Raw genomic sequence first — 99,125 nt, 5'->3', positions numbered from 1 at the left:
TTATATAAGACAAAAACCACTCTGTTATATTAAAAATCAAATGAAAGTAAGATAATGAGGTAATTAATTGTGTCGTTTAGGGATAATAAAATCTTATCTTATATTGAAGTATATAAGATTTATAATGGGGGGGATTTTAATCATTATGAGATGAGAACGAAATTGTTTGGAGTACTTTTATAATAATTTCTAGGCTTATTGAAATTTAAGAAGTTTGAATTTTATACTTTTTATCATACAACTCAAAATGGTGTTTAATATTGGCAAAGTTCTTCCAAGTGGCATATTTGAATAGAACAAAACCAATTATCATTCCTAAAGTATTAAGAAAAACATCATCAACATCTGCAACTCCACGTCCTGTATATGATTGTGTTAATTCAATTATTGAGATCAATATGATAAAAAATAATGTAATAGGGAAGAATTTATTAAATTTTGATATGCATAAACCTAACCACCCAAAAGGACTGAATACAAATACATTTCCAATAATATTGATAATGAAATCAGTTTCCTGAACTTTAGAGTCTGTAAAGAAAATGTGGATCGTTTTAAAAGGTTTTAATTGTAGATAAAAGCAATCAGAGGCTTCTCTTCCTGAGCCAAAGAACATCATGTACAATAAAAATAAGGCGTATACAGAAATTAGTACTGCAAAATATTTTTTCATAGGTTTCCTTTTGGGATTAGTAATAAAAAAGTTTTTGTAGTGCTACTAGTTTTTAGATTTATTTTAATAACAAAAATCTAGCCTTAATAGTATGCTGTTTTAAGTTTTTAATATTTTTTAGAATTTTTTAACAAATAAAAAAGCCTCACTAAAAGTAAGGCTATAAATATTTAGATTTTAAGTTATCAAACCTGAATTACTCCTAGATTGAACTTTTCTGTTATAGGTGCGTTATTTGCAGCTTCAATTCCCATAGAAATCCATTTTCGGGTATCTGTGGGATTTATGATTGCATCCGTCCAAAGTCTTGCTGCAGAATATGTTGCTTCGGTTTGTTTTTGATATCTTTTTGAAATTGTTTCTAAAATTTCATTGTGCTCTTCTTCAGAAATTTCTTTTCCTTGTTTTTTCAAGGTAGATTCTTGTATTTGTGCTAGAACTTTTGCTGCTTGTGCTCCTCCCATAACTGCTAAATCTGCCCATGGCCAAGCTACAATTAATCTTGGGTCATACGCTTTTCCGCACATAGCATAATTTCCTGCTCCGTAGGAATTTCCTGTGATAATTGTAAACTTAGGTACTACAGAGTTTGAAACAGCATTTACCATTTTTGCTCCATCTTTTATGATTCCGCCATGTTCGGATTTTGAACCAACCATGAATCCTGTAACGTCTTGCAAGAAGATTAATGGGATTTTTCTTTGGTTACAATTAGCAATAAAACGAGTTGCTTTGTCAGCTGAATCAGAATAAATTACACCGCCAAATTGCATTTCTCCTTTTCCGCTTTTTACCAATTTTCGTTGATTGGCAACAATTCCTACAGACCAACCATCAATTCTTGCAGTAGCACAAATTATACTTTTACCATAATCCGGTTTATATTCTTCATACTCAGAATTATCAACTAAACATTTGATAATCTCATAAGTGTCATATTGTTCAGCTCTGGAAACAGGGATAATTCCGAATATATTTTCAGGATTTTCTTTTGGAGGAAAGCTTTCAATTCTGTCAAAACCAGCCTTTTCGGTACTTCCGATAGATTTCATGATGTTTTTGATTCTATCTAAAGCATCTTTATCGTCTTTAGCTTTATAATCTGTAACACCTGAAATAGAGCAGTGAGTAGTTGCTCCACCTAAAGTTTCATTATCAATACTTTCTCCGATTGCAGCTTTCACCAAATAGCTTCCTGCAAGGAAAATAGAACCTGTTTTATCAACAATCATCGCTTCATCACTCATAATTGGTAAGTAAGCTCCTCCCGCAACACAACTTCCCATTACTGCCGAAATCTGAATAATTCCCATTGAACTCATTTTGGCATTATTTCTAAAAATTCTTCCAAAATGTTCTTTATCTGGGAAAATTTCATCCTGCATAGGTAAGTAAACACCAGCAGAATCAACTAAGTAAATAATTGGAAGTTTGTTTTCCATGGCTATTTCCTGTGCTCTCAGGTTTTTCTTTCCCGTGATAGGAAACCAGGCACCGGCTTTTACAGATGCATCATTCGCAACAACAATACATTGTCTTCCAGAAACATATCCAATAACTACAACAACTCCTCCACTTGGGCATCCGCCATGTTCTTCATACATTTCATAACCTGCAAATGCACCAATTTCTATGGAATCTGAATTTTTATCAAGAAGATAATCAATTCTTTCTCTTGCCGTCATTTTGCCTTCATCACGAAGTTTTTGAAGTCTTTTTTCACCTCCTCCTTTTTTTATTTCAGAAAGAAGTCTATTTATCTCGGATAATTTTAATTTGTTTTGATCTTCTCGTTTGTTGAATTCAATGTCCATAAAATTTTCAATTTTTCCGCCTAAAGATACTATTTTTAAAAAGATTTTAAATTTTATTAAAACAGTTGTTTAATTTATTGGTTTTCAGAAAATTATGAAATATTTAACAAATGAATGTTTTTAAATGATTGATTTTTTTTCTAACTTTACGTCAGAGTAACAGAGATATGGTCTCTGTGTATTTACTCTAAGTTCCTAGTTTATTTTTTTAATAGTTTATTATTTGAAGACCCTGAAAGTTGAGCAAATTTTCAGGGTTTTTCTGTTTTTTTAATTTATAAAGGATATTTTGGATTTTTTATAAGATTTGTGAAAGCTATTTGTAAATTTGTGTTGAAAATTCAAAGAGGTTAGAGTATGCATAAATTAGCACTTTTCAGATTGCATCTGATTGTTTTTTTGTGGGGGTTCACGGCAATTTTAGGAAAACTGATTCATGCAAATGCACAGATTCTGGTTTTTTACAGAATGCTTTTTGCTGCTGTATTTCTTTTTGTTTTTATTAGAATTTTCAAAAAAGAAAGTATTAAGGTTTCAAAGAAAATTTTTTTCCAATTAGCAGCTATTGGTTTTGCAATGGCACTTCATTGGTATTGTTTTTTTTATTCTATTAAAGTATCAAATGTTTCTATTGCTTTAAGTTGTCTATCATTATCTACACTTTTTGCTTCTATATTAGAGCCTGTTATATTTAAAAGGAAAATTGATGTTTCTGAAGTAATAATGGGAGTCGTAATTGTTGCCTGTATTTTATTAATATTCAAAACGGAGTTTCAATATAAAGAGGGCATTTTGTATGGGGTATTGTGTGCCATTTTTGGGACGATATTTTCTGTGTTCAACGGAAAGATGTTTGGTAAAACAAGCTCAGGAAACATTATTTTTTATGAAATTTTTTGTGGATGGTTTATTTTGATGATATTTTATTTGTTTTCAGGGCAAATTTTTCAAATGAATGAAATAAGTTATCGAGATATTGCGTTAATATGCTTATTAGCGAGTGTTTTCACAGCTTTTCCAATGTTGGAATCGGTGAATTTGATGAAATATATTTCTCCATTTACACTAATTTTAACAGTTAATTTGGAACCAGTTTATGGAATTATACTAGCTTTTTTTATCTTTGGAGAATCGGAACATATGAGCTCTATTTTTTATGTGGCATCAGGTGTTATGATACTGGCAATCATTGCTAATGGATTGATAAAAGCTAATAAACAAAAAAAATTAAATTAAGCATCTGTTTATATGATGAAAAAATATTTTTTACTTGCGTTTTCTATCGTTTTTGGGATTTCACAAGCTCAAATTATAAGAAAATATTCCAATGAATTTTTAAATATTGGAGCCGGAGCAAGAGGTCTTGCAATGGGAGGGGCGGTAGTTTCTAATCAGGATGATGTTTATTCTCCGATGTGGAACCCTGCCGGATTAATGGCAATTAACAAAGATTGGCAAGGTGCAGCAATGCACGCTGAATATTTTGAGTCTATCGCAAAATATGATTATTTGGCTTATGCAAAAGTTTTAGAGACAGGAGTTTTTGGGGTTTCTGTAGTAAGATTGGGTGTTGACAATATTTTGAATACAACTCAGATGATTGATTCCGAGGGAAATATTGATTATGATAAAATTACAAAATTCTCTCAGTCTGATTATGCTGCAATTCTTTCTTATGCTTTTAACCCGGGAGGAAATCCGAAGTTGGATATTGGTGTAAATGCCAAGTTAGTTTACAGAAATGTTGGGAAATTTGCGAACGGATACGGTTTTGGTTTTGATATTGGAGCAATTTATAAATTAGATAACGGATGGAAGTTGGGAGGTATGTTAAGAGATGCTACAACTACAGTTAACTTTTGGAGTGTAAACCAAAAAGAACTGTCTACAGTTGTAAATGGAGAAGAGTTTAACCCTGCTCCAAAAGATAAAATGGAACTTACAATGCCTAAGTTGAACGTAGGAGCGAGTAAAGTTTTTGAAATTAATAGCAGTGTGTATGTTTTACCAGAAGCAGGTTTAAATATAGATTTTGCTAAAACAGCAGCTCTTATTTCGTCTGATATTGCAAGTATTACACCTTATGCAGGAGCAGAGCTTGGATATCAAAAAATGATTTTTGTAAGATTGGGGGTAAACAGATTCCAGTCGATTACGGATATTGAAGATTTGAAAAGAAAGGTGTCTTTTCAGCCAAGTGCAGGTATAGGAATTAGATATAGAGGTCTTACTCTTGACTATGCAATTACAAATTCCGGAATAGGAGGTTCTAATTTCTATTCAAATTTCTTCTCTCTTAAATTGGATATGGGAGAGTTTAGAAATGATTAATTTAAAATAATGTTTTAATGAAAAAGATTTCAATATTAATATTTACATTTTGTTTAACATTGGTCTTTGGACAGAAAGTTTCAAATTATAAATACATTGCAGTACCAGAAAAGTTTGAAACCTTTAAAAGAGATTATGGAATTGTACAGTTTTTAACAAAGTCTCTTAATAGTAAAAAATATGAAGTAATTTCTACAAATAAGCATCAATGGCCAGAAGAAATATATGGTAATGGTTGTAATATAATTTTTGTAGCTGTAAAAAATGAAAGTAATTGGCTGACAAATAAACTTACTTTACAATTTAAAGATTGTAACGATAAGGTTATTTTAGAATCTAAGGGAAGATCAGATATAAAAGAATATGAAGAAGGTTATCAAGATGCTTTAAAACAAGCTTTAACTGTTGTTTCTATGTCTAGCCCTACCATAAAAATGGAAAATAATGAAGAAGTTAAATATCAAGAGCCAATAAAAAAAGATATTTCAAATAAAGATACAGTTTCTAATACATCAAACTCTTCTTCAAAATTTACTAATGGTAAAATTACCCTACAAAAAATACAATTAGATAATAATCAATTTATATTGGCGGATTCTAATAGTTCAGTGCCTTTTGCTACTTTTAAAAACACAACTAAAAAAGATGTTTTCAGAGTGAAATTAGCAAACGGCGAGTCAACATTAGGATATTTTGAAAATGGAAATATTGTGATTGAAATTCCTCAGTCTAATGGTGAACATTCAAAAGAAGTTTTTTCAGTAAAATAAAAATTTTAAAATATATAATAAATAAAGGTCAGACTTTCCTCTGACCTTTTATATTTTTAGTTGGCATTAAAAAATTCCCAAATTACTTTAGCTTTGCTTTTTCCCAATATTTCTTCTAATGTTTCTAAATTAGCTTCTTTGATTCTTTTTACAGATTTCAATTTTGATAAAAGTAATTCAATTGTTTTTTCACCTACTCCTGGAATTTCTTCTAATTCAGATTTTATAGTATAGTTTTTTCTTCTTGTTCTGTGGTGCTTTACGCCAAAACGGTGAGCTTCATCTCGAACTCTTTGTAAAATTTTTAATGTTTCTGATTTTTTATCTAAATATAAAGGAATAGGATCTTCCGGAAAGAAAATTTCTTCTAAACGCTTGGCAATGCCTACGATAGTGATTTTTCCATATAATCCTAATAATTTTAAACTCTTTACAGCAGAAGATAATTGTCCTTTTCCTCCGTCAATCAAAATCAATTGGGGAAGATTTTCTCCTTCATCCAACATTCTTTTGTATCGACGGTAAATAACTTCTTCCATTGTTGCAAAGTCATTGGGACCTTCCACTGTCTTAGGGTGAAAAATTCTGTAATCAGCCTTGCTGGGTTTCCCGTCTTTAAAAACTACACAAGCCGAAACAGGGTTAGTTCCTTGAATATTTGAATTATCAAAACCTTCAATATGCCTAGGTTCAACAGGCATTCGCAACAGTTTTTGCATTTCAGCCATTATTCTGTTGGTATGTCTTTCAGGGTCCACAATCTGAACTTGTTTCAATTTTTCAAGACGATATTCTTTAGCGTTTTTTTCTGAAAGTTCAACAATACGTTTTTTATCACCTACTTTAGGAACAATAAGTTTTACATTCGGAATTTCAACAGATAAATGAAAAGGAAGTAATACCTCTTTTGAGTCTGAAGCAAATTTTTGACGAATTTCAATTAATGCTTCTTCCAAGATATCTTCATCACTTTCATCAAGAATTTTCTTTATTTCTGTAGTAAAACTTTGTATGATATTTCCGTTTCTTATTTTGAAAAAATTCACATAAGCAGCAGTTTCATCACTTGTCATTCCGAATACGTCAGTATCATCAATATTCGGATTTACAACTGTATTTTTTGCCTGATAATCTTCTAAAATATCTAATCTTTCTTTAATGATCTGAGCTTCTTCAAACTGCAGATTTGCCGCATATTTCATCATCTGATTAGTAAGATAATCTTTGGCTTTTCGGAAATCTCCTTTAATAATTCCTCGGATAGAATCTATTTTTTCATCATATTCTTCTTTGCTTTCTAAACCTTCGCAAGGTCCCTCACAATTTTTGATATGATATTCTAAACAAACTTTGTATTTTCCATCTTCAATTTTTGAAGGTGATAGATTTAAATTACAGGTTCTAAGTTTGTAAATATGCTTAATGGTATCCAACAAGACTTTTGCAGGACGAACTTTTGCATAAGGTCCGTAATATTCAGAGCCGTCTTTAATGATATTTCTTGTTAAAAAAATTCTCGGAAAATCTTCATTTTTAATGCAAATCCAAGGATAGGTTTTGTCATCCTTCAACATTACATTATAGAATGGCTGATGTTCTTTTATGAGATTGTTTTCTAATAATAGAGCATCATATTCACTGTTTACAATCGTAGTTTCCAATCGTTGGATTTTTCCAACCATAATTTTGATACGATATCCAGAAAGGTTTTTATTAAAATAGGAGAGAACCCTTTTTTTTAGATTTTTAGCTTTTCCAACATATAATAATTGGTCATTTTTATCATAATAACGATAAACACCAGGTTCAGATGGTAAAGTTTTAAGCTGTAATTCTAATGAAGGATTCATATAACAAAATTACGGAATTTTGACTTTGTTTTTTCTAGTTGTAATTTTTTAGAATGCTTTTTACTATTAAAAAAATAAAGCTGCAGAAAATTCTACAGCTTTACTAATTTTTATGATTGAATATTTTTATTTATTACTCATTTGAGTGTATTCATTCACTAAAAAGCTGAAGAAATCCCATTTTGCAGAATTTTTAGGGTATTTTTTCATGAATTCAGCATTATCTCCGAAAAGAAAATCATAATTCTCTTCAAAATCATCTTTGTGTAGCCACATTATTTTATCTCCTTTTTTTACATAATAAGATTTAATAACTCCACCGCCTAATTGAGGAGAACCCATTACAGAAAATCCAGCAGTTTCTTTAGCTCTTGGGTCGTGATATACAGAAATGATATCATCAAATTCTGGATTGATGACCTGCATCAAGAATTCTTTATCGTCTTTTTTGTTTTTTAACGAAACTGTTTGATTAACAAAATAAATTCTATCGTTGTTGGTTCTTTTCGTTAATTTTTTTGTGCTGTAATTTCTGATATTACTCATGTATCTTGCCACTTTTGCAAATTTTTCGGCATTACTAGGGTAAACGTACATTTCTGCAATTTGCTCAGCATTAAAGGTTTGGCTTTTTTTTGTGATACTATCTTTTAAAGAAACTTCAAAAATCTGTCCTTTTTTTGTTTCAATATCGTTGCAGAAACCTTTATGAGTTGTCCCATCTTTTAAAATTACAGTTGATGTTTTCTTTGGAGATGGAGAATTGAACCCTTCATTGAAAAGGTACATTTCCATTTTCTTGATGTCCTCTTTAGAGTATTTTACTTTGTCTTGGGCAAAAGCCAGTGTGCTTACAAAGCATAATACTACAAGAAATAAATTTTTTAGTTTCATAAGGTTTGAATTAAATTTAAAGTGAATAAAGATAAAAAAATAACTCACACTTGATGAAAAAATAATTTGTAGAAGAAATTAGTTTTAAAATTATGGTTAAATGTGTAATTTTAAGACAAAATTTAATAGAATGATATACGGTGTAGATGTTTTTACTTTTCATGATGTTTTGGAAATCTGTAAAACTCCCAATAAAGCTAAACTGAATAAAGCAGCAAAAGAACAAATTTTAAAATCACAGAAAAATGTTCAGAAGATTGTAGAGTCTGACAGATGCGTTTATGGTATTAATACAGGATTTGGACCTCTTTGCGACACCCAAATTTCTGCTGATGAAACTGCTCAACTACAGTATAATCTGATTATTTCTCATGCCGTAGGTGTAGGAAAACCGATTGAGAAAGAACTTTCAAAAATTATGATGATTGCTAAAGTTCATGCTTTGTCAAAAGGATTTTCGGGAGTTTCTCTTGATGTTATTGAAAGAATGATATTGATGTTGGAGAAAGATATTATTCCTGTTGTTCCGGAGCAAGGTTCTGTAGGAGCTTCTGGAGATTTAGCACCTTTGGCACATTTGGTTTTACCACTTTTGGGATTAGGGAAAGTTTGGGTAGGAGCCGAAATTTTTGAAACAGCCGAAATTTTAGAGAAAAATAATTTAGAACCATTGGTTTTAGGACCAAAAGAAGGATTAGGCTTAATTAACGGGACTCAGTTTATTCTTGCGCATGCCATTAAAGGATTAGAAAAATTTGAATATTTATTGGATTTGGCTGATATGACGGCTGCAATGAGTATTGAGGCGTACAGAGGTTCTGCGAGTCCGTTTAAAAAAGAACTTCACGAAATCAGACCGTTTGAAGGAAGCAAAAAAGTTGCTGCAAGAATGCTGAAATTCCTGAAAGGTTCTGAAAACCTGAAAGCTCACGAAGATTGTGAAAGAGTTCAGGATCCTTATTCTATGAGATGTGTTCCTCAAGTACACGGAGCGAGTAGAAATGCCTTTGAACACCTTAAAAAGATGGCAGAAACGGAATTAAATTCTGTAACAGATAATCCGATAGTTTTAAGTGCTGAAGAATCTATTTCAGGAGGTAATTTCCATGGTCAGTTGATGGCTTTACCATTAGATTATGCAACCTTAGCTGCTGCTGAATTGGGAAATATTTCTGATAGAAGAAGTTATTTATTATTAGAAGGAAAATACGGTTTACCAAGGTTATTAACGGAAAGTTCAGGATTAAATTCTGGATTCATGATTCCTCAATATACTTCTGCGGCGTTGGTTACGGAAAATAAAACGTTGTGTTTCCCTGCTTCTGCAGATTCAATCCCGACAAGTTTAGGACAGGAGGATCATGTTTCAATGGGAAGTATTTCTGGAAGAAAATTTAATCAGGTTTTAGGTAATTTGGTGAATATTTTAGCAGTTGAATTAATGTTTGCAGCACAAGGTTTAGAATTCAGAAGACCTTCAAAATGTTCAAAAATTATTGAAGAAAATTTTGCCATTCTACGTTCAAAAGTTGCTAAGCTGGAAGATGACAGATTGATTGGAAAAGATATGTTGGCAATTGCAGAATTGATTAATGAAAGACAATTTGTGGTAAAATTTTAAAAGTATATTAATGAAAAAACTAATTATAACCTGCTCTTTTTTTATAGGAGTCATTTCATTTGCTCAATCATCTAAAACATCAAAAGTTCAGGAGCTCATTGCATTGACAGAAACAGATAAAATGATAGCGACAGGATTTCAACAATTCATGGACTATTATAATAATAAATATAAAGATTTACCAACTGGTTTTTGGGATGAGTTTAAAAAAGAAGCAACTTCTGAAAAAATTATAGCAATGTATATTCCTTTATACGATAAATACTATACAGAGTCTGATATTGATGAATTGATAAAGTTTTATAAAACACCCGTAGGTAAAAAAATGATTTCCAGTATGCCTTCTTTATTGCAAGAATCTATGGAAGTTGTTAATAATTATACCAAAGATTTTAATAAGAAAGTTAATGATAAAATTAACAAACATTATAAAGTTCAGAGCCCACCTCAGCCGGTACAGTAAAAATATTTAAGCTTTCTTTTTGAAAGCTTTTTTTATATAATTTTAAATAAAAAATCAATGATAATTAAAAGAACAGATTCTTCAGATATCGATTTTCAAAAATTAGTGCGACTTCTTGATGCTGAGCTAGCAATTCGTAATGGGGAAGACAATTCTTTTTTTGAACAGTTTAATAAAATTGATTTGATTAAAAACTGCGTGATTATCTATATTGTAGATATTCCAGTTGCTTGTGGAGCATTTAAAGAATTTAATAATGATTCCGTGGAGATAAAAAGAATGTTCACTAATCCAGAATTTAGAAGGAAAGGTTTAGCAACGAAAATTTTAGAAGAATTAGAAATTTGGGCAAAGCAATTAGGTTATGAAAAAGCGGTTTTGGAAACATTAGCAGAAGAGAATGAAGCTGTTTTTGTTTACCAGAAAAATGGTTATAAAAGAATACCCAATTATGGTCAGTATGTTGGAATTGATAAAAGTGCTTGTTTTGAAAAGGTTTTATAAAATTCATACAATAATCCATTTTTATTTATTTTAAATTTATTTAATGAACATTTAATGTAAAATTTTAATATTAATATAGGTAAAATACAATATAAATTAATATCTTGTGCTAATTAACCAAGAATTTATTTATATGAGAAAAAACGTATTTTATTTGCTGGTGCTGTTTTTAATTACTGCATCATGTAACAGGGAGGATGTTCAAAATACTCCTTTTGAAATGGAGGTTGTTCAGAAAGATCCGTTATCAGCAAAACAGATTAATGAAAAAATTAATGAAACCATTAAAACAAAAGGTAGGTTTTCGTGGAAAGAATCTTCTGAACATTTTGTTTGGAGTGCTATTTTTCAAGGAAATAAAATTGCATCTATAGGTTTTGGTTCTTCTTTCGATAGAAGTTTAAGTCCTGACAATGCTAATATTGAAAATGAAATTTTAGATCTTATCAAAAAATATGAAGGAAAAACGGATAGGATTTTATTATCTTCAGATCAATATTTAAATCAAATTGACGTTGTAATAGAAAAGCAGGAAACGATAATTGCACTTCGAAAAATGAAAAATATTCGATATTTAGAACCTGCTGATTATCGTTATTTTGAAAATGAAAAATCATTTGGTAATGCTTCTAAATCAAGTAGTTCTTCAGGATGCGGATTTGAAGCAACAGCTCTGAGTACAGCAGATTATACAACTACTACACCAAGTGCAAAAGTACCTTGGTCTTTTGCAAAGCACAATATTACGAGTGCCTGGAGCTATAGTACAGGAGCTGGAGTTACAATAGGTTTAATTGACACAGGTGTTTCTCCTGAGCAAACTTTGTTGGGAAGTAGTTTCAATAATGGAAATTCATCAGGAAGAACCATTACTAAAAATGGAGTGTATGTAGATTCGGTTTGGCCTTGGAGTACTGGTTATGATGGTTCTGCAGATAAATGTGGGCACGGAACAAGTATGGCTTCTGCAATGACAGCACCAAGAAATAATATAGGACAACCTGTCGGGATTGCTTATAATGCTAATTTAGTAGCATATAGAGCTGCTTCCAATGTGGTTTTGGATGGTTATCATGAGCAAGAAGGGGTGAAAATAGCCTTTACGGAATTAGGAAATAATACAAAAGTAAAAATCATTTCTATGTCGATGGGGCACATTTTTTCTGTAGGAAAAATAGAAGATGGAGTAAAATATGCATATTCTAAAGGAAAATTAATTTTTTGTGCAGGAGGTACTTCAACGAGTTTTACCAATTTTGTAGGAGTAATTTTCCCAGCTTGGATGCCTGAAGCACAAGCTATCACAGGAGTGAAAGAAAATACATCAAATCAGAAATGTGATGTTTGCCATTCAGGAGCTGAAATAGATTTTACTTACCAAATGGAAAGAGCTTCTGGAAATACAATTCCTGTTCTTAGCTATTATAACGGTCAGACAGATTATGTAGGAGGTTCTTCTGTTGCTACAGCTTCTACAGCCGCAATTGCCGCTTTAGTTTGGGCTAAAAATCCCTCATGGACGAGAGATCAGGTTCTTAACAAAATGAGACAGTCAGCAACGTATTATCCTACTCCGAATGCTAATTACGGATATGGGAATATTAATGCTTTAAAGGCAGTGCAATAAGAATAAGTTGCTATTAAATAGAAAAAGTAATGTTGTTGATAACGACATTACTTTTTCATTTATAGATAACAAGATTAATTTTATCCGATTCTTACGCTTGTCATGCTTAATGAGCCACCAATGAGTTCATCATTAAATAAGTTTAGATTTTCAGAATTATCTTTTAAACCTAAAGTATACATCAAAGGTAAATAATGATCTGGTGTAGGAACTGCATATTGTAAAGCCGTTCCCTGTTTATGATAATCAATAATATTTTGAAAATTTCCGTCGAGAAGCCAATTATTTGTTTTTTCACGAGCTTCAATTGCCCAATCCCATCCGGCTCCGACCGTATTAATATTTCTCCAGTCTATCAGCCTTAAATTATGCACAATATTTCCGCTTCCAATTATTAAAATTCCTTTTTTACGAAGTTTGTTTAATTTTTTTGCTAAATCAAAGTGATATTGTGGAGGTTGGGTATAATCAATACTCAACTGAATTACAGGAATATCTGCTTTAGGGTACATATGTTTGATAACCGACCAAGCACCATGATCCAACCCCCAATTGTGATCTTCTCCAATTTCTACGGGAGTTAAAAGTTCGGCCGTTTCTCTTGCCAGTTCCGGATTTCCGGGAGCAGGATATTGTACATCAAACAAAGCCTGCGGAAAACCTCCAAAGTCATGAATTGTTCTGGGCATATCCATTGCTGTAACGAAAGTTCCCTGTGTGTACCAATGTGCAGAAATACACAAAATGGCATTCGGCTTCGGAATTTCAGATGCAGCTTTTCGAAATCCTTGTACAAATTGATTTTCTTCAATAGCATTCATAGGTGAACCATGCCCAAGAAATAATACAGGCATTCTTTGTGTGTTCTGGAAATTGTTACTTATGTTCTGTAGGTCGTTGAGGTTCATTGTATTGAAGATTATAAAATAAAAAAGGTTCAAGGTTTTAGAAAATCCCTGAACCTTTCATAACGTATATTAAAAATTATGCTTGTTTTACGAATTGTAAATCTCCCGCTAATTTTACTTCCTCGCTTACCATCACACCACCTGCTTCAAGAGCCGCATTCCAGTTCAGACCAAAATCTTTTCTGTTGATTTTCCCTTCAAATGAAAAACCTGCTTTTGTATTTCCCCATGGGTCAACATTGATTCCGTTGAAGTCTACTTCAAGGGTTACTGGTTTTGTAATTCCGTTGATGGTAAGATTTCCTGTAATGTTTCCATTCAATGCCTGAGAATCAAAAGTGATAGTAGGGTTAGCTTCTGCATTGAAAAAGTCTGCAGATTTCAGGTGATTATCTCTGTCTGTATTATGAGTTGAGATAGAGTTTGTCTGTATTGTTGCTGTAGTTTTAGCATTTGCAAAAGTATCGTCGTCTGCTTCGATTTCCGCATTGAAGTTTGTGAAACTTCCTTTAATATTAGAAATCATCATGTGTTTTACTTTGAAAGTAATTTCACTGTGCGCTGGGTCAAGATTCCATTTTGTAGCCATTGTATTTTGTATTTTGTTGTTATTTAATGATGCAAATTTAGTTGGGATTACATACTAAATCCATTGATATAGGATAAGAAATGAACTTTAACATTACTATTTAAAACTATCGAATAATTTTACCATTAAATTATACTATTAAGTTAAGAAAGATTTTATATACGTTCATTATTATCAAATTATGAATCTTTTAATTTAACATTTCTTAACGGATGATTTTTATTTACTATTTTTGAAGGATTCAATTTTATACAATGAAATTACATAAGTTTTCTTTATTGATGTTGGTTTTGGGTAGTTCAGTATTTGCTCAGACTCAAAAATTTACAATGGCGGAAGCTGTTAATGGTTTAAGAAGTAACCTTGCAGTGAAAAATATCTCTCAGTTTTCTTGGTCTGGTGATGGTAAATCATACATTCAGGCTGTGAAAGGAGGATATTTGATTACGGATTTAAAAACAAAAAAACAGGATACATTAGTATCTTTAACTCAGTTAAATAAAAATCTGGCAGATAATAAATTAAAATCAATTCCACAGATTAAATTCATCAGTAATTCTAATGGTTATTTTAACCTGAAAGATAAGATGGTTTGGGTAGAAAAATCAGGAAGTGATTGGAAAATGAAAAATTCTGTTGCTATTGATAAAGATGCATCTAATGTTAAAGTTTTTGGAGATAATCAGACTTTTGCTTTTACAGTAAAGAATAATTTATTTGTTAATAAAAACGGAAAAACAATTGCCGTAACAAACGATTCTGATGAAAATATCCTAAACGGAGCTTCAACTGTTCATAGAAATGAATTTGGGATTGATACCGGAATTTTTCCTGCTCCGAATTCTGAAAGTGTAGCATTTTATAGAATGGATCAAACAATGGTTGCAGATTATCCGATTATAGATTGGTCTGTAACTCCGGCTGTGAATCATAATATAAAATATCCTATGGCCGGACAAACTTCGCATCAGGTGAGTTTAGGAGTTTTTAATATTAAGAATCAGTCAACAACCTTCTTAAAAATAGAAGGAGAGAAAGATCAATATTTAACAGCTGTCACGTGGAGCCCTGATTCTAAATATATTTTTGTAGGCGTTCTGAACAGAGGTCAGAATCATTTGAAAATGAATCAATATGATGCTGCAACAGGGGATTTTGTCAAAACTTTATTTGAAGAAACAAGTGATAAATATGTTGAACCACAACACCCGCTGACTTTCTTCCCGAATTCAAATACAGATTTTATTTGGCAAAGTCAGAGAACGGGTTATAATCATTTATTCCATTATAATCTGGAAAAAGGATTGGTTGCTCAAATCACAAAAGGTGATTGGCTGGTAACCGATATTTTAGGCTTTAATGAAAAGAAAAAGGAAATTTATTTCACTTCCACAAAAGAAACTCCTTTAGAAAAGCATTTGTATAAAATCAACTGGGCTAATTTCAAAATGCAAAAATTAGACAATGCAGAAGGTGTTCATACAGGAGTTTTGAGTAGTGACGGAAACTATTTATATGATACTTACAGTAATGCTAATACACCAAGAGCTGTAAACATAATTAATACGAATACTTTAAAATCTGATAATATTTTAACTGCTGAAAATACATTGAAAAACTATCAGAGACCTGAAATTAAGAATGTAGAGCTAAAAGCAGATGACGGAACACCTTTGTACGGAAAAATTATCCTTCCGACGAATTTTGACCCCAACAAAAAGTATCCAACAATTGTTTATTTGTATAACGGACCGCATTTACAATTGATAACGAATAGTTTTCCGGCGTCGGGAAATCTTTGGTATGAATATATGGCTCAAAACGGATACATTATTTTTACAATGGATGGGAGAGGTTCTGCCAATCGTGGACTAAAATTCGAACAGGCTGTATTCAGAAATTTAGGAACCACAGAGATGAACGACCAGATGAAAGGGGTAGAGTATTTAAAGTCACTTTCTTATGTTGATTCAGAAAGAATGGGAATTCACGGATGGAGCTTTGGCGGGTTTATGACAACTAGTTTCATGCTTCGTAAGCCAGATGTTTTCAAAGTAGGTGTTGCAGGAGGTCCTGTTATTGATTGGAGTATGTACGAGATCATGTATGGAGAAAGATATATGGATAGCCCTAAGGAAAATCCGCAAGGTTATGCTACATCTAATCTTTTAAATAAAGTTCAGAACCTGAAAGGAAAATTATTAATGATTCACGGAGCACAGGATGATGTGGTGGTTTGGCAACATTCGGTTAAGTTTGTAAAATCTGCTGTTGATAATGGAGTACAGATAGATTATTTTGCTTATCCGGGGCATCCGCACAATGTAATAGGAAAAGATAGAGTACACCTTATGCAGAAAGTGACAGATTATTTTGACCAGTATTTAAAGAAATAGAATAATATTTTGAATGAGCTTTTTAAAAGTAGATAGAATTCATTTTCATACTTTTGACTCTTTAAGATTCTTGTCTTTCCTTTTGGTATTTCTTCACCACTCTGGTGTAATTCCTGAGAATAATTTTTTAAATTATTTTTCAAGAGGAGAGATAGGAGTCTCTTTTTTCTTTGTATTGAGTGGATTTCTTATTACCTATATTTTGATTGTTGAAAAAATTAACAATGAAGGGAGGGTTTTATTGAAACCATTTTTTAAAAGAAGAGTTTTAAGAATTTGGCCATTGTATTATGCAATGGTTTTATTTGCTTTTTTTACTCCGTACCTATTAGATAGATTACATATACCGTATTCTAATGAAGGGTATGAACCCAATTGGTTTTTTACATTTACTTTTCTGGAAAATTATATGGTAATGTTTACAGGAGAACATCCTAATGTTTCTCCATTGCCTGTGATATGGACACTGTGTTTGGAAGAACATTTTTATATTATCTGGGGACTTTTACTTTATTATATTCCGTTGAAACGTATTCCGAGATTAATTGTCATCTGTCTAATTATTGCATTTGTTTTCAGATTGATTTACAGTATAATGAATATTATTCCATATGATATTTTTAGTAATATAGATTATTTTGCATTTGGGGCAGTTCCTGCTTATTTATTTGTTTTTAGGAAAGATGTCATTAATAAATTAACTCAAATCTCTGTAATTTATAAATATATTTATCTTCTTGTAGTTATATTTATGATAGCATTACCTCCTGACTATTTTGTTTTGGAGAATATTAATTTGAGACCTATTATATTTGGGTTGCTTTTTTCGGGGTTAATCTTATCTACTCTTGGAGATAGAAATATGTTTAAAATTTCGGATAAAAGTGTATTAGCAAAACTCGGGAAGTATACTTACGGATTATATCTTATCCATTTGGTCGTTATTATGTTCTTCCGGAAAATTGGAGAAAAGTATCATTTCGAATGGTATGTGATACTTTCATTTTCATTTTTGGGTACCGTTCTGATTGCATTTTTATCATACCATCTTTTTGAAAAACAGTTTTTAAAATTAAAGTATAAATCTTAGAATATATTTTCAATTTTAAGTGTACAATGTATTCTTATCAAACATCAATGTTTTTGGAAAATAAGGAACGTATTTTTGTTCTATCTAAAAATAGGTAATATGGAATTAGGAATAGGACTGTTTGGCGATTTATCATTTGATCAAAAAACAGGAAAATACAGAAATGCAGGAGCTAAAATTCATGAAATTTTGGACCAAGTCAAATTAATGGATGAGGTAGGAATTGATGTTTTTGCAATGGGAGAACACCACCGTCCCGATTATGCTGTTTCTTCTCCAGAAATTGTTTTGGCTGCTACTGCAGGTATTACAAAAAATATAAAGTTAGCGAGTGGAGTGACGGTTTTAAGTTCTTCCGAACCCGTAAAAGTGTATGAAGATTTTTCAACATTAGATTTGATTTCCGATGGAAGAGCCGAAATTTTCGTAGGAAGAGGAAGTTTTATTGAATCTTTTCCATTGTATGGGTATTCACTGAATGACTATGAACAGCTTTTCGACGAAAAATTAGAATTATTACTGAAAATAAACTCAGAAGAAAATGTTTCTTGGTCGGGGAAACTTCGTGCTCCAATGAATAATCAAACGGCTTATCCAAGAGCAAAAAATAATGGTAAAATACCAATCTGGAGAGCTGTAGGAGGGACTCCGCAATCGGTTTTAAATGCTGCTCAGTTGGGAATGCCTTTAGTAGTTGCCATTATTGGAGGAATGCCGATTCAGTTTAAAAATTTAATTGAATTTTACAAACAGGAATATAAAAAAGCAGGTCATGATGAGTCGAAAATGCAGATAGCCATTCATTCGCATACTTTTGTAAGTAATGATGAAAAAGTAATTGAAGAGTATTTTGATAGCTATAAATCTCAAATGGATAGAATAGGAGCTTCAAGAGGTTGGTCACCTTATACAAAAATGCAGTATGATGGGGGAAGAAGCAAAGATGGAGCTTTGTTTATTGGCTCTCCTCAAGAAGTTGCAGATAAAATTACTTATATGAAAGAGCTTTTTGGGATTACAAGATTTATTGGACATATGGATGTTGGAGATCCCTCACATGATATTATGATGAAATCGATAGAGTTATTTGGTAAAGACGTAAAACCCAATATAAAAGATTTATGAATGTAATACCTTCAGTGATTTTCATTGGAGGTTTTTGGTGATATCAAGAAGTACTTCATTAAGCAATGGTTAGTAGAGTGTGATTTGTTATTAGTACTTTTACAAAAAAAATCATGCAAGATCAATCTAAAGATCCTCTACACGGCAAAAGACTTGATGCTATTCTTGAAGAGTTGGTAGAATACTATAACGGTTTTGAAAAACTTGGAGAGCAAATAAAAATCAGGTGTTTTACGGATAATCCGAGTATAAATTCTTCATTGAAATTTCTGAGAAAAACACCTTGGGCCAGAGAAAAAGTAGAAAGTTTATATCTTTTTGTTCTAAGACAGAAAAAACGAAACGAATTAAAAGGCAGAAATTAAAAACAATATGTTCAAAATTCTTCTTTAGATATGTTTCTTAGTTCAATGATTTCAAAAACAGTATATTTGTGCTGTTAATCGTGAAAAAGCACGACAAAAAAAGAAAATATGACAATCGAAAACAATCATGTTGTAGCTGTAAAGTACATCCTTCACACGATCGAAGAAGATGGAAGTAAGGTTCTAGTAGAAGAAACAACAGCAGAAAATCCGCTTACATTTTTATACGGTGTGGGAATGATGATTCCAAAATTTGAACAAAATATCCTTGGTCTGAAAGCTGGTGATAAAGCAGCTTTTGTAATTCAGCCGGAAGAAGCTTATGGTGAAAGACAACCAGACGCAATCGCACAGCTACCAATAGATATGTTTAAAGAATCTGGAGTTCCGCCTGTAGGCGTTATTTTACCTTTGACTGATAATCAAGGAAATAATTTTCAGGCATTTGTAGTAGAAGTAACTCCGGAAGTTGTAGTAGCAGATCTTAACCATCCAATGGCGGGTAAAGTTTTGGATTTCCAGGTGGAAGTTTTAAACACTCGTCCTGCGACGGAAGAAGAGTTGTCTCATGGTCACGCTCATGGAATTGACGGAAATGAAACTCACTAAAAAATAATATAAATGTCCGATTTTTTTCGGACATTTTTTTATTCTAAAAATTCACCGCTTACATAAAACCAACGGTTTTGAACCATCTTAAACGTTGATAATTCGTGATGGATTTGATTATTTCCTTCATCATCGGTATAAAAAGCCTTAAACTCAACTTTACTGATTGAAGGTTTATTTACGATTTCAAGTTTCATCCATTTATTTATTTCTCCCCATTCCTGTAAATCTTTTTTGTTGTGAAATTTTCTTTTGCTTGGAAGCGTGGTTTCCATTAAATATTCTCCATTCGGAATAGCAAAAGCAGAAAATCTTGAACGCATCAATGCCTCAGCGTTTGGAGCATGCTTTTCTCCTGTATGATAGGGTTTACAGCATTCTTCGTAAGACTTTCCTGAACAACAAGGACAATTCATTTTTTTAATTTTTTTTTTGAATACAAAAATCTCAAAAGTTTTTGGATAATTAAAACTGAGAATAAAAAAGAAGCAATCAATTTGAATGCTTCTTTTTTATTTTTTTAATCCTTGTTATCTTCTATTTTTGTATCTATGAACGTATATTCGCTGTTGGTCATATCCATTGTCATACTTTTTGATTTGAATTTTACACGAGATTTATCCAGAAGTTCATAGGTGTAAACATCCGTACTTCCAGAGTCAAAGTGAAGTTCATGAAATTCTCCATTTTCAATCCACCATTGTCCTTTTTCAATGTGTTGGTTAACTTGGCAATCCTGAACAGTGGTAAAAAGAAGCATGAAAGTTCCGTCTTCTTTTCTCTCCATAATCCAAAGTTTTTCCATGCCTTCAATTTGCTGGTCTTTTTCACCTCCTTTCCATAGGCCAACAAGGTTTTTGTCAATTTTATTGACTTGTGTTTTTGTTTTTTGGGCAGAAATAGTTCCGAATACTAATATCAATGCCGCGAGAATAGTTTTTTTCATAATCATTTAAAATGTAAGGTTAAAGGAACTTCACTGTTTACAATTATTCCCATAGTTTTTGCAGGAACCCATTTCGTATTTTTAATGAATTTTTTCAATTCGTTTATAAAATAAGATGCATATTTATAATTCTTTTTATTTTGGAATGTTAGCCTAATTTTAATATCAGAAACATTTCCGTTTTTATGCAATATAAAGTCCGCTGAAAGATAAGAATAATAGTCTTTATCTTTTCTGTATTCATAATCATCTGGGTATTTTACACTACTCCAGAAGTTTTTTTCATAGCTTTTGAAAAAATCTGAATAGGTTTTATCTTCAGGATATCTTGAAATCGTATCGCATTCTTCGAAACTATAGATTTTATTAAGGTTTTTGTTGACATATTGTAATTCTGCAATATGTCTTAAAGAATCAATAAATCTATTGCCGAATTTTCTGTCGATTTCTTTTCTCATTACTCTTGCATAGCAATTCTGTAATTCAATAGGAACGGTACAATAATGCAATGCAGAATCTACTTTGATATTGTGTTTTTTTAAAAGATTATTTATCTCTACATTACTTCTGTAAGAGTCTATCATACCGAAATAATGAAAGTAAACAAGTTTATTTTTTTTAATATCAGTCTCCGCTCTTTTGGTTTCCGCTTTGCATGTTGAATCCAAATGTTTTCGTTCCTCTAGCATCCATTTCTCCATTTCAATCGAAGCAAAGTCATAAAAAATCGTATCTGATTTTACATGATAAAAAGATTCTGACTTGTTTTCGAATCTTTTATTTTTCGTTAAAAAACAAGTCAGAATTATTAGTGATAAAGAAGTGAGTGCTTGTATTCCTGTATTTAATACCATAAAAGATATTTGTTATTTAATAAAACCTCTGTTTCTCAATAAAGGTTTGATGTCTGGGTCATGTCCTGTAAAATCTCTGAATGCCTGATTCAAGTCAACAGAATTTCCTACAGATAAAATGTATTTTCTGAAACGATCTCCATTTTCTCTTGTTAATCCACCATTATTTTTAATCCATTCCCAAGCATCGTTATCCAATGTTTCAGACCATAAATAAGCATAATATCCTGCAGAATAACCACCTCCCCAAATATGCGCAAAATAAGGAGTGTGATATCTTGGAGGTACAGTAGCTAAAGTAAATCCGTGATTGGCTAAGGATTGTTTTTCAAAATCTAAAACAGGAATTAGCTGACTTTCATTTGTTACAGTATGCCAATCCATATCAAGAGCAGCAGCGGAAACCAGTTCTGTTGTCATATAACCTTGATTAAAAGTCGCTGCTTTTTTGATTTTATCGACTAGAGCTTGTGGAATTGGTTGTTTTGTTTCGTAATGAAGAGCGTAATTTTTCAATACAACAGGATCTAAAGCCCAATGTTCATTAATTTGAGAAGGAAACTCTACAAAATCTCTCGGTACATTTGTTCCTGAAAGAGATGGGTATTTCTGACTTGCAAACATTCCGTGAATAGAGTGTCCAAACTCATGGAAAATCGTTGAAACATCATCATAGCTAATCAAAGAAGGCTTTCCTGGAGCCGGTTTTTGGTAATTATAACAGTTTACAATCACAGGTTTTGTTCCTAACAAATAAGATTGCTCAACAAAATTACTCATCCAGGCTCCACCATTTTTAGAGTCTCTAGTGTAGAAATCCAAATAATAGATGGCAATAGATTTTCCGTCATGATCGAAAACTTCATAAGTAACTACATCCGGATGATAAACGGGAAGATCTGTTCTTTTTTTGAATGTTAATCCGTAAAATTTTTCAGCAGCAAAGAAAACCCCTTTTTCTAAAACCGTAGTGATTTCAAAGTATGGTTTTATTTGATTTTCATCTAAATCAAATTTTGCTTTTCTTACTTGTTCAGCGTAGAAATTCCAGTCCCAAGGTTCAACTTTGAAGCCTCCTTTTTGTTGGTCTATCAAATCCTGAATATCTTTTGCTTCACGTCTTGCTGTTTCTACTGCAGGTGTTGCAATTTGATTCATTAATTTTATTGCTGCTTCAGGAGTTTTAGCCATCTGATCCTGCAATTTCCATTCTGCAAAGCTTTTTTTGCCCAAAATCTGAGCTTTTTTAAGTCTCAACTTGGCTAATTTCTCAATAGTTTCTCGAGTGTCGTTTCCGTCTCCTTTTTCAGCTCTTTGCCAAGATGCTTTAAATAGTTTTTCTCTAGTTGACCTGTTTTTAAGATTCTGAAGAAGAGGTTGTTGCGTTGTGTTTTGTAAAGCTAATAAATATTGACCAGGCTTTCCTGCATTTTTAGCATCGCTTGCAGCAGCAGCAATTTCGTCAGCTGAAAGGCCGTCTAATTCTTTTGAATCAGTAAAGAAAACTCCTCCTTGCTTTCTTGCTTCCAATAATTTATTTGAATATTGTGTAGAAAGCGAAGCTAATTCTTGATTGATCTGTTTAAGCTTTTCTTTATCAGCCAGAGAAAGATTAGCTCCTGCAATCTCAAAATTTTGTTTGTAGTATTGTAATAATCTTTTGCTTTCAGAATCTAATCCGTCTTCAGAGATAGCTTTAATTCTTTTGTAAAGATTTTCATTCAAATACATTTTATCAGAATGTGCCGCAAAAATAGGAGCATATTCTTCATCTAATGCTTGTAATGTAGGATTTGTATTTGCACTTGTAAGATTTGAAAATACAATAACGGCTCTTTTTAAAATTTCACCACTTTTTTCTAATGCAACAATAGTGTTTTCAAAAGTAGGAGTTTCAGAATTGTTGGCAATTTTTACAATCTCAGCGTCATGTTGCTTTAACCCAAAATCAAATGCGGGTTTAAAATGTTCGTCTTTTATTTTATCAAACTCTGGAGCTTCATATTGAAGTTTACTTTTTTTCATAAAAGGGTTTGATGCTAATGAATTAGGAATAGAAATTTCCTGTTGAGTATCGGTGCTTTTCATTGTTGTACAAGAATAATTGAATGCTAATGCAGAAATTAATAATACCGATGTAATATTTTTCATAAATTAGTTGTTATTAAAAGTATAAAGATAACTAAAACTTAATTCATAAAATTATTAAAAATGAAATCGACCACTCTTTTTATATTTTCAGCCTTTCTTTTATTGTCTTCTTGTAATGAAAAACATGAAAAAAATAAAGATAATAAGAATAAAAATTGGGTAGAAAAGGTTGTAATTAAAGATAATGGGCCTTTAAGGCAAAAAGAAATCAGTGGTAATTTTGATGAAATTGAAGTTTCTCAGGCTATCGAAGCTGAAGTTATAAAATCTGAAACGGAAAAGGTGGTTATTTCTGCTCCTGAAAGTATTATTAATGAGATTTTGGTTGATATTGACGGAAAAGAGCTTCATATTCACTACAAACCGGGAATTCGAGTAACTAATAATAACAGAGTAACGGCTAGAATTTATGCGAAAGATTTTACAAAATTGAAAGCTAATTCTGCAGCCAGAATTACAGTGAAAGATAAGTTTACTCAAGATAAAACAGAGATTGATGTTTCAAGTGCTGGAAATATTTCCGGTGATTTAGAGGCAAATGATTTTGATGTTTCTGTAGGAAGTAGTGGCAGCTTTGAAGGGAAAATATGGGCTGTTGATTTGGGTCTTGAAGCTTCTTCTGCTGCAAGCGTGGATATTTCAGGCAAGGCTAAAAATGTTAATGTAAGTTCTTCTTCAGCGGGAAGTATTTCTGCTCAGAATTTAGTTGCGGATAATGTAACAGCAGATGCCTCAAGTGGTGCAAGTGTAGAAATTTCTGCAACTGCAACAGTAAATGCTGAAGCATCTTCTGGAGGAAGTATAAATATTTATAAAAAAGGCGAACTTAAAAATGTAGTAAAAGAAGAAAGCAGTGGAGGGAGCGTAAGTATTCAATAATTTAATTGTTGGTGGTTTCGTCGTCCTCTTCTTCGGATGGTGCAGAATCTACCCATTCTCGATTGTCAAAATTAAGATTATCATAGGCTAATAATTCCTCCTCTCGTTGGAGGATTTCTTTTGTTGTGAATAAGCGAATTTCATCGTCATTTTCTTTTGCTCTGGCCAACCTTTTAATTGAGGCCTTATCAATTGCCATAAATCTTTGCCCTAGTCGTCTTGCTGCATATTTTCTCATGCCTGTTTCATGAAGAACATCTACGGCCATGTCTACGGCAGTTCCTAAAGTTTCACGATAAATATTATTAATTCCGTTATTTAAATAATTATAAGCATCAATTCTATTTTTAGCTCTGACAAAGATTTTCACTTTCGGATAATGCTCACTCACCAAATCTGCGATAAATTTATTATCATCCGTATCATCAAGGCATAGAACTAATATTTCTGCATCTTCAATTCCTGCAGCTCTCAAAATGGGAATTCTTGTGGCATCACCATAGTAAACCTTAAATCCGTAGCTTCTTAATAATTTTACACGGTCAGAATCTCGGTCTAAAACGGTTGCCGATATTTTATTAGCTTTAAGCAAACGCCCGACTGTACTTCCAAAATGTCCGAAACCAACAATAATAATCTTTTTTTGAGATACATTACTGTCTAAAATATTGAAATCATTTTCTTCTTCAGGTATTTCTTTAATGAATTTTGGAGTGATAAGTTTGTCGTTAATTATTAAAAGAAAAGGTGTTACACACATTGTAATTGCTGTTACAGCCATCATTTGGGCATTCAGTTCTGGGCTGAGAAGATAAAGGCTGGATGCGTAATTAATCAAAACAAAAGAAAATTCTCCTACCTGCGAAAGAGCAAATGCATAAAACAAACTTTGAGAAGTATCTATTCTAAAAAACTTTCCAATGGCGTACAATACAAAGAATTTTATAGTGAGTACAGCTAACACAGTACTGAAAATAAATAACGGATCTTTTTGGATAATATTAAAATTCATCGTTGAACCAACGCTCACAAAAAATACAGCCAATAATAAGCCTTTAAATGGGTCAATTTGAGCTTCCAGTTCATGTCGGAATTCACTATTGGCGAGCATTACCCCTGCAAGAAAGGCTCCCAAAGCCGGTGACAAGCCGATGGCAACCATCAGTTCTGAAACGCCAATTACCAAAAATAGGGAAGAAGCAGTAAGAAGCTCTGTCATTCCTGATTTTGAAACATATCTTAAAAATGGAACAAAAACGTATTTTCCTAATAAAATTAAAATAACAACACCCAAGATAACGGTTGCGGCCTGCATCCACTCCGGAAGAGTCTGAATTAAAACCTGAATGTTGTTGTCTGTATGTCTCGCTTTGTAGTTTGCAATAATAGGAAGTATTGCAAGGATGGGAATTACTGCAATATCCTGAAATAATAGGGTAGAGAAGGATGCTTCTCCTGCGATGGTTTTAAAATTGTTTTTTTCTTGTAATGTCTGTAAAACAATAGCGGTGGATGATAATGCAAAACACATGGCTACAGCAATTGCTTTATCAATTTTCCATCCAGCCCACATGAAAGCTAAAAAAAGTAGAAAAATAGTGAGCAACATTTGGGTTAAACCGAGTCCTATAATTTTCTTTCGCATTTCCCAGAATTTTCTGGGCTCAAGTTCTAGTCCCACAAGAAAGAGGAGCATAATCACTCCAAATTCACTGGCGTGCATAATGTCATCAACGTTTTTGCCCGTCAAACTAAATACATATGGTCCTATAATTATACCACCAACAATATATCCTATCACAGAACTTAAACCCAATTTTCTTGCCAACGGAACCATAATAATAGCTACGCCTAAAAAAAGAAGGGTATTCATTGCTAAAGTAGATTCCATAGTATTTATTGATTAAGAAGTTCCATGAATTCTTTCTTGTGAAGAATAATTTCTTTTTTAGATAATTTATTGGCTTCGTAAACGATTTTTATATTTTTAATATTAGCTTTAAAAACATTTAGGGAAACAATGAGCCCACTTATCAGCTCTTCCACAGTGTATTTATATGTTCCTTCTTTATTAAACGATCTCTCTTTGCCTCCAGTTGTTACCAAAATATGTACTTCTTTTCCTTCCAAAGGATTGTATTCATCTTCTTTTAGCCAATTTCTGTCAAAAACTTCATCAATCCAAAGTCTTAATAAAGGAGGCATTCCGAACCAGATTAAAGGAAACTGGAAAATAAAACGTTCATACTCTTTTATTCTCTTTCTTTCTCTAAATGCCGCTATATGAAAGTCAGGATACTCTTCGTAAAGGTCACGAAGTGTAAAATGTTGATGGCGAACGTAGAAATTGATGAGCTCTATATTTGAATTGGAGTGCTCTAAATAAGGATGTGCAAAAATTACTAACGTCTTCTTCATAAATCAATACCTGTTTCCAGTAAATATAGTGAAAAATTATTGAATAAAAGTTAATTTTTGTGTGATTTTATTAATTTTTTAATATGATAAATTGAATTTAGTGTTAAAAATAATCTTAATTCATCTAAATATTTTATGTTTTAAATAAAAAAATCGGACAAATATTTGCCCGATTATATTTCGTTGTAATTATTTTGAGTTACCAACCTCCGGAAGCACCTCCGCCCCCAAAACTACCGCCTCCGCCAAAGCCTCCAAAACCACCACCGCCAGAACTTCCACCACCGAAGCCACCACCTCCAAAACTACCTGGGAAAGGGAAAAATCCTCCAGGATAATTTCTTCGACCTCTTCTTGATATGATTACGTCATCATCGTCATCGTAATTTCCTCCGCCTTTTCCTCCTTTATTTCCGAAAAGAATAGCCAGAATGATGAAAATAATAAAGGCTATAATCAGGATTTTTAAAACACTGCCATCTCCACTATAGTTTTGATTTGAAGGTTTGAATTTCCCTTGTACCGCTTCTATGATAGAAGAAGTACCTCGATTAATACCTTCGTACCAGTTTCCCTGTTTGAAGTGTGGAGCGACAATATAATCTAAAATTTGCCCTGCAACAGATGCTGTTAAATATTTTTCAACGGCTCTTCCTTGTTGTATTGCCATTTTACGGTCTTCTGTTGCTATCAAGAATACAACACCGTTATCAATATTTTTTTGCCCAATCTCCCATTTCTCGCCAAACATTGTAGCTAAAAAATTAATGTCTTCTCCTTTTGTAGAAGGAATTATTACAACCTCAATTTCTGTTGAGGTAGAATCTGCAAATTTTATGAGCTTATTATTTAGTTCATCTTTTTCTTGTTGAGAAAGAATTCCTGCTTCATCATAAACAGGATAAAGAATTGTAGGTTTTTTAGGAATAGTATATTGTGCCGATACAAATGTGTAAAAGCATACTAATAAAAATGATACTATGATTTTAAGAGAACGTAATCTCATTAGGAAGTTCGTTGGGATTTTCTCCTGTAACAGGAAAATGTTTTTTCAGTTCAAGACCAGTTTCCAGAATGGCACTTTTTAAAGCTTTATGATAGTTTCCTTTAGCAAATTCAGATGTGATATAATCATGCAGGTGATCCCAATAAGATTGATGCACTTTTTCATGAATGCCAACATCACCAATAATGGTAAGGTATTTTTGCTCAAAATTTACATGAAAAAGCACAGCATTCCTTTCTTTGGTTTTATTCATACAAAGCTCTTTGAAAACTTCAAATGCAGTTTCAGCATTGTCATTTTCGGTATTAGAATCTATATGTACTCTAATTTCGCCTGTAGAGTGGTCTTCCGCAGATTGAATAGCTTCCACAAGGGAAGCTATTTGCTGATTTGTTAAGAATCTGTTATCCATTATTCTGAAAATACTTCAGGTGCTTTGTTTGCTCCTGCTTCAGCTTTAAATAAAGGTTTTTCTTTAAAGTTTGTAAAATTCGCCAAAATGTTATTTGGGAAAGTTTTGATTGAAGTATTATACTCCTGAACAGCAGAGTTATAATATACAGTTTCTGTTCTGATGCTGTTTTCAATAGCAATATATTCTCTTTGGAAGTTAATATATTGTTGGTCAGCTTTTAAGTTTGGATATTGCTCTACAACCGCCATTAATCTACTTAACGCTCCAGATAATTCACCCTGAGCAGCCTGAAATCTTGCGATATCCTGTTCTGTCATATTTGTTGGGTCAATGTTGATAGAAGTAGCTTTAGAACGCGCTTCAATTACTTTAGTAAGAGTTTCCTGCTCAAATTTTGAATAAGATTTTACTGTTCTTTCCAAATTAGGAATAAGGTTAGCTCTTTTTTGATAAACAGTTTCTACATTAGACCACTTTGTATTTACATTTTGTTCTTTAGTTACAAAGCCATTATAGCCATTTTTACCCCAGAAGAATAAGATAGCAACAATAACAAGGAGAGCAATACCAATTGTTCCGGCGCTCAAACAACCTTTGTTTTTCATAGTTTATTTCTTTTAAATTTTTTGTGTCAATCAAATATACAAATTATGTGCTAATTTTGTAGAAAATTATTTTAATGACAACAATAGTGGTAGCAATGGGAGAGAAAAATGAAATTGGTTTTAATAATCAGTTGCTTTGGCATCTTCCAAAAGATTTAAAACATTTTAAAGATTTGACTTCGGGACATCCGATTATTATGGGAAGAAAAACATATGAAAGTATCGGGAAACCACTTCCTAATCGTACCAATATTGTTGTTTCAAGAAAAAAAGACTGGTTTCAGGAAGGAATTCTCATTGTGGGAAGTATAAAAGAGGCCGTGAAATTTGCCAAAAAAATTGATGAAAATATTTTCATTATTGGTGGTGGAAATATCTATGAACAGACAATTGATATAGCAGATAAGCTGGAAGTAACTTTAGTAAAAGCTGATTTGGAAGCAGATACTTATTTTCCAAAAATTGACGGAAAAGTTTGGAGTAAAACCAATGAAGTTTGTCATGAAAAAGATGAAAAAAACCAATACGATTTCTGTTTTCAGACGTTTGAAAAAATGAAGAGTGAATAGTTGTAAGAATTCAGGCTTTTAAGTTCTAGCTTCTAACCTCTAAATTATTTATCTTTGCACTTTTAAAATTTAATAATGAATAAGTATATAAAACTTGTAGTTGCAGCACTTCTTATTATTGGAGGTCTTTATATGATGATTTTCACAAGAAACTTGGGATGGGGTATTGTTGTTTTTCTTTTGGCATCACTTCCTATTTTCCTTTTCTTTAAAAATGAAAATATTCTTTTGGCTTTCTGGCAATTGAGAAAACAAAATATGGAAAAAGCAGCAACATGGTTAAATAATATTACAGATTATAAAACTCAGCTTCATAAATCTCAATACGGATATTTTCACTATTTATTGGGATTAACTCAGGCTCAGGAACACCCTACGAAAGTAGAACCATTAATGAAAAAAGCATTAGAATATGGTTTGAATATGAAGCATGACAGAGCGATGGCAACTTTAAATCTTGCAGCTGCAGCAATTTCTAAAGGCAGAAAGCAGGAAGGTCAAAAATTGTTGGAAGAAGCAAAAAGATTGGATAGCGCAGGAATGATGACAGACCAAATTAAGATGATGAAAGACCAATTAAAGATGCCTTCTATGCAAAAACATATGCATAATCCAAATATGAGACAGAGAGGAAAATTCTTTTAAGCAAGAAATTTCATAAAAAATAAAAGCACCTAAATTTAGGTGCTTTTTTATGTTTAATTAAGATTTACATTTCATTATTTTGGTCATATCCATAGAATTTTGGCATCTGCCAATGGTATTTTACAGCTAAGGTTCTCACTGCAACAATCAATAGAATAGTGAAAATCTGTATGAAAGTATAGGATAGGTTGGTGAATTTAGTTAATAGTAAAAATATAGAACCTCCAATAATACATGCAGTTGCGTAGATCTCTTGTCTGAAAATCAATGGGATTCTATTGAGTAAGATATCCCGAATGATACCTCCAAAACAACCCGTTATTGTTCCTAAAGCTATACAAATTAAAGGATGAATATCGGCATTCAAACCTTTTTGTACACCGATTATAGTAAATAAGCCTAATCCGAAGCTGTCGAAAATAAAAAGTGTAACCTTAAAGTTTTTTTCAAGGGATTTAAAAATCATTGAAAATATACTGGTGAGTAAAATTAATCCACACATCAATAAATCATGCATCCAGAAAACGGGAATGTCTAATAACAAATCTCTTACGGTTCCGCCACCAACAGAAGTCACAAATGCAATAATAAGTACACCAAACGGGTCAAGACGTTTTTGCATTGCTGCAAAACTTCCCGACATTGAAAAGGAAATCGTTCCGAGAACTTCTATTGCAAAATTGAACTGTTCGTGCATATATTAAAAAGGATAAATGATGATTAATAAACGACTTCATAAGCAAATTTGTTACCATTCTATTCATCATCATTTATCTTATGTAATTATTTTATTATTTTCTCAACTCTTACAGAGTCTGGAACCAACAATTCGTATTCTCCTCCATGGTTGATAATTTCTCTCACAATACTACTGCTGATAAAAGATTTTCCGGATGAGGTTAATAAAAATACGGTTTCCAGTTTTTTGTGAGCTAAAGTTCTGTTGGTGTGAGCGATAGCTTTTTCAAACTCAAAATCGGCAGGGTTTCTCAATCCTCTGATAATGTAATGAGCATTTTTTTCAAAACAATAATCTACGGTTAAACCTTCAAAATAGTCTACTTCTACGTTTGGAAAATCAATTAAAGCATTTTTAATAAATTCCATTCTTTTTTCTAAAGGAAACATATATTTTTTCTGAGAATTTTGCCCGATAGCAATAATTAATTTATCAAAAAGAGGAGCTGCTCTTTCTATAATATCGTAGTGTCCTAAAGTGATTGGGTCAAATGAACCCGGGAAAACAGCAATTTTCATGTTGTAACGAGTTTTGATTTAGGATTTAATTTTGTTTAATGCCTTTTCAACCTCGTTTCCACAAAGGTCTGTGATAGAAATTCCGTAAATTTTTGCTTGTTGTGGCAAAATACTTGCAGGAGAGAATCCCGGATTTGTATTCATTTCAAGCATATAAGGAATGCCATCCATCAAAATATATTCGCTTCTCGAAAAGCCGCTCATTCCAAGAGAATTATAAGCTCTTTTAGCAATTTCTTCAACTCTGATTCTTGTTTCATCATCAATTCTTGCTGGAGTAATTTCCTCTGAAGCTCCTTCATATTTGGCTTCGTAATCGAAGAATTCATTTTGTGGGACAATTTCAGTAATTCCCAAGACAATAGTTTCTCCTTTATAGTCAATAACTCCTACAGAAACCTCCATTCCGTTAAGGAAACTTTCAATTAAAATTTCATCATCTTCTTTGAAAGCGACTTCCGTAGCTGCAATTAATTCAGATTTTTCTTTCACTTTTGAAATTCCTAATGATGAACCTGATTGATTTGGTTTTACAAAAACAGGAAGCCCAAGATTTTCTACAATTTCATCAACGTTGATTTCTTCACCTTTTCTTAAATAAACACTTTTTGCAGAAGGAATTCCGTATTTTGATAAGACAGCCAATGTGTCTTTTTTATTGAATGTTAATGCACTTTGATAAAAATCACAGCCTGTATATGCTTGTCCGATTGCATCCCAATATGCCTGAAGGATTCCATTTTCTCCCGGAGTACCGTGGATAATGTTAAAACAAACATCGAATTTCAGTATTTCGTGATTGTCTAAATTTACAGAGAAGTCTCCTTTGTTAATTTCATATTTTTTATCATTTTTATCTAAAAAATACCATTCATCTTTAAGGATGACTACTTTATATACATTGTAAAGATTTCTGTCTAAGGAATCATAGATTAATTGACCGCTTTTCAATGACACAACATATTCGTCAGAATAGCCTCCCATTACAACGGCAACATTTTTTTTGCTCATAACCATATAGTATCAATTAAGGCAAATTTAATGATTTTAAATAATGCAATCAGGGAAATTATTAAAATTTAAAATAAGAAATGAATTGTGTTAAATAAAAGTACATTCTAAAATTATTAGTTATATTTGCCGTTATAATTAAAGTATTTTTAAGTATGCTTAAATCACTTTTCAATTGGAAAGTTTTACTGAACTTAGTAGTAGCCATCGGGGTTTTCGTAGGGTTGGTTTGGCTTACATTTCGTTGGTTGGAGTATCATACGAAACATGGTCAGGAAATCCCTGTTCCCAATGTTATTAATAAATCTGTGCATGATGCAGTGAAAATTTTAGAGGATGCAGGATTGGAATATTCTGTAGACAGTGCAACATATGATCCTAAATACAGACCTTTTCAAGTATTGAAGATGTCTCCTTTTGCAGGTTCTCGTGTAAAAGATGGTAGAATAATTGAATTAAGAGTTAATCCTAGAACTTGGGCTCCGGTTGCGATTCCTGATGTTATTAATAAATATTCAGGGTTAGCTTTTCAGAGAATAAATCAGGTTGGTCTTAAGGTAGGAGATACTATTTATGAAGCAAGTATTCAGAAGGATGCTATCATTAGAATGTTATTTAAAGGAAATATTGTGAAACCAGGAACATTAATTCCTAGATTTTCTACAGTTGATGTTGTTGTAGGTACTGGGCCAATGAGAAATATTTCTATTCCTAATGTTATTGGTTTAACTGTAAAAGAGGCTAGAGTAGTAATTGCAAGAAGTCTTTTCGAAGTTGGATTAGTAGAACATGAAGATGGAGGAAAAGATGAGTCTGATATTGTTTATTATCAAGATCCTGCGTATGGAGATGTACGAGATCAGGGAATGCAAATAGATCTCTGGGCAAGTAAGAAAACTCCAGCGGAATTACAGGCGAAAATTAATCAGCTGAATTCTATTTACAGAATGAAAGTAGATACTTCGTTACCTCCTTTACAATATGAGGAAGTTCCTATTCATCAGGAACCTGTTTATGAAGCTCCGCCAGCGCCAAAAAGAGAAGTTCCAAAGCCAGAACCAGTAAAAACGGAGACTTCTAAAACGGTAACTTCAGGCCCAAAAACAACTCCGGCATCAGGTAATAATACGACTTCCGGAAGTAATAATAAACCTGCTGCTCAGCCAACTGAAAAACCAAAGGTTAAAAATGTAGTAATAGAGTAATACTATTAATTGTAAAAAATACAGGCTTCAACTTTCATTATGTTGGAGCTTTTTGCTATAAAAGATAAAATAATGATAGAAGATAACGAGGATTTCTTAGATGAGGAATTTTTAGAATCCAACAGTATAGAGAATATTGATATCGATGAAGAAAATAACGGATTGTATGAGCATCTTAATATCACTGTTGACAAGAAACAAGAACCTTTAAGAATTGATAAGTTTTTGTTGATTTATCGTCAAAATTCTTCAAGAAATAAAATTTCACAAACTTGCAGAGCCGGTAATGTTGTTGTAAACGGAGTACCTGTAAAACAAAATTATCGTGTAAAACCAGGAGACCAGATTTCTGTATTATTAACGCATCCTCCAAGGGAAAATGTTATCATTCCACAAAATATTCCTATTAATATTGTATACGAAGATGACGATTTAGTCGTTGTAGATAAAGAGCCAGGAATGGTTGTGCATCCGGGATTCGGAAATTGGGACGGGACTTTGGTGAATGCTTTGGCTTATCATTTTGAACAAAACGGTGAAAAATCAGATCTAGACAGGGTGGGATTGGTTCATAGAATTGATAAAGATACTTCTGGACTTTTAGTTATTGCTAAAAATGAATATGCTTTAAGCTTTTTGGCAAAACAGTTTTTTGAAAGAAAAACAAGAAGGTTGTATTGGGCTTTTGTTTGGGGGAATGTACAGGATGATGAAGGTACAATAAGAGGTCACATTGGTCGTCACCCTAAAAATAGAATGCAGATGCATACTTATGAAGACGGAAGCCAGGGAAAACATGCAGTGACGCATTATAAGGTTCTTGAAAGATTTAAATATATGACTTGGGTGGAATGTAAACTGGAAACAGGAAGAACTCATCAGATTAGAGCACATTTCAAGCATATCGGTCATACCTTGTTTAATGATGAAAGATATGAAGGTCATACCCCTTTAAGAGGAGTGAATCTGCCTAAGTATAAGCAGTTTATAAAAAATGTATTTGAGATTCTTCCAAGACATGCTTTACATGCACATACATTAGGATTTATTCACCCTACAACGAAAAAAGAATTGTATTTTGAAAGCCCTATGCCTAAAGATATGGCGGATGCTGTAAAAAAATGGAGAAATTATTTGGAAAACTAAAAATATATTGAGAATTTTTTTATATTTGTTGAATTGAAATCAAGATTTGTTATGAGAAAACTATATGCTATAGTGTGTTTGGCTCTTTTGTCAAATGCATACAAAGCACAAGAAACACTACCATACTATCAGCAATATCTTTTGGATGGTGAGTTCCTGTTCAACCCTGCACAATACGGTAAAACAGATTATGTTCAGCTCAACGCCAATTATCAAAAACAATTTATAGAATTCAGTGAATCACCAAACGTACAATCTTTAGGGATTAATGCGAATATTTTTGATAGAGTTGGTGCGGGTATTTCTGTATTTAGAGATGCTGGAGGTCCTATTTCTGCCGGAGGTATTTCTGCTGGAGCTTCTTATTTTATTCCTCTTAGTAGTGAAGGAGATAGAAAAGATCAATTCTCTTTTGGTACAAGTGTTAGTTTCTATAACATGAATATTGATTATACAAAAATCAATACTGAAGACGGATACGATCCATTATTACAAGGTAATGAGGGAAATATTTTTATGGCTTATGCTAATTTTGGTTTAGCTGCTACTTATAAAAATATCTTTGCAAATGTTTCTGTAAATGATATCGCTTTGACAAATGATGAATCTATTGTGAATGGTCGTGAGCCTTCTCCAATTAAGTTCTTCTTAAACTTAGGTTATGATTGGCATGTAGGAGATAATATGTATTTCACTCCTTCAGCTTTAATTAACTTGAATACAAACTCTACAAGAACGATTGATTATAACTTGATGGCAACGTTCTTTAATGATATTAATTCATTCTCAGCTGGGGTAAGCTACAGATCTGTACAGAATAGATTTGATAGCCAGCAACTTCAAATTGCTCCTATTGTAAAAGTAAGATTCAATAAATTCATGATTGGAGCTACTTACAATATCGGATTATCTGATATTCAGCAATATGGAGGAAACAGCTTTATGGTTGGATTAGGTTATAACTTTGATAACTTTATTAATCGTAGAGGATATAGATATTAATCAATTTAATTTGAATAAATTTGAGCTCTGATTTTTCAGAGCTTTTTTTATGATTTATATTCACATTCCGTTTTGTAAGCAAAAATGCAGTTATTGCAATTTTCATTTTTCAACGTCTTTAAATTTTAAAGATGATATGCTTTCTGCAATGAAGAAGGAAATCTTTTTGCGTAAAGATGAGCTACAAAACAAAAATCTACAGTCGCTTTATTTTGGTGGAGGTACGCCTTCTATTCTTTCTCCAGATGAAATCAATTCTTTGATAGATGAGGTGTTGAAATATTTTAGTTTTAGCAGTGATATTGAGATAACACTTGAAGCTAATCCAGATGATTTAGATAAAAACTTTTTAAGAGAATTGTCAAAATCACCTGTTAACCGTTTATCAATAGGAACTCAGAGTTTTTTTGATGAAGATTTGAAACTAATGAACCGTGCACATAACGCTTCGGAGGCTGAAAGTTCTATCAAAAGAGCCCAGGATTTTGGATTTGAGAATTTAAGCATAGACTTAATTTATGGTTCACCAACTTCTAATATGGAAATTTGGAAAGAAAATTTACAGAAAACAATTACTCTTGAAGTTCCACATATTTCTTCCTATGCTTTAACGGTTGAGCCTAAAACAGCTTTGGAGAACTGGATTTCTAAAGGAAAAATCAGTAGTCCTAAAGAAGAGGAACAAAATAAAGAATTCTATTATTTATCAGATTTTTTGAAAGATAACGGATTCCAGCATTATGAAGTTTCCAATTTTGCGAAACCAGATTTTTATTCAAGACACAATTCGTCGTATTGGAAGTATAAAGAATATTTAGGAATTGGTCCATCGGCGCATTCATATAATGGTTTTGATGTGAGAAGCTGGAATGTCGCCAATAATCAGCAATATATTAAGAAATTAAACTCAAATGTTTTAGCGAAGGAAGAGGAAGTACTTTCTCAGGAAGAGCAATTCAATGAAATGATTATGATTGGTCTGAGAACAATTTGGGGTGTTGATTTAGAAAGTTTAAATAATAAATTTTCAGACAGAATTTTAGAACATTTTCAACGAGAAATTAAGCCTAAAATTAATGATGAAGTTTTAGTTATTGAAAATAATCATCTGAAAATTCCCGAAAAGCATTGGTTTATGGCAGATGGGATTGCATCTGATTTGTTTATAGTTTAAACCTTAAAACTCATTATCTAATCTAAACTAAAATCTTCGTATTTTTGTACAAAATTTCAACTCAATTTGAAGACTAAAAAACAAGACTACTCCCATCTTTCTCCTAATCAACCTATCGGAATTTTTGATAGTGGAGTAGGAGGCTTAACGGTAGCTAAAGAAATAAAAAGACTCCTTCCGAATGAAGATTTAATTTATTTTGGAGATACAAAACACCTTCCTTACGGTGAAAAATCTAAGGAAGCAATTATAGAATATTCTACTAAAATCACCAATTTTTTGTTGGAGCAGAATTGTAAAGCGATTGTAATTGCCTGTAATACGGCAACAGCAAATGCTTTAACAGAGGTAATGCAATCTGTTGACGGAAAAGTACCTGTGATAGATGTAATAAACCCTGTTGCCGAAAAAGTGGCGTATGAAATTCATAATAATGTAGGTGTAATTGCAACAAAAGCTACCGTGAATTCCGGATTATATAAAAAGAGTATTCGTAAGCATAATAAATGGATTAAAGTTGATGAATTGGCAACTCCTTTATTGGTTCCTGCAATTGAAGAAGGGTTCAAAAACCATCCTATAACTCATGCGATTATTTATAATTATTTGAGTAATAGTAAATTAAAGAATATTGAAACCTTAATTTTGGGTTGTACACATTATCCATTATTAATTGACGAAATCAAGCAGTATTACGGAAATAGAGTTCGTGTAATAGATTCCCCGAATATTGTAGCTAATCATTTGAAAATTATTTTAGATAAATACAATCTTCTGAACGATGTAAATCATAAACCTGCTTATCATTTTTATCTTTCGGATTTAACGAAAAATTTCGAAAAAATTTCGAAAAAATTCTTCGGAAAAACTATTGATTTAGAATTAAAAGTATTATAAAACAAAAAGACTCATACAATCACGGTCGGAATATTTTTATTCCGACCGTGGCTTTTATTACACAAAGTGTTTTTTATTTTAATAAATCTAACTCGAGAATATTATTATCTTTTTTTAATCTTTCTTTGAGCAATTTTTCAACTCTATTTACAACATCAAGACCTGTTGACATATTACCCTCGCTATCTCTTTGATTGGGAATTTTTCCTTGCATGTATTGTTGCCGAATTCCACTTGCAGGATCTTTCCTGTAATTTTTGTAATGCTTTCTAAATTCTTCTAAACTTGTACTTTTTTCTTTGCCATTCTCTATTTCAGGATAAACGAAAGGTAATAAGTTAGAATTTCCAATAAGTTCAAAAATATGAGACTTAGTATTGTCTTCTAGTTTTACAATTAATCCTGGAAGCCCATGAAACTTATATGGACCCTCTTGAAAAGGAATATCTGTACTAAACCAAGCAATCCAGACTCTTCCTGCAAAATTTGTAGATGCTTTTTGGACTCTGTAATCACCAATTTTCTTAGTTTCTGAGGAAATACTCCAATTCATTTTTCTAGTATCCTCGACTTTAATTTTCCCAAGATTAAAATCATTTGTTTTGTAATATATTTTATTATCTTTTTTTTCTATCTGATAAAATATGTTCAAGTCTTTTGGAGGCATTCCAAATTTTCCTTTTTTTGAATCCTCAACAATGGTTGAATCTGATACAAATTTTCTTTGGCTATAAAAAAGAGAATTTATATCATTTATATCAAGGTACATGATCTCTTTTATTACCACATTTTCTGTAGAATCTGGTTTGAAATTATATTCATAAAAAAACCTTTTATTTTGAGCGAAGAAAAAAATAGGTAGAATTAATAATATTAAAAATAAATTTTTCATATTGTAAAAATAAAAATTTGGCTGCTTACAAAAGCAAACAGCCAAATCAGATTGTTAATTTAAAATTTAAACAGCAACAAGGTGAGAACCAGCTGTGCAACTTACTGTTCCTGAGTCCTGTTGAGAAACTGTAATTACACCACTACAATTATTCGGCTGGGAATCCCAACAACATTTGTAGCTACAATCCTCTAAAGCTTCCATCATTTTTACTCCTCCTTTAACATTCTTTAATTGTTCTCTCGAAATCTTTTTTAAATTTTTCATAAAGTATTTTTTGACTTGTTATTAATTTAGTTGCTTTTTGCAACCTTAATACAAGTTTACAAAATAATTTTATTCACCATTTCGGGAATGGATATTTGCTAAAACTTTTTCATTATATAGAATACAAGTAGAGTGAAAGCGTGTTTTTGCTTAATAATTTTCTTTAATTTGTTTCAGTCACTTTTTAAATTGAACTTAGAATAATTAGATTTCGTGACTTTTTCTGAATTTTTTTAATAAAAAATAATTATTTTTTATTAAAAACATGAATTTTGTAATGTTTTTTATTTACCACTATGCTATAAAAACGTTGTTGCCGGTTTTAAAAGAGATTGCAAAATGGGGAATAGGGGCTTCAGAAAATTCAAAAAAAATAATCAGGAAAAAAACTTCCTGATTATTCTGTTTCTATATTTTCGTCCTCTTTATTGGGTTCAAAGAAGCTGAAACTTACATTCCCGTATTTTCTGGTATCTATAAGGTTGGGATGGTCAAATTTCATTCGGCTTTGATGTTCTACAACTAGCGTACCATTTGGCTTCAGATATTTATTATTTAAAACTAAGGAAATCAATTCATAGTATTTTTTCTCTTCCATTTCAAAAGGAGCGTCGGAAAAAACAAGTTCAAAAGATTTTTTGTTTCTGAATTTTTTTAGCCAATCAAAAACATCACCGCGCTGAACATTTACCTGTAAACTAAAACCTAAATCAGAAGCTGTGGAATTCAAAAATGAAGTATGCTTGGGATTCATTTCCACAGAAGTGATATCTTGGCAACCTCTTGATGCAAATTCAAAGCTAATAGAGCCAATTCCTGCAAATAAATCCAAAACAGAAATCGATTGCATGTCGTATTTATTTTCCAAAATACTAAACAAGGCTTCTTTTGCAAAATCTGTAGTAGGTCTTACGTCAAAGTTTTTGGGAGCGGCTATTTTCTTGGCTTTCCATTTGCCGGAGATTATTCTGTACATTTTTTTAGTTTTTAGATTGTAGGCAATGGTTTGCAGGTTAGGAACTAAGACCTATCATCTGTTACCCGCGACCTAATTTAATATAAAGTTTTTGTTGGGAAGATTATCGTATACAATTTTCAGGTTCTTTACAAATTTCTGTAATTCTGAAATAAAGGTTTCGTTCTCAGTGGTTTCTCCATAGGCGAAGAAATACGTATCATTGATTCCGAAGCCTATTTTACTTAGTGTAAACATGATGAAGTATAGAAAATCTACTTCCGAATTCACATCTAAATTATTGTATAGAATAACTTTTTTATTATCTATAGCAAAGAATTCACACTGATTATGATAAAGATTGATGTGAATTTCCTTATTATTTTTATTGTTGATTGAGTTTAAAAACTTTTCTCCCGAAAAATTAAAATGAACAGGAATTGCCAGTTCCTTTATTTTCTTGTAAAACTTTTTCGGAAAAGTGTAATAAAACAGAACTTTGAATTTTTTGTTTACAGAAAGCATAAGCTCTTCATTCTCCTTGTCTACAGGTGCATTGAAGGCAATTAAATCAAATCCTGTTTCATGCTCTGAAAAACCTTCAGGCATTAAGGTGAAATGATTCAAAGCTGAAATCACGGAAATTTCATCAAATCTTTGTTTGATTAAAACATTTTCCAGTTGAGTTTCAATGAAGTTTTCTGGAGTTTCCTCATCCACAAAATAAGACTTCTCTTCCACAACGCTTTTGTTTTTAGCGATTTGGTAGATTAATCCGTCTTTGGTAAAAAGTAAATTAAGTACGTTCATATTTCAATTCCTGCAAATTTAGTGAAAATCTACCATTACTGCACCCGATTGATGATGAAGTATTTCCTTGTTGTAAAAATCTAGATTTGTTTGGCTTTCCAACGTGTCCCAAACCAGTTTTTGTAAAATGCCATCCCCAATTCCGTGTACAATTTCCAATCTTTTTAAGTTATTTTTTCTACAAAAGGCAATGATTTCCAACAGTTTTTCTTTTTGAATGAAAAGTCTTTCAAAACTATCGTAGTCATTAGGGTTTTTTACTAAATTATGGAAATGTAGGTCAAGAACCAAATGATTTTTCTGATGTTTTTTGGATGTAATTTTTTTAGGTTCTGCTTTTTTTATAACTTTTATATTTTCGTATAAATCAGGGTTTTTAGGAACTAATTTCTCCTTCGGATATTGATAAGTAAATCCGTATTCGTCTTTAAAAACTACAATATTCCCCTTTACTGAAGTTACAACTCCACTTAAATCTTCATCAACGACAGAAACATTATCTCCTATTTTCATTTAATGCTTAAACTTTCGGTCCTAATTCAATAATTTCCAAGTCTTTTATTTCGGTATCATCAATTGTAAAACGCATCATTGTTCTCATTTTGTGCCAACCTTGCTTCCCACAAGCTCCTGGATTGAGGTGAAGAAGGTTGTTTTTCTCATCATACATTGCTTTCAAAATATGAGAATGTCCTGAAATAAATAGATTGGGTGCTTTTTCGGAAATTTCTTTTTTGGTTAAAGGGGTATATTTTCCAGGATATCCACCGATATGAATCATCAAAACTTCTACATTTTCACAAAAAAAACGATTCACTTCAGGAAATTCAGAACGTATTTTTGCATTGTCAATATTTCCGTAAACGCCTTTTAACGGTTTGACTTTTTCAAGCCTTTCGATGACTTCCATACTTCCAAAATCTCCGCAGTGCCAAACTTCATCGGCTTGTTTGGCATATTCTAAAATTCGCTCATCAATATATGAGTGTGAGTCGGAGAGAAGAAGGATTTTGGTCATTATCTAAAAGTTCTTTCTGTAATGTTTTGGTCGTATTTTTCTTTGAAAATCTGAACTCTGTCCGAATTGAGTTCACCTTCATTATTAATAACTCTTTCTTTTAAAAGCCATTTAACGAGCTTTTCCATCCCTTTTTTGGAGTTGAATATATTTGCGATTTTGCTAAAATCAGTAGATTCTATTTTTGTTTTTTCGGTTAAGAAGTTTAGGATGTAAAAATCATCATCCATATATCTTGGAGTTTCATTATCCATAAATTTATACATTAAGATTTCTTCATCATCTTTCATGGTATAAAAAGAATATTGGCCGGAATTTATTTTTTCCGCCTTCAAGATTTGTTTACCATCTAGTAAAACTTTATCATCCTTGATTACAACATCTTGGGAAAAATAAAAATTGAAACTTGTTATTAATAAAAATAAAGATATAAGTTTTTTTGTTGTCATTTTACGTATTTAATAATTTCTGCAAAGATAGGATTTGCATTTATTTTTTGATTACGCTTAAAAGCCTTTTGTTTTTTTAGTGAAACGAAACTTACGAATATTTATTAATTTTTTTAGAAAACAAAAAAAGAAAGCCTTAGCTTCCTTTTTTATCAGACAAAATATATTTTTAATAGTAATTTATGCTTTCATAATATTTTAATATAATCTTTGAACTGAAAGATAGAGTTCTCTTGTATTATCAGCTGTGTTACTATCTGAAGTGGTAGCGTTACTACTACCTGTGGTTGACTTATTGTCCACCCTAAATGCGTAATATACTCTATACCATCGTGGCTCAGGTTCCTGTAAAGTAATATCAAATGTTACTGTTTCGTTGTGGGTTTGTGTAAGGTAAACTCCGTCATCGAATTCTCTATAAGTTCCAGGAGTGAGTTTTATATTTCCGTTGTCAGAATCACCTGTATGCGTTGACATTTCAGATACCCAAATTTTTATATCATTATTACCTATATTATAAAGACGAGGATTAAATGTTGTCCAAGCTCCAGTTCCAGAAGAGCTTCCGCTAAAATGAGCATCTAACCTTAAAACACCTCCTAATACTGGTAAATCACTAAGATAAGTACTTGCCAGAATATTAGCTCCAGATGTGTTTGCCGGAATGCTTCCGTGGTAATATATGAGCTCTCCGACTACTATATCATCATCAGTGTTTGACCCAAATGCAAATTTCCATGTTTCTCCATTGAACATATAATATCCGGGTTTATCAACTTTTGCTGTTTTTATAGATGGTGTTGTCACTGCTTGGGTTACATAAACCAGAGTTCCGATTTGGTCAGATTGATAAACGTCATCTTTTGCTTTTAATTGATCTCCTGTAACTCTAGGTGCGATTACGCCATCAGGTGATGTAGCTAGAGTTGGTTTCCCAACTACATCTAGTGATGCTTTTGGATTTTCTGTGTTAATTCCAACTTGGGAATATAATTCTGCAGAAAAAAGGCATAGCAATAGTGTTCCGAAAAATAGTTTTTTCTTCTTCATTTTGTATTATTTTTAATGTTTTAATTTAGACTAAATGCAAATGTGTGTAATTGATAAAAGAATATTTGCAGTTTTCATCTTTTAACTTGAGTGAGTCGATTGAAATAATTTTCTACAAAGTTATGTGTATTATGCAATGATATTTATTGGGCACCAATGAAAAAATGGAATATCATTTATTGTTAAATTTTTGAAAATTAATATGTTACATAAGTTAATTTTCAAAAATCATTTTTAAATGATTTTGATACAGGTTTTCACAAGATCTTAATCACTATCAAATTGTTTAACTTTGAGAAAATTTAAAAAATATGAAGAAGAAACTTTCTTTTTTCCTTTTTCTTTTGACTGTCGGGTTAGCCAATGCACAGGTTGAAGAAAAAAAATTGGATGAGCTAATCCAAAATACATTAAAAACGTTTGATGTACCAGGAATGTCTGTTGGTATTGTAAAAGACGGAAAAGTTATTTATTCTAAGGGTTTTGGAGTACGTTCTTTAACTACTAAACAACCCATGGATGATAACACTTTAGTTGGGATTGCCTCAAATTCTAAGGGGTTTACTTGTACAGCATTAGCAATTTTAGCAGATGAAGGAAAATTAAATTGGGATGATAAGGTTTCTAAATATATTCCTGAGTTTCAAATGTATGATCCATATGTTTCTCAAAATGTTACCATTAAAGACTTAGTAACCCATAGAGCAGGATTAGGATTGGGACAGGGAGATTTGATGTTTTTTCCTGAAGGAGGAAGTTTAACAGTGAATGATATAGTTCACAATGTAAGATATCTAAAACCCGAAAATCCTTTCAGAACCAATTTAGATTACAATAACATCATGTTTATCGTTGCAGGAGAAGTGATTCACAGAGTTTCTGGATTAAGTTGGGCAGAATTTATCGAGCAGAAAATTATGAAGCCTGTAGGGATGAATTCTAGTTTCGGAAGTTATAATAGAGCAAAAGCTGTGACTAATAAAATCGATGCACATGCTCCTGTTGATGGTAAAGCTGTTACCGTTCCTCATGATTGGAATGAAACAGCAAACGCAGCAGGTGGAATTATGAGTAATATTAAAGATATGACACTTTGGGCTGAATGTTTATTGAATAATTTTACAACAAGAGATGGCAAAAAATTAGTTTCAGATAAGAATGTTCAACAGCTTTGGAGTTTACAAATTCCAGATAAGGTAGCTGCTAAAAATCCTTATGATACGAGTTTTTACGGATATGGTTTGGGTTGGTTTTTAAGTGATGTGAAAGGTCACAAGCAAGTTCAGCATACTGGTGGATTAATCGGGACGGTTACTCAATTTACTTTAATTCCAGATTTGAAATTAGGAATTGTTGTTTTAACAAATCAGCAATCAGGAGCTGCATTTAATACCATAACAAATACAGTTAAAGATTCTTATTTAGGAGTTGCAGACAGAAATTGGCTCAAAACTTATGGTGAAAGAATGAAGAAAATGGAAGAAACGTTCAATAAGCAAAAGAAAGAAGCCTTTGCAAAATCTGAAGCTTTTAAAAAAGAAAAAAATCTTCATCCAAAAGCTGAACAATTTGTAGGAGCCTATAATGACACTTGGTTTGGAGACGTTGAAATTTCTAAACAAGGAGACGTTTATAGAATTCTTTGTAAAAATTCCCCAAGATTGAAGGGTGAACTCCTTCCATATTCCAACAATTCATTTATTATAAAATGGGATGACAGAAGCTATGATGCCGATGCCTATATTATATTCAGTTATGATGAAAACGGAAAAGCAGAATCTGCAAAAATGAAAGCCATTTCAGATGTTACAGACTTTAGTTTTGATTTTGATGACCTTGATTTGAAAAGAAAATAAATCAACAAGAGCTCTAGCATTATGTTAGAGCTTTTTTATTTCAATAACTTTAAATCCTTTTCAGCTCTTGCTTGTTCAGAATTTAATTGTTGCTTTTCAAAGAATTTTTTTAATTCAAGCAAACGCTTTTTGTTGTCATAATGTATGCTTGAGTTTAATTTTTGTTGGCAAAGAGAACAAGCTCGTGCAAAGTGAGAATCTGTTTCCGGAAGATGATTGGTACCATTCATTACACAATTGGCATTGAGGCAATGGCTTATTCCAAACATATGTCCTATTTCGTGTGAACTGATTTTTAATAACCTTTCTAAACTTTCATTAAAATTAGATTCAGATAAATTTCCATTGTAAAATCTGAACATTGAGGTTACTCCAACACCATTTTCATAAGAGGCCAATCCGAAAACATAGTTCCATTCAGGTTTGGGATATAAATCTTTTTCTGTAATTCCCATAAGGATAATAGCGTCTTTGGGCTTCCTTTTTATCAAAATACTATCCAGAATATAACCTGCTAAAATTTGTTCCTGTCCGTCTTTGAATATTCTTCTTGTCGATTCTGGAAAAATATTGTTTGATAAAGTTGAAAGAATTTTTGTCTCAAGTTGAAAATATATTTTTAAATACTCTTTTGTAAGTTCAATTTGTTGCTTTTGTAAAGCATTAAATTCTCCGATAGGTTGTAGGTAAATCGTATTTTTCTTTGGTTCGGGTTTTATCTTTTTTGATTTTTGAAAATCTTCAAATCTTTGAAATTTTTCATTTCGTTCATATCTCCATGTTCCAGGTTTTGGGTCGGAAAGTTTGATATCGTTAAAAGAAATGGTTTCAAAATAAGTCATTTCCTTTTTTTGACATGAAAAAAGGAGTAGAAATAATGTGAAGTATAAGAACTTTATGTGAAAATTATATTTTATTAGGTTCATAAAAGAATGAAAGTTTCTTTTTAGCACCATCAAATTCAGACCATGAATCGCAGTCTATTTCAAAACCTGCCACACCACAAGTAGGGAAATGGAAAACATCTTGAGATATAGAATTTGCAAAATTTGAAATTCCGTTGTTGTGAGAGAAAAAAGCAACTGTATCATGGTTGTCATCCAAGTCGTAAATCACAGACTCAAAATTGCTCTCTGAAGGGTTATAAAGTTTCTCATCCGTTTTCACATCCAGATTATAAGTCTGATTGAAAATTTTACATGTATTCAAAGCACGAACTGCAGGACTTGAGACTAGAAAATCGATAGAAATATTATTGTTTTTTAAAAACCTTGACATATTTATAGCGTCTTCTAATCCCTTGTCTGCCAATGGTCTGTCGAAATCTTCAGTTTCTTCCGGCCAGTCGCTTTTCGCATGTCTTACAAGGATGAGTTTCTTCATATTATTGCTTTTTTGGAAACATAAAATTAAAAAAAAAATAACGGAATAATAACAAGATTTATAAAAAAAACTGTGTATGGAATAAAATCATGTTTATGAAAAAAAATCATTAAAAATTACTAAATTTGCAGACTTATGGGACAGGTGCTTGCAATAGACTATGGAAAGGCACGTTGTGGTATTGCTGCGACGGATGATATGCAGATTATAGCAAGCGGATTAGATACAATTCAGACACCGGTTTTGATAGAATTTTTGAAAAAATATTTTAGAGAAAATAGAGTAGACGAAGTGGTAATAGGGCTGCCTGTAGATTTAAAAGGAAATATTTCTGAAGTAGAAACAGATATTTTAAAATTCATAGAAATTTTTCAAAAGGAATTTCCGGATGTTAAAGTAAACCGTTTTGATGAAAGATTTACCTCCAAAATGGCTTCGTTTTTTATTTCCCAAAGCGGAAAAAGTAAAAAACAAAGACAAGAAAAAGGATTAATAGATAAAGTAAGTGCAACCATCATATTGCAGAATTTTTTAGAACAAAGAACAAGATGATTTTACCAATAAGAGCCTTTGGGGATCCTGTTTTGAGAAAAGTAGGAAAGGATATAGACAAAGATTATCCCGAGTTACAAGAATTGATAGAAAATATGTTCGAAACGATGTACAGTGCAAATGGCATAGGATTGGCAGCACCACAAATCGGTTTGGATATCCGTTTATTTGTAATCGATGTTACTCCTTTGGCGGAAGATGAAGATTATGAGGATATAAAAGATGAATTGGTGAGCTTTAAAAAAGTTTTCATTAATGCCAAAATACTTGAAGAATCTGGTGAAGAATGGAAGTTTAATGAAGGTTGTCTTTCTATTCCCGATGTAAGAGAAGATGTAAAGAGAAAAGGGACAATCGTGATTGAATATTTTGACGAAAATTTTGTAAAACATACAGAAACTTTTTCCGATATTAGAGCCCGCGTAATTCAGCATGAATACGATCACATTGAAGGAATATTATTTACCGACCATCTAAGTGCTTTGAAAAAGAAACTGGTAAAAGGTAAATTGACTAAGATTACTCAGGGTGATATCAATGTGGGTTATAAAATGAGATTTCCAAAATAGTTAAATAAAAAAAGAAATATTAAACAACAGAAAGCTTTTTGCTACCTGTTACATTTACAAAAAATAAAATTATGCTGTTAGAAAAAATAATTTCAATTTCTGGAAAACCAGGACTTTACAAATTAGTTTCTCAATTAAGAAACGGATTTATCATTGAAGATGTTACAACTAAAAAGAAAGTGAGCATTGGTAATTCTAGCCAGGTAAGTTTACTAGATAACATTGCAATGTTTACATTTGAAAAAGAAGTTCCTTTGTTTGAAGTTTTTGAAAATATTGCTAAAAACTATGATTATAAAGAGGCTATTCCTCATAAATCTGGTGATGCAGAATTAAGAGATTTTATGACTGCTTCTCTTCCGAACTATGATACAGAAAGAGTTTATATTTCAGATATCAAGAAGTTAGCTCAATGGTACAATATTCTTCAAAAAGCAGGTTATATTACTCCTGAAAGTTTTGTAAAAGCTGAACCTGAAATGACAGAACCGGCTCAAGAGGTTGAAGAAGTAGTTGCAGAAGAGAATGAGGCTCCTAAAAAAACGGCTTCAAAAGCGAAAGCAACTTCTAAAAAAGGATAATTCATTAGTTTGAATTTAAAAATATAAACCTTATCAGAAATGATGAGGTTTTTTCTTTTTAAGAAGTGAGTTGTGTCATTATAATTTCATTCCTTATTCCTTAAATTTGTAAAATCTTGAATTCCTCATTATATGAATACTAAACAGGAAAAATTAGAAGCCTTCGGAAGATTATTAGATATCATGGATGATTTGCGTGAAAAATGTCCGTGGGATCAGAAACAAACTTTGCAATCGCTTCGTCATCTTACTTTAGAAGAAGCTTATGAACTTTCAGACGCCCTTTTACAGGAAGATTTAGTTGAAATTAAAAAAGAATTGGGCGACGTACTGCTTCATTTGGTTTTTTATGCTAAAATTGGCTCCGAAAAAGGAAGTTTTGATATTACAGATGTTATTAATTCCTTAAATGAAAAATTGATTTTCAGACATCCTCATATTTATGGTGATACGGAAGTGAAAGATGAAGAAGAAGTAAAGCAAAATTGGGAAAAACTGAAGCTGAAAGAAGGCAATACCTCTATTTTGGGAGGTGTTCCGAAAGGTTTGCCGAGTTTGGTAAAAGCCTATAGAATTCAGGATAAAGTAAAAGGAATCGGTTTTGAATTTCATGATGCTGAAGATGCATGGAAAAAGGTAGATGAAGAAATTCAGGAGTTTCATGCGGAAACTGATTTAGATAAAAAAGAACAGGAATTGGGTGATGTATTTTTTTCGTTGATAAACTATGCAAGAATTTCAGGAATTAATCCCGATTCAGCTTTAGAAAGAACGAATCTGAAGTTTATTTCAAGATTTCAAAAAATGGAAAAGTTAGCAGAAGAAAGAGATTTAAAATTAGCAGAAATGTCGTTGGAAGAAATGGATGTTCTTTGGGAAGAAGCTAAAATTTTATCGTAAAATATGAAAGTGCAAAGTCCTTCCAATCATAGGTTTCAGTATTTATTAGAATTCAAAAAAACAGAAAGAAAATGGCATTTCCCGTTTCTTGCGGCATTGTGCGTGGGAACTTGCCTTTTTATAGGATATTTTACAGGAAAACCCAATTATGGAAGTACGGCTTGTTTAGGAGCGTTGACGATTCTTTACTTCACGTCAGCGCCTATCTCTCAAAGGATGGTACATTTGGCGGTATGTTCTTTTGGTTTTATTTTTTCTTTTACAATTTGTTCATTTTTTAGTTTCAATGTTTATTTGGCTGCTTTGGCATTGGGAATTGTTTCTTTTTTAGCTCATTTTATTTCCTCCTATTTTAAAATTCCACCTCCCGGAAATTTCTTTTTCATCATGGTTGGAGCAATGGCAGGAACTCATGAGTTTAATTTAGATATCATTCCGGCTAGAGTAGGACTTGTTGCAATGGGGGCTATTTTATCCTGTTCATTTGCATTTTTATATTCAGTATTTGTAGAGAAAAGTGAGTTTGTAGCTGTACCCAGAAGAAGAAAATACAATAAAAAAAGATATACCAAGTTTGTCGAAAGTACTATTATTGGTTTTTTTCTTGCTCTTACATTAATTATAGGTCATTGGCTGAATTTTACCAATACCTATTGGATTTCTATTTCGGCAATTGCCATTATTCAAGGGAGAAATTTTGAACATGTGCGTCAAAGAAATGTACATAGAATTTTGGGAACTTTTATCGGGATTGGTATCGCTTGGGCAATTCTTTCCTTCAATCCAGATAAACTTATTATGATTATGTTTATTGTGTTGTTTCAGTTTTTGATAGAGTTGCTGATTGTGAGAAATTATGGTTCAGCAGTGGTTTTTATGACTCCTCTTACTATTCTTTTAGCAGAATCAGGAAGTCTTGCACCCCATGATTTCCAGAATCTTATTCATGATAGATTGATTGATACTATTATAGGAAGTTTTATAGGTTTGGTTGCCGGTTTTTTTCTTCATCATCAAAAGATTATTAATAACTTAGAGAAGAATATCAGGTTTTCTTATTTTCAGTTTAAAAAATTAAAAAAGTAGGTATGGTTCGTTATCTTGTTTTATTGGCATTCTTTTTATTGAGTTGTAATCCCAAAGCTCAGGATTCATCTCAAAGCAATGGTCTGAAAGTTGAATTTTCGTTGCCTAAAAAATTAAAGGAAGTTTCTGGAATTGCTTTGTCTCAGGATAAAAAAACAATTTGGGCAATAGAAGACCAGGGAAATAAAAATGTTGTGTACGGGCTTGATATGCAAGGGAATCAAATAGCTGATGTTCTTGTTACTGACGCTATTAATAATGACTGGGAAGATATTACAAAAGACGAGCAAGGTAATTTGTATTTGGGGGATTTTGGGAATAATGATAATGAAAGACAAAACCTTTCTATTCTAAAAATAGATCTGAAAAATATTTCTCAAAAAAATACAAAAGTGCTTCAGACAACCAAGTTTCGTTATGAAGGTCAAACAGAATTTCCTCCAAAAAAATCTAATTGGTTGTATGATTGTGAAGCATTTGTAGAAATGAACGGAAATTTTTATCTCTTTACAAAAAACAGAAGCAAAGGTTTTGACGGAACTTTTCTAGTTTTCCAGATTCCTAATAAAGAAGGAGATTTTGAAGCAAAGTTGATTGGCAAATTAAAATTGAATGGAAAATACAGCGATGCAGCCATCACCTCTGCAGCTATCAACAGTACAAAAGATAAAATTGTATTACTGACTCACAAAAATATTCATATTCTTTCAGGGTTTACAGCCAATGATTTTAATTCAGCTAAGATTGAAAAGATAGCTTTAGAACATAATTCTCAAAAAGAAGCCGTTGTTTTTCTTGATGATAAAACTCTCTTGATAGCTGATGAAAAAGATAAAAGTGAAGGAGGAAATGTATATAAGTTTTCACTAAGATAAATAAAAATCCGCAGAGAAATTTTCCTGCGGATGTTTTATGGCGGTTATTTATATTCAGATATTAAAAAGTCATACCTACTCCTGCGGAAATTCTTCCTCCGTCTGAACCGTAGAAATAATTTACTCTTGCGGAAAACATTTCCACAATACTCATCCAAAATCCGGCACCAATAGATTGATGCCATTTTGTAGAATCCTCATGATCATTCCAGACTCTACCAATATCATAACCTAGCAAAACACCAATGTTGGCAGGAACTATATTGTTTCTGATTCTTCCAAAATCCCAACGAACTTCAGAATTGTTGATAAAATATGATCTTCCTGAGAATCTGTCATTTCTGAAAGCTCTCATTCCGTTATTTCCTCCGATGATTGCAGCTTGGTAAAATTCGAAATTGTTATTGTTGATCCACATTGCATTGCTGGAATTTGCAAACACGAAAGTCCCTTTTTTATCAATTCTGTGGTGAACTGCTAAAGTCCCTTTCAGGGTTACAAAGTTTTTATCAAAATTAGAAAGGTTGGTTCTCCAATCGGCATTTAATAAAAATTCCATTCCTAATGTTGGGAACGCATTATTGTCTAAGTTTTTGAAGCTGAAAGTATAGTTCATTCCTGCAAATTGCTGGTCGTTGAAAACTTCAGGTCTCACATCCGGAGAAATATCTACAAAACGGTTTCCTTTTCTTTGAACTTTATTATTTTCAAAAGTCAGTTGAAACTGATGTTCAAGATTCATCCAACTTTTTTTAGAAATTGATGGTGCAAAGTAGATTTTCGAGATTCTGGCTCTATTATATTCTCGTTCTGTATTTTTTTTGTCATATGGACTTTCATTAGACAAACCAAAGAAATTTTCCGAAAAACGAGGAGTGGAGTAGAAAGCATCGATATTAAAATCCCAACCATATATTGCTTTTTTGAAAATTCCTTTATAAGCTACATTGAATCCTTCAGTTGCAGTATAAAAATTAGCTCTTAAAGTATGTTTTTGGGTAAAAGGATCACGAATAAAATTATTCACCGTATAATTAGCAAGTACACCAATAATTACCCCATCATCAGGGTTGTAGTTAAGATTGGGATATCCTGCAAAGAAATTATATTTCGGATGTTTGTAATTGTAAGTATTGATGTTGTAATCGCTTGAAATGTTTTTGGTGGCTGTACCTGAATAATAGGTGTTTTTTTGATTTTTAAAATCATAAATTTTCACTCTGCTTCCATTGGTGACGCTATAAATGTCATGATTGTAACCTCCAATTAATCTAATTGTGGTTTTTGGTCTGCCATCACCTCCCACTTCATAAATGTCATCATCTTCCAACCCGTAAATCCAAAGTTCTTTCGTTTTGGAATCGTTGTAAGTTTTTTCGAAAACAAGTTCAGGATTTTCTTTGTTCTTATCCAGTTTATATTGCTTTACATTAATGGAATTTTTTGCTTTTGTAATCACAAATTTATCAGGATTCACAGTTCCTGCAAGAGGTACTTTTTCTTGTAAGATGTCATAATATTGGGAAGCGTAGTTTTGTAACTTCAGCTTTCTTGATTTCAATTTATTTTGAATATCTATAATTGTCTCATCTTTTACTTCTTCAGGTAAATTGTTAAATGCTTCTTCAATATCTTTATCAGATAAATTTTCCTGAATGTATTTTGCCTGGGCAATCCATTCTTCTTGTGTAGAACCTTTTAAGAAAATTAAATCTAAAGGATAAGGTTCCATATTCATCCATCTTATATTTTTAATATCGTCTTTGAAGGTTTTCATATGCCGAATAGCAGGAATATTCATGATAATTTTAAAAGCAGCGCCGTCATATTTACTGAATGCCTGATCTCTGTCTCTGGGAATAGGCTTATAAATTATGTTGTCACCTTCTTCATATTCTGCCCATTTCCATTGGTCTGAATGTCTGTCCCAATCTCCGATGAGTATATCAAAAATTCTTGCTCTGATATAAGATTCTTTGTCTATGGAATATTTGTAATTTTTCGTTAAATTTTTCAAAACATCATCTGTAGAAACAATATCTTTTGCATTACCTAAAGCCTCTAATGTTTTAGGATCAGCCGAAAAACGCTCTTCTATCATGTACATTTCATCTCCATAGTTTTCATTGTACTTTCCTAAAGCTTGTTGTTTAGGAACATAGTATAATCTGGGATTACTGTGAAAAATATTGACTTTTTCAGCAAGATTTCCCACGGAAAAAGGAGTAAAAGGATGATTGGTTGTATAAAAATCCAACAAAAATTTATCAGGAAAACTATTATTAAGCTCATCTCCGAAAGTGCTTTTTTTGAAAGCCATATTATTAAGGAAACGAACCGCACTTTTCTTTACTCCTCTCATTACAAATTCTTGTCCGTTATGTGATTTCAGCCTCAAACTGTTTGATTGATTTCCTCCACCTTCTCGAAAAGGAGTATAGCCTCCATCCAATTCTGAAATGTTGGCTGTATTAGCCTGAATAGGAATTCCATAATATTTTCTGTAATGTTCTCCCCAAAGCCATCTGTAAAGTTTTCCTTTTTCTGTAAATTCTTTTGGGTAAACACTTGAGGAAATTTTGTTTGGGAAAGTATTTGGGAAATTATTTATAAATGTATCAGGTTTTGAAAATACTGAAATATGGCTCAGTTTTTCCAGCTTATTATTTCTTGTAGAGAAGAATTCTACATCCAAACTTTCATCTTTTCTAAGATTCAGAACTGCGAAACCATTTCCTCCATATGAAAAATCTGTTTCTTCTATAATAGTTGAAGGATCTGTTTTAGAACCTGCTCCGCTAATGATTTGTCGGATATTTTTTTCCTCATGATATTGCAGATTATGGTCGTGGCCAGAAACAAAAATGATATTGTTTTTGTCCTGAACAATACTTTTTAATCGGTTTGCTAAATCTGCATAATGTCGGTTGTTAATATCCTCTAAACTTCCTCCTGAAGAGCTTCTCAAAATATTGATTAAAGTAGAAACACCGGGAACGGGTATTTTGCTTTTCAGAGGATAAAGATGAGACTTTGCAGAATTAAAACCTGCATGAGTACCACTGCTGATAATAGGGTGATGAAGAGCAACAATGATTTTTTTATCCTGATTTTTATTAACTAAATCTTTAAACTCCGTGAAAAGGTCTTCACGGGTTTTTATATTGCAACTTTTGTTGATTCCGGGATATTTGTCCCAATTTACCAATGCCCATTCTGTATCAATAACAATTAATTTGATGTTATTAGCAAGACTGATGTCGTCAATCGGACAAGAATTTTTTGGTAAGAATGATTTTTTATCGTTGAAATAGGCTTTTACAAAATCTTCCTGTGCTTTTAATCCGCCCAATCCGTTATTCCAATCGTGATTTCCGGGAATGACAAGTGTTTTACCTTTAAAGTTTTTAGTAACAGAAAGTTGGTTCTCCAATTTATGTTTTGCTAATGTATAATCTTTAGAGTTTTCTTTGGGCATTCCGTTTGGGTAAATGTTATCACCTAGAAAAATGAGTATAGAATTTTGATTAGCAGAATCTAACTTACCTTTTAATAAATTCAGTGTGTTTTGAGACTGAACTTCATCCGCATTTCCAGCATCTCCAATTAAGAAAATTGTAAAATCATTTTCAGATATATTAGAATTTTTTACTTCAAATAAGTTTTTACCTTTTTTTACGTTGTATGTTGCACAGGAATAAAACAACGCGACAGACAAGAATATTTTGAAGAGAATGGATGTTTTTTTTAAATATTTTTTAAAGGATAAATTCATAAATTTACATTAACAAAAATTCAGGAATGAGCATTTTAAGCAAAGCTAAAAATTATGTTGAAACTTTATTCAAAGATAAGTTATCTTCTGTATACTTTTACCATAATTTCATTCATACCACGTTTACAGTAAATAAGGCTGAAGAGATTATAAAATATACACCTGTTTCTGAGGAAGATCAGGAAAAAGTATTGTTGGCTCTTTGGTTTCATGATGTAGGATATATAGAATGTGCTTTGAGCCATGAAGAAAAAGGGGTGCTTATAATGAAAGATTTTCTTCAAAAAGAAAATTATCCTGAAAATTATATTGAGGATGTTGCCCAATTGATTTTGGCAACAAAAATTACCCATGAACCTCAAAACCTTCTTGAGAAGATTGTAAAAGATGCAGATTGCAGTCATTTTGCGAGCTATGATTACAATGATATTTCTGATACTTTACGAAAAGAATGGGAGCTTACCAATGTAAAATGTTTTTCTAATGATGAATGGAATTTGGGAAATATAGATATGTTGAAAAATAAGCATAAATATTATACAGACTATGCAAAAGAGAACTGGGAGCCTCTGAAAGAGAAAAACATTAAAAAAATTGAAAAGAAATTGGAAAAAGAGGAGAATAAAAAAGAGAGTTCGGAAAGTAAAAAAGAGAAAGAGCCCAAGTCAGATAGAAGTGTTGATACTTTGTTTAGAGTGACTTTGAATAATCATACAAGACTGAGCGATATTGCAGATAGCAAAGCCAATATTTTACTTTCTGTAAATGCCATTATCATTTCTGTTTGTCTTTCTGTTTTGGTTCCGAAATTAGATACTCCGAAAAATTCTCACTTAATAATTCCGAGTTTTATACTATTGTTATCAAGTGTTTTAACGATAATTTTTGCGATTTTATCTACAAAACCCAACGTCACAAAAAACAAGTTTACACACCAAGATATTGCAGACAGAAAAGTGAATCTTTTATTCTTTGGAAATTTCAACAGGATGCTTTTTGATGATTTTAATGATGCAATGAGGGATTTAATCAAAGACAAAGATTATATTTATGATTCTATGGTGAAAGATTTGTATTATTTGGGAAAAGTTTTGGATAGAAAATACAAGCTTTTGTCGATTACCTATAAAATTTTCATGGCAGGAATCATTATTTCTGTATTGTCTTTCGGGTATGCTTTTCTGAGTCTTTAATTTTTAAATCAATTATAAAATGATTGTCAGACAGCGTACACATTGGCTGAAAATGTTGTTTGTATGGAGAGGTTCTGTGTTGAAGAAAACCATTGTTCAGCTTTTGGCTATCACAATGTTTTCTTTAGCAATATATATTTTCAAGGGTAAGATTTTCGATTATAAAGTTCATCTCAATCCGACTATTTTTACGTTAATAGGTTTGGCATTGGCTATTTTTATGGGATTTTGCAATTCCGCAAGCTATGACAGATATTGGGAAGGACGAAAACTTTGGGGATTATTGGTTAACGAAACACGGTCACTTACCAGGCAGATTCTGACATTAGTAAATAATTCTTCACCCGATGCTAAAAAGGAAAAACAAGAAATTGTAAAATTAATTTCAGCATTTTGTTGGTCTTTAAACTATGAATTGAGGGAGAAATCGGGAAACGAACACCTTTTAAGATTACTTTCTCCGGAGCGGGTGAAGCAGTTGGATGGGAAAAAGTTTATTCCGAATATTATTTTAGGATTTATTGCAGAATGGCTGAATGAACAGAATAAAAAAGGAAATATTGATACCATTGTTTTAGCTCAAATGGATCATCAACTGAATCAGTTTTCTAATATCTATGGAGGATGTGAAAGGATTCATAATACGCCGTTGCCTTTCCCTTACAGTATTCTTTTGCATCGCACGGTCTATTTATATTGTTTTTGGCTGCCTTTCGGTTTGGTTGATACTTTGGAGTGGATGATGCCTCTTATTGTACTTCTTATTAGCTATACTTTTATTGCATTGGATGCAATTATTCAGGAAATTGGGGAGCCTTTTGGAGAAGAAGAAAACGATTTGGCATTAAATAGCATTTGCCGAACAATTGAATTCTCAATTTTTGAACAGGCAGAAATTTCGCAAAGTGAATTGCCTAAACCTAGTTCTTATTTTATAGATTAATTTTGAGAAGATAGAGAAACTCTCAGAGCCAATAATCCTGTAATTCCTTGTAAGTCTTCAACTTTTAAGAATTCCGTATCATTCTGAAGGATGCCTTTTTTCTGAAGCTTGTTGATATAATCTAAATATTCTTTTTGATTTTCCATTCCGAAATAAACTATGGTGATTTTTCCGGGACAGGTTATTCTTTCATCAGAATCTTTAATGTGTGCTTTGTCTAGACGTTTTTTTATAATTTCATAATAAGAATTGTAAGCCCCGTCTATATCAAATCGTTTTTCATCCATTCTGAAACGAATGTCTATTTTTTCGTTATAAACGAAAATCAACGAAGCAATATCTAAAGGAATTGGCAAGTCTTTTTTGAACTTCTGAAACTCCAGCTCCATCTTGCAAATTGTACTCAATTGCCAATACCTTAATTTATGAACAACCTTGGAAGTGTAATTTAAGTCCGGAGAAATACTTTTACCAATATATAAGTTATGTTCTACACCGTCAGATTTAAATCTTTCATAATAATGCGGAAAAACCTGTTGAGCAGTAATTTGGCTTTCATCAAGCATATTGGCTAATTTTCGGTTTACCAAAGTGATTGATTCATCCAAATCTTTTCTATGGGCATAGAATAAATGATTTTGGGTGAAAATCTGTGAAAAATAATTTTTGATTTTATTTTTAACCTCCTTTGTTTCTTTTGTTTCAAGTTTTCCTTGTAAGAAAGGGTGAATTTCCTCTTTTAATAGTTTCTGAAATCTTTGTTCTGTATCTGCTTTAATTTCATTTTTGAGTTCATTTTCAAAAATATCTAATATTGAAAGAAATTTTTTTGAATCAGAATTTACAAATGAAAAAACATCTTTCAATGAATAAATCTGCTCGTATAAATCTTTCTGCATTAAGTTAAAACGTATCGCAGATGAAGAACGAATATCTGAAAAACCGAAAAGAGGGGCCAGATTTTTGAATGTAATCTGCTTCAGCGTATACATTTTTTTTGCAAGAAAAGCGTTGTAATACTTTTCAGCTTCATTTCTGAATTTCCAGACTACACTGTCATGAATGGTGGTGTATTCCCTTTGAATAATGGCCTCAATCTGGTTATTTCTTTCAAAATTGAATCTGTTTAACGAATATAAAATGATATCAACAAAAAATTCAAGTTTTTTTAACTTCAAACCATTCAAACTGTTGGCTATAGGTGAGGTAAACTCCATGATGGCAAGTAATTCATTGTCTTTCATTATAGGAATTACCATGAAGCTATTAATGTTATTTTCTTTGAGAATATTAAATGAAGGCAACTTTTTTACTTCATTATCGAGATTATTGACATTTGAAATAACAATTGGTTTTGAATTGTAATTGAAATTTTCAAAAGCGGTTTTCTGAACTTCTTCATCGAAAGTATTGATCCAAAAATCAAGAATATGATTGGTGAAAACATTTTCATAAATAGGAACTCTTTCTAATTTTTTTTCCTTTTTATTGAAAAGCATTAAGCCAAAATTCAGATCCGCGACATCAAAATAGGATTTAAAAATTTCTTTTAAATTTTGATCAGGAGTAAGATCTTCCGGATCAATTTTTATCATTATTGACTTTAAATCTGATAGAGCTACTTCTGTAGTGCAATCGACCAAGGAAATTATTGTGAATCCGCTCAAAATCCATGATTTTGATGGGAAGTATTTTTTCCAAAGTTTTACATCATCTAGATTTTCGAGTAGCATATCAATGATTTCATCACTCGGAATTTTCACCTCTTCTGTAGGATAAACCTCACTGAAATCAGAATTTACAGTAATTTTATAATGCTTTATGATTCCTCGCTTGTCTGGAATATCATAATAGAGAGGCTGTGAAGTTTTTATATCTCGCTTGAAATAAGTCTGTAAAATCAGACAGCAGCAGAATACATAAAAATCATCATCATTAATGTTTCTTAGTTCGATTTCAAAATCTTTCCCCGCATCTTTCAGAATATTTTTAAACCTTTCCGTATAATTGAAGGTAATATTTGAAATGGGAATACTTGCTGCTTTTATTTCGTTAAGAGTAAGACCGGTTGGGAAAAGATCGGCCAAAAGAAGCTTGATGAGGTCTTTATTTTTTTCAAGTAAACTCAAATCCTGAAAACCGTCTCTCAGTTCCTGAAAATTCTTAGTCTTTTCAATAAGTGACTCTGCATAATTAGCACGATATTCAAGTCTGTCGTTGTAGCGGATATGCTCCAATACATCCAAATATTTTTTGAATGAAATATAAACTTGAAAAGGGGAGTCTTTTTTGTAAAGATTTGACAAAACTGAAATTTGAAGTAAATTTATAAAAAAAGCACAACATTTCTGCTGTGCCATATTTTATTTTAGATTGATTTTTACAACCCGAACTGTTTTGCAAATAAATCTGGGAAAACTCCTAAAGCAATGATTGATGCTATAATTACTACAGCTACAATATTGTAAGTAAGTGTTACTTTTTCCGAAGATTTAAATGAACTTTCTTTAAAGAAAAACATTGAAATAATTAGTCTTAAGTAATATGCAATTGAAACTGCAGAACCTAAAACAGCGATTAAAACTAAGAAAGCCGCACCGTTCATTGCCTGAGAGAATAAAGCAAATTTACCCATGAAACCTGCCGTTAAAGGAACTCCAGCCATTGAAAGCATAGAGATTGCCGCTACTGTTGCCAATAAAGGTTCAGATTTTGCTAATCCTTTGAAAGCTCCGAATGAAGTTTCTCTTTTTAATTTTTCTACATAAATCAAGCACATGAAAACTCCTACAGTTGATAAAGAGTAAGCAAACAAATAGAAAGCTAAATTATAAGTAGAAAGGCTTGTCATTCCGAAGAAAACTAAACCAATATATCCTGCGTGAGAAACAGAAGAGTAAGCCAACATTCTTTTTGCATTGGTCTGAGCAAGACCCATAACGTTTGCCAAAAGTAAAGTAATGATTAAGAATACTCCGAAAACATTAATCCAATCTGCTGTAACTCCTGAAAAACCTATTGTCATTAATCTGAAGAGAGCAAAGAATCCTGAGATTTTCACAACACTCGCCATAAAAGCTGTGATTAACGAAGGAGCACCGTAATAAACATCAGGACTCCACATATGGAAAGGTGCTAATGCTACTTTGAATGCCAACGCACAAAGAATCAATAAAACTCCTAAAATAAACATTACGTCTTTAGGATTTGAAACTCCGAAATCATGGATTTTATACAAATCAAAACTTCCTGCACTTCCGTAGATGAATGCAATACCGAAAAGTAAGAAACCTGTCGCAAATGCACCCATTAAGAAATATTTAATAGAAGCTTCGTTTGATCTCAAATCAGTTTTATTAGCTCCGGCCATTACATATAAAGGAATAGAAAGAATCTCAACTCCTAAGAACATCGTTACTAAGTTCTGATATCCAAAAAGAATAATTCCTCCACAAAGAGCAAAAAGCATTAATGCATATAGTTCTGATTGGTGACTTCTGTGATTACTGAACGCAAAACCTCCTAAAAAGAATAACAATAATGTCGTTACAATTGATATCTTAGTGAATAACGCAGTATTTGCAGTATAGTCGTACATGTGTCTGTACTGTTCGAAGAACGAGCACTCTGGCATGAAACTTACCCATAATGCGATGATTAATCCCAAAATCCCAATGTATCTTGCGAATTTTCCTTGTTCAAAAACTCCTGAAAATAACGCAATAACTGCCGTTAGGAAAACAATAATTAAAACACTCATTTCTTAAAATATCAAATTAACTTACCATTGATTGGTAGATAAACTTCAACGAACTATTCACCATTTCGATTACCGGTTGTGGGAAAATACCAAGTAAAATCACAAAAACCGCTAAACTTGCCAATACAGAGAATTCTACAGCAGATAAATCTTTTGCTGTGCTCAAAACCTCATCATTTCCTTGTCCGAACATTGCTTTTCCGTAGAATCTCAATAAATATACGGCACAAAGAATTACCGTAAGACCTGCAATTACAGCTGCCAATCCGTTAAAATCATAAACAGATTTCAACAAAATAAATTCTCCGATGAATCCATTTGTCAATGGAACTCCCATTGAACCTAGTATAATAATCAGGAACAATACAGCAAATTTTGGAGCTACTTTAGCAAGACCTCCCATTTGTCTAATGTCTCTTGATTTGAATCTTTTGTATAAAATATCACAGCAGTAGAACAGCCCAACCACGTTAATACCGTGCGCAAAAGTCTGTACCAAAGCACCTTCAGCACCTTCAATATTGAAAGTTCCTCTCAAGCTAATTACAGCAGAAGCGAAGATACCTGCAACCATTAATCCAACGTGAGAGAAAGAAGAATAGGCAATAATTCTCTTCATATCTGTCTGAATAATAGCTATAAGTGCACCATGAACAATTCCAACAATCGCAAGGATAATTACAATCTGTCCTGAAATTCCAGCAATTGGAAGTGGAGTGATTGGTAATAAATAACGCATTACTCCATATACAGCCATTTTAAGCATGATACCCGATAAAAGCATTGAACCTTGAGTCGGTGAATATGTATAAGTATCCGGTTGCCAAGTGTGGAAAGGAAATACCGGTAATTTCACTGCAAAAGCAAAGAAAATAAACCAGAAAACCACTGTTTGTTGTACTTCGTTTAGTTGAGCATTATACAGATCTGTTAGAGCAAATGAAGCAGAGTAGTTATAAACATAAATCAAACCTGCTAACATGAATAATGATCCAACGAATGTATATACAAAGAATTTCGTAGTAAATTCAAACCTTTTATTCTCCTGACCCCAAAGTCCGGCAATAAACCAAATCGGAATTAAAGTTACTTCCCAGAAAATGTAAAATAATAACCCATCAAGAGATGTGAAAACTCCTACCAATCCGAATTGCATCAGCAAAATCAAACCGTAGAAAGAGTTTCTATAACTTACATTTTCATTAAAAGAAGATAAAATAATGATTGGCGCTAAAATATTAGTCAACAATAAAAGAAGCAAACTCATCCCATCGATACCGAAGTGAAGAGAACTCTTCATAAATTGTGACCAAGGATAATTGATTTCATGCTGTAAAACGCTGTCTACAGTCGGATTAAAATCAAAATCCGCCGTAATGTAAAACGTTACAAGCATTTGTACCAATGCAATTCCCAGTGCCAAATATTTGCTGGAATTACTCTTCCATGCAAAAACTAATCCCGAACCTACTAGAGGTAATAGTAATAATGTTAATAACAAACAAGACATTATTATTGTAATAAAAAGTTAACAATTAATATAATTCCCACAGCTAAAGACATGATAAGAATGTAGTTCTCAACATTTCCGTTCTGAATACGTTTCATAGCTTTTCCGCTATCTTCAGCACCATCACCCACAAAGTCTACAAAACGATCAAGAATACCTTTATCAAACATCTTTCCTCCACGACCTAATCCTTCAACAGTTTTTACAATCAATGCATTGTAAAGCTCGTCAATATATAATTTTTTAGCAGACAGTTTTTCCCATCCGGTATACTGCTCTTCAGGAAGTGCTTGTTTTTTCTTATTAACATAAGTGTTTTTAACAATAAACCAAACACAGAAGAACATGATAACTGTTGCTCCTAAAAGTATCATTTCAGTATTAAACGGAACTCCAGAAAGAGTTGCTTCCATTTGTTTAAAACTTTCCTCAGTAAGAACCGGTTTCAGCCATTCCATTAATTTTGCGTAATGACCATGACCGATGAAGTGAGGAAGGTTAATAAATCCACCAAGTACAGAAAGAATTGCTAATACGATTAATGGTAAAGTCATATTTGCAGGGCTTTCGTGTAAGTGATGTTTTTGCTCTTCTGTACCTCTGAACTCTCCGTGGAAAGTCAAATAATACAGTCTGAACATATATGTTGCCGTAATTGCTGCTAAAACAAATAAGATTACCCAATAAATAGGGTTTTTAGCAAAAGCAGCGACTAAAATTTCATCTTTAGAAATCATCCCTGACAATAAAGGGAATCCTGAAATAGCTAATGTTCCGATAAGGAAAGTTACATGAGTAAGAGGAATATATTTTTTCAAGCCTCCCATGAAACGCATATCCTGTTCGTTGCTCATCGCGTGAATCACCGAACCTGCTCCTAAGAATAATAATGCTTTAAAGAAAGCGTGTGTCATTACGTGGAACATTGCCGTAGTATACGCTCCAAGACCTAAAGCGATGAACATAAATCCAAGTTGTGAAACTGTAGAATATGCCAATACTTTTTTGATATCGTTTTGACGAAGCGCATAAAAACCAGCCAGAGCTGCCGTTAAGAATCCGATGAATAAAATTCCTCCCTGAACTGTAGGTGCTAAAGTAAATAAGAAGTTTGATCTTACTACTAAATAAATACCTGCAGTTACCATTGTAGCAGCGTGAATCAACGCTGAGACAGGAGTAGGACCAGCCATCGCATCTGGTAACCAAGTATATAAAGGAACCTGAGCAGATTTACCAGTTGCACCAATAAATAAACTTGCTGTAATAAAGATAATTACGCTTCCGTCTAACTCAAATTTTCCAGCGTTTTCAGCTACAGTAAGATAATCAACAGCGTTGGTTTGTCCTGCAATCATGAAAATACCAATCAATAACGCAAGGTCACCAATTCTGTTCATAATGAATGCTTTTCTTGCAGCTTTACCATATTCTTCGTTGGTATACCAGAAACCGATTAGTAAATAAGAACACAATCCTACACCTTCCCATCCGATGAATAAGATAAGGTAGTTGCTTCCCATTACCAATAATAACATTGAGAAGATAAACAGGTTCAAATAAGTGAAAAACTTATAGAAACCTTTATCATGGCTCATATATCCGATAGAGTACAGGTGGATTAAAGAACCGATACCTGTGATGATCATTACCATCATTAATGATAACTGATCAATTTGGAATCCAAAATTAACTTGAACACCATTTACTCTAAACCATTCAAAAGCTCTTATAATTACAGGTTGGCTTTCTGAACTGAAGTTCAGAAAAAGACTTACCGCAATACAGAACGAACCAAAAACTACCGCAGTAGCTAAGGAACCTACTAATATTTTCGGAAGGCTTTTCCCAAATAAACCGTTAATAAGAAAACCTAAAAGTGGTAAAAGTACTATTGCATATACTAAATTCTCCATTCTTATCCTCTTAATTTATTAAATATACTAACATCTACAGAACGGGTATTTCTATAAAGCATAGCAATAATTGCCAAACCTACCGCTACTTCCGCAGCAGCAACCACCATAATGAAGAAAACTAAAAGTTGTCCGTCTCCGTTACCTTTATATGCTGAAAAAGCAGCCAATAAAAGGTTTACAGAATTTAGCATAAGCTCTACACAACCCAAAATAACAATAGCATTTTTTCTCAATAATACTCCCAATACTCCCAAACAGAATAATACTGATGAAAGAATAATGAAATAATTCAGAGGGATGCTTTGTATAAATGTATTTACTTCTCCCATAATTTTATAAATCTTTTTTACCAATTAGTACCGCACCTACAATACCTGCCAAAATAAGGATGGATGCAAGTTCAAACGGTAAAACATATTCATTAAACAAAAGTCTACCCAAGTTTTTTGTAAGACCAACCCCTCTGTCTACATTTTCCACAACAATATGGTTGTCCTGAACTCCTCTGATTACTCCTAAAACACCAATTAATAAAAGACCCGCCGTAAAAACTCCAACAAATTTTAAAGTATTGTTCTTCTTACTTTCGTCTTGTTTATTAAGGTTAAGCATCATTAGGATATAAAGGAATAATACCATGATAGCACCTGCGTAAACTATAATCTGAATAATTGCCAAGAATTGTGCATTCAAAAGAATATACATTCCTGCAATTGAAAACATTGTAACAATTAATGACAAAATAGCATATAAAGGATTTCTTGCAAATACAAAATATACAGCACTTGCAACTGCTAAAAACGCCACCAAGAAAAATAAAAACTGATCCATTATTTTACCGCATTTTTTTGTTTCTCGGATTGTCTTGTAGTGATATCAATCCTTTCATTTATTTTTTCAACTAATTTATCTTTTCCATAGATGAAAGAACCTCTGTTTGTTTCCACATCTACTAATCTGTCTGTAAGATAAATAGCAGATTTCGGACAAGCTTCTTCACACATTCCGCAGAAGATACATCTCAACATATTGATCTCATATATTTCGGCATATTTTTCTTCTCTGTAAAGGTGTTTTTCGTCTTTGGTTCTTTCAGCAGCAGTCATCGTAATTGCTTCAGCAGGACATGCAACCGCACAAAGTCCACAAGCCGTACATCTTTCTCTGCCTTCTTCATCTCTTTTCAGAACGTGCTGACCTCTCCAGATAGAAGCTCTCGGTTTTTTAACTTCCGGATACGAATATACAGCGGGAGCACCTTTTATCACGGTTCTTACAGCATGCTTAAATGTAATCCCCATTCCTGTAAAAATCGCAGGTAAGTAGATTTTTTCAGCAAGGGTCATTTCTTTATTAGAAACAACTTTTGATCTGTTCGTAAGTTTCATTTATTTTAATTTTTTTAGGCTGAACTTCTATTCAGCATTTAAAAATATTTTCTTATCTCTTAGTTTGCAAACGCTAAAATTACAGCACCTGTAATCAATAGGTTTACTAATGCCATAGGAATTAAAGTTTTCCATCCTAAGTGCATTAATTGGTCATATCTGAATCTTGGAAGCGTCCATCTGATCCACATGAAGATCAAGATTCCAATTACTGTTTTTGTTAAAAATGCTACAATACTTAAAATTCCGGCAGCGTTTTCTCCCCAATTTTGAGTTACCCACTCAATTCCCGGATAGTTGTATCCTCCAAAGAAAAGAACAACCATGAAAGCATTAGAAATAAACATATTCACATATTCACCAAACATATATAAACCTAACTTCATAGATGAATATTCTGTAGAATATCCTGTTACCAATTCAGATTCACACTCCGGTAAATCGAAAGGGTGTCTGTTGGTTTCTGCTAAAGCTGCTACAAAGAACACAAGGAATGCAATTGGCTGATAGAAAATATTCCAGTTCATACCAGAAACCCAAGGAATAATTCCCCAAAGTTTTCCGCCTGTTTGGCTTTCTGTGATTTCTTTTAAATCTAAACTTCCTGACATCATAATGATAGAAAGTAAAGCCAATCCCATTGCCAATTCATAAGAAATCATCTGAGAAGAAGCACGAATTGCACCTAATAATGAATATTTGTTGTTGGAAGCCCAACCTCCAATCATGATTCCGTAAACACCAATTGAAGCCATCCCGATGATGAAAAGTACACCAACATCGATATTGGCAACCTGAAGATCAAAAGAAGTACCTGCAATATTTAAACTTTTACCCCAAGGAATAACTGCTCCTGTGATTAATGATATGAACATTACCAATGCGGGACCTAATACGAAAAGGAATTTTTCTGCATTAGCTGGTGTAAAATCTTCTTTAAAGAAAAACTTTCCACCGTCGGCAAGAGGTTGTAGTAAACCGAATGGTCCTGCTCTGTTAGGTCCAATTCTATCTTGCATGATAGAGGCAACTTTTCTTTCTGCCCAGGTAGAGTAGGCCGCAATCGTTAATGAAAGCAGGAAAAGTGCTAGTACAAGTATAAGTTTAAATGTAAGTAAATCCATTTTTATTTTTATAGATGTTAGATATTAGAAGTTAGAAATTAGATTAAACCTGTTTCTGAAATCTGTATCTTATTAAATTTATTTTTCGTCTTTTTCACTAATTTCTTTTGCCATAGGGTTGTCTAAAACTCTTAGCTCGTCTTTTGGCTTTTCATAGTGATTCAGTGAAATAACTGAATGTCTGTCGATATGTCTAGGCCCTTCAATATTCCAATCGCTTAGGCTCTTTCTTTCGAAACGGCAAGTATCGCAGATAAACTCTTCAACTTCTCCCCATTGGTCTTTTCTTGCTGTTACTCTTACTATTTCTTCTCCTTTCATCCAAACAACAGCTTTTCCTGAACATTTATCACATTTACAAGTAGCATTCATTGGTTTTGTAAACCAAACTCTACTAGCAAAACGAGCCGTTCTGTCTGTTAAAGCTCCAACCGGACAAACGTCGATTACGTTTCCGATGAAGTCATTGTCTAAAGCTTTATTTAAATACGTTGAAATTTCAGCATGATCTCCTCTGAAAAGAATTCCGTGTTCTCTTTCACCAGTTAATTGGTTTGCAGCTAACACACATCTTGCACAAAGAATACAACGATTCATATTCAATTTAATATGAGGACCAAGATCGTCGGCTTCATAGGTATTTCTTTCAAATTCAGTTCTTGTGTTTTCTACACCGTGCTCATATCCTAAGTCCTGAAGATGACATTCACCAGCCTGATCACAAATAGGGCAGTCTAATGGGTGGTTTACCAATAAGAATTCAGTAACGGCTTTTCTACCTTCCTGAGCTTTTTCAGAAGTAAGATTTTTTACTTCCATACCATCCATTACATTAGTTCTGCAACTTGCAACTAATTTTGGCATAGGACGAGGATCTGCTTCCGATCCTTTAGAAACTTCCACAAGACAAGTTCTACATCTACCTCCACTTGTTTCTAATTTGCTGTAATAGCACATTGCAGGAGGTACAGATTTTCCACCAATTTGTCTTGCTGCTTCCAAAATAGAAGTTCCAGGCAAAACTTCAGTAGTCTGTCCGTCTATAGTTATTTTGAATTTTTTAACCTCTTCGCTCATATTCTATGCTTTTCGCTTATGCTGTTAAAAGCTTTTAAGCTATATTTTAATTATACTTTTTTGTATTAAATGTATATCCGATTCCGAAATTAAACTGTCCGTAAACAAAATCCTGAGATGCTTTATCAGGTTTGTTATTAAGAGTTGTTTTAATGTCCGGCATATTGATATACCCAAATTTACCTTCAGCCTGTAATACGATGTGTCTTAGTACTACAACACTTACGGAAGTTCTTATATCGGCTCCAAAACCTGCTAAATGAAATCTGTCACTTCTTTCATTTCCCATTAGTTTGATGTTAGATTTAGGAACTAAAGCTCCAATTCCTCCTCCATAACTCCAAAAAACATCAATATTTTTTTTGTCATAGATATTCAGATATTTTTGAGCTCCGATATTGATATAATTAAGCCCGTCCGTATGTTCAAATGTCAAAAAGTTTGAATCGCTTAGATCTACTTTTCCATCTTTTATCATTGAGGCATATTCGGGATTGTCAATATATCCTTTAAAATCTACAGTCTGGTTTTGCGGCATCACATATTTCATATGATCCATCCCCAAAGTGATTCCTAAATTATCTTTAATAAAATACGTTACTCTATAATTTACCTGAGGAACAGTAACTTTAGCAGGATTAAAATATAAATTCCATCTAAAAGCAGACTGTCTGTCATTAGCTTTAACATTATTCAGCTGAAAATCATATCCGTCACCTTTAAAATGGATGTCTGAATTTGAATAAGCTGAATTATTCCATCCCCAAAATAGCATTACCGAACCTTTTTTGAAAGGGTTTACTTCCTTTTTATAAACCGGTTCTGCAATTGGCTCTACGTTTCTTTCTACTAATGTATCTTTTTTTTCTTGTCCGAAAACAAAGTTCGACATCAATACGCCAACAACAAGTAACTTTTTCATCTAAACATTTTTTTCAACTGCAGGAATTGGATCTGCGTAATTCGCTAACCCATAATTTTGTGTTAAACACAATTCTGGGTTTTTGACGTGCCATTCAAACTCATCTCTGAAGTGACGAATAGCCGCTGCAACAGGCCAAGCTGCTGCATCACCCAATGGACAAATAGTGTTTCCTTCGATTTTTCTCTGGATATCCCAAAGTAGATCGATATCTTCCATTTTTCCTTGTCCGTTTTCAATTTTTTTCAAGATTTTGTACATCCAACCCGTTCCTTCACGACAAGGAGTACATTGTCCGCAACTTTCATGATTATAGAATCTTGCTAAAGTCATAGTATGCTCTACAACACACTGATCTTCATCTAAAACTATAAAACCTCCTGAACCCATCATTGTTCCAGTAGCAAAACCACCGTCAGCTAATGATTCATAGTTCATATATCTTGGCTCTCCGTTTACGGTTTTTAATAATAAATTGGCAGGAACAATCGGAACAGAACTTCCTCCAGGAATACAAGCTTTCAATCTTTTCCCGTCTTTAATTCCTCCACAATATTCGTCAGAGTAAATGAATTCTTCAACAGTAATAGTCATGTCTATTTCATAAACTCCGGGTTTGTTGATATTTCCGCATGCAGAAATTAATTTTGTACCGGTAGATCTTCCAACTCCGATTTTAGCGTATTCAGCTCCTGTAATATCAATAATTGGAACAATTGCTGCGATAGATTCAACGTTATTTACCACCGTTGGTCTTTCCCAAAGTCCTTTTACAGCAGGGAATGGTGGTTTCAATCTTGGATTTCCTCTTTTTCCTTCAAGAGATTCCAACAACGCAGTTTCTTCTCCACAGATATAAGCTCCACCACCTCTCTGAACGTAGATTTCTAAATCGAAACCAGTTCCTAAGATGTTTTTACCTAAAAATCCGGCAGCTTTAGCTTCTTCAATAGCTTCTTCTAAAATATCAGGAATCCAAGAGTATTCTCCACGGATGTAGATATAAGAAACGTTTGAACCTAAACAGTAAGATGAAATCAACATTCCCTCAATTAATAAATGAGGAAGAAATTCCATCAAATATCTGTCTTTGAAGGTTCCGGGCTCAGATTCATCAGCATTTACAACCAAATGTCTCGGAACACCTTCAGGTTTAGCCAAAAAGCTCCACTTCATACCAGTTGGGAATCCTGCTCCTCCACGACCACGAAGTCCTGAAGTTTTTACTTCTTCCAGAATTTCGTCCGGTGTCATTTTCAAGGCTTTTTCAGCTGCTTCATAACCTCCGTGTTTACGATAGGTTTCAAAGTAACGAATACCTTCTATATGTGCGTTTTTAAGTAAAAGTTTTTTACTCATTGTATATCTTTAATTAATCCAAAGCGATTTGTCCTTCTCTACAAAGATCCAGAATTTCATCTACTTTTTCTATCGTTAAATTTTCATGAAAGAATTTTCCTAACTGCATCATTGGAGCATATCCACAAGCTCCAAGACATTCAGCTGGTTTTAATGTGAACATACCGTCTTCGGTAGTTTCTCCATCCTTAATGTTCAGTTTAGTTCTAATATGATTAAGAATTTTTTCACTTCCACTCACCATGCAAGGTCCTGTTCTGCAAACTTCTAAAACATATTTACCAACCGGCTTCATATTGAACATTGTATAGAACGTAGCAACTTCGTATACTTCAATTGGTTTAATACTCAATAAACTTGCAACATAATCCATTACAGGAACGTCTAGCCATCCACCAAATTCTTTTTGCGCTAAATGCAAAACAGGGATGAGAGCAGATTTTTGTCTTCCTTCAGGATATCTTGCGATAATTTTATGTACCTGTGCTAAACTTTCCGGTTTAAAAGCTATTGTTTCGCTCATTTTATTTTGTTGTAAAATGTACATTGTACAAAGTACAAAGTATTTATTAACTATTTATATTTTCAAGAACATTGTAGTTTATACAATGTTCTTTTATAATTTTTATGCGTCTAATTCTCCCGCAATAATATTCATACTACACATTGTTACAATCGCATCAGAAATTACAGAACCTGTAATCATTTCTGGGTAAGCTTGGTAGTAGATAAAGCATGGTCTTCTGAAGTGAAGTCTGTATGGGCTTCTTCCTCCGTCACTCACTAAATAGAAACCTAATTCTCCGTTTCCTCCTTCTACAGCATGATAAACTTCTCCTTTAGGAACATCAGTTTCTCCCATTACAATTTTGAAGTGATAAATTAAAGCTTCCATTTTTTGATACACATCCGCCTTCTCAGGAAGATAGAAATCAGGAACATCCGCATGGAACGGACCTTCAGGAAGATTTTCGTATGCTTGTTTGATTATTTTAATTGATTCCCAGATTTCCTGTTGACGCACCATGAAACGGTCATATGTGTCACCTGCAGTTCCTACAGGAATAATGAAGTCGAAATCTTGATAAGAAGAATATGGCTGTGCAACTCTCACGTCATAATCTACACCTGTTGCACGTAGGTTAGGACCTGTGAAACCATAGCTTAACGCTCTTTCAGCGGAAATTGCACCAGCTCCGATGGTTCTGTCCATAAAAATTCTGTTTCTTTCTAATAAAGTACAGAATTCTTTAAATCTTGGTGGGAAGGTTTTAAGGAAATCCTTTAATAACTCATGGAATTTTGGAGTGAAATCTCTTTCAAATCCTCCGATTCTTCCCATGTTTGTTGTCATTCTTGCTCCACAAATCTGTTCATACATATCATAAATACGTTCTCTTTCAATGAACATGTATGTAAGACCAGTAATTGCTCCGGAGTCCATTCCGGTTACACCATTACAAATAAGGTGGTCTCCGATTCTTGCTAACTCCATCAAAATTACACGCATATAATCTACACGTTTAGGAACTTCAACTCCGATTAGCTTTTCAACCGTCATGTGCCAACCCAGATTGTTGATTGGTGCAGAACAGTAATTCATACGGTCTGTAAGGGTTGTGATTTGAGAATAGTTTCTTCTTTCTGAAATTTTCTCAAATGCTCTATGGATATATCCAACCGTTTGCTCAGCATGAAGAATTCTCTCACCATCCATCGTTAAGATATTCTGGAAAATCCCATGCGTTGCAGGGTGGGTTGGTCCTAAATTGAGGGTGTATAATTGTCCGTCAATTTGTTCCTTACTTTCGTATTGGTTAAGTATATTAGATAATGAGTTATCTTTCATAATGTTTGCTTTTAGCTATTTGCTTTTGGCTAATTGCCTTCCGCTATTATCTTCCGAACATGCTATCGTTCTTGTCTGTTCTTGTGCCATCTTCAAGACGATATTCTTTCAACATTGGGTGGTATCCTAAATCTTCCATATTCAAAATAGGTCTCAAATCAGGATGCCCTTTAAATTTAATTCCGTAGAAATCGTAAGTTTCTCTTTCCATCCAGTTAGCTCCAGCATATAAATCTACAAGAGAATCAACTTCAATATTTTCTCTGGACATAAATATTTTAAGACGTAATCTGAAGTTTGTCATCATGTTGTGTAAATGATAAACTACTCCAATTTCTTTCTCAGGAAATTCAGGATAATGAATTCCACAGATATCTGTCAAGAAGTTGATTTCCAGAGATGAATCTTTAAGATAATGAATGATTTTCTTTACATCTTCTTTCTTCACTTCTATGGTCAACATTCCGTAAGGTTCTGAACTTGTGATTACAGATTCCGGAAATTCTCTTGTGATTGCTTCTAGTACAAATTCGTTTGTCATTTCCGTTAGTTACTTATGTTGTAAGAATCTAATAATTTTTGATATTCAGGCATATCTCTTCTTCTGATGCTTTCGCTTTCTGCAAGAGCCTGAACCTGCATTACACCTTCTATAATTTGCTCAGGTCTTGGAGGACACCCTGGAACATAAACGTCAACAGGAATAATTTTATCAATTCCCTGCAATACAGAATATGTGTCAAAAATACCACCGCTTGAAGCACATGCTCCAACAGCAACCACCCATTTCGGTTCAGCCATCTGAGTGTAAACTTCTTTTAGTACAGGACCTAATTTTTTTGAAATAGTTCCGCAAACCATCAACATGTCAGCTTGTCTCGGTGAAAAAGAGTTTCTTTCCATTCCGAATCTTGAAGCATCATAAGTTGGGTTTAGGGTAGCCATAAACTCAATACCACAACAAGAGGTTGCAAAAGGTAACGGCCAAAGAGAGAATTTTCTTGCCATCCCGATTACACTGCTCAGTTTTGTTGCGAAAAATCCTTCTCCTTCAAATCCTTCCGGAGCAGGTGCATCTGTTCTTATTACTGGTTTTTTATCTGACATTTTTTATAAATATTTAAAGATTAAAAAGACTTAAAGATTAAAAATTAGTAATGATTTAAATCTTTAAATTCTTGAATCTTTTAATGTTAAAATTTATTTATCCCAATCTAATGCGCCACGTTTCCAAACATAAAAAAACGCCATGAAGAAGATTGCTACGAATGTAAGTACAGCCAGGAATCCTTCCATTCCAAATTCTCTGAAGTTTACAGCATAAGGATAAAAAAATACGATTTCAATATCGAATAATACGAATAATACTGCAGTCAAAAAATATTTGATAGAAAACGGCGTTCTTGCGTTTCCCTCTACAGGTACTCCACATTCCCAGCTTTGGTTTTTTACGGAATTTCCTTTTTTCTGTTTTGGACCTAAAAAATGAGCTCCAAGCAAAGAAACTGCAACGAATGCCACCGCAACACCTGCCTGTATAAGGATTGGAATATAACTTTCAGGTAAATTCATTTTTGCTAAATTATCTCAATCTGCAAATTTAACGAATAAACAAGAAAGCATGAAATTTATCAGCTTAAAAGTAGGATGAAAATTGATAAAATTGATAATTTAGAATCAATAAAAATAACGGTTATTTCTTCATTTTTTTCAAAAGAGAATATGCCATGAATGAAATGTAAGCAAAAATAACACTTGCATAGATTATGTTGAATATGGTGTTGATTTTATCATCCTGAATTTGAAAGAAAAGGTTGTAAATGATATATCCGATGACTAAAATACCAAAAATTACGAGTTGTGGCTTCATAATACAAACTTACTAAATGAATTACTGATTCTAAAATAAAACGATTGAATTTGAAAACTTTTAATAGTTATTTAGGTCTAAAGAATATGTTCTTCTTCTTTTGTGGTTGATAGGGTTATAATCCTGCCACAAAAGCTGAACACTTTTATTTTCTTCTAATTCTGGATTGGTTTCCAGGTATTTTACTCCTTTCTTTCTGAAAAGTTTCCAGATTTCTTTAAAAATAATAGAAGTAACGCCACGTCGCTGGTATTCAGGATGGATTCCTATTAAATAAAAATTAGCTCGATCATTTTTCTTTCCTGCTTTTAAAAAATGCCACCAACCAAATGGAAGTAATTTTCCTTTTGATTTTTGTAAAGCTTTTGAATAAGAAGGCATTGTGATAGCAAATGCAACCAGTTGATTAGAAGCGTCAGCAACACAGACTATATAATCTTTGTCGATAAGTGGAAAATATTTCTCTTTGTACGTTTTTCTTTGCTCATCAGAAATAGGAGTGTAGGTGGAAAGGTGTTTGTAGGTTTCATCCAATAGATCAAACATGGGGTCTACGTACTTTAAAATTTCTTCTTTAGACTTAAAGCTTAAAACTTTAAGGTGGTATTTTTGAGAAATGAGTTCATTGAATTTATGTATTTTCTCAGGTAGAACTTCAGGGAAGATAAGTTCAAATTCAACCCATTCTTTTTCCTTTGTCAGTCCTAATTTTTCGATATGTTTTGGGTAATACTCATAGTTGTAAATACCAATCATTGTTGCCAGTTTGTCAAAACCTAATGTCAGCATTCCTGCTTTGTCGAGGTTTGTAAAACCCATTGGTCCTTCGATTTTGTCAATGTTTTTTTCTTTAGCATAATCAATTGCAGTTTGAATTAATGCTAGAGAGACTTGTTCGTCATCAATAAAATCAATCCATCCAAATCGAACTTTTCTGATGCCTAGCTCTTTTTCTTCTTTATGATTAATTATTACAGCGATTCGCCCAACGATTTTATCATTTTTGTAAGCTAGAAACTGTTTTGCTTCAGAGTATTGTAGTGCAGGATTTTCTTTAGGATTCCAGATGTTAATTTCATCATTGATAAATGATGGAACATAATAGGGATTGTTCTTGTATAAATCCATCGGAAATTTTACAAATTTCTTTAAGTCATTGTGTGTTTTTACTTCTGAAATTGTAACTTTTGACATAGCTTTACAAAGGTAATTATTGAGCAAATATAAATAATATTAATGTAATACTTTGGCATAGTTTTTACATTAATAACCACGAAATATATTAAATTTTATTAGAGATGACGGGTTATTACATTATTATTGGAATTTCAATGTTGGTAAGCTGGTTGGTTTCCTCAAGATTGAAATCTAAGTTTGAATACTATTCTAAAGTACACCTTCGAAACGGACTTTCGGGTAAAGAGGTGGCTGAAAAGATGTTAAGAGATAATGGAATTACTGATGTTCAGGTAATTTCGGTTCCTGGACAATTGACAGATCATTATAATCCGGTAAATAAAACCGTAAATCTTTCAGAAGGAGTTTATATGCAGAGAAATGCAGCAGCAGCGGCGGTAGCAGCGCACGAATGCGGACATGCGGTACAACATGCTGTAGGGTATTCGATGTTGCAATTACGCTCTAAATTAGTCCCTATTGTAAATATCAGTTCTAATTTAATGCAATTTGTATTGATTGCAGGTATTGGTATAATGGCAGCTACAAGAACAATTGAAAATCCGAACGGAAATACGTTGGTTCTAGCAATTGGGGTTATAATGTTTGCGTTTACGACTATTTTTGCCTTTGTAACTCTTCCTGTAGAATATGATGCGAGTAACAGAGCTATGAAATGGTTAAAAGATACAGGAATTGTGACTTCTGAAGAGTTTGTAGGGGTGCAAGATAGTTTAAAATGGGCAGCTAGAACTTATGTAGTTGCAGCTATTGGTTCTCTTGCACAACTTCTTTATTGGGCATCTTTGTTGATGGGAGGAAGAAGAGATTAATCTATAAATTTATATGAAACATATTGCATCTCGGACAATTTGTCTGAGATGTTTTCTTTTTGTGCCAATTTTAACGATGCAGAAAGGATGCAGTTTTCATTTGCGTCAAAATTTAAAACTTTTGCATCAAATTTTGAAAGCAGAGTAAAAATAGTGTTTTGCTGATTAAAGTTGAATTGAATTTCAATTTCAGTTTCAAGTTCTTTTGTAATAATATTAGCTTCGTCTAAAGTTATTTTTGCAGACTCTTTATAAGTTTTCACCAAGCCGGAAACTCCCAGTTTAGTACCTCCATAATATCGAACTACAATTACCAAAACATTGGTGATTTCATTGGCTAGAAGTTGGTTGTAAATTGGTAATCCTGCACTTCCTGAAGGTTCTCCATCATCATTAGCACGATAATTCTCTCCATTTAATCCTATTCTGAATGCATAGCAATGATGGGTTGCTTTCGGGTGTTCTGCTTTTATTTTCTCTAAAGCATCTTTTAATTCGTCTTCATTATTTACAGGATAAGCAAATCCTATAAATTTACTTCCTTTTTCTTTGAGTAAAATATTTTCTATTGGTTTTTCTATGGTTTTATACTCTAACATGCGTCTCCTACAGTTTAAGATGTTGCAAAATTACATTTTATATAAAACAAAAAGAGCGTTGCCGCTCTTGTAAATTAAATATTTCTTAAAAATTAACATGCTAAAGGAAAGCTCCCCTCAACCCAAGGTGGAGGACAACTCATGCTTGAAGGATTTGGGCAACATTGTATTTGTAATTCTGGTGGATAAAAAGTACAACATTGAGGTCTAATTCCTCCAGAAACTTTTTTTAATCTTTCTCTTGAAATTTTTTTTAGATTTTTCATAATGATTTTGATGTTTGGTTGTTTAATTGTATTCCTAAATTAGTAAATTATTTCAAATGTATGTGATAATATTTGAGAATTATGAATTTTTTAACTTGAATAATGAAATATTATTATCTCTAAAATGTTTAGTTTTGTCAACTTTATATTCAAATTTAGGGGCTTTTGTCCCGTTTTCTAGTTTCAGGTTTTCATTTTTGATGACAATTGCCTCGTCCCAAAGATTAGCATTAATGAATTGCTGTAAAGTAAAACCTCCACCTTCGATAATTACCGATTGTATTTGCTCTTTATATAAAGCATTCATCAAGTTTTCTAAGAAATTATCTTTTGTGATTTTAATGAAATGAATATTTTCTTCAGAACTTTCTTTTATAGAATTAAAAACTAAAATTTTAGCTTCAGAGTTGTAAATATTGAAATTGTTTGGAACTTTTAAATCAAAATCAATCAAAATTCTTACAGGATTATTTCCTTTGATATTTCTTACAGTTAAGCTAGGGTTATCATTCAATGTAGTTTGTGTTCCTACTAAAATAGCGTGTTCGTCAGCTCGTAATTGATGAACGTATTGGTTAACCAAAGAATTGGAAATAGAGTAGGGCTTGAAATTTTTATCTAAAAATCCATCTTCAGATTCTGCCCATTTTAATATGATATAAGGTCGTTTCTTTTCGTGATAAGTGAAAAACCTTTTATTCAATTCAATGCATTCTTTTTCCAAAATTTCGGAAATGACTTCAATTCCTGAATCTTGAATTATTTTTTTTCCTTTTCCATTTACTTTATCATGAGAGTCCATTGCTCCGATTACCACTTTTTTGAAACCTAATTCTTTAATTTTTAATGAACAAGGAGGTGTTTTCCCGTAATGAGCGCAAGGTTCAAGTGAAACGTAAATTGTAGATTCGGGAATCAGACTTTTATCTTTGACCGAATTAATGGCATTTATTTCTGCATGATTTTCCCCTGCTCTATGATGGTATCCTTCACCAATTATTTTACCATTATGAACAATTACACTTCCCACCAAAGGATTGGGGTAGGTTTTTCCTAAGGCTTTTTGAGCAATTTCAATGCATCTTTTTATGTAGAATTCGTCTTCCATATTGAATGAAAAAGGCGAAGACAAATTTCTTTGCTCCGCCTTTTTTAGATTTTTTATTATTTATTCTCCGGCAATAATATTGTGAAGATTTTGTTTCAATGTTTCTAGATGAGTTTTCTTTTCATCAATTGAATCAAAGGTATCTTTCAATAAAATATTGTCTCTTGACGGATTTTTGAAGAATGATAAATTGTTTTCCAGTTTTACAATTTCAGACTCTAATTCTGAAATCTGACTTTTAATTTTTCGTGCTTTATCAGTTAACTGATTTTCAGACAATCCATCTTCTTTAAGTTCTAACTCGTTGATTTTGTTTAGTTTCAATTTTTCTCTTAAAGCTTTATTAAATTCTGAGTTGATTGAAATTTTATCTCTAGGAACTTTTCCAATATTATTCCAAGCTGTTTTTATAGCTTCAATTTTTTCAATACTTCCTTCTTCATTAGTAACTGTTTTAAGTTCTTCAAGAAGAGCCTTTTTGTTTTTATAATTTTCTTTCCAGTTATCTGTTGAAGTATTACTTTTCTCTCTGAAATTGTTGAAGAAAGCATTACAAGCATCACGGAATTCATCCCAAATTTTATTGGTCATGCTTTTTGGAACATGTCCAATTTTCTTCCAGTCTTCCTGAAGTTTTTTGAACAACGGAACAGCAATATCCCATTCTTCATTGTTTTGGTTGTCTTTTGCCGTTTGGATGAGTTTTAGTTTTTCCTCCAAGTTGGTTTGCTGAGAACCTTTTAATGATTTGTAATAAGTGTTTTTTGTTGTATTGAAGCCTCTCAATGTAGTTTTGAATTCATTCCAGTTTTGATTGGAAAGTTTTCTAGGTACACTTCCTGTTTTTAAAAACTCAGAGCGTAAATCCTCAACTTTTTTTATTGCATTTTGCCAATAATTGTGGTTAGGATTTTCAGCTGGTTCAGAAAGTTTCTTGATTTCAGCAATAATCTGATTTTTCTTTTCAAGATTTGCATTTTGCTCGGCTTCAATTGCTACAGATAGCTCAGCTTTTCTTTCATGGATTTTATTAGAAATTTCTTTGAATTCTTCCCATGTTTTTTCACGAAACTCTTCTGCAACAGGTTCAGCTTCCTCCTTCCAAAGTTTGTGAAGGTATTGTAATTCGTTCAGTGCCTTCTGAATTACAGGTTCATTTTCAAGTTCTTTTGCACGGGCAATAATGTGTTGTCTTTTTTCAAGATTATGATTGTATTCTTGCTCTAAGAACTCTTTATTTAAATCCAACATTTGATAAAACTGATTCAAATGGTGGAAGTAATTATTATTAAGAATTTTAAACTCAGATTTTGCAACCTGTCCTGCAGTTGACCAGTCTTCTTTTATTTCACGAATAGATTTGAAAAGGTTAGTTCCCGGTTCGGAGTTGGTATAAAGATTTTTTAGTCTTTCAATAATGTTCTGGCGATGCTCAAGATTTTTCTTTTGCTCTTCTTCCTGAGATTTTTGGTAAGCATCATGCTTTTCCTTAAAAATGTTTACTAAAGCAGAGAATTTTGCCTGAGAAGGATGTTCGTAGCTGAAATTTTCAGGAGCATTTCCTCCTTCAACATATTCATGCTTTTTATCCTCTACTTCATCATGAATGTAATGACTTGCTTTTTCTTTTAGTTGATTGAATTTTTTGAAATTTTCACCAGCATTTGGAGTGTTGATGATTTTTTCCATTTCTTTCAGAGCATCAGTCAATGTAATATCAGTGTCAATATGCTCATCATGTTGCTCTGTGTCATCATCTTGAGAGGCTTCATGTTGAGATACATTGTTATCAGATATTTCTTCTTGAGATACTTCGTTAGAAATTTTCTTTTCTTCGTTTTCAGAAAGATTGTTTTCTGTAGTCATAGCAAATCGTTTATGTGAGTGGCATTAATTAATAGCTAAAAAAGCTAAATAAAGCACTAATTTATGTTATTTTTTTTGAAAATTCCAAATTTCCCAGGCTTTTTCTGCTTGTTGTTCAAGCATATAATAACCATTTACAGTTTTCGCACCTTTTTCCGAAGCGTTGATAATAAATTTTGTATAATTCGGGTTGTAAATCAAATCTATTGCTAAATGCTCTTTTGAAAGGCCTTCGAAAGGAAAGTTTATGCAATCTTCAATATTCGGAAAAGTCCCAACAGGGGTACATTGAATAATGATTTTATGATTTTTAACAGTTTGTTGGTCTAGATTTTCAAAATTAATTTCAGAATTTCTTGAAATGGTTTTTGAGGCAATTCCATGTTTGTCTAAAACATATTTTACAGCTTTTGCAGCTCCTCCGTTTCCTAAAATCAGAGCAGAATCTTGTTGTGGTTTTTTATGAAGGAGTAACGTTTTTTCAAAACCGAAAGCATCTGTATTGTATCCTGTTTTCTTTCCATTTTGAATTAAAACACAGTTTACAGCACCTATTTTTTCAGCTTCATCACTTAATTCATCCAAATAATCAATGATTTTCTCTTTATAAGGAATTGTAACATTAAAGCCTAAAAGTTCAGGAGAAGAAAATAGGTTTTCAACTTCCTGAATTTCGCTTAAATCAAAAATGTTGTAAGAGTAATCTTTCAACATTAATTTTTGAAATTTGTTTTCAAAGAATTTTTTCGAAAAAGAATAAGAAATGTTTCTTCCGATTAAGCCTAATTTTTTATTGGAAACCATATATCAAAATTAAAAAAAAGACCGAACATATTCGGTCTTCTTTAATATAAAATATTTGTAAAATTTTATTCTACGATGAATTTAGTAGATGAGTTATCTGTTTTCAAGATATAATTGCCTTTCGCTAAACCTTTTAGATTGATTTTATTTGATGTTTTGAAAGGACTTTCAATTGTTTCAATAAGTTTCCCTGATAGGTCATAAATCTGAGCTTTTGAAATTTTGTTCAGGTTTTCACCTTTTACAAATAATTCGTTGTTTTTTACAGGGTTAGGATATATTGTGAAAATTGATTTTTCTTTGTTTGTTTCTGAGGTTGATAATGGAGTGGTGTAGCAAGTCCAACTTAGATCATCAATAGAAATTCTTTTCCCTGTTTCTGAATTTACAATTTTAATAACAATATTATTAGGGATATTTATATTGCTAATAGTAGTAGTTGTAACTGAAGTATTAAAAGGAATAGTATCAACATTATTTCCATTGATTTGTAAAATCAAATTTCCAGCAGTATCGGAAAATGGTAGTTTTGTAGTAACTGTTAAACTACCAATTCCTCCGGAAATAGTAGAACTTGTAAGATTTCCATTTCGGATATTAATTGCTTTACCATTGATTGTTTGATCAATTCTAGCGTCTGTTGCAGTCCATGTTATATTGTTATTAGACCATGTTCTTGTGTCATAAGCAGGAGTAGTAGGTGATGTAGGAATACTTGAAAAATTTTCAGTGCCACAACTTCCTCCTACAGGTCCATCAAGTGTTGTCTCTACTGCATTGTTACTTTGAGGGGATGAATTTCCTGCAGCATCTTTAGCAATTACATAAAATGTATATTGAGTAAGTGGTGCTAATCCAGTAACTGTAGTTGAAGTTCCTGAAACTGTAGCTTTTAAAATACCATTAGCGTAAATTTCGTAAGAAGTTACAGCAATATTATCTGTAGCAGCAGTCCAACTTAAAGCAATTGAATTTGAAGTAGGGTTATTAGCAATTAAGTTTGTAGCTGCAGTTGGAGCCTCTGTGTCTACAGTTTGAGAACCCCAAATTAAATCAACAAAAGAAGGATTGTCAATAAATGGATTTCTATTTCCTTGGAAAGTATAAGAAGCATTGTTTCTTAATACTTCAGCCTGAGAAACAGGATCTTGATTGTGCCAAGCTAAAAGTTGGTTTAGTTCCCACGTCTGTAACCCTGGGAATGCAGATCCTCCTAACATATCTCCTGAAGTAAAAGTTGAAAGTTTGCTTTCATACCTTGTAACAAAGTAGAAAATCATACGTGCAATATCTCCTTTAAATTCATTAATAGGCTCAAAAACTGTTCCTGTATACCCTAAAGAAGCTGAAGTTCCTAATTTTGAACCGTTTTGTGATGTGTAAGATGCATTTGCAACTAGTCCGAAAGGATAACTGTCTCTATAATTGTTCACTTTTCCATCTGTAGCTCTCACAAAGTGTACGTCAGATTTCATTGGTGTAGCGTCGTTGAATAAGCTTTGAGGTACGATATGCTCTCTATTGTAACAGTCACCTTCATTGCTATAGTTGCCACATTGGTTGGTGCCAAAATTGAAAGTATATGGATCTTGACCATTGGGATTTTCAGAATAGATGTCTAAAATAGTATTGTCGTTTTCATATGTTTTATCACGGTCAGTTGTGCTGTATGCTGTCCATAAACCATTATAGCCATTATCTATATGACCTGCCGTAATAATTTGGCTTAGCTTTGTTTTTAAAGCTGCTCCACTCAAACCTGCGGTGCCATTATAATAGTTTGCAGGAGCTTGTGAAAATACATTGATAAATGTAAATATCAATAAAAAAGGAAGTAAAGTTCGTTTCATTTTATAAAATTGGGCGGTAAAGTTACCAAAAAAATGAAAAAATAGTATATTAATTTTTAATAATATACTCTTTACTGATTTTTGAAAAGAACCAAGAAATTGTGAAACCAAATATTGATGCGGTAAATACTACGATAAAATAATTTTTCCCAATAATTTTTACCGGGAAAGGTAGTGCTTCGTTTGCTCTAAAGAATTCTGTATAAAGCTGGAAGTAACACAGTGCTGTTCCTAAGATAAGTCCTGTGATTATTCCTGAAATTACAATGAGTACACCTGTGTAAAAATAGGTTCTTCTTAAGTGGTTTAAAGGGAAACCTAATGAAATTAATGATTTTGCCTGTTCTTTTTTATCGAGTTGCAGGATGATAATTGCACCCGCCAAATTAAACGTGGTAATGAAAATCACCAAAGCGAAAATCAAATAAATAAATAGTTTTTCGGTATTAATCATTTTCCAGAAAGCAGCATTTTCTTCTTCTTTAGTTTTAATTTCTATGTTTTTACCTAGAGAAGAAAGTAAACTTTCTTTTACAGAATCTGTATTTTCAGGATTTTTTAATTTAATAACAATTTGATAAGCTGATTTTTTGGGAAGATTAAGTAATTCCTCAGCTAATTCGATAGGGGAGATAATGTAATTATCTAATTGGTCATTTCCAGGAAAAACTCCAGTAACAAGAATATCTTTTTTGTTGTAAATGTCTTCTTCTTTGTTGATAATTCCTGTTCCGGGTTTAGGCATGAAAACAGTTGCGTAGTCACTTGAAGATGCTACAGGAATTGATAATCTGTTGTCTAAAGAATTTTCCATCAAGACTTCATTTGAATAGGTGAAGTTAGGATAGGTTCCATAGAAAACATTTTTATCAATAGGATTAACTTTCGTATAGGCAGAGTCAACCCCTCTCAAGAAAGCAATATCGCCTTTGCCGTTATAATTGATATAAATTTTTTCTTCTATAACTCTTGAAAAGTTATTTATTTCTTTATTGTTTTTTAAAATAGAAGAAATTTTTTCTAAATCTTTAATTGTCTTTCCTGAAGTGCTTTTGATTGTTAAATCAGCATGAAGATTTGAAATTAAGTCTTTGTTTAAATCTTCAAGCCCCGAAAAAACGGAAATAATTACAAACATTGCAGCTACTGCTACAGTCATAGCGCCAACAGCCAACCACGTAATAAACGTAACGGCAGTGCTCCCTTTTTTTGCTAAAAGGTATCTGGATGCTATATAAAATGCAATGTTCTTCAAAATTTTTATAAAACAGGATTGTCACCTTCTCCTCTCAGCTCTCTTTCTAGTTTTTCAACATCATCAAGAGTTGTGTCTAGATAAAAGTTAAGATTAGGAATTACACGAACTTGTTTTGCCATTTTCTGACCAATGAAATTTCTGTATTGAGATTTGTTTTCTTCAATTTCTTTCATGATTGCAGCTCTAAATTCCTGTGGAAATATGCTTAAGTAAATTTTAGCAATGCCTAAATCCGCTGTTACTTTTACATCAGAAACGGTTACTAGAATACTTTTGTTGCTTTCCGATGCTTGTTTGCGGAATAGTTCTGCAAAATCTTCCTGTATAATTTGTGCTACTTTTCTTTGTCTGTTACTTTCCATAAGTTGTGCAAATTTAGTACTTTTGTTTGAATTGATACTTTGAAAATTGTTGTATGTATCAAATTTACGACTTAATTTATTTTAAATATTTATGAAATTAGAACATATTGGTATTGCGGTAAAATCTTTAGGTGTTTCGGACGAACTTTTTGCAAAACTGTTGGGAAAAGAATCTTATAAAAAAGAAATTGTGGAAAGAGAGGGGGTTGTTACTTCGTTTTATTCAACAGGAGAGAGTAAAATTGAACTTCTAGAAGCAAATAAAGAAGAAAGTCCGATTTCAAAATTTATTGATAAAAAGGGAGAGGGTATTCATCATTTAGCATTTGGAGTAGAAAATATTATTGAAGAAGTAAAAAGATTAAAAAAAGAAGGATTTCAATTTATTTCTGAAGAACCGAAAGAAGGTGCTGATAATAAATTAGTTGTGTTCTTACATCCTAAATCTACTAATGGAGTGTTGGTAGAACTTTGTCAAGAAAAATCATAAAAAGTTTTGTAGTGAAAGAAATTTTGCTATTTTTGCAGTCACAAAATTCAACCAAATTTTGAGGTCCTATAGCTCAGTTGGTTAGAGCACCTGACTCATAATCAGGTGGTCCCTGGTTCGAGCCCAGGTGGGACCACCCAACTGACAAAGTCGCCATTTCGGCGACTTTGTTGTTTTTAACTATTTGATAATCAAAGATGTATCCGCTTACAAACGGGTTCGAGAAGTTCATAATTAAATTATGGAATTTTTGGGGCAATTCTCGAACCGCTTTGGTTTTTTACAATGTATTGATATTCAAATGATAGATTCGACTGTAGTTTTTTCCACTTATTTTAAGACTAATTTCTGGATTCAAAGGGGATAATAATGAATTTTAATTTGAAAAGTGTAATAATGTTTGTATTGAAAATAATTATTTTATTATTCAAATCAAATTGTATATAAGTGAAACCGACTGTTGATGTGCAAACTTCTAAGATCGTTTCAGAATCAACGTGAGCTCGACTGCATTGAATATTATGAGAAGCGACCAAATGTTGCCTTTGCAGAAAATTTCAAAGCTCTCTTTTAAAAACTTCGCAAAGTCGAACTCATGTTAGATTACTCAAAAATAAAGAAACAAAAATTTAAAATTGTTTATGATAGAATGACTTTAGTTTTAGCCTTGTTCTTTTCTCCTTTTGGAAAAATAAAAACAAAAGAATTATATGTGCTGTTAAAAAAATGATAATTTGCTTTTAATTCTTCTCCGTTTAATGTAACTAAAGATATGCTCCCATTATCATTAAACCTTTTTTTGAATTTATAATCCTGAACAAAAGCCCATTTAAACCCAAATTTTTCAGGGAGATTAAGCTCTCCAAGTTCTTGTAAAAACAAAGGGGAGTAAAACAAATCTCGTGTGGTTAGTATATTAGTATGTCCGTTTTCATTTATAGGATGATTTAAAACAAGTAACGCACATTTGTTTTTTGACTTCAAAACATAATTCCTTAATGTAGCATGAACAGAAGCCCCAAATTTCTTGCTTAAAGCCATGACAGAAGACAATCCCAATTTTAATTTTTCTGCCTCTTGAATAAATCTATCATGTTGAAAGAGGGTTATTGAAGCAAAATAATTTGCTTCTTGTTCAAATTGCTCTTCAATTTCAGGGGATAGTGTATCATCATTATCCAAGCACAACATCATTTCATTTTGCCACCCTAAAACACCATGCCCAATTTCATGGAGCTGAACAAAATTCTTCTTTCCTAAATTTTTATCTAAACCTATATCAATGTAGATTGTTTTTTCTCTCCTATCAAACATTCCTTTAACTTTAGAAATACCGGATTGTAGTATCTTTATAGAACTATCTTTAAACTTCTCGAAAAAAGAATGTTCAATATTTAGTAAGTCTATTTTGTTATCTGCAACAAAATCTGAATAATTGAGAATTGAATCAACAGGTGTAGGAAATATGTCCAAAGATTTACTGCTTTTCAACAATTCATAAGATATTTTTTCAATATCCTTCTTTGTAACTTCATCAATCATGTTTTCTTTTGAGTTTTAAGAAATTCCAAGTATTTTAAAACATGGTCTCTTTCTTCTACGGTTAAATCCTCCGACCTAAAGGCAACTTGTTGCGCAAAACTGAAATTTACTTCTTCCTCTTTCGCCTTTTCTCTATCAATCAAATTTGCTTTTGCCAATAAGTCTTTTAATGAAACCCTATACATAGAAGATAATTTCGATAAAATGTTTACAGAAGGGCTTTTAATTTTATCATTTTCTAATTGACTTAAATAAGCATTAGAAATTCCTGTTTCACTTTGAACGTCAATTAAAGTAAATCCCAATGACTTTCTTGACTCCTTTAATGTTGTACCTAAAGTATCCATAATAAATGAAATATTTCCGTAAAAATAAGTAAAAAACACATGCCGAACAAGAATAAAATTAAAAATATCAAATTTGAATCAAGATTTATTCTTGATATATTTAGATTTTTTATATCTTTGTAAAACAAAAGTAAAAATATTATGGCAAAAAATGGAATTTCAGGCGACAACAGACGTATTGGAGCAGTAAAAAACAGAACACAAGTATTAAACACTAAAACAAATCTTTATGTAAAAAGAGATAAGGGAACAGGGCAATTCATTGATGTTAAAATAACAGGTGGAAAATATAAAGGAATAACAAAGGAAAAGTAGGATGAGTACGAGAAATAATATAATATTATACACAGGTGTTTTAATAGTTAGTTTGGTTTTTTTGATTTTCAGATATATTATTCTTGAAAATCCGAATGATTTTATCAAAGATTTCGCTTCTACATTTGCTTGGGGAGGAATTACATTTAGTATAGGGGGATTTTGGCAATTATTCAGCACTTATGGTTGGGAAGCCATTAAGTGTAAAATTCTTTATCCTAATAGTAAAGTTTATGTTTCATTAAGCTACTTATTGCAGATAAAACTTGATGGCGAAGAAAAATATTTATTGGTAAAAGGAAGCAAAGTTAATCAGTATCAACCTGTTGGTGGTGTTTATAGGGTGTTTAATGATAAAAATATAAAAACTGATTGGGAAGCTGAAATAAAAGCAGATAGGGATAATCCAAAAGATTTAAGATTTTTCACAAAGGCAAAATATATTCCTGATATTATTAAATGGTTTAAATCGGGAAAAAACAGAGAGTTTGGCGTTTGGCGAGAATTTCAAGAGGAATTAATCGAAACACGAATATTAAATGGCGAAAAATTTAAACATATTGATGTTGATTATTTGAGAACTGAAGACAAAATGATGGAAAAAGAAAATAGATTCAACGATGAAAAATATCACACAATTTTATATGATATTTTTAAGGTTAATCTTTCAAGTGAACAAGAGCAGGAAATCAGAAACCTATATAATGAAAGCAAGTTTACCAACAAATATGGCTTTGTTACAGCAGACGAAATAAGAAAAGAGTGTTTCAACGATTCACATACAAAAATTGGAAAACACGGAAAACGAATATTAGATTACAAATAAAAAAGAGATGAAAAATTTTTATGACGATTTTCAATTACAGCGAGAAGATATACTTGCAAGAGTTGCTCAAAAATTAGAATTAGACCCAACAAGAAGGGAGAAAATGGAACAGTCTTACAGAGCTGTAAGTGATTGGCTCGACAAAGACGAAGGATTTTTTAAAGGTAAAAACATTGATATATATGCACATGGCTCTGTGAGAATATATACTACCGTTAAACCATTAAACGATGATGATTTTGACCTTGACATAGTTTTGCACCTCAATCATCTTTATTCAAGCTTTACTCCCCAACAAATTTATAATGAATTAATACGGAGACTCAAAGAGAATGAAAACTATTCTCGAATGCTTGAACAGAAAAATAGATGTGCGAGATTAAATTATGCCGGAAATTTCCACATGGATATTTTGCCAGGATGTATTATTACAATTATTAACCCAAACAAACTCCATGTTCCTGATAAAAAACTTTCTAATTGGACTCCTACAAATCCCAAAGATTATTCAGAATGGTTTTTGGAAAGAGCAAATTCTGTTGTAGCTCCTATATTGGAGGGATATTTTAGAAAAGCATTTTCAGAAGGCATAATGCTAAAGGCAGAAACCGAAGATTTACCAAATGAAAGTTTTTACACAAAAAAGCCTTTGCAAAGGGCGGTACAGTTAATAAAACGACAAAGAGATATTTATTTTGAAAATATGTCCGAGTATAGAACATCAAGTATAATTTTGACAACTTTAGCAGCTCAATTATATTCTGGGGAAGATACTATTTATGAAACAATAGATAATATTCTAAATAAAATCATTCTAAACCTGAATGGGCAAAAAAGAATAAAAGTTTTAAATCCAATTATGCCGGAAGAGGATTTTTCTGAAAAATGGGATACAGAACCTATATTATATGAGTATTTCAAAAAATTCATTACAGATTTTTATAAACATTGGCAGACCCTAAAACAGGATTTATCAAAAAGTGCAGACACCTATGATTTGTTATTTGGTGCAAAAGAATCCATTTATAAAGATGTGTTGATAAAACAAACCCGACTTTTTAGTAAAATCTCTGATGATAAACTCATCAAAACAAGTGGCATTATTTTAGGCGGGAATGCTTTAACTGATAGATATGGAAATATAAACACTGAAAGAGGTATTCAAAATGAACGCCATAGAGACTTTGGAGATATTTAGATTAAAATCTGTGTTAAAAATGCCTTATACATTTCTGTGTATTGAAAAAGTTTTGGCAGAAAATTATTTTAAATGGTTAAGATTAAAAATAATCAAACACAAAGAAAATTATTATCTAATTGGTAAGGGAAAATTGCAACCCGTAGGATGTGAAAATTCATATGAAATTCAAGTAAAATTCTCTCCTTTCTTGGAGGGAATTAGATTTGAAAACATTAAAATAATAAATCCAAAAATTGAATTTCATCCTAAAATTCACATGTATCATAATACATCTTTATGCCTATATTATCCAAAAGACCATTTTGGACATGTACCTCTTTTTAGGTCTTTACAATGGACTTCTGAATGGTTGGTTAAGTACGAATTTTTCAAGCGATTTGGAGTTTGGATAGGAAATGAAGTAAAACATTAATTTTTTTTCGATGAACACATTTGATGAAGAGTTTAAAAACTTTATACAAAATTTTACATTAGAAAAATTGTATTTGAAAAATACATATTCTTCTCAAAGCCAAAAAAGAGATAAATGCCTTTTTATCCCTTTAATCTTTATGATTGCAGGTATATTGATGCCCCTCTTTGATACGTTCAAAATATTTGGAATAACATTGGCTTCTTTAAGTTGTTTAGCAATGTTTTTGTACATATACAGAGAGCGAGTTGTAAAAGCAAGAAATGAATTAAAAGGTAATGGTCTTCCTGTTTCTAAAAATTTTTATGAGTGGAAAACAGAAGAACTTAAAAATTCAAGAATTAAATATTTATATCAAGAATATGAAAATATTGATTCAAATATTATTCAGAAAAGAATTGAAATTTCCGAAGAACAGGTAAAAATTCTTGATAAAGATATTTTTAGTGATTTTGAAAAGGTTACCGAATTTTTTGGAAAAAATTATATTCTATTAATTATAGGGGTGTTTGTAGGTTTATTCAATAAATCAGAATATTCTGAAAGCAACTTTAATATTCTTCTGAGGTTTATTGCATTTATATTAGGGTTTTCATACTTCATTACTTTATCTTGGAAATGTTTTATTAAAAAAAATTTGATGGCATCTTATAATTTCAAAAAAGAGCAATATTTGGATTATATTTTTGTAATGAAAAATATATTGATGATGAGAATATAATTTTTTATTCGACAAAAATTCCTTCAACTTTCGACACATTTACTACCCTCAAAAACCTCAACTTTCTTTCCCTAAAAAGAATCATTTCAATAGTATCTTCAAGATTGGGGGTAGAAAAATAATGTCCGTGAAAAATTAGCTTTTCGCAGAATAAAGTCTGAATAATCTTCTTTTTAATCTCGGCAGAACCGGACTTATAAACAGTATCAACGCCTCTCAGAAAACCAATGCCTTCATTCAGATGTTTTTCAAAGAAGCGTTCTTTATGTTGAGCTTCTTGCAGTTCCATTTTGATTTCAGCAAGACGGTTGTCAATTCGCTGCTTCATGGAATTAAAAGCAGAAGCATCAATTTTTTGTTCAAAAAAAGAATCTTCCGCCATTTCGAGACGTTTGTAGAGATTATCCTTCTCCCGGTGAAGAGAACCCAAAACGGTTTTTTTGTCTTCCTGCCTTTCAGAAAACCTTTCGGCAAGAATGGATTTGTACACCGATTTTTGCTCCTCTTCGATGCTCATTTCAGATAATAACTCTTCAAATAAAGCATTTACTTCTCGTGCTTTGAATCTTGTTGAACAATATCGGGTACAATGATAATAGAAAAAAGTATTGATACCACCTCGTCCTTTGCTTCCCGAACCTGTTAAAGTTTTTCCACAAACAGGACACATAAGAAATCCACGAAGGGGTAGGGCTTCATCAATTTCAGTTAACGTACGAAATTGAGGTTTGTATTTTCCTTTAAGTATCAATTGAACACGTTCAAAAGTTTCTGAATCTACTAAAGCAGGATGAAGCCCCTCCACAAGCATAGCTTCCTCTTTTTTATAAGGTTTCAATTGAATTTTTCCCATATAAGTAGGATTCTTTAGGAGTGCCAGAAAACCATTTCTAGAAATTTTCAGTCCTTTTTTGTAGTATTTTTGTCGGACTTCCTCAGCAGAATAAATACCTTGAGCATAATCTCTAAAAGCATTTTCTATAAGTGGTGCTAGAATTGGATCAGGAGTAAGTGTCGATTTTCCTTCAGTATTTCTAGTATTTTGATAACCTCTTGGGGCAGTAGCAGGAAAACACCCTTCCTTCATTAATTTACGCATACCCTCTGTCACCCGAATACTTATCTTGTCATTTTCCACCTCTGGGATTACCAAATATACAGCAAGCATTACTTTAGAGTCTGGTTGAGTAAGATCGAGAGGCTGATCAATACTATTTACTTCAATATTCATTTCACGAAATCTTCGAATCATGGTATAACTCGCCTCAATATTTCTTGAGAACCGATCCCACTTGGTAAATAGAAGAGCGTCTACTTTCTTTTGATTGGATTGAACGTACCGTAACAATTTCTGAAACTCAGGGCGAGATGAAAAATTTTTGGCAGAATAATCGTCCTGAAAATGTTGTAGAATTCTATACCCTTTTTGATGACAATAATTCTCCAACTGTTCTTTTTGCAGTCGGAGCGAAAATCCTTTTTCGGCCTGCTCGTCCGTGGAAACTCTGGTGTAGATAACAACATTTTTCATCAGTTCATTTTTTATTTTTTGGAAGCTGAATTTTGTTTGTAAAGAAGAAACTCAATTTCCGCCAACTGTTTCAATTTTATCCGAATTTCCCGCATCATTTTCTCTGAAAAAACGGGTTGTTTTTTCGCTTCATTTCGGGCTTTATTTCGGGGTGTATATTTCATGAAACTTAACACTTAAATGGTTCATTAAAAAGTACTTTTTCAAATTTTAAGAGAACTTTAGCTCTTTGAAAAAGGGAACACGAGTATGGCAGAAATAGTTAAAAAAAACTGCCTGTCCGGCTACGGACTGCAGGATTGCAATATGACGGTCAGCACTTCGTTGCTTCCCCTCATATTGCCCTCCTGTTGGGGGAATTCCCCCAAGCCCCCTTCGGGTTTATTGTCAATTTTCCGTCTGATTTTGGGAGTTGTTATTTTACCCTTTTCGTTCTTTTTCCTGGCTTTTTTCTCTGATATTTTGAAGCCATTCCAGACGCTGGTTTTGGGTTGGATTTTGCTCCAATGACTGTAACAATTCGGTAGTGTATCCGAGGCGTGAAAACCTAAATTTTCGGTTGCCTTCGATACCTACAATTTTCCCGTTTCGGGAATAGAGTTTTATATTTTTTGATTCTAATTTTTGATAAAAATCTTTTTCTGAGGTTGCAGTTGTAAAAACTTCTTCAATCACTTTTAGGATTTTCTGTTTTTCCGGAATTTCTCCTTGGACCTCCATTATTATTTCGGAATCCTTTTTCTGTTCCTTCTTGGGAATAAATGATTTTTCGTGCTTAATCTTAGATAACATCAATTCGGGAAATGTTTTCTGCTGATATTTTTCCATCTCCAACTTCACTTTATTTTGAAAATCTTCTTTGGACATTCGGATGGAATTTCCAGTCTTATACTCAATACCACTAAAAATAATGTGTATATGCGTATGGTCTTTCTCATTTCTGTGAATCGTAGCTACAGCAATGGATTTTGGAGCACGAAGTGAAAGATATTTGAGTGTAATCTGATGCAGTTTGTCGTTGGTGAGTCGCTCTGCATCTCTTGGGTGAAATGAGAGTATATCCATATACAGCACTACGGAATTTTTGCGTTTGACGATTCTAAATGCTTCATTGGACAGGAATTGACTGCTTAATTCTTCTACAGAAAGGTTTTTACCTTTGATGAATTTGGAGAGTTCAAATCCGTTGTTTCTCTCAGTTTCCCGAAAGATATAATTAAGAACCGTTGTAAAACTTCGGGTGGTTTTATAGGATTTACTTTTGATAATCATTTTCTTAGATATTAGAGGCTAGATTTTAGAAATTAGGTTTTAAACTACAGATATATTGCTACATTTTTTCCAGTAGATGTTGTAGTTGCTGAATATATAATTCGAGTTTTATAATTTGACCTTTGTCGACAAAACGTCTTTGGTAGATTAGACTTTCGAGGTAATCAATGAGAGTAAAAAGCTGCTGTTCTATTTGGGTAAGGTCTTTTTTCTGATTATTCTGCGGATTAAGCGTAGCCAGATTATTATCAAGATGAACCACTACCAATTTTTTGATATAATCGCTTACCGATTGTTGATATTCTAATTTTCTACTTAGCAACTGCATTTTGTCTTTGTTAAGAGCAATCGTGACTTCTTTATGCTTTTTTCTTTGCAATTGTTTGAGCCGTTTGTTATAACTCCGCCAGTACGATTTCTTTGCCTGAATAATCTCTTCTGTATCAGGTTTTTTGTTTCTGAAAAGATCATCCAGGTAATCGTGCAAAGTTGTATATGTCCACGGCTCGGGCTGCATAATATTTTTACAATTCCTGTTCAATATCTTTATTTTTGGAAACTCTTTTATTTTTTTCCAATTCCTTATAGCATTCGGAAACGAACTTTTCAGCATCAGGAAGTTTTTCGAGAGAAAACGTTTTTAGAATTTTAATGGGATAGAGCCTTTGATGTACTTTGTGCAGATTGTAAAACCGGTCTTTGGAGGTGAGCCGGGATTCATTAAACCCTCTGTAGACTTCCAGTGTGTTATTGTCCAAGTCTACAATGTAGGCCCATTCACAGAATAAGCTGTCCGCTGCAAAACCTTCAGCATCTACGAGTACGATTTCATCCTCTTTTTGATACTCCAGCAGTTTTTCCAGAATCGCTCCACCAATATTTCGTGAATCCAGAGGATATTTCTTGTCATACAGCTCAGTCTGATCCATATTTACCCAGCCTTCTTTGGCACCGATAGATTTTGAGAATTCAGATTTTTCTTTAATGTCTTGCTCATTCTCGAAGCGTATTTTCGGAATTATTTCTTTGAGTTTTTCTATATTTTCTTTCTCCTGCAAAAAATAGAGAATAGTAAGACCCTGACCTTCGGGAAAGCCATCCCATTGTCCATACTGTGAAATTTTGGTTTCATTGTTTTGAATAACCATTGTAAGATTTCGTGTTCCCATATTGTTTTAGTTTAGATTAATGTTCCAGATTATTACTCTGTTCGTGTTCTTTGATGAGTTCTTTGAAGCGGATTTCTTTGAAAAATCGGTCGCGTTCAACGTGTAGTCCAAAAGGAAGTTGTAGACTTTCAAGTTCCTGAATGGAAAATGATCCCCATTCATCAAATGCTAATCCTGTAACATATCCAAAGCAGATTTGATTCTCAACATCTAGTTCTGTGGCATACCAAGTCGCAGAATGTGAAGGAGCAAAAAACTTAGCAATAATTAAAGGATTTGAGCTTTGTGACTGATCACCAACCTCAGCAAATCGTTTTTCCAGTTCTTTTGTAATTAGTTTCATTGTGATTGTATTTAGGTTATTAAAAATTATCGTTCGTGTTCTGCATCAATATTTTGGTGCTTATCTTTTGATGTTTCCAACAATTTTTCTTTTTTGAATTCCAAAAATTTTTTTTCAAATACAAACCAGCTGAAGCAGATTTCTCCTAACTGTTTTTTTGAAACGCCTAATTTTTGGTACCCTTTACTCCACAGAAGATGTGCTACCTCATCCTTTGTCATGGATATAGCTTCTGTTTTTATTTTATCCCAGATGTAAGGGAAGGAAAGCAGTAATGAACTCTTATTGCAGTGCGAGGAGAATGAGTCCAATTTTTCCATTAATATTTCGCACTGCTTTTCAGAATATTCAAGCCGTAATCTTCTCTTAAAATCCTGATTTGTATCCGATGTCAGATAATCCAGCAGGATTATTTTTACTTCATGTTGTTCGCTTTGCATTTTGTAGTCGTATTATCGGTAAGGTGTCAAATCGATATAGCTGACGGTAAAGTTTTCTACATACTGAGGATTTTGTGAACGTAGATTTAATTTTCTGACGAGTTCAGGTTGTTTGTAAACTGTTGTAACATGAACTTTTAGGGGCTTCTGTCCTGAAGGCAGAGTCAATAATTCATTAGACATCTCTCGGATTTCGGAACTGGTCATTAATGGTCTTTGCTTCGTATATCCGCTTTCTACATATTCGTAATTTCCGAGTATTTTTTCAAGATTTGCAGCCTCATCTCCAAGTCCTCCGTAGTAGCATTTTACGTTACAGTTGTTAAGAATATTTTTAGAATTCTCACCATACTTACTTAACAATGCTTCGGATTGCAGAATAATTTGTTGTGGAATTTTAAACTTACGAGCATTGGAAATAAAGGTAGAATAATCACCAATAGCTCCCATAGTGTCGAATTCATCGAGAATACAGAAAATATCACGTTCTTGTTCTGGTGGTAGATAGGAAAAGGCAAATTTGTAGATTGAGAAATTGTGGATAGAAATTCCAACACCCATAAACCTCTTCGAAGCTCTATTGTCAAAAGACGGCCTTATGTAGAAAAAGGCGACCAGAATATGAAATTTGCCGATGCCAAATACAGGAAACTCTTAACGTATAATGCGTTTTTCAGCACGTATATTTTGTACGATGATATTGTTGCACCCACACTCACATCGTGAGGAACAACAGCCTATTATGATGAAGTCCGCAACCTTAATAATCTGGAATATATTCGTATGAGCAGTTTTCCTACAGATTTTGATTTTTGCGGAGTGGATGTTCGTTATGTCTGTTGAATGAATGTGCCACCACTTATGACGGTAGGAATAGCCGAAGAAATTAAACGTCAATGGTTCTCTGGTTAGCACCAAGTAGTTAGAATCAAGAAATATGACAAGAGAAATAAGAAAAAAGAGAAAAAACAAGATTAAAAATTAAATGCAAAAAACTATCAAACGAAAACTATCAAGTGACAACCAATTTATCATCTAAAACAAAAGTAAAATGAATATGGAAGAAGAGGTGAAAAAAGTCAGGAAGATTCTGTGAAAGGAATTTGATGAGATTATTCCTGAGGAAACAGTAAAACTGATGATTAATTCCTTTAAACTTATGGCTAAAATAATCATCAGAGACTTTGAAAAAGGGAGCGAATAAATTTCTCTCTTTTTACTGTTGATTTTGCAATAAAAAATAGGTGCAATTCTTCCGAACCACTTTATTTTATTATGCTTTCAGAAGATGACCAAAACAAAAAAAATAAAAAAAAAACAATTGCTCAGGCTATTTTGTAATGCCAAAGACCGATGAGGAAAGATTTTGAACCAACAGACTTAATGCTGTTATTTATGTAAGAGTATCCAGCGAAGGACAGGTTACCCACTGAAACGGATTAGAATCGCAGGAAACAGCTTGCAGGGAACGGTGCGAAAAACAACCCTGACTTGAAATTGAGGTCGTAAAGGTTTTCAGAGAAGAATGAGTGAGTGGTAAACTCATGGACCGTAAAGCGATGAACGAAGCCATCAGATATTTGGAAAAAGAAAATAAGAAGTTTACCAAAATTCACTACTTTGTTGTGACCGATGCCGACCGTATTGCAAGACCAGACGATATTGCGGAAGCCTTTACTTTAGAACAAAACATTGAGTGTCTTTGAGTTAAAATTATTACGGTGAACAACAAAAGAGATACAGAAACCGATGAATGAAAATTCCTTCAGACGATTCAATATGCCATTGCCTGACTGGAGCGTAGAAAAATCTTAAGAAGAACCATGAACGGAAGACTCAATAGTCTAAAAAAAGGAAGGCGACCTTTCACCTATCCGCCATTAGGATATATTAGAAACAGATCGGGAAATTGAGACTACGTTGATGACATAGATACCGTAAAATGACCCATCATAAAAGAAGGACTGGAACTCTATGCCTATAATCCGTTATTCAGCAAATCACAACTGCATAAATTTCGGGTGGAAAAATGACTTCAAACCAACCAAAGTAAAGACAATTTGTATATCTCTTATATAGAAAAGACATTCATAGACTATAAACTATATTTTTATGCCGGATTTATTTACTATCCTGAACGAGGTATTGACACACCTATTCTATGAAATCAGCAGGCATTGATTTCATTGGATACTGTAGAAAAGATAATGGAAAAGGAAACCCGTAAAAAAACAAGAGCCAATTCTCCCAATTTAGATAAAAACTTAGAACTTCATCCGCTCAAAGGTATGATTACCTGTGAAGGTTGCAAAAGGAAAGTCGGATGTTATGCCAGTAGAGGAAACGGTGGAGTGTATTACTACTATACCTGTGGAAATGGATATTGTGAGGGTAGGATCAACATCCGCAAAGAAGTAATGGAAAGTGAATTCGAGCAGTATATTGAAAAAATGAAACTGCCGAAGGAAGTATTTGATACATTCAAATCATATATCCTGAAAGAACGGGCTGAAAAGGAAAAAAGAGAAGCTAACAACATTCCGCAGATGCAGTGACAGCTCTTATCTATCAAAGCCAAAATGGATAAAATTGAACATAAGATTCTATCCGTATCCAATGAGAATCTCATTAAGAAACTCGAAATAGAATGGGCTACTCTTGAAACCTTGAAAGAGGATGTAGAGAAAAAGATGAACCGTGAAAGAAATGACAAGGAAAACTTAGAGTGCATCTTGTCGCAAACGGAATATCTATTTACAGATCCTGTGGGAATGCGGAAAAAAAGCAATTACGAGATAAGGCAGTTATTGTTTATGGTTCGGTTTGGCGGAATTTTTTATTATAAAAAAACAATGACTTCGAACCAACGAAACCACAGGTCTGCATTATGTTTTCTCACCGAAGTGAGGTAATAAGTTCCTATTGATGGCACAAGGGGGTACACTAACACACCAATTCTTATCACAAAAGGAAGTTGAAACCTTCATTGATATACTTATTATGCAAAGCAAATATATCAATGCGATACACAAGGTCAGCAAAATATATGGGTTAAAACGGGAGATATAAAACAATTCGAGGTAGGAAAAAATAGACGGAAAATCTTCTAAAATTTCGTATATAAATTATTGAAATTACAGCAAGATTTACCGTTCCAAGTCCAAATCTTCACTAATGTCTTTAGCTGTTTTTTCCAAAATACGCCAACTCCTCTCTGTATCTGAAAGCGGTTTATCTGAATTATCCAACTGCATCTGATCGATTTCTTTAGAATAATCTCTCAGGATTTACTGAATTTCTTCCTCCTCCAAATCCTCATAACGATACAGCGTTTCGATTCCGAAATTTTTCACCTTTGAAAAGAAATCCAATGGATTGTCATACGTCAGAATTTCTTTCGTTAAAAATCTTTTAAGACTATCTTCAGATTGATTGGCGATCAGCTGTAGTTTTTCTAATGCTTTTTTTCGTTCATAATGTGATGGTTGTAAACAAATATACCCATAAAAACCATTCTTTGAAAATAGTTCTTCAATAAAAGACGAAGTGCAAAAATTCCCTTGCTTTTTTTCGATTTGTAGATATAGTACTGCTCTAACCTAAAAAAAGAAAAGTTATGAGTAACACAAAATTTCATTTCGTAAAGTACGAATTCGAACGGTCAATGCAGACAATGATCAGGAAGCATCCCAATTGATTAACAATCCGTTTGCCCCTAAAGAAAGTAAAATCCTTGGTATCGTTTCCAGGAAAGTCGGAACTCCGGTTTTCCCGAATCTTGAACATCAGGAACTCATCGACAGGATTGCACATTTGGAAACGGCAATCATTTGGAAAGTAGAACATTTCGAGCAGGAAGCAAAGGAGCTGGAACAACAATCGAGTAAGGAACTTTATGACAGAACAAGGTTTGAAAAAGCATTGTACGAAATGATGAAAAACCACAATCGTGACAAAGGGAGCTCTTGGAACACGGTTAAGCATTATCTTACTGAATTCTGTAAGAAAGATTAAAAACGGACTCCGATTGGGGTTTCAATCGGAGCTTTTTTCGAAAAAATAAACAACTCAGCTCAAATCAGGAACAAATTCAACATAAAATCATCAGTTTTTATAGATGTTTTGTAGATTTTTATCTACAAACGCAAATAAATTGCGAAATTTTCATTTTGCGAATAATTAAATCATAGTGTTTTATTAATGTTAATAATAATTATTATTTTTTATTTATGTTGAAATTTTGTTTTTCATTTGGTTTTATGTTTTAAAAATGTTTTTTATAATAAATTGATTTTCTGAGTGTTGGTTTGATGAGTTAGGGCTACAAACGTTTGTGGGGTAAAAAAATATTTTTACATTTATCCCATAAATATTTCTACACAATAGTGATTTGTAAGAACTATTTTAAAGATTAGAATATATTCCCTAGTTGGTTATTTTTAAAACAAAATATATTTATAACAAATTATAACAGACAAAAGGATATATTTTCCATATTGGAATTATTGAATATTAAACCTTAAAATATATTTTTATGTCCTTTAAAGCAAAATTCAAAGTTGCGGGGAAAGAGCGCAACATCATTGCTGTAGATTTCGGAATGCTACAGGAGACCGACCCAACAGGAAGACCATCTTCTATCGTAAGAGGGGG

Annotated in this window: 104 protein-coding genes and 1 tRNA gene; 41 read left to right on the top strand and 64 right to left on the bottom strand. The window is 32.6% G+C overall.

What is annotated here, in order from left to right; genetic code table 11:
- Positions 1-205: 205 nt before the first annotated feature.
- Together OH806_RS15800 and OH806_RS15795 are read right to left on the bottom strand one after the other, a co-directional pair.
- Positions 206-673, bottom strand: a complete 468-nt coding sequence (locus tag OH806_RS15800) for a VanZ family protein (RefSeq protein WP_264744649.1) — start codon at positions 671-673, stop codon at positions 206-208.
- Between the two features lie 185 nt (positions 674-858).
- Positions 859-2,487 carry an acyl-CoA carboxylase subunit beta gene (locus OH806_RS15795; RefSeq protein WP_264744648.1) on the bottom strand — a complete coding sequence of 543 codons (1,629 nt, stop codon included), beginning with the start codon at positions 2,485-2,487 and terminating at the stop codon, positions 859-861.
- Positions 2,488-2,844: 357 nt separating this feature from the next.
- On the opposite strand from OH806_RS15795, the gene OH806_RS15790 reads away from it, so the two are divergent.
- Genes OH806_RS15790 through OH806_RS15780 form a run of 3 tightly spaced genes read left to right on the top strand, consistent with a single transcriptional unit; the run spans position 2,845 to position 5,588 of the window.
- On the top strand, positions 2,845-3,723 hold the full coding sequence (locus OH806_RS15790) for a DMT family transporter (protein ID WP_264744647.1): 879 nt from the start codon (positions 2,845-2,847) through the stop codon (positions 3,721-3,723).
- Between the two features lie 12 nt (positions 3,724-3,735).
- Entirely contained in the window at positions 3,736-4,818 is a 1,083-nt protein-coding gene (locus OH806_RS15785; RefSeq protein ID WP_264744646.1) for a putative type IX sorting system protein PorV2, read from the top strand.
- 17 nt (positions 4,819-4,835) lie between these two features.
- On the top strand, positions 4,836-5,588 hold the full coding sequence (locus OH806_RS15780) for a hypothetical protein (protein ID WP_264744645.1): 753 nt from the start codon (positions 4,836-4,838) through the stop codon (positions 5,586-5,588).
- A 56-nt stretch (positions 5,589-5,644) separates the two neighbouring features.
- Here the strand turns inward: OH806_RS15780 and uvrC are convergent, their stop codons facing one another.
- On the bottom strand, positions 5,645-7,438 hold the full coding sequence (uvrC, locus tag OH806_RS15775; RefSeq protein ID WP_264744644.1) for an excinuclease ABC subunit UvrC: 1,794 nt from the start codon (positions 7,436-7,438) through the stop codon (positions 5,645-5,647).
- Positions 7,439-7,564: 126 nt separating this feature from the next.
- Positions 7,565-8,332 (bottom strand): hypothetical protein, encoded by a 768-nt coding sequence (locus OH806_RS15770; protein ID WP_264744643.1) that lies wholly within the window; start codon positions 8,330-8,332, stop codon positions 7,565-7,567.
- Between the two features lie 130 nt (positions 8,333-8,462).
- On the opposite strand from OH806_RS15770, the gene hutH reads away from it, so the two are divergent.
- The 4 genes from hutH (at position 8,463) to OH806_RS15750 (ending at position 12,547) form a co-directional block, all read left to right on the top strand.
- Positions 8,463-9,953 carry a histidine ammonia-lyase gene (gene hutH / locus OH806_RS15765; protein WP_264744642.1) on the top strand — a complete coding sequence of 497 codons (1,491 nt, stop codon included), beginning with the start codon at positions 8,463-8,465 and terminating at the stop codon, positions 9,951-9,953.
- Between the two features lie 10 nt (positions 9,954-9,963).
- On the top strand, positions 9,964-10,416 hold the full coding sequence (locus OH806_RS15760; protein ID WP_264744641.1) for a DUF2059 domain-containing protein: 453 nt from the start codon (positions 9,964-9,966) through the stop codon (positions 10,414-10,416).
- Between the two features lie 57 nt (positions 10,417-10,473).
- Positions 10,474-10,920 carry a GNAT family N-acetyltransferase gene (locus tag OH806_RS15755; protein WP_264744640.1) on the top strand — a complete coding sequence of 149 codons (447 nt, stop codon included), beginning with the start codon at positions 10,474-10,476 and terminating at the stop codon, positions 10,918-10,920.
- A gap of 133 nt (positions 10,921-11,053) precedes the next feature.
- Positions 11,054-12,547: a S8 family peptidase gene (locus OH806_RS15750; protein WP_264744639.1), complete on the top strand. Its 1,494-nt coding sequence runs from the start codon at positions 11,054-11,056 to the stop codon at positions 12,545-12,547.
- 80 nt (positions 12,548-12,627) lie between these two features.
- Here the strand turns inward: OH806_RS15750 and ygiD are convergent, their stop codons facing one another.
- Positions 12,628-13,455, bottom strand: a complete 828-nt coding sequence (gene ygiD / locus OH806_RS15745; RefSeq protein ID WP_264744638.1) for a 4,5-DOPA-extradiol-dioxygenase — start codon at positions 13,453-13,455, stop codon at positions 12,628-12,630.
- Positions 13,456-13,531: 76 nt separating this feature from the next.
- Complete coding sequence (locus tag OH806_RS15740; RefSeq protein ID WP_264744637.1) at positions 13,532-14,044, bottom strand: YceI family protein; 513 nt, start codon at positions 14,042-14,044, stop codon at positions 13,532-13,534.
- Between the two features lie 254 nt (positions 14,045-14,298).
- On the opposite strand from OH806_RS15740, the gene OH806_RS15735 reads away from it, so the two are divergent.
- From OH806_RS15735 to OH806_RS15715, 5 genes are all read left to right on the top strand, one after another.
- On the top strand, positions 14,299-16,440 hold the full coding sequence (locus OH806_RS15735; RefSeq protein ID WP_264744636.1) for a S9 family peptidase: 2,142 nt from the start codon (positions 14,299-14,301) through the stop codon (positions 16,438-16,440).
- 13 nt (positions 16,441-16,453) lie between these two features.
- Complete coding sequence (locus OH806_RS15730; RefSeq protein ID WP_264744635.1) at positions 16,454-17,530, top strand: acyltransferase family protein; 1,077 nt, start codon at positions 16,454-16,456, stop codon at positions 17,528-17,530.
- A gap of 99 nt (positions 17,531-17,629) precedes the next feature.
- A complete protein-coding gene (locus OH806_RS15725) occupies positions 17,630-18,655 on the top strand; it encodes an LLM class flavin-dependent oxidoreductase (RefSeq protein WP_264744634.1) in 1,026 nt (341 codons plus the stop codon).
- Positions 18,656-18,768: 113 nt separating this feature from the next.
- Positions 18,769-19,020, top strand: coding sequence for a VF530 family protein (locus OH806_RS15720; protein ID WP_264744633.1), 252 nt, complete (start codon positions 18,769-18,771; stop codon positions 19,018-19,020).
- 108 nt (positions 19,021-19,128) lie between these two features.
- A complete protein-coding gene (locus OH806_RS15715; protein ID WP_264744632.1) occupies positions 19,129-19,629 on the top strand; it encodes an FKBP-type peptidyl-prolyl cis-trans isomerase in 501 nt (166 codons plus the stop codon).
- A gap of 38 nt (positions 19,630-19,667) precedes the next feature.
- Here the strand turns inward: OH806_RS15715 and OH806_RS15710 are convergent, their stop codons facing one another.
- The 4 genes from OH806_RS15710 to OH806_RS15695 form a co-directional block, all read right to left on the bottom strand.
- Positions 19,668-20,045, bottom strand: a complete 378-nt coding sequence (locus tag OH806_RS15710; RefSeq protein WP_264744631.1) for a YchJ family protein — start codon at positions 20,043-20,045, stop codon at positions 19,668-19,670.
- 104 nt (positions 20,046-20,149) lie between these two features.
- Positions 20,150-20,575 (bottom strand): hypothetical protein, encoded by a 426-nt coding sequence (locus OH806_RS15705; protein ID WP_264744630.1) that lies wholly within the window; start codon positions 20,573-20,575, stop codon positions 20,150-20,152.
- Positions 20,576-20,577: 2 nt separating this feature from the next.
- Complete coding sequence (locus tag OH806_RS15700; RefSeq protein WP_264744629.1) at positions 20,578-21,429, bottom strand: hypothetical protein; 852 nt, start codon at positions 21,427-21,429, stop codon at positions 20,578-20,580.
- A gap of 12 nt (positions 21,430-21,441) precedes the next feature.
- Complete coding sequence (locus OH806_RS15695) at positions 21,442-23,580, bottom strand: M3 family metallopeptidase (RefSeq protein WP_264744628.1); 2,139 nt, start codon at positions 23,578-23,580, stop codon at positions 21,442-21,444.
- A 60-nt stretch (positions 23,581-23,640) separates the two neighbouring features.
- Here OH806_RS15695 and OH806_RS15690 point away from each other — a divergent pair, with 60 nt between their 5' ends.
- Positions 23,641-24,459 carry a head GIN domain-containing protein gene (locus OH806_RS15690; protein ID WP_264744627.1) on the top strand — a complete coding sequence of 273 codons (819 nt, stop codon included), beginning with the start codon at positions 23,641-23,643 and terminating at the stop codon, positions 24,457-24,459.
- 1 nt (position 24,460) lies between these two features.
- On the opposite strand, the gene OH806_RS15685 is transcribed toward OH806_RS15690, so the two are convergent.
- The 5 genes from OH806_RS15685 to OH806_RS15665 all read right to left on the bottom strand — a co-directional run bounded on the left by OH806_RS15685 (position 24,461) and on the right by OH806_RS15665 (position 28,903).
- Positions 24,461-26,350, bottom strand: a complete 1,890-nt coding sequence (locus OH806_RS15685; RefSeq protein ID WP_264744626.1) for a monovalent cation:proton antiporter-2 (CPA2) family protein — start codon at positions 26,348-26,350, stop codon at positions 24,461-24,463.
- A 5-nt stretch (positions 26,351-26,355) separates the two neighbouring features.
- Positions 26,356-26,877: an NAD(P)H-dependent oxidoreductase gene (locus OH806_RS15680; RefSeq protein ID WP_264744625.1), complete on the bottom strand. Its 522-nt coding sequence runs from the start codon at positions 26,875-26,877 to the stop codon at positions 26,356-26,358.
- A 199-nt stretch (positions 26,878-27,076) separates the two neighbouring features.
- Complete coding sequence (locus OH806_RS15675) at positions 27,077-27,883, bottom strand: TPM domain-containing protein (RefSeq protein WP_264744624.1); 807 nt, start codon at positions 27,881-27,883, stop codon at positions 27,077-27,079.
- On the bottom strand, positions 27,864-28,295 hold the full coding sequence (locus OH806_RS15670) for a TPM domain-containing protein (protein ID WP_264744623.1): 432 nt from the start codon (positions 28,293-28,295) through the stop codon (positions 27,864-27,866). Before OH806_RS15670 ends, OH806_RS15675 begins: the two co-directional genes overlap by 20 nt.
- Positions 28,295-28,903, bottom strand: a complete 609-nt coding sequence (locus tag OH806_RS15665) for a LemA family protein (protein WP_264744622.1) — start codon at positions 28,901-28,903, stop codon at positions 28,295-28,297. The genes OH806_RS15670 and OH806_RS15665 overlap by 1 nt, the downstream gene beginning before the upstream one ends.
- Positions 28,904-28,977: 74 nt before the next feature.
- On the opposite strand from OH806_RS15665, the gene OH806_RS15660 reads away from it, so the two are divergent.
- Together OH806_RS15660 and OH806_RS15655 are read left to right on the top strand one after the other, a co-directional pair.
- Positions 28,978-29,472, top strand: a complete 495-nt coding sequence (locus OH806_RS15660) for a dihydrofolate reductase (protein ID WP_264744621.1) — start codon at positions 28,978-28,980, stop codon at positions 29,470-29,472.
- A gap of 75 nt (positions 29,473-29,547) precedes the next feature.
- A complete protein-coding gene (locus OH806_RS15655; RefSeq protein ID WP_264744620.1) occupies positions 29,548-30,117 on the top strand; it encodes a DUF2892 domain-containing protein in 570 nt (189 codons plus the stop codon).
- A gap of 64 nt (positions 30,118-30,181) precedes the next feature.
- Here the strand turns inward: OH806_RS15655 and OH806_RS15650 are convergent, their stop codons facing one another.
- From OH806_RS15650 to OH806_RS15640, 3 genes are all read right to left on the bottom strand, one after another.
- On the bottom strand, positions 30,182-30,814 hold the full coding sequence (locus OH806_RS15650) for a trimeric intracellular cation channel family protein (protein WP_264744619.1): 633 nt from the start codon (positions 30,812-30,814) through the stop codon (positions 30,182-30,184).
- 86 nt (positions 30,815-30,900) lie between these two features.
- Positions 30,901-31,374 carry a pantetheine-phosphate adenylyltransferase gene (gene coaD / locus OH806_RS15645; protein WP_264744618.1) on the bottom strand — a complete coding sequence of 158 codons (474 nt, stop codon included), beginning with the start codon at positions 31,372-31,374 and terminating at the stop codon, positions 30,901-30,903.
- 18 nt (positions 31,375-31,392) lie between these two features.
- On the bottom strand, positions 31,393-32,385 hold the full coding sequence (locus OH806_RS15640; RefSeq protein WP_264744617.1) for a D-alanine--D-alanine ligase: 993 nt from the start codon (positions 32,383-32,385) through the stop codon (positions 31,393-31,395).
- Positions 32,386-32,540: 155 nt separating this feature from the next.
- Between OH806_RS15640 and OH806_RS15635 the strand changes: the two genes are divergently transcribed.
- From OH806_RS15635 to murI, 5 genes are all read left to right on the top strand, one after another.
- Positions 32,541-33,590, top strand: coding sequence for a PASTA domain-containing protein (locus tag OH806_RS15635; RefSeq protein WP_264744616.1), 1,050 nt, complete (start codon positions 32,541-32,543; stop codon positions 33,588-33,590).
- A gap of 72 nt (positions 33,591-33,662) precedes the next feature.
- Positions 33,663-34,736 (top strand): RluA family pseudouridine synthase, encoded by a 1,074-nt coding sequence (locus OH806_RS15630; RefSeq protein ID WP_264744615.1) that lies wholly within the window; start codon positions 33,663-33,665, stop codon positions 34,734-34,736.
- 51 nt (positions 34,737-34,787) lie between these two features.
- Positions 34,788-35,738: a PorP/SprF family type IX secretion system membrane protein gene (locus tag OH806_RS15625; RefSeq protein WP_264744614.1), complete on the top strand. Its 951-nt coding sequence runs from the start codon at positions 34,788-34,790 to the stop codon at positions 35,736-35,738.
- Between the two features lie 49 nt (positions 35,739-35,787).
- Complete coding sequence (gene hemW, locus OH806_RS15620) at positions 35,788-36,912, top strand: radical SAM family heme chaperone HemW (protein ID WP_264744613.1); 1,125 nt, start codon at positions 35,788-35,790, stop codon at positions 36,910-36,912.
- Positions 36,913-36,978: 66 nt separating this feature from the next.
- Positions 36,979-37,809 (top strand): glutamate racemase, encoded by an 831-nt coding sequence (gene murI, locus OH806_RS15615; RefSeq protein ID WP_264744612.1) that lies wholly within the window; start codon positions 36,979-36,981, stop codon positions 37,807-37,809.
- A 73-nt stretch (positions 37,810-37,882) separates the two neighbouring features.
- Here the strand turns inward: murI and OH806_RS15610 are convergent, their stop codons facing one another.
- The 8 genes from OH806_RS15610 to OH806_RS15575 all read right to left on the bottom strand — a co-directional run bounded on the left by OH806_RS15610 (position 37,883) and on the right by OH806_RS15575 (position 43,250).
- Positions 37,883-38,701, bottom strand: coding sequence for a GLPGLI family protein (locus tag OH806_RS15610; protein ID WP_264744611.1), 819 nt, complete (start codon positions 38,699-38,701; stop codon positions 37,883-37,885).
- 66 nt (positions 38,702-38,767) lie between these two features.
- A complete protein-coding gene (locus OH806_RS15605) occupies positions 38,768-38,968 on the bottom strand; it encodes a bacteriocin-like protein (RefSeq protein ID WP_264744610.1) in 201 nt (66 codons plus the stop codon).
- A gap of 397 nt (positions 38,969-39,365) precedes the next feature.
- Positions 39,366-39,944: an RsmD family RNA methyltransferase gene (locus OH806_RS15600; protein WP_264744609.1), complete on the bottom strand. Its 579-nt coding sequence runs from the start codon at positions 39,942-39,944 to the stop codon at positions 39,366-39,368.
- Positions 39,945-40,016: 72 nt separating this feature from the next.
- Positions 40,017-40,733 (bottom strand): DUF3822 family protein, encoded by a 717-nt coding sequence (locus OH806_RS15595; RefSeq protein ID WP_264744608.1) that lies wholly within the window; start codon positions 40,731-40,733, stop codon positions 40,017-40,019.
- A gap of 18 nt (positions 40,734-40,751) precedes the next feature.
- A complete protein-coding gene (locus tag OH806_RS15590; protein ID WP_264744607.1) occupies positions 40,752-41,246 on the bottom strand; it encodes a Smr/MutS family protein in 495 nt (164 codons plus the stop codon).
- A 7-nt stretch (positions 41,247-41,253) separates the two neighbouring features.
- The gene (locus OH806_RS15585; RefSeq protein WP_264744606.1) at positions 41,254-41,751 is read right to left on the bottom strand and encodes a metallophosphoesterase family protein; all 498 of its coding nucleotides are present in this window, start codon (positions 41,749-41,751) and stop codon (positions 41,254-41,256) included.
- Positions 41,751-42,200 (bottom strand): hypothetical protein, encoded by a 450-nt coding sequence (locus OH806_RS15580; RefSeq protein ID WP_264744605.1) that lies wholly within the window; start codon positions 42,198-42,200, stop codon positions 41,751-41,753. The genes OH806_RS15585 and OH806_RS15580 overlap by 1 nt, the downstream gene beginning before the upstream one ends.
- Before the next feature lie 198 nt (positions 42,201-42,398).
- On the bottom strand, positions 42,399-43,250 hold the full coding sequence (locus OH806_RS15575; protein WP_264744604.1) for a hypothetical protein: 852 nt from the start codon (positions 43,248-43,250) through the stop codon (positions 42,399-42,401).
- A gap of 311 nt (positions 43,251-43,561) precedes the next feature.
- Between OH806_RS15575 and OH806_RS15570 the strand changes: the two genes are divergently transcribed.
- The gene (locus tag OH806_RS15570) at positions 43,562-45,106 is read left to right on the top strand and encodes a serine hydrolase (RefSeq protein ID WP_264744603.1); all 1,545 of its coding nucleotides are present in this window, start codon (positions 43,562-43,564) and stop codon (positions 45,104-45,106) included.
- A gap of 35 nt (positions 45,107-45,141) precedes the next feature.
- Here OH806_RS15570 and OH806_RS15565 read toward each other — a convergent pair whose 3' ends face one another.
- Together OH806_RS15565 and OH806_RS15560 are read right to left on the bottom strand one after the other, a co-directional pair.
- A complete protein-coding gene (locus OH806_RS15565) occupies positions 45,142-45,948 on the bottom strand; it encodes an archaemetzincin (RefSeq protein WP_264744602.1) in 807 nt (268 codons plus the stop codon).
- Positions 45,949-46,012: 64 nt separating this feature from the next.
- Positions 46,013-46,489 carry a SixA phosphatase family protein gene (locus OH806_RS15560; RefSeq protein ID WP_264744601.1) on the bottom strand — a complete coding sequence of 159 codons (477 nt, stop codon included), beginning with the start codon at positions 46,487-46,489 and terminating at the stop codon, positions 46,013-46,015.
- Positions 46,490-46,624: 135 nt separating this feature from the next.
- Between OH806_RS15560 and ruvX the strand changes: the two genes are divergently transcribed.
- The 6 genes from ruvX (at position 46,625) to OH806_RS15530 (ending at position 51,052) form a co-directional block, all read left to right on the top strand.
- Positions 46,625-47,041, top strand: a complete 417-nt coding sequence (gene ruvX / locus OH806_RS15555) for a Holliday junction resolvase RuvX (protein ID WP_264744600.1) — start codon at positions 46,625-46,627, stop codon at positions 47,039-47,041.
- Positions 47,038-47,610, top strand: coding sequence for a peptide deformylase (gene def, locus OH806_RS15550; protein WP_264744599.1), 573 nt, complete (start codon positions 47,038-47,040; stop codon positions 47,608-47,610). The genes ruvX and def overlap by 4 nt, the downstream gene beginning before the upstream one ends.
- A 71-nt stretch (positions 47,611-47,681) precedes the next feature.
- Positions 47,682-48,191, top strand: coding sequence for a DUF5606 family protein (locus OH806_RS15545; protein ID WP_264744598.1), 510 nt, complete (start codon positions 47,682-47,684; stop codon positions 48,189-48,191).
- A gap of 132 nt (positions 48,192-48,323) precedes the next feature.
- Entirely contained in the window at positions 48,324-49,091 is a 768-nt protein-coding gene (mazG, locus tag OH806_RS15540) for a nucleoside triphosphate pyrophosphohydrolase (protein ID WP_264744597.1), read from the top strand.
- Between the two features lie 3 nt (positions 49,092-49,094).
- Positions 49,095-50,177: an FUSC family protein gene (locus OH806_RS15535; RefSeq protein ID WP_264744596.1), complete on the top strand. Its 1,083-nt coding sequence runs from the start codon at positions 49,095-49,097 to the stop codon at positions 50,175-50,177.
- Between the two features lie 2 nt (positions 50,178-50,179).
- Entirely contained in the window at positions 50,180-51,052 is an 873-nt protein-coding gene (locus tag OH806_RS15530) for a hypothetical protein (RefSeq protein ID WP_264744595.1), read from the top strand.
- 61 nt (positions 51,053-51,113) lie between these two features.
- Here the strand turns inward: OH806_RS15530 and OH806_RS15525 are convergent, their stop codons facing one another.
- Positions 51,114-54,827, bottom strand: coding sequence for a metallophosphoesterase (locus tag OH806_RS15525; RefSeq protein ID WP_264744594.1), 3,714 nt, complete (start codon positions 54,825-54,827; stop codon positions 51,114-51,116).
- A 26-nt stretch (positions 54,828-54,853) separates the two neighbouring features.
- Here OH806_RS15525 and OH806_RS15520 point away from each other — a divergent pair, with 26 nt between their 5' ends.
- Both OH806_RS15520 and OH806_RS15515 read left to right on the top strand, forming a co-directional pair.
- Complete coding sequence (locus tag OH806_RS15520; RefSeq protein ID WP_264744593.1) at positions 54,854-56,020, top strand: Pycsar system effector family protein; 1,167 nt, start codon at positions 54,854-54,856, stop codon at positions 56,018-56,020.
- Between the two features lie 19 nt (positions 56,021-56,039).
- Positions 56,040-56,963 (top strand): bestrophin family protein, encoded by a 924-nt coding sequence (locus OH806_RS15515; protein ID WP_264744592.1) that lies wholly within the window; start codon positions 56,040-56,042, stop codon positions 56,961-56,963.
- Here the strand turns inward: OH806_RS15515 and OH806_RS15510 are convergent.
- The 18 genes from OH806_RS15510 to OH806_RS15425 all read right to left on the bottom strand — a co-directional run bounded on the left by OH806_RS15510 (position 56,960) and on the right by OH806_RS15425 (position 74,935).
- The gene (locus OH806_RS15510; protein WP_264744591.1) at positions 56,960-59,269 is read right to left on the bottom strand and encodes a GAF domain-containing protein; all 2,310 of its coding nucleotides are present in this window, start codon (positions 59,267-59,269) and stop codon (positions 56,960-56,962) included. The two genes, OH806_RS15515 and OH806_RS15510, sit on opposite strands and share 4 nt — an antisense overlap.
- Before the next feature lie 74 nt (positions 59,270-59,343).
- Positions 59,344-60,723 carry an NADH-quinone oxidoreductase subunit N gene (locus OH806_RS15505; RefSeq protein WP_264744590.1) on the bottom strand — a complete coding sequence of 460 codons (1,380 nt, stop codon included), beginning with the start codon at positions 60,721-60,723 and terminating at the stop codon, positions 59,344-59,346.
- A gap of 16 nt (positions 60,724-60,739) precedes the next feature.
- Complete coding sequence (locus OH806_RS15500) at positions 60,740-62,233, bottom strand: complex I subunit 4 family protein (RefSeq protein WP_264744589.1); 1,494 nt, start codon at positions 62,231-62,233, stop codon at positions 60,740-60,742.
- 2 nt (positions 62,234-62,235) lie between these two features.
- Positions 62,236-64,149, bottom strand: coding sequence for an NADH-quinone oxidoreductase subunit L (gene nuoL / locus OH806_RS15495; RefSeq protein WP_264744588.1), 1,914 nt, complete (start codon positions 64,147-64,149; stop codon positions 62,236-62,238).
- Positions 64,150-64,151: 2 nt separating this feature from the next.
- The gene (gene nuoK / locus OH806_RS15490; RefSeq protein WP_027380123.1) at positions 64,152-64,481 is read right to left on the bottom strand and encodes an NADH-quinone oxidoreductase subunit NuoK; all 330 of its coding nucleotides are present in this window, start codon (positions 64,479-64,481) and stop codon (positions 64,152-64,154) included.
- A 4-nt stretch (positions 64,482-64,485) separates the two neighbouring features.
- Entirely contained in the window at positions 64,486-64,983 is a 498-nt protein-coding gene (locus tag OH806_RS15485) for an NADH-quinone oxidoreductase subunit J family protein (RefSeq protein ID WP_264744587.1), read from the bottom strand.
- Positions 64,983-65,540, bottom strand: a complete 558-nt coding sequence (locus OH806_RS15480; RefSeq protein ID WP_264744586.1) for a NuoI/complex I 23 kDa subunit family protein — start codon at positions 65,538-65,540, stop codon at positions 64,983-64,985. Before OH806_RS15480 ends, OH806_RS15485 begins: the two co-directional genes overlap by 1 nt.
- 59 nt (positions 65,541-65,599) lie before the next feature.
- On the bottom strand, positions 65,600-66,664 hold the full coding sequence (nuoH, locus tag OH806_RS15475; protein WP_264744585.1) for an NADH-quinone oxidoreductase subunit NuoH: 1,065 nt from the start codon (positions 66,662-66,664) through the stop codon (positions 65,600-65,602).
- Positions 66,665-66,742: 78 nt separating this feature from the next.
- The gene (locus OH806_RS15470; RefSeq protein ID WP_264744584.1) at positions 66,743-67,741 is read right to left on the bottom strand and encodes an NADH-quinone oxidoreductase subunit G; all 999 of its coding nucleotides are present in this window, start codon (positions 67,739-67,741) and stop codon (positions 66,743-66,745) included.
- A 46-nt stretch (positions 67,742-67,787) separates the two neighbouring features.
- On the bottom strand, positions 67,788-68,663 hold the full coding sequence (locus OH806_RS15465; RefSeq protein ID WP_264744583.1) for a hypothetical protein: 876 nt from the start codon (positions 68,661-68,663) through the stop codon (positions 67,788-67,790).
- Positions 68,664-70,022, bottom strand: a complete 1,359-nt coding sequence (nuoF, locus tag OH806_RS15460) for an NADH-quinone oxidoreductase subunit NuoF (protein ID WP_264744582.1) — start codon at positions 70,020-70,022, stop codon at positions 68,664-68,666.
- Positions 70,023-70,035: 13 nt separating this feature from the next.
- A complete protein-coding gene (locus OH806_RS15455; protein WP_264744581.1) occupies positions 70,036-70,545 on the bottom strand; it encodes an NADH-quinone oxidoreductase subunit NuoE family protein in 510 nt (169 codons plus the stop codon).
- A gap of 102 nt (positions 70,546-70,647) precedes the next feature.
- A complete protein-coding gene (gene nuoD / locus OH806_RS15450; RefSeq protein WP_264744580.1) occupies positions 70,648-71,871 on the bottom strand; it encodes an NADH dehydrogenase (quinone) subunit D in 1,224 nt (407 codons plus the stop codon).
- A gap of 46 nt (positions 71,872-71,917) precedes the next feature.
- Positions 71,918-72,412 carry an NADH-quinone oxidoreductase subunit C gene (locus OH806_RS15445; RefSeq protein WP_264744579.1) on the bottom strand — a complete coding sequence of 165 codons (495 nt, stop codon included), beginning with the start codon at positions 72,410-72,412 and terminating at the stop codon, positions 71,918-71,920.
- Positions 72,413-72,417: 5 nt separating this feature from the next.
- On the bottom strand, positions 72,418-72,978 hold the full coding sequence (locus OH806_RS15440) for an NADH-quinone oxidoreductase subunit B (protein ID WP_034712360.1): 561 nt from the start codon (positions 72,976-72,978) through the stop codon (positions 72,418-72,420).
- 93 nt (positions 72,979-73,071) lie between these two features.
- Positions 73,072-73,443: an NADH-quinone oxidoreductase subunit A gene (locus OH806_RS15435; RefSeq protein WP_040996932.1), complete on the bottom strand. Its 372-nt coding sequence runs from the start codon at positions 73,441-73,443 to the stop codon at positions 73,072-73,074.
- A 121-nt stretch (positions 73,444-73,564) separates the two neighbouring features.
- Positions 73,565-73,741 carry a hypothetical protein gene (locus tag OH806_RS15430; protein ID WP_264744578.1) on the bottom strand — a complete coding sequence of 59 codons (177 nt, stop codon included), beginning with the start codon at positions 73,739-73,741 and terminating at the stop codon, positions 73,565-73,567.
- 60 nt (positions 73,742-73,801) lie between these two features.
- Positions 73,802-74,935: a GNAT family N-acetyltransferase gene (locus OH806_RS15425; RefSeq protein WP_264744577.1), complete on the bottom strand. Its 1,134-nt coding sequence runs from the start codon at positions 74,933-74,935 to the stop codon at positions 73,802-73,804.
- Positions 74,936-75,039: 104 nt separating this feature from the next.
- Here OH806_RS15425 and OH806_RS15420 point away from each other — a divergent pair, with 104 nt between their 5' ends.
- Positions 75,040-75,750 carry a zinc metallopeptidase gene (locus OH806_RS15420; protein ID WP_264744576.1) on the top strand — a complete coding sequence of 237 codons (711 nt, stop codon included), beginning with the start codon at positions 75,040-75,042 and terminating at the stop codon, positions 75,748-75,750.
- Here OH806_RS15420 and OH806_RS15415 read toward each other — a convergent pair.
- The 8 genes from OH806_RS15415 to OH806_RS15380 all read right to left on the bottom strand — a co-directional run bounded on the left by OH806_RS15415 (position 75,747) and on the right by OH806_RS15380 (position 83,863).
- Positions 75,747-76,349 (bottom strand): IMPACT family protein, encoded by a 603-nt coding sequence (locus OH806_RS15415; protein ID WP_264744575.1) that lies wholly within the window; start codon positions 76,347-76,349, stop codon positions 75,747-75,749. The two genes, OH806_RS15420 and OH806_RS15415, sit on opposite strands and share 4 nt — an antisense overlap.
- A gap of 92 nt (positions 76,350-76,441) precedes the next feature.
- Entirely contained in the window at positions 76,442-76,615 is a 174-nt protein-coding gene (locus OH806_RS15410) for a bacteriocin-like protein (RefSeq protein WP_264744574.1), read from the bottom strand.
- Positions 76,616-76,694: 79 nt separating this feature from the next.
- Positions 76,695-77,723 carry a bifunctional diaminohydroxyphosphoribosylaminopyrimidine deaminase/5-amino-6-(5-phosphoribosylamino)uracil reductase RibD gene (gene ribD, locus OH806_RS15405; protein WP_264744573.1) on the bottom strand — a complete coding sequence of 343 codons (1,029 nt, stop codon included), beginning with the start codon at positions 77,721-77,723 and terminating at the stop codon, positions 76,695-76,697.
- A gap of 60 nt (positions 77,724-77,783) precedes the next feature.
- On the bottom strand, positions 77,784-79,589 hold the full coding sequence (locus tag OH806_RS15400; RefSeq protein WP_264744572.1) for a DUF349 domain-containing protein: 1,806 nt from the start codon (positions 79,587-79,589) through the stop codon (positions 77,784-77,786).
- A 66-nt stretch (positions 79,590-79,655) separates the two neighbouring features.
- Positions 79,656-80,393: a shikimate dehydrogenase family protein gene (locus tag OH806_RS15395; protein WP_264744571.1), complete on the bottom strand. Its 738-nt coding sequence runs from the start codon at positions 80,391-80,393 to the stop codon at positions 79,656-79,658.
- Between the two features lie 65 nt (positions 80,394-80,458).
- On the bottom strand, positions 80,459-82,243 hold the full coding sequence (locus tag OH806_RS15390) for an endonuclease (RefSeq protein WP_264744570.1): 1,785 nt from the start codon (positions 82,241-82,243) through the stop codon (positions 80,459-80,461).
- 49 nt (positions 82,244-82,292) lie between these two features.
- Positions 82,293-83,498, bottom strand: a complete 1,206-nt coding sequence (locus OH806_RS15385) for an ABC transporter permease (protein WP_264744569.1) — start codon at positions 83,496-83,498, stop codon at positions 82,293-82,295.
- Positions 83,499-83,503: 5 nt separating this feature from the next.
- The gene (locus tag OH806_RS15380) at positions 83,504-83,863 is read right to left on the bottom strand and encodes a ribosome-binding factor A (RefSeq protein ID WP_264744568.1); all 360 of its coding nucleotides are present in this window, start codon (positions 83,861-83,863) and stop codon (positions 83,504-83,506) included.
- A 91-nt stretch (positions 83,864-83,954) separates the two neighbouring features.
- Between OH806_RS15380 and mce the strand changes: the two genes are divergently transcribed.
- Complete coding sequence (gene mce / locus OH806_RS15375) at positions 83,955-84,353, top strand: methylmalonyl-CoA epimerase (RefSeq protein ID WP_264744567.1); 399 nt, start codon at positions 83,955-83,957, stop codon at positions 84,351-84,353.
- 62 nt (positions 84,354-84,415) lie between these two features.
- Positions 84,416-84,489, top strand: a tRNA-Ile gene (locus tag OH806_RS15370).
- Between the two features lie 503 nt (positions 84,490-84,992).
- Here OH806_RS15370 and OH806_RS15365 read toward each other — a convergent pair.
- Both OH806_RS15365 and OH806_RS15360 read right to left on the bottom strand, forming a co-directional pair.
- A complete protein-coding gene (locus OH806_RS15365; RefSeq protein ID WP_264744566.1) occupies positions 84,993-85,895 on the bottom strand; it encodes an ImmA/IrrE family metallo-endopeptidase in 903 nt (300 codons plus the stop codon).
- The gene (locus OH806_RS15360; protein ID WP_264744565.1) at positions 85,892-86,242 is read right to left on the bottom strand and encodes a helix-turn-helix domain-containing protein; all 351 of its coding nucleotides are present in this window, start codon (positions 86,240-86,242) and stop codon (positions 85,892-85,894) included. Before OH806_RS15360 ends, OH806_RS15365 begins: the two co-directional genes overlap by 4 nt.
- A 141-nt stretch (positions 86,243-86,383) precedes the next feature.
- On the opposite strand from OH806_RS15360, the gene OH806_RS15355 reads away from it, so the two are divergent.
- The 5 genes from OH806_RS15355 to OH806_RS15335 are packed head-to-tail and all read left to right on the top strand — an operon-like array spanning position 86,384 to position 89,717.
- Positions 86,384-86,557, top strand: coding sequence for a hypothetical protein (locus OH806_RS15355; RefSeq protein WP_264744564.1), 174 nt, complete (start codon positions 86,384-86,386; stop codon positions 86,555-86,557).
- Between the two features lies 1 nt (position 86,558).
- Positions 86,559-87,383 (top strand): SMODS-associated NUDIX domain-containing protein, encoded by an 825-nt coding sequence (locus OH806_RS15350; RefSeq protein ID WP_264744563.1) that lies wholly within the window; start codon positions 86,559-86,561, stop codon positions 87,381-87,383.
- Positions 87,384-87,390: 7 nt separating this feature from the next.
- On the top strand, positions 87,391-88,581 hold the full coding sequence (locus OH806_RS15345; protein WP_264744562.1) for a nucleotidyltransferase domain-containing protein: 1,191 nt from the start codon (positions 87,391-87,393) through the stop codon (positions 88,579-88,581).
- Positions 88,550-88,996 carry a hypothetical protein gene (locus OH806_RS15340; RefSeq protein WP_264744561.1) on the top strand — a complete coding sequence of 149 codons (447 nt, stop codon included), beginning with the start codon at positions 88,550-88,552 and terminating at the stop codon, positions 88,994-88,996. The genes OH806_RS15345 and OH806_RS15340 overlap by 32 nt, the downstream gene beginning before the upstream one ends.
- 10 nt (positions 88,997-89,006) lie before the next feature.
- Complete coding sequence (locus OH806_RS15335) at positions 89,007-89,717, top strand: hypothetical protein (RefSeq protein ID WP_264744560.1); 711 nt, start codon at positions 89,007-89,009, stop codon at positions 89,715-89,717.
- A 4-nt stretch (positions 89,718-89,721) separates the two neighbouring features.
- Here OH806_RS15335 and OH806_RS15330 read toward each other — a convergent pair whose 3' ends face one another.
- The 7 genes from OH806_RS15330 to OH806_RS15300 form a co-directional block, all read right to left on the bottom strand.
- On the bottom strand, positions 89,722-91,248 hold the full coding sequence (locus OH806_RS15330; RefSeq protein WP_264744559.1) for a recombinase family protein: 1,527 nt from the start codon (positions 91,246-91,248) through the stop codon (positions 89,722-89,724).
- Between the two features lie 420 nt (positions 91,249-91,668).
- Positions 91,669-92,520 (bottom strand): relaxase/mobilization nuclease domain-containing protein, encoded by an 852-nt coding sequence (locus OH806_RS15325; RefSeq protein ID WP_264744558.1) that lies wholly within the window; start codon positions 92,518-92,520, stop codon positions 91,669-91,671.
- A 58-nt stretch (positions 92,521-92,578) separates the two neighbouring features.
- Positions 92,579-93,037, bottom strand: a complete 459-nt coding sequence (locus OH806_RS15320) for a hypothetical protein (protein WP_264744557.1) — start codon at positions 93,035-93,037, stop codon at positions 92,579-92,581.
- Between the two features lie 7 nt (positions 93,038-93,044).
- Positions 93,045-93,689 (bottom strand): hypothetical protein, encoded by a 645-nt coding sequence (locus OH806_RS15315; protein ID WP_264744556.1) that lies wholly within the window; start codon positions 93,687-93,689, stop codon positions 93,045-93,047.
- A 16-nt stretch (positions 93,690-93,705) separates the two neighbouring features.
- Positions 93,706-94,032, bottom strand: a complete 327-nt coding sequence (locus OH806_RS15310) for a DUF2958 domain-containing protein (protein WP_264744555.1) — start codon at positions 94,030-94,032, stop codon at positions 93,706-93,708.
- Between the two features lie 26 nt (positions 94,033-94,058).
- Positions 94,059-94,472 carry a hypothetical protein gene (locus tag OH806_RS15305; protein ID WP_264744554.1) on the bottom strand — a complete coding sequence of 138 codons (414 nt, stop codon included), beginning with the start codon at positions 94,470-94,472 and terminating at the stop codon, positions 94,059-94,061.
- Positions 94,473-94,484: 12 nt separating this feature from the next.
- Complete coding sequence (locus OH806_RS15300) at positions 94,485-95,033, bottom strand: TraG/TraD/VirD4 family protein (RefSeq protein WP_264744553.1); 549 nt, start codon at positions 95,031-95,033, stop codon at positions 94,485-94,487.
- Between the two features lie 983 nt (positions 95,034-96,016).
- Between OH806_RS15300 and OH806_RS15295 the strand changes: the two genes are divergently transcribed.
- From OH806_RS15295 to tssD, 4 genes are all read left to right on the top strand, one after another.
- Entirely contained in the window at positions 96,017-96,178 is a 162-nt protein-coding gene (locus OH806_RS15295) for a hypothetical protein (protein ID WP_264744552.1), read from the top strand.
- Between the two features lie 501 nt (positions 96,179-96,679).
- Positions 96,680-97,027 carry a recombinase zinc ribbon domain-containing protein gene (locus OH806_RS15290; protein ID WP_264744551.1) on the top strand — a complete coding sequence of 116 codons (348 nt, stop codon included), beginning with the start codon at positions 96,680-96,682 and terminating at the stop codon, positions 97,025-97,027.
- A gap of 1,138 nt (positions 97,028-98,165) precedes the next feature.
- The gene (locus OH806_RS15285) at positions 98,166-98,486 is read left to right on the top strand and encodes a hypothetical protein (protein ID WP_264744550.1); all 321 of its coding nucleotides are present in this window, start codon (positions 98,166-98,168) and stop codon (positions 98,484-98,486) included.
- 520 nt (positions 98,487-99,006) lie between these two features.
- Positions 99,007-99,125 (top strand): type VI secretion system tube protein TssD (gene tssD / locus OH806_RS15280; protein ID WP_264744412.1); only part of this gene is annotated, 119 nt, incomplete at its 3' end.

The organism is Chryseobacterium oryctis (genome assembly GCF_025971925.1).
Lineage (GTDB): Bacteria > Bacteroidota > Bacteroidia > Flavobacteriales > Weeksellaceae > Chryseobacterium > Chryseobacterium oryctis.
The sequence above is the reverse complement of the archived record's forward strand: the minus strand, read 5'-3'. Positions and strand labels throughout refer to the sequence as shown.

Coding starts and splice junctions, on each gene's coding strand:
- OH806_RS15800 (WP_264744649.1), bottom strand. CDS start 673: ATGAAAAAATATTTTGCAGTACTAATTTCTGTATACGCCTTATTTTTA.
- OH806_RS15795 (WP_264744648.1), bottom strand. CDS start 2,487: ATGGACATTGAATTCAACAAACGAGAAGATCAAAACAAATTAAAATTA.
- OH806_RS15790 (WP_264744647.1), top strand. CDS start 2,845: ATGCATAAATTAGCACTTTTCAGATTGCATCTGATTGTTTTTTTGTGG.
- OH806_RS15785 (WP_264744646.1), top strand. CDS start 3,736: ATGATGAAAAAATATTTTTTACTTGCGTTTTCTATCGTTTTTGGGATT.
- OH806_RS15780 (WP_264744645.1), top strand. CDS start 4,836: ATGAAAAAGATTTCAATATTAATATTTACATTTTGTTTAACATTGGTC.
- uvrC (WP_264744644.1), bottom strand. CDS start 7,438: ATGAATCCTTCATTAGAATTACAGCTTAAAACTTTACCATCTGAACCT.
- OH806_RS15770 (WP_264744643.1), bottom strand. CDS start 8,332: ATGAAACTAAAAAATTTATTTCTTGTAGTATTATGCTTTGTAAGCACA.
- hutH (WP_264744642.1), top strand. CDS start 8,463: ATGATATACGGTGTAGATGTTTTTACTTTTCATGATGTTTTGGAAATC.
- OH806_RS15760 (WP_264744641.1), top strand. CDS start 9,964: ATGAAAAAACTAATTATAACCTGCTCTTTTTTTATAGGAGTCATTTCA.
- OH806_RS15755 (WP_264744640.1), top strand. CDS start 10,474: ATGATAATTAAAAGAACAGATTCTTCAGATATCGATTTTCAAAAATTA.
- OH806_RS15750 (WP_264744639.1), top strand. CDS start 11,054: ATGAGAAAAAACGTATTTTATTTGCTGGTGCTGTTTTTAATTACTGCA.
- ygiD (WP_264744638.1), bottom strand. CDS start 13,455: ATGAACCTCAACGACCTACAGAACATAAGTAACAATTTCCAGAACACA.
- OH806_RS15740 (WP_264744637.1), bottom strand. CDS start 14,044: ATGGCTACAAAATGGAATCTTGACCCAGCGCACAGTGAAATTACTTTC.
- OH806_RS15735 (WP_264744636.1), top strand. CDS start 14,299: ATGAAATTACATAAGTTTTCTTTATTGATGTTGGTTTTGGGTAGTTCA.
- OH806_RS15730 (WP_264744635.1), top strand. CDS start 16,454: ATGAGCTTTTTAAAAGTAGATAGAATTCATTTTCATACTTTTGACTCT.
- OH806_RS15725 (WP_264744634.1), top strand. CDS start 17,630: ATGGAATTAGGAATAGGACTGTTTGGCGATTTATCATTTGATCAAAAA.
- OH806_RS15720 (WP_264744633.1), top strand. CDS start 18,769: ATGCAAGATCAATCTAAAGATCCTCTACACGGCAAAAGACTTGATGCT.
- OH806_RS15715 (WP_264744632.1), top strand. CDS start 19,129: ATGACAATCGAAAACAATCATGTTGTAGCTGTAAAGTACATCCTTCAC.
- OH806_RS15710 (WP_264744631.1), bottom strand. CDS start 20,045: ATGAATTGTCCTTGTTGTTCAGGAAAGTCTTACGAAGAATGCTGTAAA.
- OH806_RS15705 (WP_264744630.1), bottom strand. CDS start 20,575: ATGAAAAAAACTATTCTCGCGGCATTGATATTAGTATTCGGAACTATT.
- OH806_RS15700 (WP_264744629.1), bottom strand. CDS start 21,429: ATGGTATTAAATACAGGAATACAAGCACTCACTTCTTTATCACTAATA.
- OH806_RS15695 (WP_264744628.1), bottom strand. CDS start 23,580: ATGAAAAATATTACATCGGTATTATTAATTTCTGCATTAGCATTCAAT.
- OH806_RS15690 (WP_264744627.1), top strand. CDS start 23,641: ATGAAATCGACCACTCTTTTTATATTTTCAGCCTTTCTTTTATTGTCT.
- OH806_RS15685 (WP_264744626.1), bottom strand. CDS start 26,350: ATGGAATCTACTTTAGCAATGAATACCCTTCTTTTTTTAGGCGTAGCT.
- OH806_RS15680 (WP_264744625.1), bottom strand. CDS start 26,877: ATGAAGAAGACGTTAGTAATTTTTGCACATCCTTATTTAGAGCACTCC.
- OH806_RS15675 (WP_264744624.1), bottom strand. CDS start 27,883: ATGAGATTACGTTCTCTTAAAATCATAGTATCATTTTTATTAGTATGC.
- OH806_RS15670 (WP_264744623.1), bottom strand. CDS start 28,295: ATGGATAACAGATTCTTAACAAATCAGCAAATAGCTTCCCTTGTGGAA.
- OH806_RS15665 (WP_264744622.1), bottom strand. CDS start 28,903: ATGAAAAACAAAGGTTGTTTGAGCGCCGGAACAATTGGTATTGCTCTC.
- OH806_RS15660 (WP_264744621.1), top strand. CDS start 28,978: ATGACAACAATAGTGGTAGCAATGGGAGAGAAAAATGAAATTGGTTTT.
- OH806_RS15655 (WP_264744620.1), top strand. CDS start 29,548: ATGAATAAGTATATAAAACTTGTAGTTGCAGCACTTCTTATTATTGGA.
- OH806_RS15650 (WP_264744619.1), bottom strand. CDS start 30,814: ATGCACGAACAGTTCAATTTTGCAATAGAAGTTCTCGGAACGATTTCC.
- coaD (WP_264744618.1), bottom strand. CDS start 31,374: ATGAAAATTGCTGTTTTCCCGGGTTCATTTGACCCAATCACTTTAGGA.
- OH806_RS15640 (WP_264744617.1), bottom strand. CDS start 32,385: ATGAGCAAAAAAAATGTTGCCGTTGTAATGGGAGGCTATTCTGACGAA.
- OH806_RS15635 (WP_264744616.1), top strand. CDS start 32,541: ATGCTTAAATCACTTTTCAATTGGAAAGTTTTACTGAACTTAGTAGTA.
- OH806_RS15630 (WP_264744615.1), top strand. CDS start 33,663: ATGATAGAAGATAACGAGGATTTCTTAGATGAGGAATTTTTAGAATCC.
- OH806_RS15625 (WP_264744614.1), top strand. CDS start 34,788: ATGAGAAAACTATATGCTATAGTGTGTTTGGCTCTTTTGTCAAATGCA.
- hemW (WP_264744613.1), top strand. CDS start 35,788: ATGATTTATATTCACATTCCGTTTTGTAAGCAAAAATGCAGTTATTGC.
- OH806_RS15610 (WP_264744611.1), bottom strand. CDS start 38,701: ATGAAAAATTTATTTTTAATATTATTAATTCTACCTATTTTTTTCTTC.
- OH806_RS15605 (WP_264744610.1), bottom strand. CDS start 38,968: ATGAAAAATTTAAAAAAGATTTCGAGAGAACAATTAAAGAATGTTAAA.
- OH806_RS15600 (WP_264744609.1), bottom strand. CDS start 39,944: ATGTACAGAATAATCTCCGGCAAATGGAAAGCCAAGAAAATAGCCGCT.
- OH806_RS15595 (WP_264744608.1), bottom strand. CDS start 40,733: ATGAACGTACTTAATTTACTTTTTACCAAAGACGGATTAATCTACCAA.
- OH806_RS15590 (WP_264744607.1), bottom strand. CDS start 41,246: ATGAAAATAGGAGATAATGTTTCTGTCGTTGATGAAGATTTAAGTGGA.
- OH806_RS15585 (WP_264744606.1), bottom strand. CDS start 41,751: ATGACCAAAATCCTTCTTCTCTCCGACTCACACTCATATATTGATGAG.
- OH806_RS15580 (WP_264744605.1), bottom strand. CDS start 42,200: ATGACAACAAAAAAACTTATATCTTTATTTTTATTAATAACAAGTTTC.
- OH806_RS15575 (WP_264744604.1), bottom strand. CDS start 43,250: ATGAAGAAGAAAAAACTATTTTTCGGAACACTATTGCTATGCCTTTTT.
- OH806_RS15570 (WP_264744603.1), top strand. CDS start 43,562: ATGAAGAAGAAACTTTCTTTTTTCCTTTTTCTTTTGACTGTCGGGTTA.
- OH806_RS15565 (WP_264744602.1), bottom strand. CDS start 45,948: ATGACTTATTTTGAAACCATTTCTTTTAACGATATCAAACTTTCCGAC.
- OH806_RS15560 (WP_264744601.1), bottom strand. CDS start 46,489: ATGAAGAAACTCATCCTTGTAAGACATGCGAAAAGCGACTGGCCGGAA.
- ruvX (WP_264744600.1), top strand. CDS start 46,625: ATGGGACAGGTGCTTGCAATAGACTATGGAAAGGCACGTTGTGGTATT.
- def (WP_264744599.1), top strand. CDS start 47,038: ATGATTTTACCAATAAGAGCCTTTGGGGATCCTGTTTTGAGAAAAGTA.
- OH806_RS15545 (WP_264744598.1), top strand. CDS start 47,682: ATGCTGTTAGAAAAAATAATTTCAATTTCTGGAAAACCAGGACTTTAC.
- mazG (WP_264744597.1), top strand. CDS start 48,324: ATGAATACTAAACAGGAAAAATTAGAAGCCTTCGGAAGATTATTAGAT.
- OH806_RS15535 (WP_264744596.1), top strand. CDS start 49,095: ATGAAAGTGCAAAGTCCTTCCAATCATAGGTTTCAGTATTTATTAGAA.
- OH806_RS15530 (WP_264744595.1), top strand. CDS start 50,180: ATGGTTCGTTATCTTGTTTTATTGGCATTCTTTTTATTGAGTTGTAAT.
- OH806_RS15525 (WP_264744594.1), bottom strand. CDS start 54,827: ATGAATTTATCCTTTAAAAAATATTTAAAAAAAACATCCATTCTCTTC.
- OH806_RS15520 (WP_264744593.1), top strand. CDS start 54,854: ATGAGCATTTTAAGCAAAGCTAAAAATTATGTTGAAACTTTATTCAAA.
- OH806_RS15515 (WP_264744592.1), top strand. CDS start 56,040: ATGATTGTCAGACAGCGTACACATTGGCTGAAAATGTTGTTTGTATGG.
- OH806_RS15505 (WP_264744590.1), bottom strand. CDS start 60,723: ATGAGTGTTTTAATTATTGTTTTCCTAACGGCAGTTATTGCGTTATTT.
- OH806_RS15500 (WP_264744589.1), bottom strand. CDS start 62,233: ATGTCTTGTTTGTTATTAACATTATTACTATTACCTCTAGTAGGTTCG.
- nuoL (WP_264744588.1), bottom strand. CDS start 64,149: ATGGAGAATTTAGTATATGCAATAGTACTTTTACCACTTTTAGGTTTT.
- nuoK (WP_027380123.1), bottom strand. CDS start 64,481: ATGGGAGAAGTAAATACATTTATACAAAGCATCCCTCTGAATTATTTC.
- OH806_RS15485 (WP_264744587.1), bottom strand. CDS start 64,983: ATGGATCAGTTTTTATTTTTCTTGGTGGCGTTTTTAGCAGTTGCAAGT.
- OH806_RS15480 (WP_264744586.1), bottom strand. CDS start 65,540: ATGAAACTTACGAACAGATCAAAAGTTGTTTCTAATAAAGAAATGACC.
- nuoH (WP_264744585.1), bottom strand. CDS start 66,664: ATGGATTTACTTACATTTAAACTTATACTTGTACTAGCACTTTTCCTG.
- OH806_RS15470 (WP_264744584.1), bottom strand. CDS start 67,741: ATGAGCGAAGAGGTTAAAAAATTCAAAATAACTATAGACGGACAGACT.
- OH806_RS15465 (WP_264744583.1), bottom strand. CDS start 68,663: ATGAAAAAGTTACTTGTTGTTGGCGTATTGATGTCGAACTTTGTTTTC.
- nuoF (WP_264744582.1), bottom strand. CDS start 70,022: ATGAGTAAAAAACTTTTACTTAAAAACGCACATATAGAAGGTATTCGT.
- OH806_RS15455 (WP_264744581.1), bottom strand. CDS start 70,545: ATGAGCGAAACAATAGCTTTTAAACCGGAAAGTTTAGCACAGGTACAT.
- nuoD (WP_264744580.1), bottom strand. CDS start 71,871: ATGAAAGATAACTCATTATCTAATATACTTAACCAATACGAAAGTAAG.
- OH806_RS15445 (WP_264744579.1), bottom strand. CDS start 72,412: ATGACAAACGAATTTGTACTAGAAGCAATCACAAGAGAATTTCCGGAA.
- OH806_RS15440 (WP_034712360.1), bottom strand. CDS start 72,978: ATGTCAGATAAAAAACCAGTAATAAGAACAGATGCACCTGCTCCGGAA.
- OH806_RS15435 (WP_040996932.1), bottom strand. CDS start 73,443: ATGAATTTACCTGAAAGTTATATTCCAATCCTTATACAGGCAGGTGTT.
- OH806_RS15430 (WP_264744578.1), bottom strand. CDS start 73,741: ATGAAGCCACAACTCGTAATTTTTGGTATTTTAGTCATCGGATATATC.
- OH806_RS15425 (WP_264744577.1), bottom strand. CDS start 74,935: ATGTCAAAAGTTACAATTTCAGAAGTAAAAACACACAATGACTTAAAG.
- OH806_RS15420 (WP_264744576.1), top strand. CDS start 75,040: ATGACGGGTTATTACATTATTATTGGAATTTCAATGTTGGTAAGCTGG.
- OH806_RS15415 (WP_264744575.1), bottom strand. CDS start 76,349: ATGTTAGAGTATAAAACCATAGAAAAACCAATAGAAAATATTTTACTC.
- OH806_RS15410 (WP_264744574.1), bottom strand. CDS start 76,615: ATGAAAAATCTAAAAAAAATTTCAAGAGAAAGATTAAAAAAAGTTTCT.
- ribD (WP_264744573.1), bottom strand. CDS start 77,723: ATGGAAGACGAATTCTACATAAAAAGATGCATTGAAATTGCTCAAAAA.
- OH806_RS15400 (WP_264744572.1), bottom strand. CDS start 79,589: ATGACTACAGAAAACAATCTTTCTGAAAACGAAGAAAAGAAAATTTCT.
- OH806_RS15395 (WP_264744571.1), bottom strand. CDS start 80,393: ATGGTTTCCAATAAAAAATTAGGCTTAATCGGAAGAAACATTTCTTAT.
- OH806_RS15390 (WP_264744570.1), bottom strand. CDS start 82,243: ATGAAACGAACTTTACTTCCTTTTTTATTGATATTTACATTTATCAAT.
- OH806_RS15380 (WP_264744568.1), bottom strand. CDS start 83,863: ATGGAAAGTAACAGACAAAGAAAAGTAGCACAAATTATACAGGAAGAT.
- mce (WP_264744567.1), top strand. CDS start 83,955: ATGAAATTAGAACATATTGGTATTGCGGTAAAATCTTTAGGTGTTTCG.
- OH806_RS15365 (WP_264744566.1), bottom strand. CDS start 85,895: ATGATTGATGAAGTTACAAAGAAGGATATTGAAAAAATATCTTATGAA.
- OH806_RS15360 (WP_264744565.1), bottom strand. CDS start 86,242: ATGGATACTTTAGGTACAACATTAAAGGAGTCAAGAAAGTCATTGGGA.
- OH806_RS15355 (WP_264744564.1), top strand. CDS start 86,384: ATGGCAAAAAATGGAATTTCAGGCGACAACAGACGTATTGGAGCAGTA.
- OH806_RS15350 (WP_264744563.1), top strand. CDS start 86,559: ATGAGTACGAGAAATAATATAATATTATACACAGGTGTTTTAATAGTT.
- OH806_RS15345 (WP_264744562.1), top strand. CDS start 87,391: ATGAAAAATTTTTATGACGATTTTCAATTACAGCGAGAAGATATACTT.
- OH806_RS15340 (WP_264744561.1), top strand. CDS start 88,550: ATGAACGCCATAGAGACTTTGGAGATATTTAGATTAAAATCTGTGTTA.
- OH806_RS15335 (WP_264744560.1), top strand. CDS start 89,007: ATGAACACATTTGATGAAGAGTTTAAAAACTTTATACAAAATTTTACA.
- OH806_RS15330 (WP_264744559.1), bottom strand. CDS start 91,248: ATGAAAAATGTTGTTATCTACACCAGAGTTTCCACGGACGAGCAGGCC.
- OH806_RS15325 (WP_264744558.1), bottom strand. CDS start 92,520: ATGATTATCAAAAGTAAATCCTATAAAACCACCCGAAGTTTTACAACG.
- OH806_RS15320 (WP_264744557.1), bottom strand. CDS start 93,037: ATGCAGCCCGAGCCGTGGACATATACAACTTTGCACGATTACCTGGAT.
- OH806_RS15315 (WP_264744556.1), bottom strand. CDS start 93,689: ATGGGAACACGAAATCTTACAATGGTTATTCAAAACAATGAAACCAAA.
- OH806_RS15310 (WP_264744555.1), bottom strand. CDS start 94,032: ATGAAACTAATTACAAAAGAACTGGAAAAACGATTTGCTGAGGTTGGT.
- OH806_RS15305 (WP_264744554.1), bottom strand. CDS start 94,472: ATGCAAAGCGAACAACATGAAGTAAAAATAATCCTGCTGGATTATCTG.
- OH806_RS15300 (WP_264744553.1), bottom strand. CDS start 95,033: ATGGGTGTTGGAATTTCTATCCACAATTTCTCAATCTACAAATTTGCC.
- OH806_RS15295 (WP_264744552.1), top strand. CDS start 96,017: ATGGACCGTAAAGCGATGAACGAAGCCATCAGATATTTGGAAAAAGAA.
- OH806_RS15290 (WP_264744551.1), top strand. CDS start 96,680: ATGGAAAAGGAAACCCGTAAAAAAACAAGAGCCAATTCTCCCAATTTA.